The 88374-nt window shown below is 71.2% G+C and carries 79 protein-coding genes and 3 pseudogenes; 51 read left to right on the forward strand and 31 right to left on the reverse strand.

Annotated features, from left to right (window positions below; all coding sequences use genetic code 11):
- Nucleotides 1-156: 156 nt before the first annotated feature.
- Both ACGFU6_RS33560 and ACGFU6_RS33565 read right to left on the reverse strand, forming a co-directional pair.
- A complete protein-coding gene (locus ACGFU6_RS33560; RefSeq protein WP_393616352.1) occupies nt 157-1944 on the reverse strand; it encodes an ABC transporter substrate-binding protein in 1788 nt (595 codons plus the stop codon).
- A 71-nt stretch (nt 1945-2015) separates the two neighbouring features.
- The gene (locus ACGFU6_RS33565) at nt 2016-3044 is read right to left on the reverse strand and encodes an ABC transporter permease (protein WP_393616353.1); all 1029 of its coding nucleotides are present in this window, start codon (nt 3042-3044) and stop codon (nt 2016-2018) included.
- Between the two features lie 505 nt (nt 3045-3549).
- Here ACGFU6_RS33565 and ACGFU6_RS33570 point away from each other — a divergent pair.
- The 6 genes from ACGFU6_RS33570 (at nt 3550) to ACGFU6_RS33595 (ending at nt 11040) form a co-directional block, all read left to right on the forward strand.
- On the forward strand, nt 3550-5181 hold the full coding sequence (locus tag ACGFU6_RS33570; RefSeq protein WP_393616354.1) for an ABC transporter substrate-binding protein: 1632 nt from the start codon (nt 3550-3552) through the stop codon (nt 5179-5181).
- 330 nt (nt 5182-5511) lie between these two features.
- The gene (locus ACGFU6_RS33575; RefSeq protein ID WP_123523767.1) at nt 5512-6435 is read left to right on the forward strand and encodes an ABC transporter permease; all 924 of its coding nucleotides are present in this window, start codon (nt 5512-5514) and stop codon (nt 6433-6435) included.
- Nucleotides 6428-7408, forward strand: a complete 981-nt coding sequence (locus ACGFU6_RS33580; RefSeq protein ID WP_393616355.1) for an ABC transporter permease — start codon at nt 6428-6430, stop codon at nt 7406-7408. The genes ACGFU6_RS33575 and ACGFU6_RS33580 overlap by 8 nt, the downstream gene beginning before the upstream one ends.
- Before the next feature lie 13 nt (nt 7409-7421).
- Nucleotides 7422-8399, forward strand: a complete 978-nt coding sequence (locus ACGFU6_RS33585; protein ID WP_393616356.1) for an ABC transporter ATP-binding protein — start codon at nt 7422-7424, stop codon at nt 8397-8399.
- Entirely contained in the window at nt 8389-9684 is a 1296-nt protein-coding gene (locus ACGFU6_RS33590) for an ABC transporter ATP-binding protein (RefSeq protein WP_393616357.1), read from the forward strand. Before ACGFU6_RS33585 ends, ACGFU6_RS33590 begins: the two co-directional genes overlap by 11 nt.
- Nucleotides 9685-9879: 195 nt before the next feature.
- The gene (locus tag ACGFU6_RS33595) at nt 9880-11040 is read left to right on the forward strand and encodes a hypothetical protein (protein ID WP_393616358.1); all 1161 of its coding nucleotides are present in this window, start codon (nt 9880-9882) and stop codon (nt 11038-11040) included.
- Between the two features lie 9 nt (nt 11041-11049).
- On the opposite strand, the gene ACGFU6_RS33600 is transcribed toward ACGFU6_RS33595, so the two are convergent.
- Nucleotides 11050-13140, reverse strand: a complete 2091-nt coding sequence (locus tag ACGFU6_RS33600; protein ID WP_393616417.1) for a prolyl oligopeptidase family serine peptidase — start codon at nt 13138-13140, stop codon at nt 11050-11052.
- 208 nt (nt 13141-13348) lie between these two features.
- Here ACGFU6_RS33600 and ACGFU6_RS33605 point away from each other — a divergent pair, with 208 nt between their 5' ends.
- From ACGFU6_RS33605 to ACGFU6_RS33640, 8 genes are all read left to right on the forward strand, one after another.
- Nucleotides 13349-13543, forward strand: a complete 195-nt coding sequence (locus tag ACGFU6_RS33605; protein ID WP_073736631.1) for a hypothetical protein — start codon at nt 13349-13351, stop codon at nt 13541-13543.
- 107 nt (nt 13544-13650) lie between these two features.
- Entirely contained in the window at nt 13651-14550 is a 900-nt protein-coding gene (gene mshB / locus ACGFU6_RS33610) for an N-acetyl-1-D-myo-inositol-2-amino-2-deoxy-alpha-D-glucopyranoside deacetylase (protein ID WP_393616359.1), read from the forward strand.
- Nucleotides 14547-14993, forward strand: a complete 447-nt coding sequence (locus ACGFU6_RS33615) for a DUF6113 family protein (RefSeq protein WP_393616360.1) — start codon at nt 14547-14549, stop codon at nt 14991-14993. Before mshB ends, ACGFU6_RS33615 begins: the two co-directional genes overlap by 4 nt.
- A gap of 430 nt (nt 14994-15423) precedes the next feature.
- Nucleotides 15424-17313, forward strand: coding sequence for a hypothetical protein (locus ACGFU6_RS33620; protein ID WP_393616418.1), 1890 nt, complete (start codon nt 15424-15426; stop codon nt 17311-17313).
- 185 nt (nt 17314-17498) lie between these two features.
- Nucleotides 17499-18434, forward strand: coding sequence for an ABC transporter ATP-binding protein (locus ACGFU6_RS33625; RefSeq protein ID WP_393616361.1), 936 nt, complete (start codon nt 17499-17501; stop codon nt 18432-18434).
- Nucleotides 18431-19171, forward strand: a complete 741-nt coding sequence (locus ACGFU6_RS33630; protein ID WP_393616362.1) for an ABC transporter permease — start codon at nt 18431-18433, stop codon at nt 19169-19171. Before ACGFU6_RS33625 ends, ACGFU6_RS33630 begins: the two co-directional genes overlap by 4 nt.
- The gene (locus ACGFU6_RS33635) at nt 19168-20346 is read left to right on the forward strand and encodes a sensor histidine kinase (RefSeq protein WP_393616363.1); all 1179 of its coding nucleotides are present in this window, start codon (nt 19168-19170) and stop codon (nt 20344-20346) included. Before ACGFU6_RS33630 ends, ACGFU6_RS33635 begins: the two co-directional genes overlap by 4 nt.
- Nucleotides 20343-20954 carry a response regulator transcription factor gene (locus tag ACGFU6_RS33640; RefSeq protein WP_393616364.1) on the forward strand — a complete coding sequence of 204 codons (612 nt, stop codon included), beginning with the start codon at nt 20343-20345 and terminating at the stop codon, nt 20952-20954. The genes ACGFU6_RS33635 and ACGFU6_RS33640 overlap by 4 nt, the downstream gene beginning before the upstream one ends.
- 58 nt (nt 20955-21012) lie before the next feature.
- Here ACGFU6_RS33640 and ACGFU6_RS33645 read toward each other — a convergent pair.
- A pseudogene (locus ACGFU6_RS33645) lies at nt 21013-21348 on the reverse strand (response regulator transcription factor); the annotation flags it as partial.
- On the opposite strand from ACGFU6_RS33645, the pseudogene ACGFU6_RS33650 reads away from it, so the two are divergent.
- The 3 genes and pseudogenes from ACGFU6_RS33650 to ACGFU6_RS33660 all read left to right on the forward strand — a co-directional run.
- Nucleotides 21339-21683, forward strand: a pseudogene (locus ACGFU6_RS33650) (ABC transporter ATP-binding protein); the annotation flags it as partial. The pseudogenes ACGFU6_RS33645 and ACGFU6_RS33650 sit on opposite strands and share 10 nt — an antisense overlap.
- A complete protein-coding gene (locus ACGFU6_RS33655; protein WP_393616365.1) occupies nt 21680-22534 on the forward strand; it encodes an ABC transporter permease in 855 nt (284 codons plus the stop codon). The pseudogene ACGFU6_RS33650 and the gene ACGFU6_RS33655, both read left to right, overlap by 4 nt.
- A gap of 212 nt (nt 22535-22746) precedes the next feature.
- Nucleotides 22747-24123, forward strand: coding sequence for an alpha-amylase family protein (locus tag ACGFU6_RS33660; protein WP_393616366.1), 1377 nt, complete (start codon nt 22747-22749; stop codon nt 24121-24123).
- Nucleotides 24124-24214: 91 nt separating this feature from the next.
- On the opposite strand, the gene ACGFU6_RS33665 is transcribed toward ACGFU6_RS33660, so the two are convergent.
- A complete protein-coding gene (locus tag ACGFU6_RS33665) occupies nt 24215-25219 on the reverse strand; it encodes an Ig-like domain-containing protein (protein ID WP_393616419.1) in 1005 nt (334 codons plus the stop codon).
- Nucleotides 25220-25661: 442 nt separating this feature from the next.
- Between ACGFU6_RS33665 and rph the strand changes: the two genes are divergently transcribed.
- Entirely contained in the window at nt 25662-28265 is a 2604-nt protein-coding gene (gene rph / locus ACGFU6_RS33670; protein WP_393616367.1) for a rifamycin-inactivating phosphotransferase, read from the forward strand.
- 126 nt (nt 28266-28391) lie between these two features.
- Here the strand turns inward: rph and ACGFU6_RS33675 are convergent, their stop codons facing one another.
- The 3 genes from ACGFU6_RS33675 to ACGFU6_RS33685 form a co-directional block, all read right to left on the reverse strand.
- Nucleotides 28392-30191: a coagulation factor 5/8 type domain-containing protein gene (locus tag ACGFU6_RS33675; protein ID WP_393616368.1), complete on the reverse strand. Its 1800-nt coding sequence runs from the start codon at nt 30189-30191 to the stop codon at nt 28392-28394.
- A gap of 330 nt (nt 30192-30521) precedes the next feature.
- The gene (locus ACGFU6_RS33680; RefSeq protein WP_393616369.1) at nt 30522-31079 is read right to left on the reverse strand and encodes a TetR/AcrR family transcriptional regulator; all 558 of its coding nucleotides are present in this window, start codon (nt 31077-31079) and stop codon (nt 30522-30524) included.
- 21 nt (nt 31080-31100) lie between these two features.
- The gene (locus ACGFU6_RS33685) at nt 31101-31679 is read right to left on the reverse strand and encodes a sugar O-acetyltransferase (RefSeq protein ID WP_393616370.1); all 579 of its coding nucleotides are present in this window, start codon (nt 31677-31679) and stop codon (nt 31101-31103) included.
- Between the two features lie 84 nt (nt 31680-31763).
- Here ACGFU6_RS33685 and ACGFU6_RS33690 point away from each other — a divergent pair, with 84 nt between their 5' ends.
- Nucleotides 31764-32969: an MFS transporter gene (locus ACGFU6_RS33690; RefSeq protein ID WP_393616371.1), complete on the forward strand. Its 1206-nt coding sequence runs from the start codon at nt 31764-31766 to the stop codon at nt 32967-32969.
- Here ACGFU6_RS33690 and thrS read toward each other — a convergent pair.
- From thrS to ACGFU6_RS33705, 3 genes and pseudogenes are all read right to left on the reverse strand, one after another.
- Nucleotides 32966-34198 (reverse strand): annotated as a pseudogene (gene thrS, locus ACGFU6_RS33695) (threonine--tRNA ligase); the annotation flags it as partial. The gene ACGFU6_RS33690 and the pseudogene thrS sit on opposite strands and share 4 nt — an antisense overlap.
- 201 nt (nt 34199-34399) lie before the next feature.
- Nucleotides 34400-35113, reverse strand: a complete 714-nt coding sequence (locus ACGFU6_RS33700; protein WP_393616372.1) for a class F sortase — start codon at nt 35111-35113, stop codon at nt 34400-34402.
- A 150-nt stretch (nt 35114-35263) separates the two neighbouring features.
- A complete protein-coding gene (locus ACGFU6_RS33705; protein ID WP_393616373.1) occupies nt 35264-36100 on the reverse strand; it encodes a hypothetical protein in 837 nt (278 codons plus the stop codon).
- 407 nt (nt 36101-36507) lie between these two features.
- On the opposite strand from ACGFU6_RS33705, the gene ACGFU6_RS33710 reads away from it, so the two are divergent.
- Nucleotides 36508-38526 carry a GTP-binding protein gene (locus ACGFU6_RS33710; protein WP_393616374.1) on the forward strand — a complete coding sequence of 673 codons (2019 nt, stop codon included), beginning with the start codon at nt 36508-36510 and terminating at the stop codon, nt 38524-38526.
- A gap of 24 nt (nt 38527-38550) precedes the next feature.
- Here the strand turns inward: ACGFU6_RS33710 and ACGFU6_RS33715 are convergent, their stop codons facing one another.
- Both ACGFU6_RS33715 and ACGFU6_RS33720 read right to left on the reverse strand, forming a co-directional pair.
- A complete protein-coding gene (locus ACGFU6_RS33715; protein WP_393616375.1) occupies nt 38551-39390 on the reverse strand; it encodes a transglutaminase-like domain-containing protein in 840 nt (279 codons plus the stop codon).
- A 4-nt stretch (nt 39391-39394) separates the two neighbouring features.
- Nucleotides 39395-40396, reverse strand: coding sequence for a GNAT family N-acetyltransferase (locus ACGFU6_RS33720; protein WP_393616376.1), 1002 nt, complete (start codon nt 40394-40396; stop codon nt 39395-39397).
- Between the two features lie 117 nt (nt 40397-40513).
- Here ACGFU6_RS33720 and fdxA point away from each other — a divergent pair, with 117 nt between their 5' ends.
- Both fdxA and dapC read left to right on the forward strand, forming a co-directional pair.
- Entirely contained in the window at nt 40514-40834 is a 321-nt protein-coding gene (fdxA, locus tag ACGFU6_RS33725; protein ID WP_018956287.1) for a ferredoxin, read from the forward strand.
- Between the two features lie 158 nt (nt 40835-40992).
- Nucleotides 40993-42090: a succinyldiaminopimelate transaminase gene (dapC, locus tag ACGFU6_RS33730; protein ID WP_393616377.1), complete on the forward strand. Its 1098-nt coding sequence runs from the start codon at nt 40993-40995 to the stop codon at nt 42088-42090.
- 84 nt (nt 42091-42174) lie between these two features.
- On the opposite strand, the gene ACGFU6_RS33735 is transcribed toward dapC, so the two are convergent.
- Both ACGFU6_RS33735 and ACGFU6_RS33740 read right to left on the reverse strand, forming a co-directional pair.
- Complete coding sequence (locus ACGFU6_RS33735; RefSeq protein WP_393616378.1) at nt 42175-42564, reverse strand: ATP-binding protein; 390 nt, start codon at nt 42562-42564, stop codon at nt 42175-42177.
- A 288-nt stretch (nt 42565-42852) separates the two neighbouring features.
- Nucleotides 42853-43803 (reverse strand): hypothetical protein, encoded by a 951-nt coding sequence (locus tag ACGFU6_RS33740; RefSeq protein WP_393616379.1) that lies wholly within the window; start codon nt 43801-43803, stop codon nt 42853-42855.
- Nucleotides 43804-43838: 35 nt separating this feature from the next.
- Here ACGFU6_RS33740 and dapE point away from each other — a divergent pair, with 35 nt between their 5' ends.
- A complete protein-coding gene (dapE, locus tag ACGFU6_RS33745; protein ID WP_393616380.1) occupies nt 43839-44918 on the forward strand; it encodes a succinyl-diaminopimelate desuccinylase in 1080 nt (359 codons plus the stop codon).
- Nucleotides 44919-45014: 96 nt separating this feature from the next.
- The gene (locus ACGFU6_RS33750) at nt 45015-45764 is read left to right on the forward strand and encodes a TIGR00730 family Rossman fold protein (RefSeq protein WP_393616381.1); all 750 of its coding nucleotides are present in this window, start codon (nt 45015-45017) and stop codon (nt 45762-45764) included.
- Nucleotides 45765-45872: 108 nt separating this feature from the next.
- On the opposite strand, the gene folP is transcribed toward ACGFU6_RS33750, so the two are convergent.
- Nucleotides 45873-46745 carry a dihydropteroate synthase gene (gene folP, locus ACGFU6_RS33755; protein ID WP_393616382.1) on the reverse strand — a complete coding sequence of 291 codons (873 nt, stop codon included), beginning with the start codon at nt 46743-46745 and terminating at the stop codon, nt 45873-45875.
- 218 nt (nt 46746-46963) lie between these two features.
- Here folP and ACGFU6_RS33760 point away from each other — a divergent pair, with 218 nt between their 5' ends.
- Nucleotides 46964-47455 (forward strand): hypothetical protein, encoded by a 492-nt coding sequence (locus tag ACGFU6_RS33760; protein ID WP_393616383.1) that lies wholly within the window; start codon nt 46964-46966, stop codon nt 47453-47455.
- Complete coding sequence (locus ACGFU6_RS33765) at nt 47452-48039, forward strand: DNA-3-methyladenine glycosylase I (protein ID WP_393616384.1); 588 nt, start codon at nt 47452-47454, stop codon at nt 48037-48039. The genes ACGFU6_RS33760 and ACGFU6_RS33765 overlap by 4 nt, the downstream gene beginning before the upstream one ends.
- Before the next feature lie 30 nt (nt 48040-48069).
- Here ACGFU6_RS33765 and ACGFU6_RS33770 read toward each other — a convergent pair whose 3' ends face one another.
- Nucleotides 48070-48873 carry an enoyl-CoA hydratase/isomerase family protein gene (locus ACGFU6_RS33770; protein WP_393616385.1) on the reverse strand — a complete coding sequence of 268 codons (804 nt, stop codon included), beginning with the start codon at nt 48871-48873 and terminating at the stop codon, nt 48070-48072.
- A gap of 313 nt (nt 48874-49186) precedes the next feature.
- Between ACGFU6_RS33770 and ACGFU6_RS33775 the strand changes: the two genes are divergently transcribed.
- On the forward strand, nt 49187-49354 hold the full coding sequence (locus tag ACGFU6_RS33775; protein WP_069086806.1) for a DUF3117 domain-containing protein: 168 nt from the start codon (nt 49187-49189) through the stop codon (nt 49352-49354).
- 139 nt (nt 49355-49493) lie between these two features.
- On the opposite strand, the gene ACGFU6_RS33780 is transcribed toward ACGFU6_RS33775, so the two are convergent.
- Entirely contained in the window at nt 49494-50159 is a 666-nt protein-coding gene (locus ACGFU6_RS33780; RefSeq protein WP_393616386.1) for an O-methyltransferase, read from the reverse strand.
- Nucleotides 50160-50341: 182 nt separating this feature from the next.
- Between ACGFU6_RS33780 and sigE the strand changes: the two genes are divergently transcribed.
- From sigE to ACGFU6_RS33805, 5 genes are all read left to right on the forward strand, one after another.
- The gene (gene sigE, locus ACGFU6_RS33785; RefSeq protein ID WP_393616387.1) at nt 50342-51103 is read left to right on the forward strand and encodes an RNA polymerase sigma factor SigE; all 762 of its coding nucleotides are present in this window, start codon (nt 50342-50344) and stop codon (nt 51101-51103) included.
- The gene (locus ACGFU6_RS33790) at nt 51100-52089 is read left to right on the forward strand and encodes a zf-HC2 domain-containing protein (RefSeq protein WP_393616388.1); all 990 of its coding nucleotides are present in this window, start codon (nt 51100-51102) and stop codon (nt 52087-52089) included. Before sigE ends, ACGFU6_RS33790 begins: the two co-directional genes overlap by 4 nt.
- Nucleotides 52090-52198: 109 nt before the next feature.
- Nucleotides 52199-53935 (forward strand): S1C family serine protease, encoded by a 1737-nt coding sequence (locus tag ACGFU6_RS33795; RefSeq protein WP_393616389.1) that lies wholly within the window; start codon nt 52199-52201, stop codon nt 53933-53935.
- 99 nt (nt 53936-54034) lie between these two features.
- Nucleotides 54035-54511 (forward strand): sec-independent translocase, encoded by a 477-nt coding sequence (locus ACGFU6_RS33800; protein ID WP_393616390.1) that lies wholly within the window; start codon nt 54035-54037, stop codon nt 54509-54511.
- Nucleotides 54512-54629: 118 nt separating this feature from the next.
- Nucleotides 54630-55289, forward strand: a complete 660-nt coding sequence (locus ACGFU6_RS33805; RefSeq protein ID WP_393616391.1) for a hypothetical protein — start codon at nt 54630-54632, stop codon at nt 55287-55289.
- A 63-nt stretch (nt 55290-55352) separates the two neighbouring features.
- Here ACGFU6_RS33805 and ACGFU6_RS33810 read toward each other — a convergent pair whose 3' ends face one another.
- The 3 genes from ACGFU6_RS33810 to ACGFU6_RS33820 form a co-directional block, all read right to left on the reverse strand.
- Nucleotides 55353-56486 carry an Mrp/NBP35 family ATP-binding protein gene (locus ACGFU6_RS33810; RefSeq protein ID WP_393616392.1) on the reverse strand — a complete coding sequence of 378 codons (1134 nt, stop codon included), beginning with the start codon at nt 56484-56486 and terminating at the stop codon, nt 55353-55355.
- A 97-nt stretch (nt 56487-56583) separates the two neighbouring features.
- Nucleotides 56584-57138 (reverse strand): DUF1003 domain-containing protein, encoded by a 555-nt coding sequence (locus ACGFU6_RS33815; protein WP_393616393.1) that lies wholly within the window; start codon nt 57136-57138, stop codon nt 56584-56586.
- Nucleotides 57128-58402: a magnesium transporter MgtE N-terminal domain-containing protein gene (locus tag ACGFU6_RS33820; RefSeq protein WP_393616394.1), complete on the reverse strand. Its 1275-nt coding sequence runs from the start codon at nt 58400-58402 to the stop codon at nt 57128-57130. Before ACGFU6_RS33820 ends, ACGFU6_RS33815 begins: the two co-directional genes overlap by 11 nt.
- A gap of 204 nt (nt 58403-58606) precedes the next feature.
- On the opposite strand from ACGFU6_RS33820, the gene ACGFU6_RS33825 reads away from it, so the two are divergent.
- On the forward strand, nt 58607-59377 hold the full coding sequence (locus ACGFU6_RS33825; protein ID WP_393616395.1) for a hypothetical protein: 771 nt from the start codon (nt 58607-58609) through the stop codon (nt 59375-59377).
- Between the two features lie 35 nt (nt 59378-59412).
- Here the strand turns inward: ACGFU6_RS33825 and ACGFU6_RS33830 are convergent, their stop codons facing one another.
- Together ACGFU6_RS33830 and ACGFU6_RS33835 are read right to left on the reverse strand one after the other, a co-directional pair.
- Complete coding sequence (locus ACGFU6_RS33830) at nt 59413-59931, reverse strand: hypothetical protein (protein ID WP_393616396.1); 519 nt, start codon at nt 59929-59931, stop codon at nt 59413-59415.
- A 50-nt stretch (nt 59932-59981) separates the two neighbouring features.
- Nucleotides 59982-61103 (reverse strand): magnesium and cobalt transport protein CorA, encoded by a 1122-nt coding sequence (locus ACGFU6_RS33835; RefSeq protein WP_123523721.1) that lies wholly within the window; start codon nt 61101-61103, stop codon nt 59982-59984.
- 412 nt (nt 61104-61515) lie between these two features.
- On the opposite strand from ACGFU6_RS33835, the gene ACGFU6_RS33840 reads away from it, so the two are divergent.
- A complete protein-coding gene (locus ACGFU6_RS33840) occupies nt 61516-62100 on the forward strand; it encodes a suppressor of fused domain protein (protein ID WP_393616397.1) in 585 nt (194 codons plus the stop codon).
- A gap of 121 nt (nt 62101-62221) precedes the next feature.
- Here ACGFU6_RS33840 and ACGFU6_RS33845 read toward each other — a convergent pair whose 3' ends face one another.
- Complete coding sequence (locus ACGFU6_RS33845; RefSeq protein WP_393616398.1) at nt 62222-63454, reverse strand: MFS transporter; 1233 nt, start codon at nt 63452-63454, stop codon at nt 62222-62224.
- 157 nt (nt 63455-63611) lie between these two features.
- On the opposite strand from ACGFU6_RS33845, the gene ACGFU6_RS33850 reads away from it, so the two are divergent.
- The 3 genes from ACGFU6_RS33850 (at nt 63612) to ACGFU6_RS33860 (ending at nt 65982) form a co-directional block, all read left to right on the forward strand.
- Nucleotides 63612-64256 carry a DUF6758 family protein gene (locus ACGFU6_RS33850; protein WP_393616399.1) on the forward strand — a complete coding sequence of 215 codons (645 nt, stop codon included), beginning with the start codon at nt 63612-63614 and terminating at the stop codon, nt 64254-64256.
- 77 nt (nt 64257-64333) lie between these two features.
- A complete protein-coding gene (locus ACGFU6_RS33855; RefSeq protein ID WP_393616400.1) occupies nt 64334-65203 on the forward strand; it encodes a PHP domain-containing protein in 870 nt (289 codons plus the stop codon).
- A 173-nt stretch (nt 65204-65376) separates the two neighbouring features.
- The gene (locus tag ACGFU6_RS33860; RefSeq protein WP_371776280.1) at nt 65377-65982 is read left to right on the forward strand and encodes a MarC family protein; all 606 of its coding nucleotides are present in this window, start codon (nt 65377-65379) and stop codon (nt 65980-65982) included.
- Between the two features lie 75 nt (nt 65983-66057).
- Here the strand turns inward: ACGFU6_RS33860 and ACGFU6_RS33865 are convergent, their stop codons facing one another.
- Nucleotides 66058-66210, reverse strand: coding sequence for a hypothetical protein (locus ACGFU6_RS33865; protein WP_393616401.1), 153 nt, complete (start codon nt 66208-66210; stop codon nt 66058-66060).
- A 222-nt stretch (nt 66211-66432) separates the two neighbouring features.
- Between ACGFU6_RS33865 and ACGFU6_RS33870 the strand changes: the two genes are divergently transcribed.
- Nucleotides 66433-67320 carry an NYN domain-containing protein gene (locus ACGFU6_RS33870; RefSeq protein WP_393616402.1) on the forward strand — a complete coding sequence of 296 codons (888 nt, stop codon included), beginning with the start codon at nt 66433-66435 and terminating at the stop codon, nt 67318-67320.
- Nucleotides 67321-67348: 28 nt separating this feature from the next.
- On the opposite strand, the gene ACGFU6_RS33875 is transcribed toward ACGFU6_RS33870, so the two are convergent.
- Together ACGFU6_RS33875 and ACGFU6_RS33880 are read right to left on the reverse strand one after the other, a co-directional pair.
- Entirely contained in the window at nt 67349-68200 is an 852-nt protein-coding gene (locus tag ACGFU6_RS33875) for an alpha/beta fold hydrolase (RefSeq protein WP_393616403.1), read from the reverse strand.
- 104 nt (nt 68201-68304) lie between these two features.
- Nucleotides 68305-70236 carry a DEAD/DEAH box helicase gene (locus ACGFU6_RS33880; protein WP_393616404.1) on the reverse strand — a complete coding sequence of 644 codons (1932 nt, stop codon included), beginning with the start codon at nt 70234-70236 and terminating at the stop codon, nt 68305-68307.
- 451 nt (nt 70237-70687) lie between these two features.
- Between ACGFU6_RS33880 and ACGFU6_RS33885 the strand changes: the two genes are divergently transcribed.
- Entirely contained in the window at nt 70688-71422 is a 735-nt protein-coding gene (locus ACGFU6_RS33885; RefSeq protein WP_393616405.1) for a ferritin-like fold-containing protein, read from the forward strand.
- A gap of 16 nt (nt 71423-71438) precedes the next feature.
- On the opposite strand, the gene ACGFU6_RS33890 is transcribed toward ACGFU6_RS33885, so the two are convergent.
- From ACGFU6_RS33890 to ACGFU6_RS33905, 4 genes are all read right to left on the reverse strand, one after another.
- A complete protein-coding gene (locus ACGFU6_RS33890) occupies nt 71439-71708 on the reverse strand; it encodes a hypothetical protein (protein ID WP_393616406.1) in 270 nt (89 codons plus the stop codon).
- Between the two features lie 261 nt (nt 71709-71969).
- The gene (locus ACGFU6_RS33895; RefSeq protein WP_024490505.1) at nt 71970-72197 is read right to left on the reverse strand and encodes a DUF3107 domain-containing protein; all 228 of its coding nucleotides are present in this window, start codon (nt 72195-72197) and stop codon (nt 71970-71972) included.
- Between the two features lie 132 nt (nt 72198-72329).
- Complete coding sequence (locus tag ACGFU6_RS33900) at nt 72330-72971, reverse strand: TetR/AcrR family transcriptional regulator (protein ID WP_018105511.1); 642 nt, start codon at nt 72969-72971, stop codon at nt 72330-72332.
- Nucleotides 72972-73140: 169 nt separating this feature from the next.
- Nucleotides 73141-73356: a hypothetical protein gene (locus ACGFU6_RS33905; protein WP_393616407.1), complete on the reverse strand. Its 216-nt coding sequence runs from the start codon at nt 73354-73356 to the stop codon at nt 73141-73143.
- Between the two features lie 109 nt (nt 73357-73465).
- Between ACGFU6_RS33905 and ACGFU6_RS33910 the strand changes: the two genes are divergently transcribed.
- From ACGFU6_RS33910 to moeZ, 12 genes are all read left to right on the forward strand, one after another.
- Nucleotides 73466-74431 carry an alpha/beta hydrolase gene (locus ACGFU6_RS33910; RefSeq protein WP_393616408.1) on the forward strand — a complete coding sequence of 322 codons (966 nt, stop codon included), beginning with the start codon at nt 73466-73468 and terminating at the stop codon, nt 74429-74431.
- Between the two features lie 8 nt (nt 74432-74439).
- Nucleotides 74440-75771, forward strand: a complete 1332-nt coding sequence (locus tag ACGFU6_RS33915; RefSeq protein ID WP_393616409.1) for a DUF3152 domain-containing protein — start codon at nt 74440-74442, stop codon at nt 75769-75771.
- Nucleotides 75772-75928: 157 nt separating this feature from the next.
- Nucleotides 75929-76024 carry an Ms4533A family Cys-rich leader peptide gene (locus ACGFU6_RS33920; protein WP_327338899.1) on the forward strand — a complete coding sequence of 32 codons (96 nt, stop codon included), beginning with the start codon at nt 75929-75931 and terminating at the stop codon, nt 76022-76024.
- Nucleotides 76025-76242: 218 nt separating this feature from the next.
- A complete protein-coding gene (locus tag ACGFU6_RS33925; protein WP_393616410.1) occupies nt 76243-77961 on the forward strand; it encodes an ABC transporter substrate-binding protein in 1719 nt (572 codons plus the stop codon).
- Nucleotides 77962-77963: 2 nt separating this feature from the next.
- Nucleotides 77964-78947: an ABC transporter permease gene (locus ACGFU6_RS33930; protein WP_393616411.1), complete on the forward strand. Its 984-nt coding sequence runs from the start codon at nt 77964-77966 to the stop codon at nt 78945-78947.
- Nucleotides 78944-79933 (forward strand): ABC transporter permease, encoded by a 990-nt coding sequence (locus tag ACGFU6_RS33935; RefSeq protein ID WP_393616412.1) that lies wholly within the window; start codon nt 78944-78946, stop codon nt 79931-79933. Before ACGFU6_RS33930 ends, ACGFU6_RS33935 begins: the two co-directional genes overlap by 4 nt.
- Nucleotides 79930-81513, forward strand: a complete 1584-nt coding sequence (locus tag ACGFU6_RS33940) for a dipeptide ABC transporter ATP-binding protein (protein ID WP_393616413.1) — start codon at nt 79930-79932, stop codon at nt 81511-81513. Before ACGFU6_RS33935 ends, ACGFU6_RS33940 begins: the two co-directional genes overlap by 4 nt.
- A 190-nt stretch (nt 81514-81703) precedes the next feature.
- Complete coding sequence (locus ACGFU6_RS33945) at nt 81704-83515, forward strand: glycosyltransferase (protein WP_393616420.1); 1812 nt, start codon at nt 81704-81706, stop codon at nt 83513-83515.
- Nucleotides 83508-85043, forward strand: a complete 1536-nt coding sequence (locus tag ACGFU6_RS33950; RefSeq protein ID WP_393616414.1) for a hypothetical protein — start codon at nt 83508-83510, stop codon at nt 85041-85043. Before ACGFU6_RS33945 ends, ACGFU6_RS33950 begins: the two co-directional genes overlap by 8 nt.
- Nucleotides 85044-85190: 147 nt before the next feature.
- Complete coding sequence (locus tag ACGFU6_RS33955; RefSeq protein WP_024493628.1) at nt 85191-86156, forward strand: NAD(P)-dependent oxidoreductase; 966 nt, start codon at nt 85191-85193, stop codon at nt 86154-86156.
- Nucleotides 86144-86986, forward strand: coding sequence for a phage tail protein (locus ACGFU6_RS33960; RefSeq protein WP_393616415.1), 843 nt, complete (start codon nt 86144-86146; stop codon nt 86984-86986). Before ACGFU6_RS33955 ends, ACGFU6_RS33960 begins: the two co-directional genes overlap by 13 nt.
- Nucleotides 86987-87071: 85 nt before the next feature.
- Entirely contained in the window at nt 87072-88250 is a 1179-nt protein-coding gene (gene moeZ, locus ACGFU6_RS33965) for an adenylyltransferase/sulfurtransferase MoeZ (RefSeq protein ID WP_393616416.1), read from the forward strand.
- Nucleotides 88251-88374 lie beyond the last annotated feature (124 nt).

Raw genomic sequence — 88374 nt, forward strand, 5'->3', positions numbered from 1 at the left:
TGGTTTGCCATTTTTTATAAAGCCTTTGCACATGCGCCCTTTTCGCCGGGGTTTTGTTTAATGGAAATTTGCCGTTGTTTTACCCGGCCCCCCCCCCGGGGGGGGGGGGGGGGGGGGGGGGCGCCGCAGGGGCGCCCCGCCTCGGGAGTGTTGGCGTCAGGCCTTCACGAACAGCTTGTAGAAGACCGCCGAGGACCAGTTCGGGTGGAACATGGCGCCGCCGACCTTCGAGCCGTACAGGTAGAAGCGGCGCTGGAACGTCTCGGGGATGATCGGCGCCTCCTCCGTCATGATCCGCTTGTCCAGGGCGGCCCACGCCTTGCCGGCCTCGGCCGGGTCGGCGATGACGACGTTCTTCTTGATCGCGGCGTCGACCCAGTCGACCTTCAGCTGCGAGATGTTGTTGGCGCCGTTGGCGATCGTGGCGCCGTCGAACAGCGGCTGGATCAGCGTGTAGCCGGTCGGCCAGTCAGGGGACCAGCCGAACCACATCACGTCGAACTTGTTGTCGATCTGCTGGATCTGGTCGTAGTAGCTGGTGGAGTCCAGCGGCTTGATGACCGGGTCGAAGCCGGCCGCCTTGAGGGCGCTCTCGATGACGACCTTGGTCTTGTCGTAGTTGGCGCTCTGCGGGAACGCGTAGACGACCTTCTGACCGGTCTTGCCGGCCTCCTTCAGCAGCTTCTTCGCCGCCTCCGGGTCGCCCTGCGGCTTCTTCAGCTTGCCGTAGACGTCGTCCTTGGCGTAGCCGAGGATGTCCGGGCTGAGGATGGACGTCGCGTAGTCACCGGCCGAGGGGCCGCCGTAGATCTTGCGGATCTGCTCCAGCGGCCAGGCGTGGATGAGCGCCTGGCGCACCCGCAGGTCGGTGATCCGCTTGGTGTTGATGGCGTAGTAGTACACGCCGGTGAGCAGACCGTTGAAGGTGCGCTTCTTCAGCTCTGGGTCGGTGAGGACCTTCTGGATGCGCTCGGCCGGGACGCCGCTGTAGGCCATGACGGCGTACTGGTCGTCGCCGTCGTCGGCGATCAGCCGGTCGGCGGCCTGGAGCGACTCGGGGCCGAACTCGTAGACGAAGCTGTCCGGGTAGGCGTTGCGGATCGAGTCCGTCTTGGGGTCCCAGTGCGGGTTGCGCACCAGGGTCATCGACTTGTCCACCTTGTGCGCCTTGATGCGGTACGGGCCGGCCGAGACCGGGTCCTTGTCGTACTTCTCCTTGCTGTCGCCCTTGACTGGGACGGCGCCGTAGGAGCTCATCGCCAGGGTGAAGTTGAAGTCCGGGCGGGACTCGGCGAGCTTGAAGGTGATGGTCTTCGCGGCCTTGTCGGTCACGACCGAGTCGAGGTGCTTGCCGCTGAACGGGCCCTTGTACTTCCCCCGGAAGTCGGCCGATCCGGTCAGTGCCTGCTGGGCGTAGCCCGCGCCCTCGGTGGTGAAGCTGGCGAAGCCGCGCTCGATGCCGTGGCGCACGTCCTCGACCGTGAGCTCCGAGCCGTCCTCCCACTTGAGACCGTCCTTCAGCGTGAAGGCCCAGGTCTTGCCGGCGTCGCTCATGGTGCCCGCGTCGGTGGCGAGGTCACCGACCAGCTTCATCGAGCCGTCAGCGGCGATCTTGTAGCCGGTCAGGCCACGGATGAAGAGGTCGCCGACGGCGGAGTTCCACGAGAAGTAGATGCGCTGCGGGTCGAGGTGCGAGAAGTCGTCCGGGGCGATGCCGCGGATCGTGCCGCCCTTCTTCGCACCCGGAATCTCGGCCGCGGGGCCGGTGGAGTCGGCCTTGGTGCCGACGACGACCGCACCGGTGTACTTGTCGGTGCCACCGTGGCCCTTGTCCTTGCTGCCCTTGTCGGTGTTGGAGCTGCCGCTGCTGCAGGCGGAGAGGACCATTGAGCCGCCGACTGCGACCGACGTGGCGATGACGAAGTTTCTGCGGGAGAGGGACATGGCTTCCTGCTCTGGTCGAGGGAGAACGATCGATCCGGTGGGCCCCGTCGCCCGGCCGGAGGAGGTGCGGTTCAGCGCTTGGTCTTCGGGTCCAGTGCGTCACGCACCGAGTCGCCCAGCAGGTTGAAGGCGATCACGAAGATCACCATCGTGGCGCCGGGGAAGAGCATGAAAGTGATGTCGCTCTGGTAGACGTTCGATCCGCGCTGGATCATCACGCCCCAGTCGGGGGTCGGGTCGGTGAGACCGACACCGAGGAAGGAGAGGCCTGCCTCCGCCGTGACGAATGCTGGCAGCGCGAGCGTGGCCTGGATCAGGATCGGCGTCCAGAGATTGGGCAGCAGTTCCTTGAAGATGATCCGGCTCGGAGAGGCGCCGGTCACCTTGGCCGCTTCGATGAACTCGCGCTCACGCAGGGCGAGTACCTCACCGCGCAGCAGACGCGCGATCGAAGCCCAGCCGAAGGCGGTCATGATGGCGACGAGGCTGACGACCGTCAGCCAGACCGGGGTGGACTCCTCGGGGGGGACGAGGATCGAGATCAGCACCGGCCAGAAGGCGATGAAGAAGAGTGTGGACGGGAAGGCCAGCAGGATGTCGATGACCCTGCCGACCAGGTAGTCCGTCTTGCCGCCGAGGTAGCCCGCGGTGATGCCGACGGCGATGCCGATCAGGGCGACCAGCAGCGTGATGGCCGTTGCGATGAACAGGGAGTTGCGGATGGCGTAGAGCAGGAAGGTGAAGACGTCCCGGCCGAGACCCGGCTCGATGCCGAACCAGAAGTCCCCGCTCATGCCGCCGTTGGGCAGGACCGGCGAACCGAAGTCGTCCAGAAGGCTGGTGTCGTTCGCTCCGTACGTCGTGTAGGGGTTCTTCCCGTACAGCTTGGCGATCAGCGGCGCACAGATACCGATGACAAAGAAGAAAATGACTACATAGGCTGAAATAACGCCGGTGCGGTCACGTTTGAATCGCCGCCAGGCCATTTTTCCCGGGGACCGGCCCTCGCCGCCCTTGGGCGCCGTAGGTTCCGACGCCGCAGGCGTCTTCGCGTTGGCCACCTCAAGGGGGGCTGCTGCGTTCGAGGTTGGAATCGTCATGGTGCTCCTGGCCCGGAGGGTCGAAGGACTCCGCAGGGCACACCTACGGGCTACCCGGACTTTTTCAACGCAATTCATGCAGGGTCAATGAATGTCGGACCGGCTTGAGCCGCTCTTTGGAAGCTTGACTTATACATGACCAGTGATCGGGCATGCCATTGCCTTGCCTTTGCCTGTTCCAGGGCAAATTTCAGGGTGAAACGGCTGAAGTCAGTCAATGAGTCCGATATACGGGCGGTCATGTCTCGGAATCCGTGCATCCGCTCCGGTGGGCCCCGGGTCGATGCGCGTTCGTTGTGTTGCCGTTACCGCTTCGCCGCTCGTCAGGCCGGTTCGCCGCCCCGACAGGGATGGCATGCACGTGCCAAAAGTGTCCGCCCGGCGCCCGCTCCCACCATTCGAGTGGCTTCCGTTGTGCCCGGATGGCGGGGGTAAATATGCGTAACGCTCGGTATGCGGTGATATTTGACCTGACGTAAGACGGAGCAATACGAGGAGGCACTCCATGCGCGGAGCCACACAGGTCAAGTGGGCCGCATGCGCGGTCGCCGTCGCCCTGGCGGCGACCGCCTGCGGCGGCGGGGGCGACAGTGGTGGCGGCGGTGGCGCCGATGGGGTGGTGAGTTCCTCGTGGGGTGACCCGCAGAACCCGCTGGAGCCGGCCAACACCAACGAGGTGCAGGGCGGCAAGGTCCTCGACATGGTCTTCCGGGGTCTCAAGCGGTACAACCCCAAGACCGGCGCGGCCGAGGACATGCTGGCGGAGAAGATCGCCACGACCGACTCGAAGAACTTCGACATCACCGTCAAGGACGGCTGGACGTTCTCCAACGGCGAGAAGGTCACCGCCAAGTCCTTCGTGGACGCGTGGAACTACGGCGCGAGCCTCAAGAACAACCAGAAGAACGCCTACTTCTTCGGTCAGGTCGAGGGCTACGACAAGGTGCACCCGGACTCCGGTGCCCAGGCCGCCGGAGCCATGTCCGGGCTGAAGGTCACCGGCGCCAGGACGTTCACCGTCAAGCTCAGCCAGAAGTTCTCGCTGTGGCCCGACACGCTGGGCTACGCGGCCTTCGCCCCGCTGCCCCAGGCCTTCTTCGACGACCACGCGGCCTGGCTGAAGAAGCCGGTCGGCAACGGCCCCTACACCATTGACTCGTACACCAAGGGCTCGCAGATGTCCCTGCGCAAGTGGGACAAGTACCCCGGTACGGACAAGGCGCAGAACGGTGGCATCGACCTCAAGGTCTACACCGACAACAACACCGCCTACACCGACCTGGTGGCCGGCAACCTCGACCTGGTCGACGACGTCCCCGCCGCGCAGCTGAAGAACGTCAAGGCCGACCTCGGCGACCGCTACATCAACACCCCGGCCGGCATCATCCAGACCCTGGCCTTCCCGTTCTACGACAAGGCGTGGGACAAGGCCGACAGCGACAAGGTCCGCAAGGGCCTCTCCATGGCCATCAACCGCAAGCAGATCACCGAGACGATCTTCAACAACACGCGGACGCCGGCCACCGACTGGACCTCGCCGGTGCTGGGTGAGGAGGGCGGCTACCAGTCCGGCTTCTGCGGCAGCCTGTGCGACTACAACCCCGCCGAGGCCAAGAAGATGGTCTCCGAGGGCGGCGGCATCCCCGGCGGCCAGGTCAAGATCGGCTACAACGCCGACACGGGCAGCCACAAGGACTGGGTGGACGCGGTCTGCAACAGCATCAACAACGCGCTCGGCAACGACAAGGCCTGCGTGGGCGCTCCGACGGGCACCTTCGCCGACTTCCGGAACAAGATCACCCAGAAGAAGATGACGGGCCCGTTCCGCGCCGGCTGGCAGATGGACTACCCCCTCATCCAGAACTTCCTGCAGCCGCTCTACTACACCAACGCCTCGTCCAACGACGGGAAGTGGACGGACCCGAAGTTCGACAAGCTGGTCAACCAGGCCAACGCCGAGTCGGACAAGGCCAAGGCGGTCAAGACCTTCAAGGACGCCGAAGCGGTGGTCCGGGACAACATGGCGGCCATTCCCCTCTGGTACCAGAACGGCAGTGCCGGCTACTCCACGAACGTCTCGAACGTCGCGCTCAACCCGTTCAGCGTGCCGGTCTACAGCGAGATCAAGGTCAAGTGACCCCGCAGTGACGGTGACGGCCCGGCGCCCCGTGAGGGTGCCGGGCCGCCGTGTGTGCGGCCGGTCCCCGTCGCCCGTCACACGTTTGGCCCCTTCCGGCGCACCGGTCTTCCCGTGAGGGTGCACAGAAGATGCTATTCCGTGTGAAATGGGATGTTATTTGGTTCACGTCGGGACAGTGAGCGACCCGGCAGTCGAGTCAACGGCCGCTCGGGGAAGCCGGTGCCAACAGGGAGGTGACTGCGCGATGCAGCCGTTCATCAGGTCCCGATCCGCCCCGGAACGACCGACGGCCGAAGTCCGCTGCCCGATCGATGTGCGGAGGGTGACATGGGGCGTTATGTGATCCGTCGTCTGCTCCAGATGATTCCGGTCTTCATCGGAGCCACGCTGCTGCTCTTCCTCATGGTCAACGTGATGGGCGACCCGATCGCGGGCCTCTGCGGCGACCGGCAGTGCGACCCGACGACGGCCGCCCAGCTCCAGAAGGAGTTCGGCCTGGACAAGCCGGTGTGGCAGCAATACCTGACCTACATGGGCAATGTGTTCACCGGTGACTTCGGTACCGCCTTCAACGGACAGAAGGTCACCGAGCTGATGGCCTCCGCCTATCCCGTCACCCTGCGGCTGACCATCGTCGCGATCCTGTTCGAGATCATCGTGGGCGTCACGCTCGGCGTCATCAGCGGACTGCGGCGCGGCCGTGTCGTCGACAACTCGGTCCTGGTCGCGACGCTCGTCGTGATCGCGATCCCCACCTTCGTCACCGGCTACGTGCTCCAGTACCTGCTCGGGGTCAAATGGTCCGTCATCTCCCCGACGGTCTCCTCGGACGCGCCGTTCGACGAGCTCATCCTGCCCGGCCTGGTGCTCGCCTCGGTCTCACTGGCCTACGTCACCCGCCTCACCAGGACCTCGATCGCGGAGAACTCCCGCGCCGACTACGTGCGCACCGCCGTGGCGAAGGGCCTGCCCAGGCGCCGCGTCATCGTGCGCCACCTGCTGCGCAACTCGCTGATCCCCGTCGTCACCTTCATCGGTACGGACATCGGCGCGCTGATGGGCGGCGCGATCGTCACCGAGCGGATCTTCAACATCCATGGCGTCGGATACCAGATCTACCAGGGCATCCTGCGGCAGAACACCCAGACCGTGGTCGGCTTCGCGACCATCCTGGTGCTGGTCTTCCTCATCGCGAATCTGGTCGTCGACCTCCTGTACTCCGTACTCGACCCGAGGATCCGTTATGCCTGAACCTCAGCCCGAGCCCCAGAACGCGATCGCCGGGACCGGTGCCGGCGGAGCGGCGGACCTGGCCATGAGCGAGGGCACCACGCTGGAGGGAACACCGGATGGGCCCGACGGCGGCGGGCCCAGGGAACGGGCGGGCAGCCTCTGGGCCGACGCCTGGCGCGACCTGCGGCGCAACCCCGTCTTCATCGCCTCGTCCCTGATCATCGTCTTCCTGGTCATCATCTCGATCTGGCCCTCGCTCATCGCCTCCGGCAACCCGCTCAAGTGCGACCTCGCCAAGGCGCAGCAGGGCTCCCAGCCGGGCCACCCCATGGGCTTCAACGCGCAGGGCTGCGACGTCTACACCCGGGTCGTCTACGGGGCCAGGGCGTCCGTCACCGTCGGCGTCTGCGCCACGCTCGGTGTCGCGCTGCTGGGCGGACTGCTCGGCGGGCTCGCGGGCTTCTTCGGCGGGGCCTCGGACGCCATCCTCTCCCGCGTCACCGACATCTTCTTCGCCATCCCCGTGGTCCTCGGCGGTCTGGTCCTCCTCTCGGTGGTCACCAGCAACACCGTCTGGCCGGTCATCGGTTTCATGGTGCTGCTCGGCTGGCCGCAGATCTCCAGGATCGCCCGGGGCGCGGTGATCACCGCCAAGCAGCACGACTACGTCCAGGCGGCACGGGCCCTGGGAGCGTCCAACTCCCGCATGCTGCTCAGGCATGTCGCGCCCAACGCCGTGGCGCCCGTCATCGTGGTCGCCACCATCGCGCTGGGCACGTACATCGCGCTGGAGGCGACGCTCTCCTACCTCGGCGTCGGGCTGAAGCCCCCCACGGTCAGCTGGGGCATCGACATCTCGTCCGCCTCGCAGAACATCCGCAACGCCCCGCACATGCTCCTCTGGCCGGCCGGCGCGCTGGCGATCACCGTGCTCGCGTTCATCATGCTCGGCGACGCGGTGCGCGACGCCCTCGACCCCAAGCTGCGCTGAGGAGTCCGCTGCCATGTTGCTCGAAGTGCGCGATCTGCACGTGGAGTTCCACACCCGGGACGGGGTCGCCAAGGCCGTCAACGGGGTCAACTACTCGGTGTCCGAGGGCGAGACCCTCGCCGTGCTCGGCGAGTCCGGCTCCGGCAAGTCGGTCACCGCACAGGCGATCATGGGCATCCTCGACATGCCGCCGGGGAAGATCAGCGGCGGCGAGATCCTCTTCAAGGACCGCGACCTGCTGAAGCTCAAGAAGGAGGAGCGCCGCAAGATCCGCGGCCAGGAGATGGCCATGATCTTCCAGGACGCGCTCTCCTCGCTCAACCCCGTGCTGACGGTGGGGGAGCAACTCGGCGAGATGTTCGTCGTCCACCGCGGACTGTCCCGCAAGGACGCGAAGGCCAAGGCCGTCGAGCTGATGGACCGGGTCCGCATCCCGGCCGCCAAGGAACGGGTCGGCAACTACCCCCACCAGTTCTCCGGCGGGATGCGCCAGCGCATCATGATCGCCATGGCGCTGGCCCTGGAACCCTCGCTGATCATCGCGGACGAGCCCACCACCGCCCTCGACGTCACCGTCCAGGCCCAGGTGATGGACCTGCTCGCGGAGCTCCAGCGCGAACTGAACATGGGCCTGATCCTGATCACCCACGACCTCGGTGTCGTCGCCGACGTCGCGGACAAGATCGCCGTGATGTACGCGGGCCGGATCGTCGAGACCTCACCGGTCCACGACATCTACCAGGCACCCGCGCACCCCTACACCCAGGGCCTGCTCCGCTCGATCCCGCGACTGGACCAGAAGGGCCGGGAGCTCTACGCGATCAAGGGGCTGCCGCCCAACCTGCTGCACATCCCGCCCGGCTGCGCCTTCAACCCGCGCTGCCCGATGGCCCAGGACGTCTGCCGCACCGACGTACCGCCGTTGTTCGACGTGGCCGCGAACCGTCAGAGCGCCTGCTACTTCTGGAAGGAGACGCTCGATGCACGCTGATCACTCGGGGCGCAGGGAAGCGCGCCAGGAGGGCGAGGTGGCACGCGCCCTGCTGGCCAAGTCACGCGAGACGAGCGCCCAGGCGGGCAAGGAACCGATCCTGGAGGTGCGCGACCTCGTCAAGCACTACCCGCTCACCCGCGGCATCGTGATCAAGAAGCAGATCGGGGCCGTGAAGGCGGTCGACGGGGTCTCCTTCGACCTGTCGGCAGGCGAGACCCTCGGCATCGTGGGCGAGTCCGGCTGCGGGAAGTCGACCGTCGCCCGGCTGCTCGTGCACCTGGAGGAGCCGACGGCCGGAATGATCCGGTACAAGGGCGAGGACATCACCAAGCTGTCCGGCCGTGCGCTGAAGGCCGTGCGCCGCAACATCCAGATGGTGTTCCAGGACCCGTACACCTCGCTGAACCCCCGTATGACGGTGGGCGACATCATCGGGGAGCCGTACGAGATCCACCCCGAGGTGGCTCCCAAGGGCGACCGCCGGCGCAAGGTCCAGGAACTGCTGGACGTCGTCGGTCTCAACCCGGAGTACATCAACCGCTATCCGCACCAGTTCTCCGGCGGCCAGCGCCAGCGCATCGGCATCGCCCGCGGCCTCGCGCTCAACCCCGAGATCATCGTCGCGGACGAACCGGTCTCGGCCCTCGACGTGTCCGTCCAGGCGCAGGTCGTCAACCTGCTGGACCGGCTCCAGTCGGAGTTCAACCTGAGCTACGTGTTCATCGCGCACGACCTGTCGATCGTGCGGCACATCTCCGACCGGGTCGGGGTGATGTACCTGGGCCGGTTCGCGGAGATCGGCACCGACGAGGAGATCTACGAGCACCCCACGCACCCGTACACGCAGGCACTGCTCTCCGCCGTGCCGGTGCCGGACCCGATGGCGCGCGAGTACCGCGAGCGGATCATCCTGCACGGGGACGTGCCCTCGCCGGCCAACCCGCCCTCCGGATGCCGCTTCCGCACCCGCTGCTGGAAGGCGCAGGAGCGGTGCGAGCTGGAGGTGCCGCTGCTGGCGGTCCCGGCGGTCTTCCGGCTGACGGACACCCCGGCCCGGCACGCCTCGGCCTGTCACTTCGCGGAGGAGAAGCGCGTGGTGCCGCCGGAGGGCACGCTGGCGCCGGGGGAGGGCGGGCCGGGTCCGGACGTGGAAGAGGTGGACCGGGAGGCCCGCAGGCCGCCGGCGTCCCCGGAGCCGCCGGGCGCGTCCGACGGGGGCGGAGCGCCGCCGCCGGACACCGACGAGGGGCCGCCGCCCTCCGGGAGCAGCCGGGCCGGCTGACCGCCGAGGCGTTAACGCACGGGCAACTCGTCCGTCGCACGTCCGATATACGGACCCGCCACCATGGACGACGTACGGCCGTGCGGGTGCCGTGGACCGGCCGGAGGACGTCAAGTCCCCCGGCCGGTCGCCCGCCAGGCCCCCGCGGCCAAGGCCCTCTTGTCGGGAGACCCGGCTCGGTGGAGTATCGCTGGGGTGATACTCACGCGGGGAGCAAGAGTCACGGGTGCCGCCCTCTGCGGCGTGCTCGCGGTGATCGTGGCGAGCTGGCTCGTACGGGACATCAGGGCGGCCGATTTCGGCCAGCTGATGCGGTACTGGGCCGGATTCCAGGAAGCCCGCCCGAACGCGCTGCCCACGACCACGGCCATGGACGCCGCCCTGCTCGTGGTGTACGTGGTCGCCGTCGTCGCCGCGCTCCGCTCGGCCGTCGCCGCCACCGTGCTCGTCGCCACCGGCGTGGTCACCCTCGCCGTACGGCTCCCCGGGCTCTGGAACATCGGCAGCCCCGCGATGGAGTCGTCGTTCTCCGACGACCTGCGCGCCCGTGCCCTGATCTGTGCCTTCGCCGCCCTCGCGGCGGGCATCGCGCTGCTCATCACCGCCGGGGCCGGGCGCCGTCCGCCGGCCGGCTCCTACGAGCAGTTGCCCACCCGGCCCGGACCGGGTGCGTCGGCCACCGGCTTCGTGCTGCTGAGCGCGGTCGGCGCGGTGCTGATCGCCTGGGAGATCCGCCAGGTCGTCAAGTACCCGGAGATCTTTCCCGACTGGTACGTGGGCGGCGACCGGATCATGCACGGGCTGACCGACCCGCCGCCGGGCTGGAGCACCGCGGCGCTGGCCCTGCTCTGCCTGTTCGCGGGGGTGAGCGCGCTTCCCCGCGCCGTGCACGCGCGGCCGTTCGGTCTGGTGGCCGCGACGCTGCTGCTGCCGGGCGGGGTGCTGGGAGTGGTCCGGATCGTGCACTACGACCTGCTCGACCACTTCGGTTCGATGCCGACCGAGACCCAGCTGACCCTGGCCAGCTGGCTCTTCGAGGCGCTCGTCGCCGTCCTGGCGCTGATCGTGCTGGCCCCAAGGGGCTTCGCGGACGTCCCCGGCCCGTTCGCACCGGGATACGGCTCCGGATACGGCGACCCGGGGTACGGGCAGCCGGCGTACGGCGCCCCCGGATACGGCGCCCCCGGATACGGGACGCCGGGACACGGAACACCTGGGTACGACTCCGAGGCGCACCCCGCGCAGGACGCGGCCCCGCCCCCGGGGCAGCAGCCGCCCGCCCCGGGGTACGGATACCCGCAGGGCGGCGCCTTCGGGCCGCCCCCGCCGCCCTCCCAGCCGCCGCCGGGCTGGTAGGACCGCGCTTCAGGCCGCCGGGCCCGCCAGCGACCGCTTCAGGAAGTCCACCTGGAGCAGCAGCAGGTTCTCGGCCACCTTCTCCTGCGGGGTCATGTGGGTCACCCCGCTCAGCGGCAGTACCTCGTGCGGCCGCCCCGCGGCGAGCAGCGCCGACGACAGCCGCAGCGTGTTCGCGACCACCACGTTGTCGTCCGCGAGCCCGTGGATGATCATCATCGGCCGCACCTGCTCGGCTGCGTGCGACAGCCCCTCGTCGGTGAGCAGCGAGTTGTACGCGTACACCTCGGGCTGGACCGCCGGGTCGCCCAGGTAGCGCTCGGTGTAGTGGGTGTCGTAGAGCCGCTGGTCGGTCACGGGGGCGCCCACCACGGCCGCGTGGAACACATCGGGCCGCCGGAGCACGGCCATGCCGGCCAGGAAGCCGCCGAACGACCAGCCCCGGATGGCGACCCGGTCCAGGTCCAGCGGGAACCGCCCGGCGAGCGCGTGCAGGGCCTCGACCTGGTCGTCGACGCTGAGGGCGAGGTTGTTCTTCACCGCCTTCTCCCAGCCGGGCGAACGGCCCGGGGTGCCCCGGCCGTCCGCGACGACCACGGCGAAACCCTGGTCCGCGAACCACTGCGAGGTGAGGTGGGTGTTGTGGGTGGCGACCACCCGGCGGCCGTGCGGCCCGCCGTACGGATCCATCAGAACCGGAAGCGGACCATCCGATTCCTTGTATCCGGAGGGGAGCAGCACGGCGCACGGAATCCGCCGTGCGCCCCCTTCGGTGAACCGCGCCCGCACGGACAGCACCGGCTGCTCCGCGTGGTTCGCGACGGTGGTGATCAGCTTGCCGTCCCGGAGCACCTGGGCGGTCGTCCCGGGCCGGTCCGGGGCGGTGGACACCAGCACCGTCACCCCGCCGTTCCGGACCGCGGAATGCACGCCCACCCCCTCGGAGACCCGTTCCACGCCCAGCTCGTTGACCCGGTAGACATGGCTCTCGCCGATCTCCGGCGCGGCCGCGGTCTCGCCCGCCGAGGCCGCCACCAGGATGTCCGAACCACCGATGTCCAGCACCGCCTGGATCTGCAACTGCGCCCCGGTCAGCAGCCGGTCGCCGGCCGCGAGGACCCGCGCCCCGCCCTCGTCCGCGATCCGCACCAGCCGCCCGTCCGGCGCCCACGCGGGCACCCCGGGGAACAGGTCCAGCCAGACCGGGTCCTCGTCGACGTGCACCGTCCGGGTCGTGCCGGTCTCCGGGTCCACCGCGAGATGGAGCTGGCTGCGCTGGTCACGGGCCTGCACCAGTAGCAGGGGCGCCCCGGCCGACGACCAGTGCACCTGTGCCAGATACGGGAACCGGGCCCGGTCCCAGAGCACTTCGGTGCGCTCCCCGGCCAGGTTCACGACGAACAGCCGCACCTCGGCGTTGGGCGTCCCGGCCGCCGGGTACGCGATCTCGGCTGGCTTGCGCTCCGGGTGCGCCGGGTCGGAGATCCACCACCGCCGCACCGGGCTGTCGTCGACCCGGGCGACGAGCAGCCGGTCCGAACCGGGCGACCACCAGAAGCCCCGCGAGCGCTGCATCTCCTCGGCCGCGATGAACTCCGCCAGGCCGTAGGAGACCTGCGCGCCCTCCGGTTCCGCGAGGGCCCTGTCCTCCTCACCGCCGGACCCCACGACGCGCAGTGCCCCCTTGGACACGTATGCGATGTGTCGTCCGTCCGGGGAGGGGCGCGGATCGATCACCGGACCGGGCACGGGCAGCGCACGCGCCGTGCCCGCCCGCAGTTGTGCGACGTACACCTTCCCGGAGAGCGCGAACGCCGCCAACTCGACTGCCGCGTCCACCGCGTAGCCGACGATCCCCGACGACCCCTCGCGGCTCCGCTCGCGCCTGGCCCGCTCCTGCGCCGACAGCCGCTCCGCCGAACCGCCCAGCAGCACGGCGGGATCGGCCACCACCCGCTCGCCGGGTGCTCCGTCGCCGGTCAGGTCGAGGACCCAGAGCCGGCCCGAGAGGTCGGTGCCCGAGCCCGAGCGCAGGAAGACCACCCGCTCTCCATCGGGTGACACCGTGAACGCGCGGGGTGCGCCGAGGGTGAATCGCATCGTCCGGGCCAGCTGCAGCGGGAAGGTGATCTCTGACGAAGTCATGTGCCGAACCTATCGGCCGCCCCGGCCCGTGCGCCCCTCGTGCTGCTGTGCCCCGATCAATGCCTTGCCACGGATAGTTATGATCCGTAGCGCTCGGTGGGTATGAACCTGCTGGCTCCATGCGTGCTGCCCGTCCCGACCGTACTGATGGAGGTGAACCGCCGTGGCGCTCTCGATTTCGGCGGTGGTGCTGCTGGCGATCGTCGTCTTCCTGCTGGTCCGGAAGTCCGGACTGAAGGGCGGACACGCGGTGGTCTGCATGCTGCTCGGTTTCTATCTCGCCAGCTCGTCCATCGCGCCCACGATCTCCGAGGTGACGACGAACGTGGCGGGCATGATCGGAGGGCTCAAGTTCTGACAGCGGCAGGCCTGCGCCTGTGACAGTGGCCTGCGTCCGCGGTTCGTCGGCGCCCGGTGCGTGGGCGCCGTCGGCCATCGGACCGGGCGGCTCGTAGGGTGGTACCCATGACGGACCTTCCCGCCCGGCGTCTGCTCCTGGTGCACGCGCACCCCGACGACGAGTCGATCAACAACGGCGCCACCATGGCCAGGTATGCGGCCGACGGCGCCCTGGTCACGCTGGTGACCTGCACGCTCGGCGAGGAGGGCGAGGTCATCCCGCCCGCGCTCGCGCACCTTGCGGCCGACCGGGACGACGCCCTGGGGCCCTGGCGGCAGCGCGAACTGGCGGCGGCCATGAAGGAGCTGGGGGTCACCGATCACCGCTTCCTCGGCGGCCCCGGCCGGTTCCGCGACTCCGGGATGATGGGCGCCGAGCAGAACGACCGCCCGGGGGCCTTCTGGTCCGCCGACGTGGACGAGGCCGCCGGGTACCTCGTGGACGTGATCCGCTCCGTCCGCCCCCAGGTCCTGGTCACCTACGACCCCGACGGGGGCTACGGGCACCCCGACCACATCCAGGCGCACCGGGTCGCGACGCGCGCCGCCGAACTGGCCGCCGACCCCGCCTACCGCGCGGAGTCCGGCGCCCCGCACACCATCGCCAAGATCTACTGGAACCGGGTGCCGCGCACCACCGCCGAGGATGCCTTCGCGAACCTCCGGCTCACCGCCCCCGACACCTTCCCCGGCATCGCCGCGATCGACGACGTGCCGGGTGTGGTGAACGACACCCTGATCACCACCGAGATCGACGGCGCCGCCCACGGGGCCGCCAAGGCCGAGGCGATGCGGGCACACGCCACCCAGATCGCGCTGAACGGCTCCTTCTTCGCCCTTTCGAACGATCTCGGCCAGCCCGTTCTCACCACCGAGTACTACGAGTTGGTGAGCGGCACCCCCGGAGCCGCTCCGGGGGCCCGGGAAGACGATCTCTTCGCCGGTGTGACGGGAGCGGACCAGTGAGCGGCAGCAGGCCGAGGGCCGCGCGGACCAACGCGCCTCCCCGTGACATTCCGGCCACCGGTCTGGCCGCACCCCTCAACCCCGGCCGGATCGCGGCCCTGCTGGGCCTCGCGGTCCTCGGAGCGGTGGTCGGGATCGCCGGAGCGCTGGTCCAACCCGCTTGGTTCCCGGGCGGGTTGCTGCTGGCGCTGCTGGCGTCCGCCGGACTCTTCTACGGTGGCCGCCGCCTCATGGGCACCCAGCCGGGCGCGGTGGCACCCGCAGCGGGATGGCTGATTTCGGTCGTATTTCTGCTGGGCGGGCGCCCGGAAGGGGACTATGTCTTCGGCGACGAACTGGGTCTGGCCCTCTTCGTGCTGGGCGGGATGGCTCTCGCTGTGATCTGTGCCACCATGTCGCGGTCACCCCAACCGGGTGCCGACAGCGGCCGACCTGGCAAGTAATGTGCCACGTCCGATCCCGTAATGCCCCCTGTCCGTCCGGGGGGTGCGCAGTCGTTTCCCCCGGTCGCGGGGTGTCTGTCGGCCGCGGCCAGTAAGGTGGTTCGCGCGCCGAGCCGTCCCCTGGCCTGCGGCATGGGGGAAGTACGGGCGGCGGAGCCAATCGGGAGAACCTGCCTTGAGTCGTGAAACTGACAGTTCGTCCTCCGGGCCCCAGGGCCGCGGGGGAGCCGCGTACCCCTCGGGTACGCCGCCGTACGGATCCCGCCAGTATCCGTCGCCGCACCCCTCTCAGGATTCCCCGGAGGAGACCCCGGAGCCTGTGGACCCGCCCCAGCCGGAAGAGCCGAGGACGGAGACGACGCTGACGACGCGTATCCGGATCAACATCCCCGGCTCGCGTCCGATCCCGCCGGTGGTCATGCGTACGCCCATGAGCGACGCGGACGGCGGGCCCGGCAACGAGCGCACCGGCAGCGTCCCGCGTCCGGGCCCCTCCGCGTCCGACGGCGCGAAGGGGACCCCGGCCGCACCGGGGCCCGAGTCGGGAGCCGGATCCGCCGCGGCGGAGGCCGCAGCCGAGAAGCCGGCCAGGGAGAAGAGCGGCAGCGACTGGTTCGCGCCGCGCAAGCCCCCGGCGGGCGCCCCGGCGGACACCTCCGCGAACGGTGCGACGGGCAAGCCGCCGGCCGGCGGCGGTACGAACGGCGCCGGCTTCTCCGCGAGCGGTCCGGGTGGCGGTACGAACGGTGCGGGTTTCCCCGCGAGCGGTCCGGGCGACCGGGGCACCCCGCCCGCCGGTACCCCGCGCGCCGATCTGCCGTACTTCTCGGACGGCCCGCAGCGCGCGGGCGAGCCGGGCGCACCCGGCTCCGGGGCGGACGGTCCCGGCGGACCGCGCTCCACGCCGAACCTGGGTATCCGTACGCCCGGCCCGTCCGGGCCCACCACGGGACCGGCCGGCGGCTCCTCCCCGCTCACCCCGGACCTCGACGGGCCCGGCCCCTTCGCCGGGGCCTTCACACCGGGCTCCGGACCGGCCGGACCGCAGGCACCCGGTGGCCCCGGTGGTGTGCCGCCGCGGATGTCCGACGACACCGCGGTGCTCACGCCGCAGTTCCCGGCCGCAGGACCCGGCTCCGGTTCGGGTGACAACGTCTCGGGCGACACCCTGACCAGCGGTATCCCCGTCGTTCCCGCGGAGCACCGCACGGCGGGGCCCCAGTCGCCGTTCCAGGGCCCCGATCTCACCCCGCGCATCCCGGACAACCCGATGGGCACCGGTCCGGCCGGCCCGGGAGGGTTCGCCGCGCAGGCGCCCGAGCCCGCCGCCCGCACCGCTCCGGAGCCCGCGGCGGCGAAGGCCCCGGCGAAGAAGGGCCGTTCGAAGCTGGTGCTGCTCTGTGTGGCCGCCGTCTGCCTGCTCGGGGTCGCGTACGGCGCCGGGCTGCTGATGAACCACTCGGACGTCCCCAAGGGCACCACCGTCCTCGGCGTCGACATCGGCGGCGGCACCAAGGAGGACGGCGTCGAGAAGCTGGACGCCGCCCTCGGCAAGCGGGCGAGCGCTCCGCTCCAGCTGAGCGTGGACGGCAAGAAGACGCAGCTCGCACCCGACAAGGCCGGACTCTCCCTGGACAGTCAGGCGACCGTGCGCGCCGCGGCGGGCAGCGACTACAACCCGGTCTCGGTCATCGGCTCGCTCTTCGGCGGCAAGCGCGACATCGACCCGGTGTTCCCCGTCGACCAGGAGAAGCTCGGCGTCGCGCTGACCGACCTGGCCGGTGCCTCGGGCTCCGCCAGCAACGGCACGATCAAGTTCGAACCGGGCAAGGCCGTCCCCGTACCCGGCAAGGCGGGCAAGGCGCTCGACGCCAACCAGTCGGTGGGCTCGGTGCGCGACGCCTACCGCGCCCAGGTCGAGACGGGCCGGTCGGCCACCGTCGAGCTGCCCGTCACCACCCGCGAGCCCACCGTCGGCCAGGCGGAGCTGGACCGGGCGATGAAGGCCTTCGCGGAGCCCGCGATGTCCGGCCTGATCACCATCAAGGCAGGCCCCAAGGTGATCCAGTTCGGACCGGACAAGTCCTTGCCGAAGATCCTTTCGATGAAGGCGGTCGACGGCAAGCTCGTCGACTACTACGACAAGAAGGCCATCGACACCCTCTGCGAAGGCGTCTTCGACGGCATCATGATCACCAAGGGCGACGGTACGAAGCACCAGCTCAGCGCGGACGACGTGGCCTTCGCCATGAAGGGCGCACTGATGGGCAAGACCCCCGCCGAGCGGACCGTCACCATCGACCTCGAAGGCAACGGCTGACCCGGCCGGGCCCGCATGGCACCGCCCCCGACCGGACCTCCGGCCGGGGGCGGCGCCGTCTGTCCGTACGGTCCCGCCACCCGGCGGAGCACGGCCCCGTCACCCGTACGGCATGACATCTGTCATCCCGGATTCACGATCCCTGACCCTGCCGGACGCGCACCCCGCTCCGCCAGGCTGGACCCATGACAACGACAGCTCCCGAAGCCACCGAGGCGAAGACCGCCGTGGTCAGCTTCGACCAGGTCAGCAAGGCGTACGGCGACGTACGAGCCGTGGACGGGCTCACGCTCGACCTGCACCCCGGCGAGACCGTGGCGCTCCTCGGCCCCAACGGCGCGGGCAAGTCCTCCGCGCTCGACCTCCTCCTCGGCCTGCGCACCGCCGACTCCGGGACGGTCCGCCTCTTCGGCACCACCCCGCAGGCCGCCATCGCGGCCGGCCGGGTCGGCGCGATGCTGCAGACCGGCGGCCTCATGGAGGAGGTCACGGTGGGGGAGCTGGTCGGACTCGTCTGCGATCTGCACCCCAGGCCCTACCCGGTGGACGAGGTGCTGGCGCGGGCCGGCATCGCCTCGATCGCCGGCCGCATGGTCAACAAGCTCTCCGGCGGCCAGGAGCAGCGCGTGCGCTTCGCGCTCGCCACCGCCGGTGCCAACGACCTGATCGTGCTCGACGAGCCGACCACCGGAATGGACGTCACCGCCCGCAGCGCCTTCTGGGCCACCATGCGCGAGCAGGCCGACCAGGGCCGGACCGTCCTGTTCGCCACCCACTACCTCGAAGAGGCCGACGCCATCGCGGACCGGGTCCTGGTCCTGCACAAGGGCCGGATCCTCGCCGACGGCACCGCCGCCGAGATCAAGGCCAGGGCCGGCGCCCGCCGGATCTCCTTCGAGCTGGAGGGCCCGGTCGACGAAGAGGCGCTGCGCGCCCTGCCCTTCCTCTCCGCGCTCGACGTCACCGGCCGCCGGGTCCGTATCCAGTCGCACAACGCCGACGCGACCGTGCACGCCGTCTACGGCCTCGGCCTCTACCCGCGCGAGCTCGAAGTCGCGGGTCTCGGACTGGAGCAGGCCTTCGTCGCCATCACCGAGGCCGAGGAGGCCAGGACCCGATGAACACCCTCATCAAGCTCGAAGTGACCCGCACCCTGCGGAACAAGAAGTTCATGTTCTTCTCGATCATCTACCCGTCGGTGCTCTACGTGCTGATCTCCAGCACCCAGAACACCACCGACAAGGTGCCGGGCACCGACCTCACCCTTCAGGCCTTCTTCATGGTCTCCATGGCCTCCTTCGGCGCGCTGACCGCCGTCCTGATGGGCAACAGCGAGCGCATCGCCAAGGAGCGCGAGAAGGGCTGGGTCCGTCAGCTGCGGCTGACCGCGCTGCCGAGCAGGGGCTACATCCTGGCGAAGATCGCGAGCGCCGCCGTGATCACCCTGCCCTGCATCGTGGTCGTCTTCCTCGTCGCCGCCTCCGTCAAGCACGTGCGCGTCGACCTGTGGCAGTGGTTCGCCCTCACCGGCGTCATCTGGGCCGGCTCACTGGTCTTCGCCGCCCTCGGGGTCGCCATCGGCTACATCGCCAGCGGTGACGCGGTCCGCCCGATCACCATGATCATCTACTTTGTGCTCTCGATCCTCGGCGGCCTGTGGATGCCGAGCTCGACCTTCCCGCAGTGGGTCCAGAACATCTCCGAGTGGCTGCCCACGCACGCGTACGCTGCACTCGGCCAGTCCGTCGAGATGGGCGGCGCGCCGCATGCCAAGGACGTCGCCATCCTCTGCGTGTACTTCCTGCTCTTCGCGGGCGGGGCGGCCTGGCTCTACCGGAAGGACACCTTGAAGGCGTGAACGAGGACGAGATGTCCATGGGTATCGGGCGCCCGCCGGGGGACCGCAAGCAGACCATGGTCAAGAGCCTGTGGATCGGTGTCTGGCTCGCCTTCATGAGCGCGCCGATCAAGGATCTCGCCGACGGCGCCCACACCGCGTGGGTGACCGCGCTCGGCACCCTCGGACTGGTGGTCTTCGTCGGCTGCTACCTGCTCCTCGTCTTCCGTCCCTCGCCGAGGATGCTGGGCCCGGTACAGGTCGGGATCGTGCTCGCCTTCCTCGGCGCACTCGCCGTCACGCTGTCCCTGACACTCGGCAGTCCGTGGCTGGTCCTGTTCGTGTACGTCTCCGTCTCCGCGGGGGCGGCACTGCCCCTGCGGGCCGCCCGCTGGCTGATCCCCGCGTCCGTGGCTGTGCTGACAGGCATCGGCCTCACCGCCGAGCACCCCCGCGAGATCATCACGGCGCTGGTCTTCCCGGCACTGCTCGGCGGGTTCTCGATGACGGGCATCCGGCAGATGATCCTCACCACCATCCAGCTCCGCGAGGCCCGCGCCACCGTCGCCCAGCTCGCCGCCAACGAGGAACGGCTGCGCCTGGCCCGGGACCTGCACGACCTGCTCGGCCACTCCCTCTCGCTGATCACCCTCAAGAGCGAGCTGGCCGGGCGCATGCTCCCCGGCCACCCCGAGCAGGCCGCCGCCCAGGTCGCGGACATCGAACAGGTCAGCAGGCAGGCCCTGGTGGACGTCCGCAGCGCGGTCACCGGCTACCGCCGCCCGACCCTGCCCGGCGAACTGGCCGGTGCCAGGACCGCCCTCGCCGCCGCCGGGATCGCCGCCGCCATCCCGGCCGAGCCGCCCGAGGACCTCCCCGAGAAGGCGGAGGAGGTACTCGCCTGGGCGTTGCGGGAAGCGGTCACCAACGTCGTACGCCACAGCGGCGCGCGCAGCTGCGAGGTGACCCTCGCCCCGCGCCAGACCCTGGACGGCCGGGTCCTGGAACTCACCGTCTCCGACGACGGCCGGGGCGCCTCGGGCACGGCACCGGGCAACGGCCTCACCGGCATCGCGGAGCGCCTCGCCACCGTCGACGGGACGCTGACCACCCGGGCGGCCAACACCCGTTCCGGGAAGGGCTTTACCATCACCCTCAGCGTGCCGGCCGAATCCGGCCTAGGATCCCCGGAATGAGCATGATCAGACTCCTCCTCGCCGAGGACCAGTCAATGGTGCGCGAGGCCCTGGCGGCGCTCCTCGGCCTGGAACCCGACATCGAGGTCGTCGCACAGGTCGCGCGCGGCGACGAGGTGTTGGCCGCGGCCCGGGAACACCGGGCCGACGTCGCCCTCCTGGACATCGAGATGCCCGGCATGACGGGCATCGACGCGGCGGCCGAGCTGCACCGCGAACTCCCCGGCGTGAAGGTCGTCGTCGTCACCACCTTCGGCCGCCCCGGCTACCTGCGCCGCGCGATGGAGTCGGGCGCCGACGCGTTCCTGGTGAAGGACGCGCCGGCCTCCCAGCTCGCGGCGGCGGTACGCAAGGTGCTCGCCGGCGAACGCGTCATCGACCCGACCCTGGCGGCCGCCGCCCTCGCGGACGGGGCCAGTCCGCTGACCGACCGGGAGCGCGAGGTGCTGCGCACGGCGGCGGACGGTTCGACCAACGCGGAGATCGCGGCGGTGCTGCACCTGTCGCAGGGGACGGTCCGCAACTACCTCTCGACAGCGATCCAGAAGATGGCGGCGCGCAACCGCGCGGAGGCGGTCCGGATGGCGCGGGAGAAGGGCTGGCTCTAGCCGGAGCCACGCCCCGGACCACGCCGGACCGTGCCGGACCATGCCCCGGTCACGCGCCTCAGCCGCCGGCCGGGCCCGGGGAGCCCGGTGACACCAGCCCCGCCTCGTACGCGATGATCACCAGCTGCACCCGGTCCCGCGCGTCGAGCTTGGCGAGCAGCCGGGTCAGATACGTCTTCGCGGTGGCGACACTGATGAACAGCCGCTCCGCGATCTCCGCGTTCGACAGCCCGCTGCCGACCAGCACCAGCACCTCGCGCTCCCGTCCGGTGATCGCGGTGAGCGGCCGCGGCGGTGGGGCGGCGGCGGGACGGGCCGCGAAGTCCTTGATCAGCCGCCGGGTCACGCCCGGCGCTATCAGGGCGTCGCCGGCCGCCACCACCCGAGATGGAGCACACCGCCGACCGGCTCGTCGTCATCGGCCGAGGTGAACTCATCGCCGCCGAGAGCCTGTCCGCGTTCGCCGCCCGGGGCACCCGGCTGAGCGTGACCGTGGGCAGTCCCGACACCGCAGCCCTCACCCCGCTGCTCACCGCCGAGGGCGCCTCGGTGGCCCCCGACGGCGACCGGCTCACGGTGACCGGTCTGACCGCCGCCAGGATCGGGGAACTCGCCTTCCGCAACCACCTCATGCTCCATGAACTCACCACGTCGAGCGCCTCGTTGGAAGAGGCGTTCATGGAACTCACCGCAGACAGCGTCGAATACCTCGCAGGAGACCCCCGATGACCGCGGCGACGACCGTACCCGCAGGCTCCCTCACCCAGGAGGAGCCCCGCGCCCGCTTCGTCGACCTGCTGGCCGCCGAGTGGCTCAAGATGTGGTCGCTGCGCTCGACCCCCTGGCTGTACGCGATCACCGCGCTCGCCGTCATCGCCTTCAACGCGGGTACGGCCTACGACCACTACAAGTACTGGTACCAGTACAACGAGGAGAGCCGCACGGATTTCGTCGCCAACGGCATCCCGCTCGTCGACGCCTTCACGATGAACTCCGCCATGGTGCTCGTCCTGGCCGTCGCCGCCATCGGCGCGGTGTCCGTCACCGGCGAGTACGGCACCGGCCTGATCCGGACCACGTTCACGGCGGTCCCGGCCCGCCGCTCGGTGATGGCGGCCAAGGTGGTCGTGCTCGCCTCGGCCGCCACCGTCTTCGGCGCACTGGTCGCCGCCGCCTCGTTCGCCTCGGCCCAGGCGATCCTCTCCGGCCGGAACGCCTCGGTGTCCCTCGGCCACCCGGGCGCGCTGCGGGTCGTCGTGGCGTCCGCGCTGCTCGCCCCGGTGGCCGCGCTCGCCGGACTGGCGATCGGCACGCTGATCCGTCACACCGGGGGCTCCGTCGTGGGGTGCGTGGTGGTGCTGCTCCTGCTCCCCATGGTCCTGAGCGAGCGCCGCCACCTGACAGCGGTGCTCCAGCACGCCTTGCCGTTCAGCGGGTGGGAACGGCTCGTGAGCTCGCAGACGCAGCGCTCCCACGACCTCTTCCCGTGGACGGCCGGCGGGGCCTGGACGGTCTACGCTCTCTGGGCGCTGGTGGCAGCGGTGGTGACGGTGCTCGCGGTGCACCGCCGGGACCAGTGACGACCGGGGACGGCGGCTGGTCCACGCATTGCGAGTTCCCCAACCCGCCTTCCCTGCAAGTCATTTCAGAAACATGCTGGAAACTCTTGCGAAACTCTTGACGTGTCCATCGCCGGAGCGGCAGGCTCCGAACTCCCCCCACGGTGGCCAGGCGCGTGGCTGCCCACGCCGGGTGCGGGCTCCGCCCGTACCCGCGACCGAAGGAGCCGCAGATGAGTTCCCGCGCCGCTCGCGCGACACTGGCCGGACTGCTCGCAACCGCCGCAGTCACCGCCTTCGCCCCCTGGACCTCCCAGGCGACCCCACCGGGCGACAGGACCGTCACCGCCACCCTGTTCGAGTGGAAGTACGACGCGGTGGCCCGGGCCTGCACGGACTCGCTCGGTCCGGCCGGCTACGGCTACGTCGAGGTCTCGCCCGCCTCCGAGCACATCCAGGGCGACCAGTGGTGGACCTCGTACCAGCCGGTCAGCTACCGGATCGCCGGACGCCTCGGCGACCGCGACGCCTTCGCGTCGATGGTGGCGAGCTGCCACTCGGCCGGAGTGAAGGTCGTCGCCGACGCCGTCATCAACCACATGTCGTCCGGCTCCGGCACCGGAACCGGCGGCACCGCGTACACGAAGTACGACTACCCCGGCTTCTTCCAGGACCAGGACTTCCACTCCTGCCGCAAGGACATCAGCGACTACGGTGACCGCGACGACGTCCAGAACTGTGAACTGGTCGGCCTGGCCGACCTCGACACCGGCAGCGACGCCGTCCGTACGACGATCGCCGCCTACCTCTCCGACCTGCGCACGACGGGTGTGGACGGCCTCCGCATCGACGCCGCCAAGCACATGGCGGCCGACGACATCGCCGCGATCAAGGGCAAGATGGCCGACCCCGGCTTCTGGGTCACCGAGGTGATCCACGGGGGCGGCGAGGCCGTCCAGCCCGACGAGTACACCGGGGTGGGCGACGTCGACGAGTTCCGCTACGGCGGCCACCTCAAGAGCGCCTTCCAGGGCGGCTCCCTCACCGGCCTGAAGAACGTCGCCGACGGCAAGCTGGCGAGCGGGAGCGCCCGCACCTTCGTCGACAACTGGGACACCGAGCGCAACGGCTCCACCCTCACGTACAAGGACGGCGCGGCCTACACCCTGGCCAACGTCTTCATGCTGGCCTCGCCCTACGGCTCCCCGAACGTCTTCTCCGGCTACGAGTGGTCGGACAAGGACGCCGGCCCGCCCGACGGCGGCGCGGCAGCCTGCGGCAGCGGCGGCTGGACCTGCACGCACGCGCAGACGGCGATCACCGGCATGGTCGGCTTCCACAACGCCACGGCGGGCGCGGAGTTGACGCACTGGTGGGACAACGGCTCCTCGGCCATCGCCTTCGGCCGGGGCGACAAGGGCTTCGTGGCCATCAACAACGGTGACGCCGAGCTCCGGCAGACCTTCACCACCCCGCTCCCCGCAGGGTCGTACTGCGACGTGGCCCAGGCCTCCCCGGACGCCTGCGACGGCCACACCGTGGAGGTCGGCGACGACGGCACCGTGACGGCGGCCGTCCCGGCGAAGGGCGCGCTGGCCCTGCACACCTGAGCCGCCCCGTCCCCCGTACACACAGACACCGCCGCCCGGCGGGCAGGGTCCTGGAACCCCGCCTGCCGGGCGGCGGTGTGCGTACGGGTGCCTACAGGGCGGCCGTGGTGCCCGCGCCGCTCGCGCTCTGGTCCAGCCACTGCGACCACGACAGGTTGAAGGAGGCGTAGCCGTTGTCGGCGGGGGCCTTGGCGCGCGGGGAGCCGGTGATCGTGACGGGGTCGCCCTGCTTCACCTGGCCGTAGAACCACTTCGCGTCGGCCAGCGAGAGGTGCACACAGCCGTGCGAGCCCAGCGCGCTGCCGCTGCCCGGGTTGGTGTCGCCGGTGGAGAAGTGGACGTAGGTGCCCGACTGGGTGAGGTGGATGTCCCAGGGCAGGGTCAGGTCGTAGTAGTTCGCGTCGCCCTTGTTGCAGCTGATGTGGACGCTGCAGGACGTCATGTGGACCTTCTCCTGCTTGTCGATCACCGCCATCGTGCCGCTCCAGGTCGGGTACTGGGCGCTGCCCGCGTTGATGGAGAGCGTCCGCACCGGGGCGCCGTTGCGGGTGACCTTCATGGTGTGGCCGGTGACCGAGGCATCGGCCCGGACGTCGTCCCCGATGGTGAAGGAGTGGGTGTAGCCGTGCGTGCCGTAGCGGCCGCTGCCGTTGGAGACGTCCTTCAGATCGGCGTCGATGCGCACCTTGGTGCCGGACTTCCAGTAGTTCTGCGGACGCCAGTCGACCCGCTTGTCGCCCATCCAGTGCCAGGCACCGGTGGTGGGGACGGAGGCGGAGATCTTGAGGTGCTTCTCGATGTTCGAACGGGCCGAGGTGGCCACCGGGTTGGTGAAGACCACGGAGACCGGCATGGCGACGCCCACCGTCGCCTTGTCCAGCGGCGCGATGGTCTCCAGCAGCATCGGCGGACCCGAGGGACGCGTGTGCGACGGCGACGGGTGCGCGCTCGCCGACGCCCCGCCGGAGGAACCGCCCTTGGCGTCCCCGTTCCCGGAGCCGGCCGATGCCGATCCGTTGCCACCGCAAGCGCTCGTCCCCGCGAGTACCGCGCTCACCAGCAACGCGATCCCTATAACGCCCTTGCCCCGCCGCATGTCCTGCTCCGCTCGCGTCACTACTTCAAGGATTCAACATTTATAGAGACATGGAGAGGCCCGGCGCGGTTGCGGGCGGCGTGTAAAGCACGTGTCAAGTCCGTGGCCGGGCGGGCGCGGAAGAGGCGCGGGACGGGCGCGCGTGAGAGGGACACACGAGGGGACGAGATCGGCGCTGGGCGCGGAAAAACACAAAGGCAAGGAGAGAGCTCTCCTTGCCACTCTCAACTTATAGCGCACAGGGGGGCTTGCCGCAAGGCCCCCGTCAGAGCGCAGAATCGTCGCTCGTTGCCGAGACCTGCGGAAACCGGCGGCCGCGCGTGTGTTGCTGCCGGCCTGCGCGGGGCGCGGTGGCGTCGAATCAGTGGTGGGACCGGCAGCGCGGTCGCAGAGGTGCGCACCGCCCGGCTCGGCGGAGGGAGAACAAGCAGGGATGACGGCGATGAACGAGCAGTACGTGCTGGACCTCAGGGACGTCGACGAGACCCGGACCGGGGCCGTCGGCGGCAAGGGCGCGCATCTGGGCGCGCTCTCGCGGATCGAGGGCGTCCGGGTGCCGGACGGCTTCTGCGTGACGACGGACGCCTTCCGGCAGATCATGGACCTGGTGCCGTCGGCCGACGACCGGATCGAGCGGCTGTCGCGCCTGGACCCGGACGACCGCGAGGCGGTCCGCACGCTCAGCGCGGAGATCCGCCGCACCATCGAGGAGACCGCCGTCCCAGACTCTCTCGCGGCGGAGGTCACCCGTGCGCTCGGCCGGCTCGGTGCGGGGACCGCCTGCGCCGTCCGCTCCAGCGCCACGGCGGAGGACCTGCCGACGGCCTCGTTCGCCGGCCAGCAGGACACGTACCTGAACGTCGTGGGGCCGTCGGCGGTCCTGCGGCACATCAGCCGTTGCTGGGCCTCGCTGTTCACCGAGCGGGCCGTGATCTACCGCCGGCGCAACGGCATCGACCACCGCACGGTCCACATGGCCGTGGTCGTGCAGCGGATGGTCCTGCCGGACGCGTCCGGCATCCTGTTCACGGCCGACCCCGTCACCGGCAACCGCAGGACGGCCACCGTGGACGCCGGTTTCGGCCTCGGCGAGGCGCTGGTCTCCGGGCTGGTGAACCCGGACGTCTTCACGGTGCGGGACGGCGAGGTCGTCGCCAAGGCGGTCGCCGCCGAACAGCGGGCCGTCCACGCCCTGCCCGGCGGCGGCACCCGGGAGGTGGAGCTCGATCCGCGACAGCAGGAGACGCCCGCGCTGACGGACGGGCAGGCCGTGCGGCTCGTCGGGCTCGGGCGGCGGATCGAGGCGCACTTCGGGAGCCCGCAGGACATCGAGTGGTGCCTGGCCGACGACGGGTTCCAGATCGTCCAGAGCAGGCCGATCACCACTCTGTTCCCCATTCCCGAGGCCGGTGACCAGGAGAATCACATCTACGTCTCCGTCGGTCACCAGCAGATGATGACCGACCCCATGAAGCCCCTCGGGTACTCCATGTGGCAGCTGACGGCCATGGTGGCGATGCACGAGGCGGGCGGGCGGCTGTTCGTCGACGTCACCCAGCGCCTCACCGCACCCGAGAGCCGCGCCGCCCTCCTGGACATCATGGGGAAGGGCGATCCGCTGGTCAGGGACGCCCTGGAGACCGTGATCGACCGCCAGGGCCTGTCCCTCCCGCCCTCGGACGCGGCCCCCGCCCCGCAGGCGCCCGGGGACGCCGTCCCGGACGGGCCCGACCCGGCCATCGTCCCCGAGCTGATCGAGCGCAGCCGGACCTCCGTCGCCGCCCTGGAGCGCGACATCCGGACGAAGAGCGGACCGGCACTGTTCGACTACCTGCCGGAGGCCTTCGAGGAGCACAGACGAGTCCTCGGGGACCCGCTCAACTTCCGGGCGATCATGGCGGGGATGGAGGCCACCTGGTGGCTCAACGAGAAGCTGCTGGAGTGGCTGGGCGAGAAGAACGCGGCCGACACCCTGACCCTGTCCGCCCCCGGCAACATCACGTCGGAGATGGGGCTTGAGCTGCTCGACGTCGCGGACGTGATCCGCCCCCGGCCGGAGGTCGTGGCGTTCCTGCGCGACGCCGGGTCCGTCGGCGACGCGGCCTTCCTGGACGAGCTGGCGAAGGTCGAGGGCGGAACCGCGGCGCGCGACGCCATCGAGGGCTACCTCGACCGGTACGGCATGCGCTGCGTCGGCGAGATCGACATCACGCGGCCGCGCTGGAGCGAGCGCCCCACCACGCTCGCGCCCGTGATCCTCGACAACGTCCGCAACTTCGGTCCGGGCGCCGCCGGACGGCGCTTCGAGGAGGGCCGGCAGAAGGCGCTCCGCAAGGAACAGGACGTGCTGACCCGGCTGCGGGCACTGCCCGACGGGGACCGGAAGGCCGATGGGGCCAAGCGGATGATCGACCGGGTCAGGGCCTTCATCGGCTACCGGGAGTACCCGAAGTACGGCATCGTCAGCCGCTACTTCGTCTACAAGCGGGCCCTGATGGCGGAGGCCGGGCGCCTGGTGCGGGCCGGGGTGATCCCCGAGCGGGAGGACGCCTTCTACCTGACGTTCCAGGAACTCGGCGACGTCGTGCGCTCCGGCGAGGCGGACGGCCGGCTCATCGAGCGGCGCAAGGAGGCGTTCCGCTCGTACCGGACGCTCACCCCGCCCCGGGTGCTCACCTCGGACGGCGAGGCGCTGACCGGGGCGTACCGGCGCGACGACGTGCCGGACGGCGCCCTGGCGGGGCTGCCGGTCTCCGCCGGGACGGTCGAGGGCCGGGCCCGCGTCGTCCTGGACATGGCGGACGCCGATCTGGAAGCGGGCGACATCCTGGTCACGACCTTCACCGACCCCAGCTGGTCGCCGCTGTTCGTCGGCATCGCGGGCCTGGTGACCGAGGTCGGCGGCCTGATGACGCACGGCGCGGTGATCGCCCGGGAGTACGGACTACCGGCCGTCGTGGGCGTGGAGGGGGCCACCCGGCTGATCGAGGACGGGCGGCGGATCCGCGTGCACGGAACCGACGGGTACATCGAACTCCTGCCCTGAGCGGGCGGGGGAGCCCGACGGCCCTGCGGCCCGGACAGCGGTGTGCCCCGTCGTGTGTATCGACGGGGCACACCGCGCTCGGCCGCAGGGCCACCGGCCGGTGACCCGGACCGCGTCATGCGCTTCCTACGGGAAGGACACCACCTGCGACGGGACGGTGGACGTCCCCGACGTGGGCGAACCCGTGTCGTTGATGACGTGGTCGTACTGTCCCTGGCCGCCGAGCGAGACGACGAGCAGGTCGTGGAACTTCACTCCGGGCTTCACCGGAGCCTCGAAGCCGTGGCCCTGGACGATCGTCGGGTCCACGTTGTAGTAGCAGTAACTGCCCAGACCCCAGCCCTCATGGGTGGTGACGGAGTCGTCGACCTTGTAGGCCGCGAACCCCTTGGTGTCACCGTTCTGGACGGCCGCCTGATTGGGGGCGTCGTACGACTTCTCGTTCTGGAAGAAGATCGTCTTGCCGTTCTCGCCGGACCAGCGCACGTCGTACTTGTTGAAGTGTTCGACGAACAGCCCGGTCGCCAGCACGTTGTCACCGTTGACCTGGAGGCCGTAGTCGGAGCGGTTGGTCTCCCAGCCGACCCCCTCGCCGTGGTCGGCGCGCCACAGCCAGGTGTGGTCGATGATCGTGTCGTTGCTGTTGATCACCATGGCGGTGGTGGCCTTGCCGGCGCCCGCGCCGCCGACCCGGACGAACACGTCCTGGAGGGACGTCGGGTTGTCCGCGTGGCTCGTGGCCGATCCCTCAGTGCCGACCTCGATGAGGGACTTGGAGTTGGTGGTCCCGGCGTCGACGAGCAGGCCGGCGAGCTTCACGCCGTCCACGTCACCGACCTTGATGGCCGTGACCCCGTTGTCGGGGACGATCGTGGCGAGACCCAGACCCAGCGCCACGGTGTTGGCGCGGTCGATGTTGATCGTCTGGTCCACGTGGTAGACACCGGGCGTGAACAGCAGGTGCAGGCCCTGCTGGACCGCCGCGTTGATCGTCTCGGCGGTCGCGCCGGGCTTCACCACGTAGAACTGGTCCAGCGGTATCGACTCGCCCTTGGGAGCGCCGTTGGCCCACGAGACGCCGCGCGCGTTGGTGCGCTTCTCGGGGACGAACACCTTGTAGTCGTCGCCGTCCAGGTACAGGAACGGCTTCTCGCGGGAGACCGGGGTGTTCTCCAGGGTGGTGTACGGCGGCTCCGGGAAGCTCTGTGCGGGGGCGCCCTCGACGCCGGAGAACGTCATGTTCCAGACGCCGTTGCCCCAGCTGCCGACCGAGCTGTCGCGGGTGTACCACTGCTGCTGCGAGTAGGGGCCGACCTGGCCGTCGATCTTGCTGTCGGCGATGTACCCGCCGCTCGCCCAGCCGTAGCCGTCGGGGGCCAGGTTGAGTCCGCCCTTGACGTGCATCCGGCGGAACGGGGCGGCCTGCGAGACGGCCCAGCGGTCGGTGCCGCTGACCGGGTTGAGCGCCAGGTTCTCCGCCGAACGCCAGAAGTTCTGGGTGGCGTTGCCGTCGAACCAGCCCGCGTCGACGGTCACATCACCGTTGAACGTGGTGTCGTCGGGGTTCAGCCCGAGACCGGCGATCGAGGTGTAGAACCCGATCTGCGCGTTGAGGTTGTCGTACGTGCCCGGCTTGAACATCAGCGCGTAGCGGCCGTCGCCGAACTGCGCCGACTCCTGCTTCTTGAACACCTCGTCGACCTTGGCCTGGATGTCAGGCATCGACGGATCGAACACCATCACGTTCGGACCGAGGTCGCCGCCGCCCTCGATGGCCTTCGCGTCCGCCCCGAAGGCGTTCTGCGCGGTGGGGACGGCCATGAGCAGCGAAACGGCGAACGCGGCGAATCCGAACGTCCGGGTACGGCGCCTGCGACGGGGAGCGGTGGGGGGCGCCATGGGCGTCTCCGTGGGGGGAGCATGCATAGACGTACGTCTCCTGAGTCGTGGTACGGGTGACACGACGAGCTTCTCGGAGAGTCTGTGAGAGCGCTCTCCGACGGGAGTTGATGCTTCCGCCGTCACCCGGGAAACGTCAAGAGGTGTGCATCAAGAGCCTCACCCGAACCGCCTGCACGCAACAAATAACTTCGGCAGAAAGGCAATTGACCCGTTCTGGGATCAGTTCTGGGTGCGGTTGACTTTAGGAGTTGATGTTCCTCGGCGTGCCGTACGAGCGGTCCGAGCCGGCTCCGGACGCGGACCTGGCCGGCACCTTGGTCAGGTGGGGTGCCGGCCAGGGGTTCTGGGTGCGGGTCAGTGACTCCCGCTCGCGCGCCGGGTGATGCGGGCGATCGCCTCGACGGTCAGCGCGCGGTCGTGCGGTTCGGTCTCCAGGGCACGGTGGATGGACAGGCCTTCGATCAGTGCGTCCAGCTGACGGGCCGTCGCCGGGTCGAAGTGCCACTCCAGCGCGCGCCGGCTCCTGCGCATCCACTCCCGGGTCAGTTCACGGTAGGCGGGTTTCCTGGCCGCGAGCGTGTAGAGCTCGTGGGTGAGGACCAGTTCGCGCTGGTTCCCGCTCGACAAGTGGTGAACGAGACCGGCCACCGCCTCGCGGGCCTCGTCGGGAGTGTTCGCGGCGCCGAGCCGTTCCTCGAAGACGGCGACGATGCTGCTGGAGAAGCGGATGAACGCCTCCCGCAGCAGCTCGTCCATGCCGCCGAAGTGATACGTCATCGATCCGAGCGGCACCCCGGCGCGGGCGGCGACCTTGCGGTGCGACGTCCCGGCGACCCCCTCCTCCGCGATCAGGTCGAGCGCGGCGGTGATGATGCGCTCCCGCCGCTCGGGGTCGTTCCTGCCGGTCGCCACGGTGCTTCCCTCTTCCGAACCCTAGATCGAACGGATCACCCGGGCCGGATTGCCCACGGCGACCACGTCGGCCGGGACGTCCTTCGTCACGACGGCTCCGGCGCCGATGACGCTGTTGTTCCCGATGGTCACCCCGGCCAGCACGATCGCTCCGCCGCCGAGCCAGACATTGTCCCCGATCGTGATCGGCTCGGCCGCCTCCAGCTTGTCGCGGCGCGGTTCGGGTTCCACCGGGTGGGTCGGGGTGAGCAACTGTACGTTCGGCCCGATCTGGCAGTCCCGGCCGATGGTGATCGGGGCCACGTCCAGGGCGGTGAGGTTGTAGTTGATGAACGTGTCCTCGCCGACCGTGATGTACGTGCCGTAGTCGACGTACAGCGGCGGCCGGATGTGGACGCCCCTACCCACGGCGCCGAGGAGTTCGGCGACGAGGGGCTGCGCCGCACCGGCGTCCTCGGTGTACGCCGCGAGGTACCGGGCGGCGAGGCGCACGGCGCGCTGCTGGGCCTTCGCGATGTCCGGATCGTCGGAGACGTAGAGGTCGCCGGCCAGCATCCGCTCATGGTTGGTACGGGGGTCTCCCGCGAAGTGATCCTTCATGCGTACGATCGTACACTCAGGGCGTACGATCGTACGCTCCAACTGTCTTCCTTCTTCGATCCGTCTGCTGAGGCCCCCGCTGCCATGGATGCCGTCACTCGCCGCTGGCGCACCGCCCTGTTCCTCTTCATGCTCGCCGCCGGCACCGGAATGGCGTCCTGGGTGGCCCGCACCCCGGCCGTCCGGGACGGGCTCGACGTCTCCACCGGCTCGATGGGCCTCGTGCTGTTCGGGCTGTCCGTCGGTTCGATGGCCGGCGTCATGTCCTCCGGCCCGCTCGTGCGCCGCTACGGGGGGCGGGGGGCGATCAGCGTAGGGGCGTCGCTGATCGTCACCGGGCTCCTGGTCGTCGCGGCGGGCACGGGCCTGTCGCTGGCGGCCGGGGTCTTCTGCGGACTTGCCCTGTTCGGCGGCGGGATGGGGCTGGCCGAGGTCGCGTTCAACATCGAGGGTGCGGCCGTCGAGAGCGTCATCGGCCGGCCCGTACTGCCGGTGCTGCACGGCTGCTTCAGCCTCGGCACCGTGGTCGGGGCGCTGCTGGGCATGGGGCTGACCGCGGCCGCGTTCCCCGTGGGCCGGCACCTGGCCCTCGTCGCCGCACTCATAGCCGCCGCCGCGGTCCGGGCGGTCCTGTCGATCCCGCACGGCACCGGAAAGGACGACGGCAACGGGGCCCCGGGATCGGGCGGTCTGCGCGGCCAGCTGGCGGTGTGGCGGGACCGGCGCCTCGTCCTGATCGGGGTGATCGTGCTGGCCATGGCCTTCGCGGAGGGCGCCGCGAACGACTGGCTGCCGCTGCTGATGGTGGACGGCTACGAGGTGAGCGCCACCGCCGGCTCGCTGACCTTCCTGGTCTTCGCCTCCTCGATGACGCTCGGCCGCTTCGCGGGCGGCCCCCTCCTGGAGCGCTTCGGCCGGGCTGTGGTCGTCCGGATCAGCGCGGTCGTCGCCGCGCTGGGCCTGGCGGTGGTGATCGTCGCGCCGAGCCCGGCGATGGCGGGCGCCGCCACGGTGCTGTGGGGGCTGGGCGCCTCGCTCGGGTTCCCGGTCACCGTGTCCGTGGCGGGCGACCACCCGCACGACGCGGCGGCACGGGTCGGCGCGGTCTCCACCGCGGGCTACCTCGCCTTCCTCGTCGGCCCGCCCGGACTCGGCTTCCTCGCCGACCACATCGGCCTCCGCCTCGCGATGACCGTGGTCCTCGCCCTGGTGATCGTCGCCGCCACCCTGGCCGGGGCGCTCGGGTCCGGCCGCCGCACCGCCGCGGAGCCGGACCCGGTCACGCCCTAGTGGGCCCCCTCGTCCCACAGCGCGGTGCTGTGCGCCGCGACGAGTGCGCCGATCCGGGCGAGCGCCTCCCCGGCCGGCCTCGGCTCCAGCCGGCGCCCGTCGCGCAGGCGCAGCGCGACGAGGTCCCCGGCGGCCTCCGCCGCACCGATCACCGCCTGGTACGGGACGAGCCTGGCCTCCCGGATGCGGGCGCCCAGGCTGCCCCGCTCCCGGCCGCTGACCTCCGCGCGCAGCCCGAGCCCGGTGCACCGGCGGGCGAGCTCCTCGGCGTTCGGTAGTTCGGCGTCCGAGACCGGCAGGATCACGATCTGGGTGGGGGAGAGCCAGCCGGGGAAGGCGCCGCCGTGCTGCTCGACGAGGTGGGCGACGGCCCGCTCCACGCTGCCGATGATGCTGCGGTGCACCATGACCGGGCGGTGCTTCGCGCCGTCGGCCCCGATGTAGTGCAGATCGAAGCGCTCCGGCTGGTGGAAGTCCACCTGGACGGTGGACAGGGTCGACTCGCGGCCCGCCGGATCCGCGACCTGGACGTCGATCTTGGGCCCGTAGAACGCGGCCTCGCCCTCGGCCGGCTCGTACGGCAGCCCGGACGATTCGAGCACCTCGGTCAGCAGGGCGGTGGAGCGGCGCCACAGCTCCGGCGCTGCGACGTACTTCCCGCCCGGCCCCGGGAGCGAGAGCCGGAGGCGGGCCGGCCGGATGCCGAGTGCCTCGTACGCCCGGCGGATCATGCCGAGCGCGGCCCGCGCCTCCCCGGCGACCTGATCCGGGGTGCAGAAGATGTGCGCGTCGTTCAGCTGGATGGCCCGCACCCTGGTCAGCCCGCCGAGCACCCCGGACAGCTCCGAGCGGTACATGCCGCCCAGCTCGGCCATCCGCAGCGGCAGCTCGCGGTAACTGTGCGCGCGGGAGCGGTAGATGACCGCGTGGTGCGGGCACAGGCTCGGCCGCAGCACCACCTGTTCGCCGCCCAGGTCCATCGGCGGGAACATGTCGTCGCTGTAGTTCGACCAGTGCCCCGAGATCTCGTAAAGCTCCCGTTTGCCGAGCACCGGCGAGTACACGTGCCGGTAACCGGCCTGCCGCTCGGCGGTGCGGACGTACTCCTCCAGGGTGTGCCGCAGCGCCGCGCCGTCGGGCAGCCAGTAGGGAAGCCCCGCGCCGATCAGCGGGTCGGTGTCGAACAGCTCCAGCTCGCGGCCGAGCCTGCGGTGGTCGTGCATGGCGGTCTCCTCGCGTACGAGGGGCGAGTCACCGCAAGCAGAAGCCCCGGGGCACCCGCCCCGGGGCTTGCAACTGGTCAGCAGTCAGCGCGCCGGGACACTCTCCGGCGTCGTCGTCACAGCGGCGCGCTTCATGCGGGGGACGCTAGCAGGGGCCCCCGGCGCCCCGCGCGGGAATATCGCGCGGGGCGCGTGGGCACGAGGAGGTCAGCCCTTCTTCGACGCGTCGAGGTGGGCGAACACGACCACGTTGTCCTCGTAGTCCTTGACCGTCCTGTCGTAGTTGCCGCCGCAGGTGATCAGGCGCAGCTGGGCGTCCGGGGTGTCGGCGTACACCCGCTTGTCGGGGAACTTCGCCTTGCTGAACGTCTCGACGGTGTCGACCTTGAACGTGGCCACCGTGCCGTCCGTGCGCGTGATGTCGACCGTCGAGCCGGGCCGCAGGAAACGCAGTTGCAGGAAGATCGCGGGGCCGGTCGTCGTGTCCACATGGCCCGCGACGATCGCCGCCCCGCGCTCGCCGGGCGTCACCCCGTCCTTGAACCAGCCGGCCAGGTTCTTGTCGTTCGGGGGAGGCGCGTCGAGCCGGCCCGAGGCCCCGATCGCCAGCGGGGTGAACGGCGCGTCCACCGCGATGGCCGGGATCCGCAGCCGCTTCGGCACGGACCGGGGCAGGGACGGTCCCGGGTCGGCCGTCTTCGGGGCCGCGGAGGCCGACGCGGGCGCGGGGGCCGGGGCGGCGGGCGCGGCGACCGAGGGCGGGGCGGGCGGTTTGTCGTCGGCCGGGGAGCCGACCGAGTTGTAGATCAGGAGCATGCCGAGACCGGCCGCCGCGGCGGGCCAGAGCAGGGCGCGGCCGAGCGTGACGGTGTCGGAGGCAGTCCGGGAGGAGGGTGAACCGGGCGACTGCGGGGCGGCCATGGGAACGAGCCTTTCGTCTGCGCGGGACAGCGGTGGCGGGGATGCGGTGGCGCCGGAGCGCCGGATGCGGGGGAAACGAAGGCGCCGCGGCCGCCGTCCGGAGGGACAGCGGCCGCGACAGTGGAGCTACCGGCCGGCAGTGCGGTCGGGTCAGGCCATCGCGCCGCCCGTCGCCTGGCGGCGACGCAGCTTGTAGGCGCCGACGCCGACGCCACCGAGCAACAGCAGCGAACCGGCGGCCAGACCACTGCCGGTCATGGCCATCGCGCCACCACCGGTGTGCATGCCGCCGCTGGGCTTGTCCTTCTTCCAGCCCTCGTCGTCCGACTTGCCGTGCTCGTCCGACTTGCCGCCCTCGTCGTTGCCCGGCTGCCACTCCTTGGCGACCGTCGACGACAGGGCGCCGCCGCCGGCGTGCATACCGCCGCGGGGCTTCTCCTTGTCCTCGTCCTTGTACTTGCCGCCCTCGTCGTCGTTGCCGGGCTGCCACTCCTTGGCGACCGTCATCGACAGGGCGCCGCCGCCGGTGTGCATGCCGCCGCGGGGCTTCTCCTTGTCCTCGTCCTTGTACTTGCCGCCCTCGTCGTCGTTGCCGGGCTGCCACTCCTTGGCGACCGTCATCGACAGCGCGCCGCCGCCGGTGTGCATGCCGCCGCTGGGCTTGTCCTTCTTCCAGCCCTCGTCGTCCGACTTGCCGTGCTCGTCCGACTTGCCGTGCTCATCGGACTTGCCGTGCTCGTCGCGGTCGCCGGCGACCGTCATCGACAGGGCGCCGCCGCCGGTGTGCATGCCGCCGCGGGGCTTGTCGCCGTCCTTGTCCTTGTACTTGCCGCCCTCGTCCGACTTGCCGTGCTCCTCGCTGCGGGAGGACGAGCCACTGTCGTGGCCCCCGTCCTCGGAGACGGCGATGGCGTAGGCGGAGGGAGCGGTGATCGTGAGGACCGCCGTGACGGCGGCCGAAGCGAACAGTGTGCGGGCAGAGCGCATCTGAACACATTTCCTTTCGTCGCGACTGCGGAGAGTGACGAGAATGTCTACTCGTAGTGGCGCAGTGGCTACGTGATCCACCGTCAGCCGGAACGCCGGGGCGCGCCATCGGGGAGCGCCGCATTGGAGCTACGCCATGGGCTCATCGAGTGGCGGAGCGCGGATAATCACCCGTTGGACGGCACGCCGCGCCGGGGAGAGGTTTGGACTTCTGCCGAACCGTCGTCAGCTGACAGTTCCTCACCGCACCGGATCAGGGATCACGCTTCCGATAAACGGGTTGCACCGCCGCCGGGCCGACTGCTGTACTCACCGCACAAGCCGACAGAGCCAGGAGACCTCCATGCGCCGATCTCACATGTTCGTTCAGACGGGAATTCACACCGAAGCTGAGAACATGGAGTTCTGTGCACACGCTGAATCTTGGAATTCTGGCGCATGTCGACGCCGGTAAGACAAGCCTGACGGAGCGACTGCTCCACACCGCCGGAATCGTCGGCGAACTCGGCCGGGTCGATGACGGGAACACCCGGACCGACTCCCTCGCGCTCGAACGGCGACGCGGCATCACGATCAAATCGGCGGTCGTCTCGTTCGATATCGACGACGTCACCGTCAACCTGATCGACACCCCCGGCCACCCGGACTTCATCGCCGAGGTGGAACGGGTGCTGAGCGTGCTCGACGGCGCCGTGCTGGTCATCTCCGCCGTGGAGGGCGTCCAGGCGCAGACCCGCGTCCTGATGCGGACGCTCCAGCGGCTGCGCATCCCGACGCTCGTCTTCGTGAACAAGGCCGACCGCGCCGGAGCCCGGTACGAGCAGGTACTGCGCGACATCACGGAGAAGCTCACGCCGAACGCCGTCGCGATGGGACCGGCCGTCACCGGCCTCGGCACCCGCGACGCGCACTGCCCGTCCTACGCGGCCGACGACCCCCGGCTCACCGGCCGGCTGACGGACCTGCTCACCGAGCACGACGACGCCCTGCTGACCGAGTACGTCGAGGGCGGCGACGTACTCGCGCCCGGCCGGCTCCACGAGGAGCTGGCGGCCCAGAGCGGACGGGCGCTCGTCCACCCCGTGTACTTCGGCTCGGCCGTGACCGGCGCCGGAATCGCCGCGCTGACCAGCGGGATCAAGGAGTTGCTGCCCGGCGCGCGGGGCGATGCCGACGGGCCGGTCTCCGGTACCGTCTTCAAGGTCGAACGCGCCCCCGCGGGCGAGAAACTCGCCTACGTCCGGATGTTCTCGGGCACCGTACGCACCCGCGACCGGCTCCCGTTCGGGCGCGGGCCGGCCGCTGCCGGCGAGGGCAGGGTGACCGGGATCAGCGTCTTCGCCGACGGCTCGGACACGCCCCGTCCGTCGGTCGGACCGGGACGCATCGCGAAGCTCCGAGGACTGAGCGACATCCGGATCGGGGACGCGGTCGGTGTCGCTCCGGAAGGGGCCGGTGAACACCATTTCGCCCCGCCCACCCTCGAATCCGTCGTGGTACCCGAACCGCCCGCCTCCAGGGGAGAACTGCATCTCGCCCTCGCACAGCTCGCCGAACAGGATCCGCTGATCGACCTGCGCCAGGACGACATCCGCAAAGAAGTCTCCGTATCGCTCTACGGCGAAGTGCAGAAGGAAGTCATCGAGGCGACCCTCGCGGAGGAATTCGGAATCGATGTCACCTTCCGCGAGACCACGACCATCTGTCTGGAAAGGCCGTCCGGCACCGGTGCCGCATTCGAGATCATCGACAAGGACGACAATCCCTTTCTCGCGACGGTCGGCCTGCGCGTCGATCCCGCCCCGGCCGGCAGCGGGGTGGACTACCGGCTGGGGGTGGAGCTCGGCTCCATGCCGTACTCCCTGATGAGGGCGGTCGAGGAGACCGTGTTCGAGACGCTCGCACAGGGCCTGTACGGCTGGCGCGTCACCGACTGCACGGTCACCATGACGCACTCCGGCTACTGGCCCCGCCAGAGCCATGCGCACGGCACCTTCGACAAGTCCATGTCGAGCACCGCGGGGGACTTCCGCAGCCTGACCCCGCTGGTCCTGATGTCGGCGCTCCAGCGGGCCGGCACCACGGTGTACGAGCCGATGCACCGCTTCCGGCTGGAACTGCCCGCGGACGCGCTCGGCCCGCTCCTGCCGGTCCTCGCCCACCTGACGGCCGTCCCGGGCGCCCCGGCCGTGGACGGCGCGAACTGCGTGCTGGAGGGCGAGATCCCGGCGGCCAGGGTGCACGAACTGCAGCAGCGGCTCCCGTCGCTGACCCGGGGCGAAGGCCTGCTGGAATCCGCGTTCGCCACGCACCGGCCGGTCGTCGGCGCCCTCCCGAGGCGCTCCCGCACCGACCACAACCCGCTCGACCGGAAGGAGTACCTGCTGCACGCGGCGCTGCGGGGGCCGGGCCCGTCCGGCGGCTGAGGCGGCCGCGGGCCCGCCACCGGCTCAGTTGAGCCGGGCCCGCGCCGCCCGCGCGCTGCGCCGGACCGCCTCCGCGGCCTCCGGCTCGACATCCGCGACCACGTCCGCGTACTCCTCCAGTTCCGCCGCCCCGCGCAGGAACTCCCCGCTGCGGACGAGCAACTGAGCCCGTTCGTACCGCAGCCGGGCCGGGTGCGAGGGCAGCAGCAGGGACAGCTCCACCGCCCACAGCGCCACGTCGGAGCGTTCCGGGCGGGCCGCCGCCCAGGCCCGGATGTTGTTCAGGATCCGCAGCACCGTCTCCAGCGGCCGCGCGGGTACCAGCATCGACGGCTCAAGCGGCTCCCCGGTCGCGCCCGCCACCAGCAGTTCCGCGTCCTGGCCCGACAGCGGACGGCCGCCGGCGAACGGATCGGCCAGCACCGGCTCCTCCGGATCGCCGAAACCGACCACGAAGTGGCCCGGCAGCGCCACCCCGTACACCGGGGCGCCCGCCCGCCGGGCCACCTCGATCCACACCACCGACAGCAGGATCGGCAGCCCGCGCCGGCGCCGCAGCACCTCGTGCAGCAGGGACGATTCAAGGCGCTGGTACTCCGCCGACGAGCCCTCGAACCCGTACCGTTCACCGAGCAGTTCGGCCAGTGCGGAGGCCCAGGCCCGGCCGCCGCGCAGCCCGTACGGCAGCAGGCCCGCGAGCCGGTCCAGCTCGATCTGCGCCGCGTCGATCCCGTTCGCGTCCAGCGCGGGATCCGCCTCCGCCGCCAGCAGCAGGCAGAGCAGCGCCAGGTCCGGCCGCTCGGCCCGCGCTTCCTCCGCGAACCGGCGGCGGATCTCTTCCCTGTCGTGCCTCTCGGGAGCCATCGCGCTACGTCGGCCGGAAGTGGTGGTAGCGGTGGTGGGTGGCGAACCCCATCCCGTCGTACAGCGCACGGGCGCCTTCGTTCTCCGCCTCCACCTGGAGCCACCCGGCCGAGGCGCCCTCGTCCATCGCCTGCCGGGCCAGTGCGGTCATCACCGTGGTGGCCAGTCCCCGGCGCCGGTGCCCGGGGGCCACCTCGACGGCCATGAACCCGGCCCACCGCCCGTCCACCACGCAGCGGCCGATCGCGGCGGGCGCGGCCCCGCCGTCATCGCCCGCCACGGTCGCGAACCACACCGACGGACCGCTGCCGAGCACCGCCCCAACCTCCGGGCCAGGGGTCTCGAAGCGCTGGTAGCGCGAGAGCCACGCCGCGTCCACCGCACGGCTGAGGCGCACCCGCGACACCTCGGCCGCCAGATCACCGATCGGGGCCAGCGACGCGATCCGCACCTCCGCCGTCACCTCGCGCCGCCATCCGTGCTCCTCCAGCGCCGCGCACAGCTCCTCCTGGGTGCCCTGCGCCCCGGTCGCCGTCTGGACGTAGGGCACCAGATCCCGGTCGGCGTACCACTGCCGCACCCGCGCGAGCGCGGCGTCGAGCGGAACGCCCGGATCCCCCAGCGGCAGCACGGAGTTGGCGCGCCGGGTGAACCCGCCGGCGGCGCGCAGCAGCCAGTCACCGAGCGGCTCGCTCTCCACCGGCTGCCAGGCACGGGCACAGACCCGGGCGAGTTCGCCGAAGGAGGCCGCCGGGCCGCGTCGCCTGGGCGGCGCGGCCGGTACGGTCTTCCCCGCCACCAGGGACGATTCCGCGATGCGGACGGTTTCACCGCTCTTCGGTGTGACGGACAGCACACCGCTGTCCCACGATGTGAGAACGCCAACCGTGTCAGTGAATTTCGGCCCCTGCGGACCGTCCTGGAGCAGGCGGCGGACCGAGACCCGTTTGCCCACGTCAGCCGGTGTGATCCGGATCTCCAGCCGTCCGCCGATGGTGAATTCCACAGCTCTGTCCGCCCCTCCTGTTCGGATCGTGCCCGGGAACGGAGATACTAGGTGCGGGCATCGACGACGCCGCGCTCCCGCGCGAGAGCCAACGCCCTACCGAGGAGGAACGACAGCGTGACCTACGTCATCGCGCAGCCTTGTGTCGACGTAAAGGACAAGGCCTGCATCGAAGAGTGCCCCGTCGACTGTATCTATGAGGGCCAGCGGTCCTTGTACATCCACCCGGACGAGTGCGTCGACTGCGGGGCCTGTGAGCCGGTCTGCCCGGTCGAGGCGATCTTCTACGAGGACGACACCCCGGAGGAGTGGAAGGACTACTACAAGGCGAACGTCGAGTTCTTCGACGACCTCGGGTCGCCGGGTGGTGCTTCCAAGCTGGGTCTGATCGAGCGCGACCACGCGTTCATCGCGGCCTTGCCGCCGCAGAACCAGTAGCAGCGTCCGGCACGTGCGTCACCCCGGTCCCGTACGGCTCGTCACCGTGCGGGACCGAGGCGTTTCCGCACCCCTCCCCGCCGCGACGCCGGCCGTCACATCGGCCGTGACCTCCGCCGTGTCATGAGCCCGAACCCCGCACCAGAAAGCAGAGATCCGTGTCCGCAGCAGTCTCCTCCCGCCTCCCCGTCTTTCCCTGGGACCGGCTCGCGCCCTACAAGTCGACGGCCGAGGGCCACCCGGACGGCATCGTGGACCTGTCCGTCGGCACCCCCGTCGACCCGGTGCCCGAGCTGATCCAGCGGGCGCTCGTCGCCGCTTCGGACAGCCCCGGCTACCCGACGGTGTGGGGGACCGCCGCGCTGCGCGACGCGCTCACCGGGTGGGTGGAGCGGCGGCTCGGCGCGGTCTCGGTGACCCACGAGAACGTGCTGCCCGTCGTCGGCTCCAAGGAACTGGTGGCCTGGCTGCCGACCCAGCTCGGCCTCGGCGCCGGCGACAAGGTCGCCTACCCCCGGCTCGCCTACCCGACCTACGAGGTCGGCGCCCGGCTCTGCGGCGCCGAGCCGGTCGCGTACGACGACCCGACCGAGCTGGACCCGGCCGGGCTCAAGCTGCTCTGGCTCAACTCCCCGTCCAACCCGACCGGCAAGGTGCTGGCCAAGGACGAGCTGACCCGGATCGTCGCCTGGGCGCGCGAGCACGACGTGCTGGTCCTCAGCGACGAGTGCTACCTGGAGCTGGGCTGGGAGGCCGAACCGGTCTCGGTGCTCCACCCGGACGTCTGCGGCGGTACGTACGAGGGCGTCGTCGCCGTCCACTCGCTCTCCAAGCGCTCCAACCTCGCCGGGTACCGCGCCGCTTTCATCGCGGGCGACGCGGCCGTCCTGGGCGAGCTGCTGCTGATCCGCAAGCACGGCGGGATGATGACGCCCGCACCGGTCCAGGCGGCCGCCGTCGCCGCGCTCGGTGACGACGCGCACGTGACCGGGCAGCGCGCCCGCTACGCCGCCCGCCGCGCCGCCCTGCGCACGGCGCTGGAGGCCCACGGCTTCCGGATCGAGCACAGCGAGGCGAGCCTCTACCTGTGGGCGACCCGCGACGAGCCCTGCTGGGACACCGTGGCGTACCTGGCGGAGCTGGGCATCCTGGTGGCGCCCGGGGACTTCTACGGCCCGGCCGGAGACCGCTTCGTGCGCGTGGCGTTCACGGCCACGGACGAGCGCGTGGCGGCCGCGGTCAAGCGACTGGGCTGAGCGCCCGTCCGGTGACACGCGCGAGGGCCTGAGGGGTGCGCACTCCTCAGGCCCTCGCGCGTTGCCGTACCGGTGCGGCGTGGATCAGCCGAGCGGCAGGCCCTGCGTCGGCAGGCCGCCGAGGCTGCCGGTGGGCAGTCCGCCCTTGGCCGCGCCACCGAGGGTGTCGGTCGCACCGCCGGTCGCGGCCTTGCCGACGGCGGGGGCGGCCTTGCCGGCCGTCTCGCCGAGGGTCTTGCTCGCCACCGGCAGCGTGGTCCCGACGACCTTGCCGCCGGTCTCGGCGCCCTGCTTGGACACGCCGTCGACCGTCTTGCCGAGACCGGCGCCGTCGACGGTGGTGAGACCGCCGAGCTCCGGAGCCTGCGGGAGCTCCGCGGCACCGGCGGCACCGGCCGCACCGACCACGGGGGCCGCACCCGCCGCGATCAGCAGCGCGGTACGGGCGATCCGACGGGTCAGGGGGAGGGACATGATGCTCCTTCGACGGGGTGTGGAATCTGCACTGTCCGTGGACCGGACGTCATGACAACCGTCCTGGGGGCGGGGGAGGTTGCGGTGAACCGACGTAAAGAGTCGGCAATGCGTCACATAATCCGCAACGGAGGAACCCGGGCAGACAATGCATTCCCCGGCCGTTGGACGAACCGTCACTTCCCTTTGCCCGCAAGGAAATTGGACCCTCCCGAAGGGGTCACGCGAACCCGTGTGCGGAGCCTGTTCCAGGAATGCCCGGACCCCCTGTACGAGGGACCGGCCGCACTAATGCACGAAGCGCATACGGACCTCTGTGGTGCCCGTTTTCCTGCTTTCGGTCCGCCAGCCCGATCCGGCCCTCCACACCTGGCCCGCGTACGCCACCTCGTCGATGCCCAGCCCCTCGGACTGTGCGACCGCCCAGTGCGCCAGTTCCCAGCCGTGCTGCGGAACACCGCTCTCCGCGGCCGCGCCGCCCGATCGCACCGGCACCGAGAGTGAGCCCCGGGCCGTCGCACCGGCGGTCGGGGTCCGGCCGTCCGCCGCGTCCGCGGACGGCAGCGCGTCCTTCCCGAAACTACGGGTCAGCGCGGCCCGGACCTTCGAGACATCGCCCGTCCCGGCCGTGCTGCGCGGCGGCGAACAGGTAAGCGCGGCCGGCGTCCGGCCGGTCAGCACGGCCGCGAGCAGCGCGGCGTCCGGCTCGTGCTTCGCGTACGCCTGCGGGAAACCGCTGCGCTGCACGCGCTGCGCGGCCACCGTCAGCGGCAGCCGCGAGTAGCCCGGGACCTCGGCCAGGTGCTCGTAGAACTTCCCGGCCGAGTACACCGGGTCCAGGATCTGCTGCCCGGTACCCCAGCCCTGCGAGGGCCGCTGCTGGAACAGCCCCAGGGAGTCCCGGTCGCCGTGGTCGATGTTGCGCAGCCCGGACTCCTGGAGGGCCGTCGCCAGCGCGATCGTCACCGCCCGCTCCGGCATCCCGCGCGTGGTCCCGACGGCCGAGATCGTCGCGGCGTTCGCGGCCTGCTCCGGACTCAGCCGGTAGGTGCGCCCCTCACCGGACGAACCGTCCGCCGAACGCACGGTGCACTGGTCGGAGCTCGTACCGCCCGAAAGGTAGGAGACGGTCAGATAACCGCCCACGGCCACGAGCACGGCGAAGGCGGCCGCGACGCGGAGCCGGCGGCTGCGGCGGCGGCCGGTGTGTCGGCGGGCGGAGGAGTCGGTCCGGGGCACGGGGCCACCGTACGCGAGGCACTAGGGTCGTAGCCATGGCCGAAAGCACCCTTGACCTCACATTGGACGGACCCGCGCTCACCGCCCGGCTCGTCGACTTCCCCTCGGTCAGCGGGGAGGAGAAGGACCTCGCTGACGCCATCGAAACGGCGCTGCGGACCCTCCCGCACCTGACCGTCGACCGGTACGGCAACAACGTCGTCGCCAGGACGGACCTCGGCCGCGCCGAGCGCGTCCTGCTCGCCGGGCACATCGACACCGTGCCGATCGCGGACAACGTGCCCTCCCGGCTCGACGCGGACGGGCTGCTGTGGGGCTGCGGGACCTCCGACATGAAGTCCGGCGTGGCCGTCCAGCTGAGGATCGCCGCGACGGTGCCCGAGCCCAACCGCGACCTCACCTTCGTCTTCTACGACAACGAGGAGGTCGCCGCACACCTCAACGGCCTCGGACACATCGCCGACGCCCACCCCGACTGGCTGGCGGCCGACTTCGCCGTCCTCCTGGAGGGTTCCAACGGCGAGGTCGAGGGCGGCTGCCAGGGCACGCTGCGCGTCCTCCTCCGTACAGAAGGGGAGCGGGCACACTCCGCGCGCAGCTGGATGGGGTCCAACGCCATCCACGGCGCCACCCCGATCCTGGCCAGGCTCGCCGCGTACGAGCCGCGCAAGCCGGTGATCGACGGGCTGGAGTTCCACGAGGGGCTCAACGCCGTACGCATCGAGGGCGGCGTCGCCAACAACGTCATCCCCGACGCCTGCACCGTCGTCGTCAACTACCGCTACGCCCCCGACCTGAGCGAGGCGGAGGCGCTGGCCCACGTCCACGAGGTCTTCGCCGGCTGCGGCGTCGCCGAATTCGTCGTCGACGACCACTCCGGCGCGGCGATGCCCGGCCTCTCCCACCCCGCGGCCAAGGCGTTCATGGACGCGGTCGGCGGCACCGCCCGGCCCAAGTTCGGCTGGACGGACGTGGCGCGCTTCGGCTCGCTCGGCGTCCCCGCCGTGAACTACGGCCCCGGCGATCCGATCCTCGCCCACAAGCGCAACGAGCACGTGTCGGTCGAGCGGATCACCCACTGCGAGGCGCGGCTCCGCTCCTGGCTCACGACCTGACCTCCGGCATTCCCCTGCCCGTAACCTCCGGCGATCTACGCTGGGCGGAGACAGAGCGCCGCAGGGCGGTTCTGACGTCGTCGGAGGGAGCAGGTCATGGGCAACCCCGAGGGAGCACGGATTCCCGAGGAACAGCGACTCGGCCCGGTGCTGCGCCGCAGGGACCAGGTACAGCCCGGCACCACCGATCAGCGGCTGCTGGACTCCGAGGGTGACTCCGAGTGGGTGCACACCGACCCCTGGCGGGTGATGCGCATCCAGTCGGAGTTCGTCGAGGGATTCGGCGCCCTGGCCGAACTGCCGAGCGCCATCAGCGTCTTCGGCTCGGCCCGCACACCGGTCGACGCGCCGGAGTACGAGGCGGGCGTACGGCTCGGCAAGGCGCTGGTCGAAGCGGGCTTCGCGGTGATCACCGGGGGCGGCCCCGGAGCGATGGAGGCGGCGAACAAGGGGGCGCGGGAGGCGAAGGGGGTCTCGGTCGGTCTGGGCATCGAGCTGCCCTTCGAGTCCGGCCTCAACCCGCACGTCGACATCGGCGTCAACTTCCGCTACTTCTTCGTCCGCAAGACGATGTTCGTGAAGTACGCGCAGGGCTTCGTCGTCCTGCCCGGCGGGCTCGGCACGCTGGACGAGCTCTTCGAGGCGCTCACGCTCGTCCAGACGGGCAAGGTCACCAGCTTCCCGATCGTGCTCTTCGGCACGGCGTACTGGGGCGGCCTGGTCGACTGGCTCCGCGACACGGTGATCGCCCAGGGCAAGGCCTCCGCGAAGGACCTGCTGCTGTTCCACGTCACGGACGACGTGGACGAGGCGGTGGCACTGGTGACGAAGGAGGTCGGCCACTAGGGCCTCTCGTTTGGACCGTGCCGTGTCCGCGAGTCCCAGCCCCTCCGGCGTTCGAGGAGCGGGGTCCGGGGCGGAGCCCCGGTTACGGGGGCGCCGCCCCCGCCCCCGCTACGCGAGCCCCCGCCGCGCCACGGCCGGCGCCCGGTGCCCGGCGATGGCCGCCACCATGTCCAGGACGTCCCGCGTCTCCGCCACCTCGTGCACCCGGTACACCCGCGCCCCCAGCCACGCGGACACCGCGGTCGTCGCCAGCGTGCCGATCAGGCGTTCCTTCACCGGGCGGTCGAGCGTCTCGCCCACGAAGTCCTTGTTGGACAGCGAGACCAGCACCGGCCAGCCCGTCTCCGTCATCTCCTCGAGGCGGCGCGTCGCCTCCAGGGAGTGGCGGGTGTTCTTCCCGAAGTCGTGACCCGGGTCGATCATGATGCCGTCCGGCCGGACGCCCAGCCCGACGGCCCGCTCGGCCAGCCCCACGGTCACCCGCAGGATGTCCGCCATCACGTCCTCGTACCCGATCCGGTGCGGCCGGGTCCGCGGCTCGGCGCCGCCCGCGTGCGTGCACACGAGGCCCGCCCCGTACCGTGCGGCCACCTCCGCGAGCCTGGGATCGACGCCGCCCCACGCGTCGTTCAGCAGATCGGCGCCGGCCTCGCAGACCGCCTCACCGACGTCGTGGCGCCAGGTGTCGACACTGATCACCACGTCCGGGTGACGCCGGCGCACCTCCGCGACGAACCCGACGGTCCGGCGGGCCTCCTCGTGGGCGGTGACCTCTTCGCCGGGGCCGGCCTTCACCCCGCCGATGTCGATGATCGCGGCACCGTCCGCCACCGCCTGCTCGACGCGGGAGAGCGCCGGCTCGTCACGGAAGGTCGCGCCCTGGTCGTAGAAGGAGTCCGGGGTGCGGTTCACGATCGCCATGATCACCGGCTCGTGCGCACCGAACTCGCGCCGCCCCAGCCTGAGCGCACCGCTTCGCATCCCGTGAATCTCCCTGTGAATCCCCCGGCGCATCTCCCGCCGGGACCGACTGCGACCCTAATGCCTCGCCCGGCACGGCCTGCCCCGTCACGCCGCCCGGCACGTCCGCTCCTTACGGGCATGCCGAACCGTGCGAGCCGCACCGGGCGGGGCACCGACTGTCGGTGCCTCATGGCACGATCGGAGCCGGACGAAATTCCGCTCCCGGGGAGATGCGCGTGTTCTGGTTCTTGCTGCTCGCGATGGTGGTTGTGGTCGCCGCGGTCACCCTCGCGGTGATCGGCGGAGGGAGGAGCGCCATCCTCCAGGACGTGGCGCCCGAGCAGCTGGTCGATCCGCTGCCCGCGACGCGCCCGGTCGGCCACGCGGATGTCCAGGCGCTCAGGCTGCCGGTCGCCGCCCGCGGCTACCGGATGACGGATGTCGACGAGGCGCTGGGCCGGCTCGGCGCCGAACTCGCCGAGCGGGACGCGCGGATCGCGGAGCTGGAGTCGGCGCTCGCCGGTGCGCAGGCCACCAGGGCGGGCGGCCCGGATCTCCTCAAGGAGCCCGATCTCCTCCAGGAGCACCAGGAGCACCAGGGGCGGTCCCAGACGCCCTGGCAGGCCCCTTGGCAGCCGCAGCAGGAGCCGCATCAGCAGGGGCAGCCCCCGGCGAGCCCCGGGAACGGCGGCGCCGCACCTCGGCCGGACGAGGAGGGCGGGCGATGAGCGGCGGAGCCGAAGCCGCGGCGGACGGCCGGCTGCGCTGCCCGTGGGGCCTGTCCACCGACGACTACCTGGCCTATCACGACTCGGAATGGGGCCGCCCGGTCCACGGCGATGACGCGCTCTTCGAGCGGCTGTGCCTGGAGGCGTTCCAGTCGGGCCTGTCCTGGCTGACGATCCTGCGCCGCAGGGAAGGCTTCCGCAGCGCGTTCGCCGGGTTCAGTATCCCCGCCGTGGCGCGGTTCACGGACGTCGACCGGGAGCGGCTGCTGGCCGACGAGGGCATCATCCGCAACCGCGCGAAGGTGGACGCCACCATGGCCAACGCCAAGGTGCTGGCCGGCTGGCGGAGCGGTGAGCTGGACGAGCTGATCTGGTCGTACGCCCCGGACCCGGCCACCCGGCCCGCCCCTCGGACGCTCGGGGACGTCCCGGCGGTCACGGCGGAGTCCACGGCGCTGTCCAAGGACCTCAAGAAGCGGGGGCTCCGCTTCATCGGCCCCACCACCGCCTACGCCCTGATGCAGGCGTGCGGGCTGGTCGACGACCATCTCGTCGACTGCGTGGCACGCGGCACCGAGGCGTAGGAGCGGGCCCGCTCCCGGGGCGTGGGGCGGCTACTGCCCGAGGTACTTGGGCCGTTCCTTGTCGAGGAAGGCCCGCACCGCGATCGCGTGGTCCTGCGACGCGCCCGCCCGGGTCTGGAGTTCGTCCTCCTTCTCCAGCGCCTCCCCGAGGGTGTGACCCGCCCCGTACGCGAGGGACTCCTTGAGCGCGGCGTAGGCCACCGTCGGGCCGTCCGCCAGCTTGCGGGCCACCGCGGCGGCCTCGGCGGCGAGCTCCGCGGTGGGTACCAGTCTGTTCACGATGCCCAGGTCCTGGGCATCCTTCGCGGAGATCGAACGCGGGAAGAGCAGCAGGTCGGCGGCGCGGCTCGGGCCGATCAGCCGGGGCAGCGTCCAGGAGACGCCCGAGTCGGCGGTGAGCGCGACACCCGCGAACGAGGTGTTGAACGACGCGGTGTCCGCGACCACCCGGTAGTCGCAGGCGAGGGCGAAACCGAAACCGGCACCGGCCGCCACCCCGTTGACCCCGGCGACGACGGGCTTCGGCATCTCGGTGATGGCCCGCACTATGGGGTTGTAGTGCTCCCGCACGGTGCTGAGGGCGTTGCCGCCGTCCGACTCCCGGGCCTCCGCCAGCTTGGCCACGTGTTCCTTGAGGTCCTGCCCGACGCAGAAGGCACGCTCACCGGCGGCGGTGAGCAGGACCGCCCGCACGGCCGGATCGGCGGCGACGGACATCAGTGCGTCACGCAGCGCCACCTTGGCCGCGGTGTTCATCGCGTTCATCGCGTCGGGACGGTTGATCGTGATCGTCGCGAGCCCGTCGCTCACGTCGCAGAGCACGGCGTCGGCCATGTGGAGTCCCCTTTTGCGCCTCGTCCAAAGTCTGTCGAGGCAAGCATGGCCGACTTCGGCGGACGCGAACATGTGACCTGCGTCTAACAATTACGCCCCGATGGAGGGGTAAGGGGGACGGAGTATCGCAGTCCGTTCGCCGAATTGGGTGGTTTTGAGCGAGCGCGTTGCGCAAGCGATGCAGAGCGATGTTGGTCATCGGGGTCTGTGATGCGGGATAATGGCCTGGAAGCAATGTGTTCGATGCCGGTGAGGCAGCGCCTGTCATGGGGCCGCCGGTTGCGATGAGCTGGTTTCAGGAAGGGGAACGAGCATGGCGGCCATGAAGCCGCGGACGGGCGACGGCCCGCTCGAGGTGACAAAGGAGGGGCGGGGCATCGTCATGCGCGTTCCGCTCGAAGGCGGCGGTCGGCTTGTCGTGGAGCTGACTCCGGACGAGGCCGGTGCGCTGGGCGATGCCCTCAAGAAGGTCGTCGGCTGACGCAGAGGAGCCCACACTTCACTACTGCCCCGGCACGGATTCCGTGCCGGGGCAGTAGTGCGTCCGGTGCCGTGGAATCGGGACCGCCGTGGAAATCGGGGCCAGGGCCTTCGGTCGGGACCAGGGCCTTCGAGAGGTCCTAGCCGCGCCGTACCGCGCAGAGCAGGCCGTCGCCCACCGGCAGCAGGGTCGCCATCAGCTCCTGGCTCTCGCGGACCGCGCGCAGCAGCTCGCGCAGGCGCAGTACCTCTGCGGGCTGGGGCGCCGAGTCGACCGTACGGCCGTCCGCGAAAACGCCCTCGAAGCACACCAGACCGCCAGGTCGCAGCAGGCGCAACGATTCAGCGAGGCAGTCCAGGCTCTCCATCCGGTCGCCGTCGCAGAAGACGAGGTCGTATCCGCCGTCCGCCAGCCGGGGGAGCACGTCCAGCGCGCGGCCGGGGATGAAGCGGGCCCGGTTGGCGGCGAAGCCCGCCGCCCGGAAGGCATCGCGGGCGAACTGCTGGCGCTCGGGTTCCGGGTCGACCGTGGTCAGCACCCCGTCGGGCCGCATCCCGTGCAGCAGATAGATGCCGGACACGCCCGTACCGGTGCCGATTTCGGCGACCGCTTTGGCGTCCGTCGTGGCAGCGAGCAGGCGCAGCGCTGCGCCGGTGCCCGGTGACACCGAGCGGAGCCCCGCGTCCCGTGCCCGGTCCCGGGCCCAGCGCAGTGCTTCGTCCTCGGCGACAAAGGCGTCGGCGAACGCCCAGCTCGTCTGCCGGTTGGCTGTGATGGCCCTCTCCTGTCCCCGTAGTTGGCGCAACGGTGACTGTATCCGCTGCACCCGGGAACCCGCAGATGGGACCGGGCGTTATGGAAGGAGAGGGGAAAGCCCGTTGATCGGTCCCGCAGATCGGGTCCGGGAATCACGGGCAGTCGGTTCCCGGGGCTGTCCCCGGCCCCAGCAGGAAAAAGGCTTATCCGGAGCTAACGGGCGAGGTGGCTATGGTAGGGGCTCCACTGGACACCACCAGAGCCGATAGGGGAGGTGCGGCTGCGCCTGTGGATCGGGGAGGAGTGCTGCGGCGCTTCTTCAGGTCGGTGGGTGAGCCGAAATCCGTGACCAACATTGCTGACCGTTCTTCCAACGACTCCGCAACGACCGCGACCTTCGCCTCGGATGCGCACTCCCAGGCGTGGACGCCGCCCTCATGGGAAGAGATCGTCAGCACGCACAGCGGTCGTGTCTACCGCCTTGCCTATCGACTGACGGGAAACCAGCACGACGCCGAGGACCTCACTCAGGAGGTCTTCGTCCGGGTGTTCCGTTCGCTGTCGACCTATACGCCCGGCACCTTCGAGGGCTGGCTGCACCGCATCACGACCAACCTGTTCCTGGACATGGTGCGCCGCAAGCAGCGGATCAGATTCGACTCCCTCGGTGACGACGCCGCCGAGCGGCTGCCGAGCCGTGAGCCGTCGCCGCAGCAGGTCTTCAACGACACCCACTTCGACGCCGACGTCCAGCAGGCGCTGGACACCCTCGCGCCCGAGTTCCGGGCCGCGGTCGTGCTCTGTGACATCGAGGGACTTTCGTACGAGGAGATCGCCGCGACACTCGGCGTGAAGCTCGGCACCGTGCGCAGCCGTATCCACCGCGGGCGCTCCCACCTGCGCAAGGCGCTGCAGCACCGTTCGCCCGAGGCCCGTGCCGAGCAGCGCTCGCTCACCGGGGTCCTCGCGGCAGGGGAGGGCGGAGCGGCGTGAGTGGCACAGGTCCGACCTCCGCGGAACAACACCTGGGGGACCGGCTCGCCGCGCTTGTCGACGGCGAGCTCAAACACGACGCCCGTGACCGGGTGCTCGCCCACCTCGCGACCTGCGCCAAGTGCAAGGCCGAGGCTGCCGCCCAGCGGCGCCTGAAGAGTGTCTTCGCCGACTCGGCCCCGCCCTCTCCCTCCGAGGGCTTCCTTGCCCGCTTGCAGGGCCTTCCCGGTGGACCGGGTGGTGACGACGACAGTCGGGGAAGACCAATGGGCGGCTCAGGCCGTTTCGGTGACGGAGTCTTTCCCGTGACGCGGCCGCTCGGCAGCCGCGTCGACTCGTCCTCGGGCGGCTCGCCGCTCGACGGCTTCGGATACCTCCCGGCCGCGCACGGTTCCGCCGCGGTCCTTCCGGCCGGACCGGCCCTGCCCGCCTTCCGTATCCACGAGGTCAGCCGCGAGGCCGACCGTTCGCCGTGGCGGGGCCGCAGGTTCGCGTTCGCCGCCGCCAGTGCCGTCTCGCTCGCCGCCATCGCCCTGGGCGGCGCCCTCCCGACGGACGCGGGACCCGATTCCCCGACCCGGGCCGAGGGGCCGGGCTCCAGCGTCACACCGCTGGACGCCGACGCGCGCGCCGAGAGCGGCACCACCGTCAGCCGCCGCGGCGGGAGCGGCCACGGCGCGCTCGCAGCCGCCGGCATCGGCGACCGCCGGGTCTCCCTCGTCATGAACGCCGCGCCGCTGGCGTTCTCCTCGGCCCCGCCCCTGCTCGGCACCGGTGGTCTCACCGGGAGCCGTTACGCGCTGCCCGTCCAGGCCAACGTGTCCGCGCCTTCGCTGATACGTCCCAACGGCACCAGCCCGCTGTTCGCCGAGGCGCTCGGCAGCGGACTCTCCACGGCCTCCCCCGAGCCGTCCCGGACCCCCACATCGGCGGCCGGACTGCCGGTTCCCGCCAACCACGGGCAGCCGCTCCTTCCGCGTCGCTGACATACGTCCGCGCAGGGCATGCACAAACCTGGTTGAATTCCGGCAGGATTTCCGGGAGGGACGCCCTGGGGGGCGTGCAGAGGCCAGTTGAGGCAGTTGCGGGGAGAGCATGGACGACGGGAAGCCCACCGAGCCGAAGGCGAAGTGGTGGAGCAGGCCCACGCCGGGGCGCAGCACGGACACAGCGCCTCAGGAGCCGTCGCCCGTCGAGGACGCGGTGCCCCCGTCGGAATCGATCGCGCAGAGCGGCGGGGCCGAGGCGGAGCCGGAGGCGTCCGTGACGGCCGAGGCCGCGCCACGGGCGGCGCGGCCGCTGCACGAGCCCGACCAGTACAGCACCCCGCCCTACGGCGGCCCCGGCCCCTGGGCACCCGCGCCCCCCGTGCAGCGGCCGGTCCAGACCCCGGCACACGGCACCCCCGTACCGCCGCCCTACTCGGGGACAAACGGCGCGGGCATCACGACCGCGCCGGCCCCGGCCCCAGCGCCCGCCCCCGTACCGGCGCCCGCCCCGGCCTCCGTCCCACCGGCCGCCTTCCCGCCCCCGGCCGCACTGCCGCAGGGCCCCCAGCAGCCCCAGCAGACCCAGCCCCATCAGCAGCCCCAGCCCGCGCAGCAACCCCAGCCCCACCACCCCCCGTCGCCGCAATGGCTTCAGTACGACCCCTGGGGCGCGCCCCGGCAGCCCCTGATCACCAACCCCGGCCCCCCGCTCCACGCCGACGGCGGCCGGCGGAAGAACCGGCGCGGCTCCGTGCTCGTCGGCGCGCTGCTCCTGGCCCTGGTGGCGGGCGGCATCGGCGGCGGGATAGGCGCCTACATAGAGCGCAACGGCGGCCTCACCCAGATCGAACTGGACCAGGACGCCCGCAACAGCGGCGGCCGCGCCCCCGACAGCGTCGCCGGTATCGCGGCCAGCGCGCTGCCCAGCGTGGTGACCCTGCACGTCAGCGGCAGCACCGAGTCCGGCACCGGCACCGGCTTCGTCCTCGACAACAAGGGACACATCCTCACCAACAACCACGTCGTGGCCCCAGCCGGTTCGTCCGGTGAGATCACCGTGACGTTCAGCGGCGGCGAGACGGCGAACGCCGAGGTGGTGGGCAAGGACAGTGGTTACGACCTGGCCGTGGTCAAGGTCAGCGGCGTCTCGGGGCTGAAGCCGCTGCCGCTCGGCAACTCCGACAACGTGCGGGTGGGCGACCCGGTGGTGGCCATCGGGGCACCGTTCGACCTGTCCAACACGGTCACCTCCGGCATCATCAGCGCCAAGGACCGGCCGATCACGGCAGGCGGCGAGAAGGGCGACGGCAGCGACATCAGCTACGTCGACGCGCTGCAGACCGACGCCCCGATCAACCCGGGCAACTCCGGCGGGCCGCTGGTCGACACCGACGCGCACGTCATCGGGATCAACAGCGCCATCCGTGCCGCGGACAGCGGCTCGACGACCGAGGGCGGCCAGGCAGGCTCCATAGGTCTCGGCTTCGCCATCCCGATCAACCAGGGCAAGCGGGTCGCCGAGGAGTTGATCAACACCGGGAAGGCCACCCACCCGGTGATCGGCGTCACGCTCGACATGAAGTACACCGGTGACGGCGCCAAGGCCGGGCAGCAGGGCGCGGACGGCAAGTCGTCCGTCACGCAGGGCGGTCCGGGCGACAAGGCCGGGATCCGGCCCGGCGACGTCATCACCGAGGTGAACGGCGCCCGGGTGCACAGTGGCGAGGAGCTGATCGTGAAGATCCGCTCGCACCGGCCGGGGGACCGGCTGGACCTCAGGCTGACCCGCGGTGGTAAAGACCTGACCATGACTTTGACGCTCGGTTCGGCAACCGGCACGTGACGGACACGGGAAGCTACCGCGCGGACAGTTCGGCCGGGTACCGTGGGCCGGGTCCGGACCTCATCCGACCTGGTCGCGGAGAACACGAGGAGCCGCAAGGTGTTCAATGACATAGGACCACTCGAACTGGTGGCGCTCGCGATCATCGGCGTGCTCATCTTCGGTCCGGACAAGTTGCCCAAGGTGATCCAGGACGTCACGGGCTTCATCCGCAAGATCCGTGAGTTCTCCGAGAGCGCCAAGGAAGACATCCGCACGGAGCTCGGCCCGGAGTTCAAGGACTTCGAGTTCGAGGACCTCAACCCCAAGACGTTCGTCCGCAAGCAGCTCATGGACGGCAACGACGATCTCGGGCTGAAGGAGATCCGCGAGAGCTTCGACCTGCGCAAGGAGGTCTCCGAGGTATCGGACGCGGTCAACGGCCGCGCGACCTCGTCGGTGGAGGCGAAGAGCGGCGTGTCGGGCGGTTCCGCGATCACCGCGGCGAACGGCTCCGCAGGCGCTCCGGACCTGCTCAAGAAGCGTGAGCAGCCCGCGAAGGACGATCACCCGCCGTTCGACGCAGACGCCACCTGACACCCGTCAATCCCGACTCGTCCGGACGGTATGGCTATTCTCCATCTGTCCGGTTGTGAGGACGCCCGAGGGGGGCGGGCCGCTCCGGACCCTACGGATCGAGGAGGCGGCCGGACAGATGGAGACAACGAGTCGGGTGGGCGCGGATGGTGCGCCGGACACAGGCACGGCAGAGGGGGTGCCGGCGGCCCGGCTCACGGTCGACGGCTATCTGAAGGCGCCTTTCCCCTGGTACGGACTTGACGAGGCGTTCACCGGGCCGCGCTGGCTGATGCAGGTGGGCACCGCCGCGGACGGCACGGTGCAGCACGGCTCCACGGGCCACGGCGACGAACCCTCGGTACGCAGCGACGCGGGCGAGGACAGACAGCGGTTCGCCGTCGTCGTGACCGTGGCCAGCAGCCCGGTGCGGCGCAGCGGCGACGGTACGGGTGTCCTGGACGCCACGACGGTCTCCTCGGCGGCCTGGCTGGCCGGCTCGGGCCTGCTGGCCTACACCTGGCCCGCGCAGATGGACCACACCCTGCGGGACGACTGGCTGGACCAGCAGACGGAGACGGCCTTCGAGCTGGCCGACGATCTGGACGGCCCCGAGTGGTCGGCGCTCTCGCTGCCGGTCGACGGGGTGCCGGTGGCCTTCCACTACCGCGAGTCCGAGTTCGGCTGGGTGCTGGCCGGGTCGGCGCACGGCGGGGTGCACATCGGGGCGTACGGGCGGGGCATGAGCGCTTACGGGCTGGGCTTCTCGGCCGTCGGCGACATCACGTCGTACGCGTAGCCGCAGGCGGGACCGGGGCGGGCCGGGGAGCACCGCCCCGGCCCGCCATGCGCCTGTCCGGGGTCAGAACTTGTTGCGCGGGGTGAGCCCCAGGGACATGCCGGACAGGCCGCGCTGACGGCCGCTCAGCTTGTCCGCGATGGAACGCAGCGCCTTGCCCGCCGGCGAGTCGGGGTCGGACAGGACGACGGGCTTGCCCTCGTCGCCGCCCTCGCGCAGCCGTACGTCGATCGGGATGGAGCCGAGCACCGGCACCTCCGCGCCGACCGTGCGCGTCAGCCCCTCGGCCACCCGGGCGCCGCCGCCCGAGCCGAACACGTCGACCATCTCGTCGCAGTGCGGGCACGGCATGCCCGACATGTTCTCGACGACGCCGACGATCTTCTGGTGGGTCTGTACGGCGATCGAGCCGGCCCGCTCCGCCACCTCGGCCGCCGCCTGCTGCGGGGTCGTGACGACCAGGATCTCCGCGTTCGGCACCAGCTGGGCCACGGAGATCGCGATGTCACCGGTGCCCGGCGGCAGGTCGAGCAGCAGGACGTCCAGGTCACCCCAGTACACGTCGGCGAGGAACTGCTGGAGCGCGCGGTGCAGCATCGGTCCGCGCCACACCACCGGGGCGTTGCCCGGGGTGAACATGCCGATGGAGATGACCTTCACGCCGTGCGCGGACGGCGGCATGATCATGTTCTCGACCTGGGTCGGCTTGCCGTCCGCGCCGAGCATCCGGGGCACGCTGTGCCCGTAGATGTCCGCGTCCACGACGCCGACCTTGAGGCCGTCGGCGGCCATCGCGGCCGCGAGGTTCACGGTCACCGAGGACTTGCCGACGCCACCCTTTCCGGAGGCGACCGCGTACACCCGGGTCAGCGAGCCGGGCTGGGCGAAGGGCACCTCGCGCTCCGCCGTGCCGCCGCGCAGCGAGCTCGCCAGGTCCTTGCGCTGCTCGTCGCTCATCACGTCGAGGGTGACCTCGACCCGGGACACGCCCTCGACGCGGGCCACCGCGTCGGTCACGTTCTTGGTGATCGTCTCGCGCATCGGGCAGCCGGAAACGGTGAGATACACCGTGACAGCGACTACACCATCAGGATCGATCTCGACCGATTTCACCATGCCCAGCTCGGTGATCGGGCGGTGGATCTCCGGGTCGTTCACTGTCGCCAGTGCCTCAAGCACCGCGTCTTCCGTAGCCATACTGTCGATAGTACGGGTGCGCGCCCCGCTCCTGGAAAGGGTGTGGTGGGAGACGGGCGGGCATCACGGCGGCTCTTCCTACGCGCGAGTAGCCTTGTCAGCGGTCTTCGTCGCTCTCGGCCCCCGCCGGCGTCCTGCGGTCGTCGAGGTCCCGCACCAGGTCCTCCAGCTCGGAGCGGATCCAGTCGCGGGTGGCGACCTCCCCGAGGCCCATCCGCAGCGCCGCGATCTCCCTGGTCAGGTACTCGGTGTCGGCGATGGAGCGCTCGTTCTGGGCCCGGTCCTGCTCGTGGGTCACCCGGTCGCGGTCGTCCTGCCGGTTCTGTGCGAGCAGGATCAGCGGGGCCGCGTACGAGGCCTGGAGGGACAGCATCAGGGTCAGGAAGATGAACGGGTACTCGTCGAAGCGCAGGTTCCCCGGCGCGAAGATGTTCCACACCACCCAGACGATGATGATCAGCGTCATCCAGACGATGAACCGCCCGGTCCCCAGGAACCGCGCGATCCGTTCCGAGAACCGGCCGAACGCCTCGGGGTCGTACTGGGGCAGCAGCCGCCGCCTCGGGTCCTTCGGCTGGTCGAGCCGGTTCCTGGGGGTACGGGTCAGGGCAGTCGAGCCGTTCGACGCCCTGGAGCGGTCCTCACCGGCCACGGAGCACCCCCTCGCGGCCGTGGAAGTCGGTCTCCCGCCAGTCGTCGGGCAGCAGGTGGTCGAGCACGTCGTCGACGGTCACCGCACCCAGCAGCGAGCCGCTCTCGTCCACCACGGGCACCGAGACCAGGTTGTACGCGGCGAGATAGCTGGTCACCACCGACAGCGGGGTCTCCGGCGTCAGCGCCACCAGATCGCTGTCGACGATCGAGCTGACCAGGGTGAACGGCGGATCGCGCAGCAGCCGCTGGAAGTGCACCGTGCCCAGGTACTTGCCCGTGGGCGTCTCGTCGGGCGACCGGCACACGTACACCTGGGCGGCGAGCGCGGGGGACAGGTCCTGCTGGCGGACCCTGGCGAGCGCGTCGGCCACCGTGGCGTCCGGGCGCAGGATGATCGGCTCGGTGGTCATCAGGCCGCCCGCCGTCCGCTCCTCGTACGACATCAGGCGCCGGACATCGGCCGCGTCGTCCGGGCGCATCAGCGTCAGCAGCCGCTCCTTGTCCTCCTCGGGCAGCTCGGACAGCAGGTCGGCCGCGTCGTCGGGGTCCATCGCCTCCAGGACGTCCGCCGCGCGCTCCTCCTGGAGCTTGCCGATGATCTCCACCTGGTCGTCCTCGGGGAGCTCCTCCAGGACGTCGGCCAGCCGGTCGTCGTCGAGCGCGGCGGCGACCTCCGCACGCCGCTTCGGGGTGAGGTGGTGCAGGGCGTTGGCCACATCGGTCGGGCGCAGCTTCTCGAAGGTGGCGACCAGTGACTCCGCGCCCTGCCCGTGCTCCTCCAGCGAGAAGCCGCTGACCGCCGACCACTCGACCGTCAGGGTCTCGCCCTTGCGGCGCAGCGCGCCGCCCCTGCCCTTGCGCACGAAGTACTTGTCGATCTCCCAGTCGCGGCGGGCCGGCAGCTGCTGGATCGCGACGTCCAGGATGGTGACCTCCTCGCCGGTCTCCACCAGGCTGACCCGCCGGTCGAGGAACTCGCCCAGCACCAGGCGTTCGGTGGGCCGCTGTTCGAAGCGCCGCATGTTGACCACGCCCGTGGTGATGACCTGTCCGGACTCGATGCCCGTCACCCGGGTCATCGGGAGGAAGATCCGGCGCCGGCTCACCACTTCGACGACGATGCCGAGCAGCCGGGGCGGCCGCCCGCCGACGCGCAGCATGGCGACCAGGTCGCGGACGCGCCCCACCTGGTCCCCGTTCGGGTCGAAGACCGGCACGCCGGAGAGGTGCGAGACGAAGACCCGGGGCGTCCCTGCTGCCATGCCTGCGCCTCCTCCTTCGTCGCCGGCTTACGCATCCGGTCTGTTGTGACGTTTATTGCACCGTTATGACGGGTTCAGGCTAGCCCGTACCGTCGCAGGTCGCCCTGGAGAGCGGTCGTCGCGACTCTCTGCCGGAAGGTGTATGCCGCACAGGTACGCTGCCGTCTGCCACCCCCCGCCACGCAGATGAGAGGCAGTGCGCCTGTGACCTCTTTTGTCCCGACCGTCCGGGCCCGTCGCCGGACCGCCACCCTCGCCGTCGTGCTCTGCGCGGGGCTCGGCGCGGCGCTGACCGCGTGCGCGGACGAGGATCCGGACAAGGGGACCAACGGCGTCGGCAGACTGGACGCGCCGGAGATCGAGAAGAAGGCGCGGGCCGCGGCGGACTCCTCCGACATGGTCCGGCTGGCCGGCACCCTGGTCAGCAAGGGCGGCACGTACAAGATCGACATGCGGCTCAAGGACAAAGGCGGAGCGGGCTCCGTCACGTCGAAGAACAGCACGTTCGAGCTGCTCCGGATCGGGGACGTCCTCTACCTCAAGGCGGACGCCGGCTTCTGGAACCACGGCACGGCGGACGCCGGCAAGGCGAACGAGGCCGACGGGGCGGCGGCGGACAAGCTGGACGACAAGTACGTGAAGGTCCCCCAGGACGACCCCACCTACAAGCAGCTGCGCGGCTTCACCGACAAGAAGTTGCTGCTCGACGGCCTGCTCACGCTGCACGGCGACGTCGGCAAGGGGGACCGCGACAAGATCGGCGCCGACCGCACCATCCGGATCACCGGCGGCAAGGGCGAGGGCGGCGCGCTCGACGTGTCCCTGGACGGCAAGCCGTACCCGCTGCGCTTCGCGCGCGGCGGCGGCGGGGGCGTCATCACGCTCGCGGACTGGGGCAAGGACTTCGCGCTGAAGGCCCCGGCCCAGGACGACACCGTCGACTACGGGCGCCAGCTGCCCAAGTCCACCTCGTAGGGCGCGGGACGGGTCCGCCGGGCCGGGCGCTGCCGCTACGGCTTCCTGAGCGAGCGCTTCAGCAGCCGGGGCAGCCCGGCCGGTACCGGCAGCCGGGTGGTCGCGGTGGTGGGCAGCGGCGCCGCAGCCCCCGAGCCCGTCGGCAGGTCGGTACGGGAGTCGAGCGGCGTGAGCCGCACGATCCGGCACTCGCGCGCCCAGCGTTCGGTCATCTGTTCCGCGTCCGGCGCGTTCAGCCGCTTGCCCTTGAGCTCGGCCACCGCCGCCTCCCACTCCTCGGAGTGCGGGGCGAGCTGGGCCACCGAGGCCGTCCAGACGACGAGCCGGCCGCCCTTGTCCTTGCTGCGGACGGTCACCTCGGCGTTGGCCCCGTCGGTGAGACCGGCCGGCAGCGGCTGCTCGCCGGGGCCGTCCCCGACGAAGTACGCCGCGCCCTCGTGCCACACGTGCCACAGCGCCCGCGCGGGCCCGGTGCCGCGCACCCAGACCAGGCCCGACTTCTTGGTGGCCTCCTCGACGAGGGCCGGTCCGAGCAGCGTGTCAGCAGCAGTCATGCGGCAGAGCTTAGACCGGCCGGCACCAGGGCCGGCCGGTGGCGGAAGCGTCAGAGCCAGCCGTTGCGCTTGAGCATGCGGTGGATGGAGAAGCAGACCACTCCGATGAAGCCCAGCACCATCGGATAGCCGTAAGTCCAGCGCAGCTCGGGCATGTGCTTGAAGTTCATGCCGTAGACCCCGCAGATCATCGTCGGTACGGCGATGATGGCCGCCCAGGAGGTGATCTTGCGCATGTCCTCGTTCTGCGCGACGGTCGCCTGCGCCAGGTTGGCCTGGAGGATCGAGTTCAGCAGCTCGTCGAAGCCGATGACCTCTTCCTGGACCCGCACGAGGTGGTCCGCGACGTCCCGGAAGTACTTCTGGATGTCCGGGTCGATCAGCCGCATCGGCCGCTCGCTGAGCAGCTGCATCGGGCGCAGCAGCGGCGACACGGCCCGCTTGAACTCCAGCACCTCGCGCTTGAGCTGGTAGATCCGGCCGGCGTCCGAACCGCGCGGGCCGCCCTTGTCGGGAGTGGAGAAGACCTCGATCTCCACCTCGTCGATGTCCTCCTGCACCGCGCCCGCCACCGCGATGTAGCCGTCGACGACATGGTCCGCGATGGAGTGCAGGACCGCCGACGGACCCTTGGCGAGCAGCTCGGGGTCGTCCTGGAGCCGGTGGCGCAGCGCGCGCAGCGAGCCGTGGCCGCCGTGCCGCACGGTGATGACGAAGTCCCGGCCGGTGAAGCACATCACCTCGCCGGTCTCCACGACCTCGCTGGTCGCGGTCAGCTCGGCGTGCTCGACGTAGTGGATGGTCTTGAAGACGGTGAAGAGGGTGTCGTCGTACCGCTCCAGCTTCGGCCGCTGGTGTGCGTGGACGGCGTCCTCGACGGCCAGCGGGTGCAGGCCGAACTCCCGGGCGATGCCCGCGAACTCCTCCTCGGTCGGCTCGTGGAGGCCGATCCAGGCGAAGCCGCCTTTCTCCCGCACCCGGAGCATCGCCTCGTGCGGCGTACGGCAGGTGCCGTCCTCCTCCGCGACCCGGCGTCCGTCGCGGTAGACCGCGCAGTCGACGACCGCGCTGGAGGCGGACGGGTCACGGGTGGTGTCGTAGCTGCTGTGCAGCGTGTTGGTCTTGCGCAGGGACGGGCGCACCACAGCGCGCAGGTCACGGATCATCGACATGGCTGGCTCCTTCACGGAGGGGCCGTCGGCGAGGGCGTGGAACAGCCCGGAATGGGGACGTGGGCTCACGTCCGCAAAGCGGGCGGCACCGCGGCGGCGCGATGACGGCGTTCGCTACAGACAGGCAAAAAGGGGGTGCTCTTCCGTCGTGCGAAACGCCATGGGCCGTGGCCGGGAAGGCGTCAGATCACAGAAGAAAGGTGTCGGGCGGAAGAGCGGTTGGTACTGCACGGTCGACTTGGATCCACCGCAGCCCCACCTCCTCCGGTCGGTCCCCCGTGAGGGACGACGTTGCGTCGGGACTTGAGAGCGACGCTTCTGCGTGCTGTCCCGACCGGCGGGCCCAGGCTATCAGCAGGCACAGGGCCAATCTCTTACTTTGCCCGTTCCATACGCGTCCTATGCTCGCCACATGGCAGAAATTCTTGCTCTGGTCGAGGCCCGTCTGCGGACGGGCCTGGGTGAACCGGACGCACGCGCGGCAGTGACATTCCTCGGTACGGACCGGATCGAGGTGCTCCGGTTCATCGACGGCGACGTGGTGAGGTACGCCACGCTCGGCATGTCCGCGCAGCCGATGGCCGACCCCTCCGACCCCTTCGCCGACCCGGTGAAAGGACCTCGGGCGGAACTGGTCCTCTCGGTGCGGGCCGGCCTCGCGGACACCGACCAGGTGCTGCGCAAGCTCGCGGTGCTCGCCGCCTCGCCGCAGGTGGAGGGGGTGATCGTGGCTCCCGGCGCCTCGCTGGACCTCGGTGAGCCGCTGTGGCCGGGAGCGCCGTTCAGCTCCGTGCTCGTCGCCGAGCCCGGGGGCCTGGTCGAGGATCTGGAACTGGACGCGCCGATGGAGGCGGTGCGGTTCCTGCCGCTGCTGCCGATGACGCACAACGAGGCCGCCTGGAAGCGGGTCCGGGGCGCGCAGGAGCTCCAGGAGCGGTGGCTGTCCCGGGGGACGGACCTGCGCGATCCGCTGCGTGCTCCGGTGACCCTGGACTGACACCGGGCGGGCGGCGAGGCGTACGGAAGCGCCGAAAGCCCCGCCGCGCGGCGAGGAGGAGGCCGCGGGCGGGGCGGAGCGGTTCGGGTGCGGGGCCGGGATCGGGACCCGGCCCGGCGGTTCAGTTGGCGAAGACCGTGACGCCGTCCTCGGTGGCGTGCTTCGGCTCCAGCTCCTCCGCCTCGTGGGTGAGGGCCGAGCGCCGCACCCAGACGACTACCGCGCCGATGACGGCGGCGACGGCGGCGACCACGAACGGGATGTGGATGTTGCTCCACTCCTCGATCTTCGGGGCCAGGAAGGGCGCGGCGGCCGCTGCGAACCAGCGGACGAAGTTGTAACCGGCGCTGGCCACCGGACGCGGCGCGTCGGACACCCCGAGTGCCAGCTCCGTGTAGACGGTGTTGTTCATGCCGATGAAGGCGCCGGAGACGATCGTGCAGACGATGGCCGTGGTGTGGTTCCCGTAGCCGAGGATCACCAGGTCGGCGGCGAGCAGCACCAGTGAGACGCCGACCACCTTGAGCGAGCCGAAGCGCTTCTGCAGCCTCGGTGCGACCAGTACGGAGAAGACCGCGAGCAGCAGGCCCCAGGCGAAGAAGACGGCGCCCGACTTGTACGGCGACATGTTCAGCACGAACGGCGTGAACGCCAGGATCGTGAAGAACGCGTAGTTGTAGAAGAAGGCCGAGGCGGCGACGGAGGCGAGCCCGCGGTGGCCGAGCGCCTTGATCGGGTCGAGCAGTGAGGTCTTCTTCGCCGGCTTGGGCTGTTCCTTGAGGAACGCCGTGATGCAGACGAAGCCGATCGCCATCAGCGCGGCGGTCCCGAAGAACGGGTAGCGCCAGCTGGCGTCACCGAGCAGCGCGCCGAGCAGCGGCCCGCAGGCCATGCCGAGGCCGAGCGCCGACTCGTACAGCAGGATCGCCGCCGAGCTGCCGCCCGCGGCCGCGCCGACGATCACCGCGAGCGCCGTCGAGACGAAGAGGGCGTTGCCCAGGCCCCAGCCGGCCCGGAAGCCGACGAGTTCCGCCACGGATGACGAGGTGCCGGACAGTGCGGCGAAGACCACGACGAGCGCCAGCCCGGTCAGCAGCGTCTTGCGCCCGCCAATCCGGCTGGAGACGAAACCGGTCACCAGCATCGCCACGGCGGTGATCAGGAAGTAGGAGGTGAAGAGCAGGGACACCTGACTCGGCGTCGCTTCCAGACCCTTGGCGATGGACGGCAGAATCGGGTCAACCAGGCCGATTCCCATGAACGCGACAACAGAAGCGCCCGCTGTGGCCCAGACGGCCTTCGGCTGGCGCAGGATGCTGACCGTTCCTGAGTCGAACGGATCCTCTCCCTGCATGGGACTACTCGCTCTCCACTAGATCGATGCGTTATGCACAGAATAAGTTAGAGGGGCTAATGAATGCAAGCTACATCTAAATGCCCTGATGAGAGCCGCGCTGCGGAAGGGTGATCGTCCTTGACGCGGCGACGGCCGGGGAGGACGGTTGGTTGTTATGAGGGGCGAACCCAGTTGCCCGAAGTGCGGAGGCCGGGTCAAGGCGCCCGGTTTCTTCGACGACACCTGGCAGTGCGATGTGCACGGCAGCGTGCACCCGCTGCAGCCGGTCATCCCGCCCGGTGTGGAGGCGCTCGGTGTGGTGGTGCACCGCGCCCGGGTGCCCGTGTGGATGCCCTGGCCGCTGCCGGTCGGCTGGCTCTTCACCGGTGTGGCGTGCGCGGGCGACGACCGGGGCGGCGGCCGGGCCACCGCGGTGGCCTGCTCCGGACCGGGGCCGCTCGGCGGCATCGGTGAGCTGCTGCTCGTCGCCGAGGAGCTCGGCGTGGGACTCGGTGCGCGGTACGCCGGAATCGACGGCCCCGACCCGGGCCCGTACCTGCGGGTGGACGGCCCGCCGGACGTCAAGGTGCTCGCCGCCGGACGCCCGAGTCCGCTCTGGCACGTGAAGGACGCCCCCGCCGACCGGGCCGTCTTCGCCGGTGAGGCGTGCGGCCTGTGGCTCTGGGCGATCGTCTGGCCCGAGCAGTCCGGCCTCCTGATGTACGACGAACTGGTGCTCACCGATCTGCGTGACGCCGGGGGAGAGGTCGACCTGGTGCCCTGCGGCGCGCTCACCCCCCGGCTGCTGAGCGGTCCCTGAGCGGGTCCGGAACCCACGCGTGAGCCGGTTATCCTTGGGCGTCCCCCCATCCGGCCGCGAGCACTGGAGTCCGAGTCGTGCGCATCGACCTGCACACCCACTCCACCGCGTCGGACGGCACGGACACCCCCGCCGAGCTGGTGCGGAATGCCGCCGCCGCGGGTCTGGACGTCGTCGCCCTCACCGATCACGACACGGTCCGCGGGCACGCCGAGGCGATAGCGGCCCTGCCCGCCGGGCTCACCCTGGTCACCGGTGCCGAGCTGTCCTGCCGGCTCGAAGGCGCGGGCGGCCTGCACATGCTGGCCTACCTCTTCGACCCCGACGAGCCCGAGCTGGCGCGCGAGCGCGAGCTGGTGCGCGACGACCGGGTGCCGCGCGCCAGGACCATGGTGCGCAAGCTCCAGGAGCTGGGCGTGCCGGTCGAGTGGGAGCAGGTCGCGCGGATCGCCGGCGACGGATCGGTCGGGCGGCCGCACATCGCCACCGCACTGGTCGAGCTCGGCGTCGTGCCGGGCGTCTCCGACGCCTTCACCCCGCAGTGGCTCGCCGACGGCGGGCGCGCCCACGCCGAGAAGCACGAGCTCGACCCCTTCGAGGCGGTCCGGCTGGTCAAGGCCGCCGGCGGCGTCACGGTCCTGGCCCACCCCGCAGCCGTCAAGCGCGGCCACGTGATCCCCGAATCCGCCGTCGCGGAGCTGGCCGCGGCCGGGCTCGACGGCATCGAGGCCGACCACATGGACCACGACGAGCCGACCAGGGCCAGGCTGCGCGGGCTCGCCCGCGAGCTGGGGCTGCTGGCCACCGGGTCGAGCGACTACCACGGCAGCCGCAAGACCGTACGGCTCGGCGAGAACGTCACCGACCCCGAGATCTACGGCGAGATCACCCGCCGCGCCACCGGGGCCTTCCCCGTGCCGGGAGCCGGCGGACCGCTCGTCCCGTAACGGCCCGCGCGCCACTGCCCCACCCGGCCGCGCCGCACCGTGACGCCGCCCGCACCACCCCCGCGCACCGTCCCGCCGCGGCTGCCCGCCGGACTCTCCGGCGGAGGCCGGTCCGGCACTCGTCCGGTGCGCTGCCCCTGCCGAATTCCCGCTCTCTCCCCGCAAGGCTCACTGTGTTCGACGTCGCTGTCTTCGGATCCCTTTTTCTCACGCTTTTTGTGATTATGGATCCGCCCGGAATCACCCCGATCTTCCTGGCCCTCACCGCCGGCCGACCCGCCAAGACCCAGCGCAAGATGGCGCTGCAGGCGGTCTCCGTAGCCTTCGGCGTGATCGCCGTCTTCGGAGTGCTCGGCCAGCAGATCCTGGACTACCTCCACGTCTCCGTACCCGCGCTGATGATCGCGGGCGGTCTGCTCCTGCTGCTGATCGCGCTGGACCTGCTGACCGGCAAGACCGACGAGCCGACGCAGACGAAGGATGTCAACGTGGCGCTCGTACCGCTCGGCATGCCGCTGCTCGCCGGTCCCGGCGCGATCGTCTCGGTGATCCTCGCCGTGCAGCACGCCGACAGCCTCGGGAGCCAGCTCTCCGTCTGGACGGCGATCGTCGCCATGCACGTCGTGCTCTGGCTGACCATGCGCTACTCGCTGCTGATCATCCGGGTCATCAAGGACGGCGGCGTCGTGCTGGTCACCAGGCTGGCCGGGATGATGCTGTCCGCCATCGCCGTGCAGCAGATCATCAACGGCGTCACCCAGGTCATCCAGAACGCCTGACCCCGCCCCGCGCGGCACAGCGCCCCCGCACGATCGATCCGTGCGGGGGCGCTTCGTCTTTAAATCGGCAAGGTGTTACAAGGCCGAGGTGTCGGCCGGGCGGATGTAGATGCGCTGGCCCAATGCCGCGGCCTGCTGCACGATCCGGTTGACGGAGGCGGCGTCCACGACGGTGCTGTCCACGGCGGTACCGTCGACATCGTCGAGTCGCATGATCTCGAAGCGCATACGGCTTCCCTTCGTCTGATCCTCCTGCTGGAGAACTACTGGGAGGACGGGTGACCCGTCCGCAAGGATGAGGAGCGCCAGGCTGGTACGCCTCGCGCCCCACGAGGTGTACAACGGCTTGCCTCCTGCAATCATTCCCTACGCTAAGGAAATTTTTTGGATGTCTAAGTACCAGCAGGTAACCGAGCATGCGCGGACGACGACATCCGCGACGAGGTCCGTATGAACGACGCAGAGATCGGCGAGCGTCTGGACCGCACCAACGAACTGCTCCAGCGCGTGCTCGCCGAGGTGTCGAAGACCCCCTCGACCCACGCGATCTTCGTCGACGCGGGCTATGTGTACGCCGCGGCCGGGCTGCTCGTCACCGGCACCGAGGACCGGCGCTCCTTCGACCTCGACTCGGAGGGGCTGATCGAGGCCTTCATCGACAAGGCCCGCACGATCTTCGCGGACAGCCGGCTTCTCCGCGTGTACTGGTACGACGGGGCCAGGCGCCGGATCCACACCGTCGAGCAGCAGTCCATCGCGGAACTCCCCGACGTCAAGGTCAGGCTCGGCAACCTCAACGCCAACAACCAGCAGAAGGGCGTCGACTCACTCATCCGCACCGACCTCGAATCCCTCGCCCGCCACCGCGCCATCAGCGATGCCGCACTCGTCGGCGGCGACGAGGACCTGGTGTCGGCCGTCGAGGCCGCACAGGGGTACGGGGCCCGCGTCCACCTCTGGGGCATCGAGGCCGCGGAAGGCCGCAACCAGGCCGAACCACTGCTCTGGGAGGTCGACAGCCAGCGCACCTTCGACCTCGACTTCTGCCGCCCCTACGTGACCAGACGCCCCGTCACCACCTACGAGGACGACTCCCCGGCGCCCTCGCGCGACGACGTCCGCTTCGTCGGCACGCAGATCGCCGCGGCCTGGCTCGCCGCGCGCGGCCGTGACTCCCTGGCCGACCTGCTCCCCGGACACCCGTACCTGCCGGGCTCCGTCGACCAGGACCTGCTGGTCGAGGCCGAGCGCCTGCTCCAGCACTCGCTGCGCGGTCACGCCCACCTGCGGCGGGCGCTGCGCGACGGCTTCTGGCAGCACCTCCAGTCGCAGTACTGATCGGGGGCCGGGCCCGCGGCGCCCTCGGCTACAGGCTGTCCCAGAAGGAGACCAGGGCGGCCGCCGTCGGCTCCGGCCGGTCCGTGTTGGGGGAGTGCTCGGCGCCCTCGATCCGGGTCCGGCGGGCGCCCAGCCGCTCGGCCATCTCGTCGAGCAGGGGCACCGGCCAGACGTCGTCGCGCTCGCCGGAGACGACGTGCACCGGCAGTCCGGTGGCGGCGACCTCGGCCACCCGGTCGGGCTCGGTGGCGAGCTGGCGGCCGGTGGCGATCAGCTGGGCGGGGCGGTGGCGCATCCAGCGCCGCCGCAGGTCCTCGCCGCCCGTCTCGGCCTCCGCGGGCGGGTCGAAGGCGCGCATGGCCTCCCAGACCTGGTCCATGCTCATGGTCGCGAGCGCGTCACCCAGGATCTTCGCCTTGATCTGCTGGGCCTCGACGACCTGCGCGGGCCCGGACGACATCAGGGTCAGCGACCGGAACGGTGCCGGATCCAGGATGGCCGCGGCGCGTGCGACCAGCCCGCCCAGCGAGTGCCCGAGCAGGTGGACGCCGCCGTCACCGGGGCCGAGGCCGAGCGCGGCCGTCTGCGTGAGTGCGTCGCGCGCCAACTCCGCCTGCGCGTAGGACTCCTGGCGGTCCGTCCCCTCGCTCTCGTACTGCCCGCGCCCGTCGACGGCGACCGCGCGGTACCCGGCGTCGGTCAGCGGTTCCAGCATCGCGATGAAGTCCTCCTTGCTGCCGGTGAAGCCGGGCAGCAGGAGCGCGGTGCCGCGCGGAGCGGTACGCGGGGACGCGTCCAGGACGGCGAAGTCGCCGCGCGCGGTGTGCAGCGTACGGGCCCGGGTGCAGGGCGGCGGGACGAAGGTGGGTGGCCGGCTCATGGGACGAGGTTATGCCGTGCAACGCCCGACGGGCCCGAGGGGGATCCCTCGGGCCCGTCGGGCACACATCCGGCGCGCTCGGGCGCCGGCCTCAGCTCTCGTTCTCAGCTCTCGGTCTTCGCGGCGGCGGCTCGGGGTGCCCGGCGCCGGCGCGGCTTGGCCTCGCCCTCGGTGACCGGGGCGTCCGCCACGGCCTCCGTCTTCGGCTTGGCGGCGGCGCGGGTGCGACGCCGCGGCCTGCTGTCGTTCTCCGGCTCGGCGATCGGCGCGATCTGGAAGTCGACCTCGTCCTCGGCCGGCTTGATCACCCGGGCGCGGCGGCGCGGCTTGGTCACCGTGCCGGCCTCGGCGGCGGGCTCGGCCACGGGGGCGGTCTGGAAGTCGACCTCCGCCGTCACCGGCTTCACGACCCGGGCGCGGCTGCGACGCGGCTTCGCCGCGGGCACGGCCTCTGCCGCCACCTCGACGGTGACATCGGCCTTGGCCCTGGAGGCCCTGGTCCGGGTCTTCACCACGGGCTCGGGCTCGGTGTCGATGACGACGACCGGGGCGGCCTGCGCCGTCTCCACCTCGTCCTCGGCCGCGACGTCCGGGGCGCCGACGCGGCCGCGACGACGCCGGCGCGGCGTGCGCGGCTCGGCGGGGGCTTCGGTGACGGCGGGAGCCTCGACGGCCTCCGCTGCCGGTGCGGGCACCGTGGCGGCGCTCTCCTCGGCGGCGGAACCGCCCCGGGTGCGACGGCGCTGACGCGGTGTGCGCGGGGGGCGCTCCTCGCGGACGGCGGGTGCCGACGCGGCGGGGGACTTGCGGCCCCGGCCGCCCGTCTCGCCGAGGTCCTCGATCTCCTCGGCCCGCAGACCGGCGCGGGTGCGCTCGGTGCGCGGCAGGACACCCTTGGTGCCGGCCGGGATGTCCAGTTCCTCGTACAGGTGCGGGGAGGTGGAGTACGTCTCCGGCGGGTCCGGGAACTTCAGGTCCAGCGCCTTGTTGATCAGCTGCCAGCGCGGGATGTCGTCCCAGTCGACCAGCGTGATCGCGATGCCCTTGGCACCCGCGCGGCCGGTGCGGCCGATGCGGTGCAGGTAGGTCTTCTCGTCCTCGGGGGACTGGTAGTTGATGACGTGGGTGACACCCTCGACATCGATACCGCGGGCCGCGACGTCGGTGCAGACGAGGACGTCCACCTTGCCGTTGCGGAAGGCGCGCAGCGCCTGCTCGCGGGCGCCCTGGCCCAGGTCGCCGTGGACGGCGCCGGAGGCGAAGCCGCGCTTCTCCAGCTGCTCGGCGATGTCGGCCGCGGTGCGCTTGGTGCGGCAGAAGATCATCGCGAGTCCGCGGCCGTTGGCCTGGAGGATGCGGGAGACCATCTCCGGCTTGTCCATGTTGTGTGCGCGGTAGACGTACTGCGCGGTGTTCTTGACCGTCGTGCCCTCGTCGTCGGGCGAGGTGGCGTTGATGTGCGTCGGCTGCGACATGTAGCGACGGGCGAGGCTGATGACCGCGCCCGGCATGGTCGCGGAGAACAGCATGGTCTGCCGCTTGGCCGGCAGCATCGTGATGATGCGCTCGACGTCGGGCAGGAAGCCCAGGTCCAGCATCTCGTCGGCCTCGTCGAGGACGAGGACGCGGATGTGCGAGAGGTCGAGCTTGCGCTGGCCCGCCAGGTCGAGCAGCCGGCCCGGGGTGCCGACGACGACGTCGACGCCCTTCTTGAGGGCCTCCACCTGGGGCTCGTACGCCCGGCCGCCGTAGATCGCGAGAACGCGGACGTTACGGACCTTGCCGGCGGTCTGGAGGTCGTTGGTGACCTGCTGGCACAGCTCACGGGTGGGGACGACGATCAGTGCCTGCGGCGCGTCGGTGAGCTTCTCGGGCGCGGCCCGGCCCGCCTCGACGTCCGCGGGGACGGTGACGCGCTCCAGCAGCGGCAGCCCGAAACCGAGCGTCTTGCCGGTGCCGGTCTTGGCCTGCCCGATGACATCGGAGCCGGAGAGCGCTACGGGGAGCGTCATCTCCTGGATGGGGAAGGGGGACATGATGCCGACGGACTCAAGGGCCTCGGCCGTCTCGGGAAGAATCCCGAGGTCTCGGAACGTAGTCAGGGTATTGCCTCTTCTGTGAAACGCGGTCCGAGGCGAACGAAGGGGGTCGTACCGTGCCGGGGTTGGTCATCCGGCCGTGGATGGGCCGGGTGGCGCGGGACCACTGCCGTCGCTCGAGCGCTCGTGCCGCTGAGGGGGCCCCTCATCTGCGGTCGTACGTGGCGTACGCACCGCGTGGAGGGCTGTCGGGTCGGAGCCGATCGGGCCACCGACCGGGCATCCTCATTCAATTTCGCGCCACGAGCAGTTGCAAAATGCTCAGTAAGCGCAATACCACTGTACCCCGGATTCGCGCATCTGTGTCGGGCGAATTCATCGGAACGGTGTGACGTCAGTCTGCGGGCGGACCCGTCCACCCCCCGGCGGGCGGGCTATTCTGCGCTCCATGGAGACGCCTGACAACGCCACGGAAACCCCCGCATCCACCCGAATCGCCGACCAGGACTGGGCCACCGCGTCCACGGAGCCGCAGTACCGCGCCGCCGTCGTGGACCTGCTGGGAGCACTCGCCTACGGGGAACTGGCGGCCTTCGAGCGGCTCGCCGAGGACGCGAAACTCGCGCCGACGCTGGGTGACAAGGCGGCGCTGGCGAAGATGGCGTCCGCGGAATTCCACCACTTCGAGCGGCTGACCGACCGGCTGACGGCGATCGAGGTGGAGCCGACCGCCGCGATGGAGCCGTTCGCCAAGGCGCTCGACGACTTCCACCGCCAGACCGCACCGTCGGACTGGCTGGAGGGCCTGGTCAAGGCCTATGTCGGTGACTCGATCGCCAGTGACTTCTACCGTGAGGTCGCGGCCCGGCTCGACTCGGACACCCGTTCCCTGGTGCTCGCCGTCCTCGACGACACGGGACACGGCAACTTCGCCGTCGAGAAGGTGCGCGCCGCGATCGAGGCGGACCCGAGGCTCGGCGGCCGGCTCGCGCTGTGGGCGCGCAGGCTGATGGGCGAGGCGCTCTCGCAGGCGCAGCGCGTGGTGGCCGACCGCGACGCGCTGTCCACCATGCTGGTGGGCGGGGTGGCCGACGGCTTCGATCTGGCCGAGGTCGGCCGGATGTTCTCGCGGATCACCGAGGCGCACACCAAGCGGATGGCCACCCTGGGGCTTGCGGCGTAGCACCGCTCCCGCGGTGTCAGGCAGCCGCCGACCGGCTGATCCGGCGGCTGCGCGGCCGGATCAGCAGGGACACCGTCACCGCGGAGATGAGCGCCGCGCCGATCAGCGTTGCCGCCGCGTGGCCGGGGCCCAGCACCGAGTGCATCAGATACAGGCCGAACAGGGCCCCCAGCGCGCCGGTGCCGAAGACGGCCCGGCGGGACGGGAGGCGGGGCGACAAGGAGCGCAGGGCCGCCCAGGAGAGGGCGAGTCCGAGCACGACGGAGCCCAGGGTTTCCAAGATCACAGACGATCACCTCGCAGGTACGGGGCGGGCAATTCGGTCTACGCGGTACTACCCCCGGGCCGCGGAACACAATCCCCCGGCGGACAGGCTTCGCCCAGGCGTCGCACAGGAACGCACAGGAGTTCGGCTGTCGTACATGAACGGCCGCCGCCGCGCGGGACGGCCCTGCTCGGGCTCGCACCCCCGGGCACAACGGAAAACGGCCCGGCGGGGGATTCCCCACCGGGCCGCTTTGCGCGGTCACTGTGTCCGTGCGCGCCTCTAGAGGGCGCCGAACCCCACCCGTCGCGTGCTGGGCTCGCCGATCTCCACGTAGGCGATCCGGTCGGCCGGCACCAGGACCTTGCGGCCCTTCTCGTCCGTGAGGCTGAGCAGCTGCGCCTTGCCGGCGAGAGCCTCGGAAACCGCGCTCTCGACCTCTTCGGCGGAAAGCCCGCTCTCCAGAACGATCTCCCGGGGCGTGTGCTGCACCCCGATCTTGACCTCCACGGCTATGTCCCTCCGACGGTCAGTCCCTGCGCGGTGAACCGCGCCGTACGCAGCACACATTAGCCCGCTGCGGACGGTGGCCAGGGGTCGGCGGGCAACGCCCGCAGCGAACACGGGCGCCGGCCGCCCCGCTCAGTGCTGGTCGATGCCGTGCAGCGGGAAGCCCGCGATGCCCCGCCAGGCCAGCGAGGTGAGCAGCTGCACCGCGGTGTCGCGCGGGATGGCGGACCGGCTGGAGAGCCAGTAGCGGGCGACCACCTGGGACACCCCGCCCAGGCCCACGGCGAGCAGCATGGACTCGTCCTTGGACAGCCCCGTGTCGCCGGCGATCACGTCGGAGATCGCCTCGGCGCACTGGAGCGAGACCCGGTCCACCCGCTCGCGCACGGCGGGCTCGTTGGTGAGGTCCGACTCGAAGACCAGCCGGAAGGCACCGCCCTCGTCCTCGACGTACGCGAAGTAGGCGTCCATCGTCGCGGCCACACGCAGCTTGTTGTCGGTCGTCGACGCGAGCGCCGTGCGGACCGCCTGGAGCAGCGACTCGCAGTGCTGGTCGAGCAGGGCCAGGTAGAGCTCAAGCTTGCCCGGGAAGTGCTGGTAGAGCACCGGCTTGCTGACCCCGGCCCGCTCCGCGATGTCGTCCATCGCGGCGGAGTGGTAGCCCTGCGCGACGAAGACCTCCTGGGCGGCGCCCAGAAGCTGATTGCGTCGGGCGCGACGCGGCAGGCGAGTGCCCCGCGGGCGCGCCGCCTCGGTCTGCTCGATGGCTGTCACGCCGCCTCCCAAAATTGTGTTCCGGCACAACCGTTCCGTACTCGCTGCGCCGTACCGCCATCGTACTTTCGGGTAACCCGGGTATGCGCGGCGCGGACGCAGAATTTCATGGACCGGACGCCCGCGGTAGCCACAGATTCCCTTGACCTGTGCCGTATAGCGGGACGTTTCAGCGGTAATCGTCCTCGTCGTGCGTGACGACGCGGGCCTGTTCGGCCGCGTCCGCCTCGTTCGCACGGTTCCGGTCGACTTCCGTCAGTGGTTCGTCGCCCTCGGGGCGCAGCTCCGTCCGCTGCTCGGCGGCGTCCGCCTCGGGTGTCTCCTGGCCGGGTCCGTCGGGCTGGACGCCCTCGAAGGACTCCGGGTCGCTGGGGTCGACCGTCATGGTGACTCCCTTCCTTGCTCCGAGCCTAGGAGCACGGCCCCGATGCCGCTATGCGGTGTGTGACGGCGAACACACGAATCGCGGTGTGATCGTCTCGTAACATTGCCACATGTCTTCGACCGAGCTGCCGGGAGTCCGCGCCGCCGCCGCAGCGGTGGCCCCCACGGTGAGCGCCGTCAGGGTCGCGGAGGGCGAGAGACTCCGCTCCGTCACGCTGGCCGGACTCACGCTGAACGTCCGATCGCGGCCCCCGGAGCGGACGGGCCTGGCGCCCGCCCTCTACGTCCACGGGCTCGGCGGCTCCTCGCAGAACTGGTCGGCCCTGATGCCGCTGCTGCAGGACGTGGTGGACGGCGAGGCGCTCGACCTGCCCGGCTTCGGGGACTCCCCGCCCCCCGACGACGGCAACTACTCGGTCACCGGACACGCCCGCGCGGTGATCCGCTTCCTGGACGCGGGCGAGCGCGGGCCCGTCCACCTGTTCGGCAACTCCCTCGGCGGTGCGGTGGCGACCAGGGTCGCGGCGGTCCGCCCCGACCTGGTGCGCACGCTGACCCTGATCTCGCCCGCGCTCCCCGAGATCCGGGTCCAGTTGTCGGCCGCGCCCACCGCCCTGCTCGCGGTTCCGGGGCTCGTATCCCTGTTCGCGCGGATGAGCCGGGACTGGACCGCGGAAGAACGCACCCGCGGAGTCATGGCACTCTGTTACGGCGATCCGGCACGCGTCTCCGATGCGGGCTTCCGCGCGGCGGTGGCCGAAATGGAGCGACGGCTGGAACTGCCGTACTTCTGGGACGCCATGGCGCGCTCGGCACGTGGCATCGTCGATGCGTACACGCTGGGCGGTCAGCACGGGCTGTGGCGTCAGGCCGAGCGGGTGCTCGCGCCGACCCAGCTCGTGTACGGCGGACGGGACCGGCTCGTCTCGTACCGGATGGCACGCAGGGCGTCCGCGGCCTTCCGCGATTCGCGCCTGCTGACACTGCCCGACGCGGGGCACGTGGCGATGATGGAGTACCCGGAGGCGGTCGCCCAGGCGTTCCGGGAACTGCTCGACGAAGACGGCGGGAGCTGATCCGGGGCGTGGGACGACACAGTCGAAAGGGCCCTGAGGCCAAGGCGCCGGAGGCCGGGCCCGCCCCGGCGGAACCGGGCGCCGGGCGAGAGGGCACCCGGCCCGCACCCGGCAACGGCCGGCGCAGGCGGCCGGGCGAGGCGCCGCAGGCCGGCGGTGGACCCGCCCCGTTCCAGGGCGCGCCGCAGGTGCGCGGCGGTCACCCCGAGCAACGCGAACCGGGCGGCGGCTGGGGCGCCGGAGCCGCCGGGCGCCCCGGCCCGCCGTCCCGCACCGAACCCGGCCGCAGCGGCGGCGAGGCCTCCGTGCCGCAGCATCCGCAGGCGCCGCGGAACGCGCAGGGGACCGGCACCAAGTCGCTGATACCGGGCCCGCGCAGGGAGTTCGTCGAGGCGTTCGACGCCCCGTCCGCCCGGCCGCCCCGCGCCACCCCGGCGCCGGAGCGGTCCGCCCCCGCCGACCCGTACGGCTCCGTCAGTGACTGGGACGAGCAGCCGCCGGACAGCGAGGACGGCGCGCCCAAGGACTCCAGGGGCGGCAGGGGCCGCACCTTCACCGGTATCGCGGCCGCCGCCGTGACCACGGTGCTCGCGGTGGTCGTCGCGGGCCAGGTCGCCCACGACAGCGGCGGCCGGTCCGGCGAGGCGCAGGCGGCGGGAGTCGACCGGGACGGCGCCGACGGCGCCTCGCGTTCGGACGACAGGAACACCCCCACGCCCAAGGTGGCGGTCAAGCCCCTCTCGTACGAGCAGAAGATGGCCAAGGCCTTTCCGCTGGCGCCGAAGCTCAAGGGCTCGGGGAAATTCGCGGCCGTACCCGGGGTGGCGAAGGCTCCGGGCAAGGGGCACAGGTACGTCTACCGGATCGATGTCGAGAAGGGGCTCGGGCTCGATTCCGCGCTCTTCGCCCAGGCGGTCCAGAAGACCCTGAATGATGAACGCAGTTGGGCACACGACGGTGCGATGACCTTCGAACGGACTTCCACCGGTGATCCGGATTTCGTGATCACGCTGGCCAGTCCGGGAACCACCGGGGTCTGGTGCGAGAAGTCGGGTCTGGACACGACGGAGGACAACGTCTCCTGCGACTCCGCCGCCACCGAGCGCGTGATGATCAACGCCTATCGCTGGGCCCAGGGCTCGTCCACCTTCGGTCCGGACAAGCTCTACTCCTACCGGCAGATGCTGATCAACCATGAGGTGGGCCACCGGCTGGGGCGCAACCATGTGAGCTGCCGCACGCCGGGCACCCTCGCTCCTGTGATGCAGCAGCAGACCAAATCGCTCGACATCGACAACATCAAGTGCAAGCCCAACGCCTGGGTGTACCCGAAGGGTTGAGCCCGGATCGCGGCCGCGCGAGCGGCCGCGGTCCGGTGGCCGGGAGACCGGACGCCGGACGCGCGGGGGTGATCTCCCGGCACCCTTGTCCGAATAGTGAGACGGCTGTCTCGCATGGCGTTGACACCGCACAGGCTGTCGCCGCATATTTCTCGGCATGTCACACAGCCCCCTCACCTCCGAACGCGCGGCCATCGAGCTGGCGCTCATCGGTGTGACCGGGCACAGTGTCGCCGACGTCGACTGTTGCTGACGCCTGCCCGAGTGCGCGTCGGCCCCTTGCCGTCCGAGCCCCGACGGGCCGGCCGGCCCTTCCCGACCGCCGCACCGGGCGTACTCCGTCCGCAGGCGCGGCAGTTCCAGCGTTCCGGTCCCGGTACCGACCGGTCGTACGCACATGTCCCTCTCGCCGCCTGCACGGATGCACTTCCGTATCCCCACCCAGGCAGTTCTCCGAGAGGTCACCTTCCGATGCGTCAACCGTCCGTCATACCGCGCCGCGCAGCAGCGGCCGCCGCAGTACTCGTCGTGGCCGCGGGCGCCGCGGCCTGCGGGCCCGAGGGCAGCGGCAAGGGGAGCGACAGCGGCTCGGGCGCGCCCAAGAAGGGCGGCACGCTCACCGTCCTCAACAGCGCCCCGCAGGAGGACTTCGACCCCGGCCGGCTCTACACCTCCGGCGGCGGCAACGTCCCCTCGCTCGTCTTCCGCACCCTCACCACCCGCAACCGGGAGGACGGCGCGGCCGGTTCCAAGGTCGTCCCCGACCTGGCGACCGACCTGGGCACGCCCAGCAAGAACGCCACCGTCTGGACGTACACGCTCAAGGACAACCTCACGTACGAGGACGGCACCGCGATCACGAGCGCCGACATCAAGTACGGCGTCGAGCGCTCCTTCGCCGCCGAACTCTCCGGCGGCGCGCCGTACCTGCGTGACTGGCTGGTCGGCGGGGCCGGCTACCAGGGTCCGTACAAGGACAAGAAGGGCCTCGACTCGATCGAGACGCCCGACGCGAAGACGATCGTCTTCCACCTCAACAAGCCCGAGGGCGAGTTCCCCTTCCTGGCCACCCAGACCCAGACCACCCCCGTACCCAAGGCCAAGGACACCGGCACGAAGTACGAGGAGCACCCGCTCGCCTCCGGCCCGTACAAGGTCGTGAAGAACGAGGGCGACGGCGAGCGCCTCATCCTGGAGCGCAACACCCACTGGTCGGCCGCCACCGACGAGGAGCGCAAGGCCTACCCGGACCGCATCGACGTCCGCTCCGGGCTCGACTCCGCCGTCATCAACCAGCGGCTGTCCGCCTCGCAGGGCGCGGACGCAGCCGCCGTCACCACCGACACCAACCTCGGCCCGGCCGAGCTCGCCAAGGTCAGCGGCGACAAGAAGCTCGCCGCCCGGGTCGGCACCGGCCACTTCGGCTTCACCAACTACATCGCCTTCAACCCGAAGGTGAAGCCGTTCGACAACCCGAAGGTGCGCCAGGCGATCTCCTACGCCGTCGACCGCACCTCCGTCGTCAACGCCGCGGGCGGATCCTCCCTCGCCGAGCCCGCCACCACCTTCCTGCCCGACCAGGCCTCCTTCGGCTACACGCCGTACGACGCCTTCCCGGCCGGGAAGAACGGCGACGCGGCCAAGGCGAAGGAGCTGCTGAAGGAGGCCGGGTACCCCAAGGGGCTGACCGTCACCCTCACGCACGACAACGAGAAGAACTTCGCCACAAGCCCTGAGATCGCCACCGCGCTCCAGGAGGCGCTGAAGAAGGCCGGCATCACCGTCAAGCTCCGGGGCCTGGAGGACAACGCCTACTCCGACACCGTCTACAACGTGAAGACCGAGCCCGGCTTCTTCCTCGCCGGCTGGGGCGCCGACTGGCCCTCGGGCGGCCCGTTCTTCGCCCCGGTCTTCGACGGACGCCAGATCGTCAAGGCCGGGTACAACTTCAACTCCTCCCAGCTGAACGACCCCTCGGTCAACAAGGAGATCGACGAGATCAACAAGCTGACCGACCTGAGCGCCGCCGCCAAGCGCTGGGGCGCGCTCGACAAGAAGGTCGGTGAGCAGGCGCTGACCGTGGCGCTGTTCCACCCGGTCTACAAGCGCCTGTACGGCGAGTCCGTCAAGAACGTGGTGATCAGCGACTGGACCGGCGTGCTCGACATCTCGCAGGTCGCGGTCAAGTAGCCATGACCGAAACACTGCTGGTCAAGGAGGCGGGGGCCGTCGCGGCCCCCGCCTCCGGGGCCCATCCGTTCTGGCGGCGGCTGCGCACCCGGCGCTCCGCCCCGGTCGCCGCCGTCCTCGTCGCCCTGCTGGTCCTCACCGCGCTCGCCGCACCGCTGCTCGCGGGCATCGAGGGCCAGAACCCCACCACGTACCACCCGGATCTCGTCGACTCCGCGACCGGCGGGGTGCCCCTCGGCTCCTTCGGCGGGATCAGCGCCGAGCACTGGCTCGGCGTCGAACCGCTCACCGGACGCGACCTCTTCGCCCGCATCGTGTACGGCGCCCGCGTCTCGCTCGGCGTGGCGCTCGGCGCGACGCTGCTCCAGGTCGCCATCGGCGTCGCCGTCGGCCTCGCGGCCGGACTCGGCAACCGCTTCGTCGACCAGGTGTTCAGCCGGATCACCGACGTCATGGTCGCCCTGCCGGTCATGGTGGCCGCCCTCGGCGCGCTCGCCGTCGTCCCGGCCGGATTCCCGCGCCCGGTACTGATCGCGCTGCTCGTCGGGCTGGTCGGCTGGACCCACATCTCCAAGGTCGTGCGCGCGAAGACCCTCGCCCTGAAATCGCTCGACCACGTCGCCGCCGCCCGGCTCAGCGGCTGGGGTCCCTGGCAGATCGCCCGGCGCGAGCTGCTGCCCGCGCTGGCGGCGCCCGTCATCACGTACGCCGTCCTGCTCTTCCCGTCCAACATCGTCGTCGAGGCCGCGCTCTCCTTCCTCGGCGTCGGCATCAAGCCGCCCACACCGTCCTGGGGACAGATGCTCAGCGACGCCGACACCTGGTACCAGGCCGCGCCCACCTATCTGCTGATCCCGGCCGGACTGCTCTTCGTCACCGTGCTGGCGCTGACCGTCCTCGGTGAGGGCGTGCGCACCGCGCTCGACCCGCGCGCCGCCTCCCGGCTGCGGATCGGCACCGGCGCGAAGAAGGAGGCCGGGGCATGACGTCCTTCCTGCTGCGGCGCCTGGGCGGAGCACTCTTCGTGCTGCTCGCCCTCAGCGTCGTCGTCTACGCCGCGTTCTACGTGGCACCCGGCAACGTCGCGCAGATCGCCTGCGGTCCGCGCTGCTCGCCCGCCCAGGTCGCCCAGGTCAGCGAGCAGCTACGGCTCGACGACCCGGTGTACGTGCAGTACGCGCACTTCCTCCAGGCGCTGGTCACCGGCCGCGACTACTCCACCGGAACCGGTGTGGTGCACTGCCGGGCCCCCTGCCTCGGGCTCTCGTACCAGAGCGGCCAGCAGGTCACCCAGCTGATCGTCACCAAGCTGCCGGCCACCGCCTCCCTCGCCGTCGGCGCCTTCGTGCTGTGGATGGTGCTCGGGGTCGGCACCGGAGTGCTCTCGGTGTGGCGGCGCGGCCGCGTCACCGAGCGCGTCCTGACCGGGATCACCCTGGCCGGCATGGCCACGCCGGTCTTCGTGATCGGTCTGCTGCTGATCATCATCTGCGTCACCGCGCTCCAGATCCTGCCGTTCCCGGACTACGTGCCGTTCCGGGACGATCCGGAGCAGTGGGCCTGGAACCTGCTGCTGCCCTGGATCTCGCTGGCGCTCGTCTCCGCCGCCCCGTACGCGCGAATGACCCGTGCCTCCATGTTGGAGACGCTCGCCGAGGACCATGTGCGCACCTTCAGGGCGTACGGGGTCAGTGAGCGGGTGATTGTCGGACGGCACGCCCTGCGTGGTGCGCTCGCCCCGGTGATCGCGCTCGGCGCCGTGGACATCGGCGCGATGTTCGGCGGCGCCGTGCTCACCGAGTCCCTCTTCGGGATTCCGGGGGTCGGCCGCGAACTCGTCGCGGCCGTACGGAACGTGGACCTCCCGGTCGTCGTCGGCCTGGTGCTCGTCACCGGGTTCTTCGTCGTCCTCGCCAATGCCGTCGCCGACATCCTGCAGGCGATGGCCGACCGACGGGTGGTGCTGTCATGAGTCTCGTCGAGGTCACCGATCTCTCGATCTCCTTCGGCGACGTCCAGGCGGTGCGCGGACTGTCGTTCTCGCTGGAGGCCGGTGGCGCGCTCGGCGTCGTCGGTGAGTCCGGCTCCGGCAAGAGCGCCTCCGCGTACGCCCTGCTCGGACTGCACCGGGGGACCGGCGCGAAGGTCGGCGGCTCGGTGCGGGTCGCGGGCGTGGACGTCCGGGCCGCCGGTGACGCGGAACTGCGCGGGCTCCGCGGGGCGAAGGCCGCGATGGTCTTCCAGGACCCGCTCTCCTCGCTGGACCCGTACTACGCGGTGGGCGACCAGATCGCCCAGGTGTACCGGGTCCACAACCGGGTCTCCCGGAGGGCGGCCCGGGCCAGGGCCGTCGAGGTGCTGGACCGGGTCGGCATTCCGGACGCGGTACGCCGCTCCCGCTCCCGGCCGCACGAGTTCTCCGGCGGGATGCGGCAGCGCGCGCTGATCGCCATGGCGCTGGCCTGCGAGCCGGAGCTGCTGATCGCGGACGAGCCGACGACCGCGCTCGACGTCACCGTCCAGGCCCAGATCCTCGACCTGCTGCACGGGCTGCGCCACGAGACGGGCATGGGCCTGCTGCTGGTCACCCATGACGTGGGCGTGGCGGCGGAGTCGGTGGACGAGGTCTTGGTCATGCGGTCGGGACGCGCCGTGGAACGGGGGCCGGTGGCCGAGGTCCTGCGCGCGCCGCGCGAGCCCTACACGAAGGCGCTGCTGTCGGCGGTGCCGCGCATCGCCCCGGAGCCGGGCGGCGGGGGCGGGCGTGCGGTGCCGGACGGTGCCGAGGTGCTCGTCGAGGCCGACGGCCTGCGGCAGGTGTTCGGCCGGGGCAAGTCCGCCCTGGCCGCCGTCGACGGGGTTTCCCTCACCGTCCGCCACGGCGAGACGCTCGGCATCGTCGGCGAGAGCGGCAGCGGCAAGACCACGCTCGGGCGGATGCTCGTCGGCCTGCTGGAGCCCACCTCCGGCACGCTCCGCCGGGTGGACCGGGTCCAGATGGTCTTCCAGGATCCGGTCTCCTCGCTCAACCCGCGCCGCTCCGTGGGCGAGTCAGTCGCCGACCCGCTGCGGGCGCGCGGGCAGCGCGACGAGGGCGCGATCAGGGCGCGCGTACGGGACCTGCTGGAGCGCGTCGGGCTCGACCCGGACCAGTACGACCGCTATCCGCACGAATTCAGCGGCGGGCAGCGCCAACGCGTCGGCATCGCCCGGGCGCTGGCCGCCGAACCGAGACTGATCGTCTGCGACGAGGCGGTCTCCGCCCTCGACGTGACGACCCAGGCCCAGGTGACCGCGCTGCTGGCCGAACTCCAGCGGGAACTGGGGCTCGCACTGGTCTTCATCGCGCACGATCTCGCGGTCGTACGCCAGTTCAGCGACCGGGTGGCCGTCATGCGCCACGGCCGGATCGTCGAGGAGGGCCCGGTGGAACAGGTCTACGGACAGCCCCGTGACCCGTACACCGAACAGCTCCTGGCGGCCGTGCCGGTGCTCGATCCGGCACTCGCGGCGGTCCGCCGCGCGGCCCGCGCGGAGCCCGCAGCCGCCTGACCGTACGTAGTCGACTGCCTCTATAGCGCGACGGAACGCTACGGGGGTGGGAAAGTTACGACGGTTCACCCCTTTCGGTGGTGCGACGGACAACCGTCCGTCGCACCACCGGCGTATCCGCTTACGGTCGTCCCGCTGCGAGTCACCGATCCAACGGTGGCCGCCCACAAGGGAGATCGGGGGTGTGCTCGTGCGGATCGGACTCCTCACCGACGGTGGTTATCCGTATGCGACCGGTGAGTCCAGACTCTGGTGCGACCGTCTGGTGCGCGGACTCGCGCAACACGAGTTCGATCTCTTCGCGCTCAGCCGGGACGCCGAACAGGAGGCGCGCGGCTGGGTCCAGCTCCCGCTCCAGGTGAGCCGGGTACGCACGGCCCCGCTGTGGACCGCCGACGAGGACGTCCTGGGTCTGCACGCACCCAGGGGGCTGCTCTCGCGACTGCTGACCGGCGGGGGCGCGCACTCCTACGGACGGCGCGAACGACGGCGCTTCACCACCCACTTCACGGCGCTCGCGACGGCGGTCTGCGCCGCGGGCGCGCGTGGTGGCGAGCGGGGTGAGGGCGCCGGCCGCGTCGAGGACACCGGACTCACCGGGCCCGCGGACGACGCGCGGTTCACCGACGGCCTCTACGGTCTGGCCGAACTTGCCGCCGAACGCGGCGGACTCCCCGCGGCGCTCCGCTCCGAGACCGCGGTACGGATCCTGGAGGCGGCCTGCCGCGCGCCCGGCACCGGCCGCACCGTCCAGGCCGCCACCGTCCCCGACCTCCTCACCTTCGCCGCCGAGCTGGACCGGGTGCTCCGCCCGCTCTCCCTCGACTGGTACGACGGGGAGAGCCTCGGCGCCGTGGACCTCTGCCACGCCACGTCGGGCGGCGCCGCCGCCCTGCCCGGTCTGCTGGCCAAACGCTTCTTCGGCGTGCCGCTGCTGGTCACCGAGCACTCCGTGCGGCTGCGGTCGCACTACCTCGCGTCGGCCGGGACCCCGCTCAGCGCGCCGGTGCGCGCCCTCCTCGCGAACTTCCACGGCCGGCTCGCCGCCGAGGTGTACCGCCAGGCCGCCCTGATCACCCCCGGCAACACGCACGCCCGCCGCTGGCAGGAACGCTGCGGCGCGGACCCCGCCAAGGTGCGCACGGTCTACCCCGGCATGGAGTCCGGCCGGTTCGAGGCGCTGGGTGAGACCGAGGGCGACGGCGGCCCCGACACCCTGGTCTGGGTCGGCCGGATCGAACCCGCCAAGGACCTGGTCGCCCTGCTGCACGCCTTCGCCGAGGTGCGCAGGGCCGAGCCCGACGCCCGGCTGCGGATCATCGGCGCGGCGGCCCAGGGCCCGGAGGGCGCCGGTTACCTCGCGCAGTGCCGGGCGCTCGCCGCCCAGCTCTTCCCGGACGAGGCCGCCGACGCGCACGCCGAGGGCGACAACCCGGTCTCCTTCGAGGAGATCGGCGGGGCCGAGGTCCCCGACCTCGCCCAGGCGTACGCGGCCGGCGGGATCGTGGTGCTCTCCAGCGTGGTCGAGGGCTTCCCGATCAGCCTGGTCGAGGCGATGTTCTGCGGCCGGGCCACGGTCTCCACTGATGTCGGCGCGGTCGTCGAGGTCATCGGCGGGACGGGGCTCGTGGTCCCGCCGCGCAATCCCCGGGCGCTCGCGGACGCCTGTCTGGCACTCCTGCGCGACCCCGAGCGCCGTGCGCGCCTGGGTGCGGCGGCCCGCGCCCGCGCGCTCGAACTCTTCACGGTCGAACAGAACCTCGCGGCATTTCGCGGCATTTACCTGGAGCTGATCGCCTGCGCGCCGGTGCGCAGGGATGCGGCGACGGTGAACGAGGACGGCGGACCGCGTCCCTTCGCCACCCCGCCTGAGGCCCACGTCCTCGGCCTGTGGCCGGGGCCGGACGAGCGCTTCGCCCCGGGACCGGCCGAGCGGACACCCAGCTGGGCCGGGAGCGGGGTGTGCGCGGGGGCGCGCGGAGCGGGGGACGGCGATGCGTGACCAGGAAGCGGCCGGACCGGGCCGCCGTACCGACCGGGCGGCCCGTGCCGACCTGACCGACAGGGCCGGGGCGCCCGGCGCCCACGGCGAGGCAGATGGAGGAACGACGATGGGCCGCCCGACCGAGGTGCCCGGCACACCGACGACCGCCGGCGGCTGGGACCCCCGCTCGCGGGCGCTCGTCCCCGACGCACCGGCCGGGACCGGCCCGGAGCGGACCACGGGGAACGCCCCGACGACAGCGCCGGTCGCGCCCAAGTCCCCAGCCGACGCCCCCGCCGAGGCCCTCGCCAAGACTTCCGCCGAGGGCGCGGCCTCAGGGGTCCCTCAGGCCCCGGCGGCAGTGGCCGCAGGCGCCCCGGAGTGCGCGGCGCAACCCTCCGCCCGCGCACCCGAGATCGCGCACGCCGCCCCGCCGCGCAAGCTCAGCACCGGGCGACGCGGCCCCGCCGACCCGGTCAAGTCGCTCATGCACCGGCACCGCGAGCTCTGCGAGCGTGCCGTCGACTCGCTGGAGATCGCCGCCGGGCTCGAGGCCCACGGCGTCACCGACCGCACCGCCGCCCGCTACCGGCACAGCGACGTGTTCTCGCTCGCCGAGGAACTGTTCGCCCGGGTACCGGGCATGACGGGGGAGCCTGCGGCACCCGGCACGGCACAGGAGCCCGTCGTCGTGCTCTCCACGGCGGCGGGTGACATCCGGACGCGCGCCGCGTGGTCGCTGCGGGCCCTGCTGCCGGGCGCCGCCTGCCTGGCGACCCTCGTATCGCTGCGGCTCACCGACGGGGTGCTCGGCGGCGAGGCACGGCTCGCCATCGGCAGCGGCGGCGCCCTCCTGGCGTTCATCGGGCTCGCTCTCGCGCTGCGCACCGGGCCGCTCTCCACCGGCGGCCGCGCCACGGGCGCCGCCAACCTGTACGGCTGCTGGCTGCTCGGCTACGCCCTGTACGGCGAGGCCCTGCTCCACCAGGTGCTCAGCGGCGGCCCCGAAGGCCCCTGGGCGATCACCCCGGCCCCGCTGCTCGGGCTCGCCGTCGCGGTCGCCCCGGCCGCCTGGTGCGCGCACCTCTTCTCCGTGCACGCACACCACAAACTCAACGGCAGCCGCGCGCTGGAAGAGTTCGCGGCAGGCGTGCGCCCCCTGCTGTTCGGCGCCGTCGCGTTCTTCCTCTGCGTCGTCACCGGCCTCCTCTACCTGGCGGGCCTCGGGACCGGCGGCGGCGCCCCCGTCGGGGCGGCCGGTCTCGGGGTGCTGCTCCTGCTGGCCCGGCTCCTCACCGTCCACGGCTTCCCCGGACCCGCCGCCACCGGACTCGCCGCCGCCTGCGCCGTCGAGGCCGCCGCACCCGCCCTGGTCCTGGCCGGACGGCTGCCCGGCCTCCACCCCGTCGCCCGGCCCGTCGACGCCCTCGTCGCGGCGGCGGGCGCCGGAGCCGTACCCGCCGTGGCCTGCGGCGCGGCCGCGCTCGGGCTGCTGACCACCGCCACCGTCGCGCTCTCCCGAGCATCCGCCCACACCGCCGACTGACGCGCGCCATGACGCACCACAGACCCCCGCGGAGCCGACGCCGCGGGTCCCGTCCCGCACCGTACGCAACTGCCTCAAGGAGACACCGGACATGACCCCCCAATACCTCGCACCGGCAGCCCGCCGTCGGCACCCAGGGGGCGCACGATGAGGGTGCTGCTGCTCGGAGCCAACGGATTCCTCGGCCGGTTCGTCGCCGACCGGCTGCTCGCCGACCCGGCCGTACACCTCACGGCGCTCGGCCGAGGAGACGACGCCGACGTACGGTTCGACCTCGCCAGCGGCAGCCCGGGAGCCCTCACCCGCTTCCTGGACGCCGTCCACCCCGGAGTCGTCGTCAACTGCGCGGGCGCCACCCGGGGCGGGGCGCGCGACCTGACCCGCCACAACACCGTCGCCGTCGCCACCGTCTGCGAGGCGATGCGGCGCAGCGGCTGCACCGCCCGGCTCGTCCAGGTCGGCTGCTCCTCCGAGTACGGGCCCTCGCAGCCCGGCTCGTCCACCGCCGAGGACGCCATCCCGCGCCCCGGCGGCCCGTACGGGGTCAGCAAGCTCGCCGCCACCGAACTCGTCCTCGGCTCCGGCCTCGACGCGGTGGTGCTGCGGGTCTTCTCGCCGGTCGGCCCCGGCACCCCGGCCGGCTCCCCGCTCGGCCGGCTCGCGGAGGCGATGCGCCGCGCCATGCAGTCCGGTGACGGCGAGCTCAAGCTCAGCGGCCTCGGCGTGCAGCGCGACTTCGTCGATGTGCGCGACGTCGCGCGCGCCGTGCACGCCGCCTCGCTCTCCGCCGCCCAGGGCGTCGTCAACATCGGCACCGGCCGGGCCGTGCGCCTCCGTGACGCCGCCGCCGTGCTCGCCAAGGTCGCCGGATACGCCGGCGCGCTCCACGAGCTGGACACCCCGCCCGCCCGGCTGCCCATCGGCGCCCCCCGCACCTCGGCCGAATCGGTCATGGAACACCTCTCGGCCACCCCCTCGCCCTATCCGGACGGCTGCGGCGCCTGGCAGCAGGCCGATGTGCGCACTGCCAGGGACCGGCTCGGCTGGCGCCCCCGGATCAATCTGGAGGAGTCCCTCGCGGACATCTGGATGGAGGCGGCGTGCCGTATCTGACCAGCACCGGCACGGCCCGCCGGACCAGCGGGGCTCAGCAGCTCGGCTTCGGCGTCCCCGGCTACGCGCACCCGCTGCTCGCACCCGTCGAATGGGCCGAGCTGGCGCGCCCCGGCACCCCGCTGCACTGGGCCGTCCTCGACATCGACAACGGCCCCGGCACCCGTCCCGACCCGCACTGTCTGGAGGCCGCGGGCCGGCTGCGCAACGCCCGCGAACGGGCCGTGCACGGCGAGGAGGCGCTGGACTCCGTGCGTGCGTCGGCCGGGCGGCTGCTCGGCCGGCTCGACCTGGCCTTCGGCAACCGGCCCTTCGACGAGCTGGTCACCGACGCCCGGTCCTTCCTGGACTGGTACCGCGTCGACGGCTTCTACCTCGACCGGTGCCCGGCCGACCGCCCCGGCCTCCCGGCGGTCCGCCGGCTCACCAGCACCCTCGCCGCGTTCCTGGCGGACAGCGACGGCGTGCGGGGCGGCGGTCACCTCGTGCTCGGGCACGACACCCACCCGTACCCCGGCTACGCGGAGGCCGCCGACCAGCTCGTCACCTTCCGGGGCCCGTGGACCGACTACCGCTGGTCGCAGGTGGCGGAGTGGACCGCCGCCTATCCGCCCGGCCGGTTCGCGCACTTCGTCCACGGCGTCCCGCGCAGCCACCTGGAGGAGGCGATGCGGATCGCGCGCTGGCAGGGCGCCGGAACGATCTTCTTCACGGATCGCAGCGGTGAGACGGATCCCGGAAACAGGCACGGACAAACCGATCCATTCGCGACGCTGCCCAGGTACTGGGACGAAATCGTCTCGCGGATCGGACCCGGTATCTCGGAATGAGAGGGGGCGTGGCAGTGTTACGGCAAGAACAACCGTACGTAGTCGAAGTACGTAGAAACCGACCACCTGCATTGTTGAGGTTCCTGTGTCGCTGCCACCCCTGGTCGAGCCAGCTGCTGAGCTCACCGTCGACGAGGTCCGCAGGTACTCCCGCCACCTGATCATCCCGGATGTCGGGATGGACGGGCAGAAGCGGCTGAAGAACGCGAAGGTGCTCTGTGTGGGCGCCGGCGGTCTCGGCTCGCCGGCCCTGATGTACCTGGCCGCCGCCGGTGTCGGAACGCTCGGCATCGTGGAGTTCGACGAGGTCGACGAGTCGAACCTGCAGCGGCAGATCATCCACAGCCAGGCCGACATCGGCAAGTCCAAGGCCGTGTCGGCCAAGGAGAGCGTGCAGGGGATCAACCCCCTGGTGAACGTGATCCTTCACGAGGAACGGCTCGAAGCCGAGAACGTGATGGAGATCTTCGCCCAGTACGACCTGATCGTGGACGGCACGGACAACTTCGCCACCCGCTATCTCGTCAACGACGCCGCGGTGCTGCTGAACAAGCCGTACGTCTGGGGCTCCATCTACCGGTTCGACGGCCAGGCGTCCGTCTTCTGGTCGGAGCACGGTCCCTGCTACCGCTGCCTCTACCCGGAGCCGCCGCCCCCCGGCATGGTTCCCTCCTGCGCCGAGGGCGGCGTGCTGGGCGTGCTCTGCGCGTCCATCGGCTCCATCCAGGTCAACGAGGCCATCAAGCTGCTCGCCGGCATCGGCGACCCGCTCGTCGGCCGGCTGATGATCTACGACGCGCTGGAGATGCAGTACCGGCAGGTCAAGGTCCGCAAGGACCCCGACTGCGCGGTCTGCGGCGAGAACCCGACCGTCACCGAGCTCATCGACTACGAGGCCTTCTGCGGCGTCGTGTCCGAGGAGGCCCAGGAGGCGGCGCTCGGCTCCACGATCACTCCCAAGCAGCTCAAGGAGTGGATGGACGCGGACGAGAAGATCGAGCTGATCGACGTCCGCGAGCCGAACGAGTTCGAGATCGTCGCGATCCCCGGTGCCAAGCTGATCCCGAAGAACGAGTTCCTGATGGGCACCGCCCTCCAGGACCTCCCGCAGGACAAGCGCATCGTCCTGAACTGCAAGACCGGTGTGCGCAGCGCCGAGGTCCTCGCGGTCCTCAAGTCGGCGGGCTTCGCCGACGCGGTGCACGTCGGCGGCGGCGTGATCGGCTGGGTCAACCAGATCGAGCCCGAGAAGCCGGTGTACTAGAACACCTCGAAGGGGCCGGTCCGCACCACGCGGATGCTGTTGGCGAATGCCCCTTCGTCGTGACGTCGGCCTGATCCATCTCGTTGGTGGGTCAGGCCGACGTTGTGTTTGGGGTGGGCAGATG

The organism is Streptomyces sp. NPDC048462 (genome assembly GCF_043200175.1).
In the GTDB taxonomy this organism is placed as follows: Bacteria; Actinomycetota; Actinomycetes; order Streptomycetales; family Streptomycetaceae; genus Streptomyces.

Excerpts from the sequence above, each read along its gene's own strand:
- ACGFU6_RS33560 (WP_393616352.1), bottom strand. The coding sequence starts at position 1,944 with ATGTCCCTCTCCCGCAGAAACTTCGTCATCGCCACGTCGGTCGCAGTC.
- ACGFU6_RS33565 (WP_393616353.1), bottom strand. The coding sequence starts at position 3,044 with ATGACGATTCCAACCTCGAACGCAGCAGCCCCCCTTGAGGTGGCCAAC.
- ACGFU6_RS33570 (WP_393616354.1), top strand. The coding sequence starts at position 3,550 with ATGCGCGGAGCCACACAGGTCAAGTGGGCCGCATGCGCGGTCGCCGTC.
- ACGFU6_RS33575 (WP_123523767.1), top strand. The coding sequence starts at position 5,512 with ATGGGGCGTTATGTGATCCGTCGTCTGCTCCAGATGATTCCGGTCTTC.
- ACGFU6_RS33580 (WP_393616355.1), top strand. The coding sequence starts at position 6,428 with ATGCCTGAACCTCAGCCCGAGCCCCAGAACGCGATCGCCGGGACCGGT.
- ACGFU6_RS33585 (WP_393616356.1), top strand. The coding sequence starts at position 7,422 with ATGTTGCTCGAAGTGCGCGATCTGCACGTGGAGTTCCACACCCGGGAC.
- ACGFU6_RS33590 (WP_393616357.1), top strand. The coding sequence starts at position 8,389 with ATGCACGCTGATCACTCGGGGCGCAGGGAAGCGCGCCAGGAGGGCGAG.
- ACGFU6_RS33600 (WP_393616417.1), bottom strand. The coding sequence starts at position 13,140 with ATGCGATTCACCCTCGGCGCACCCCGCGCGTTCACGGTGTCACCCGAT.
- mshB (WP_393616359.1), top strand. The coding sequence starts at position 13,651 with ATGACGGACCTTCCCGCCCGGCGTCTGCTCCTGGTGCACGCGCACCCC.
- ACGFU6_RS33620 (WP_393616418.1), top strand. The coding sequence starts at position 15,424 with ATGAGCGACGCGGACGGCGGGCCCGGCAACGAGCGCACCGGCAGCGTC.
- ACGFU6_RS33625 (WP_393616361.1), top strand. The coding sequence starts at position 17,499 with ATGACAACGACAGCTCCCGAAGCCACCGAGGCGAAGACCGCCGTGGTC.
- ACGFU6_RS33630 (WP_393616362.1), top strand. The coding sequence starts at position 18,431 with ATGAACACCCTCATCAAGCTCGAAGTGACCCGCACCCTGCGGAACAAG.
- ACGFU6_RS33640 (WP_393616364.1), top strand. The coding sequence starts at position 20,343 with ATGAGCATGATCAGACTCCTCCTCGCCGAGGACCAGTCAATGGTGCGC.
- ACGFU6_RS33655 (WP_393616365.1), top strand. The coding sequence starts at position 21,680 with ATGACCGCGGCGACGACCGTACCCGCAGGCTCCCTCACCCAGGAGGAG.
- ACGFU6_RS33660 (WP_393616366.1), top strand. The coding sequence starts at position 22,747 with ATGAGTTCCCGCGCCGCTCGCGCGACACTGGCCGGACTGCTCGCAACC.
- ACGFU6_RS33665 (WP_393616419.1), bottom strand. The coding sequence starts at position 25,219 with ATGCGGCGGGGCAAGGGCGTTATAGGGATCGCGTTGCTGGTGAGCGCG.
- rph (WP_393616367.1), top strand. The coding sequence starts at position 25,662 with ATGAACGAGCAGTACGTGCTGGACCTCAGGGACGTCGACGAGACCCGG.
- ACGFU6_RS33675 (WP_393616368.1), bottom strand. The coding sequence starts at position 30,191 with ATGCATGCTCCCCCCACGGAGACGCCCATGGCGCCCCCCACCGCTCCC.
- ACGFU6_RS33685 (WP_393616370.1), bottom strand. The coding sequence starts at position 31,679 with ATGAAGGATCACTTCGCGGGAGACCCCCGTACCAACCATGAGCGGATG.
- ACGFU6_RS33690 (WP_393616371.1), top strand. The coding sequence starts at position 31,764 with ATGGATGCCGTCACTCGCCGCTGGCGCACCGCCCTGTTCCTCTTCATG.
- ACGFU6_RS33700 (WP_393616372.1), bottom strand. The coding sequence starts at position 35,113 with ATGGCCGCCCCGCAGTCGCCCGGTTCACCCTCCTCCCGGACTGCCTCC.
- ACGFU6_RS33705 (WP_393616373.1), bottom strand. The coding sequence starts at position 36,100 with ATGCGCTCTGCCCGCACACTGTTCGCTTCGGCCGCCGTCACGGCGGTC.
- ACGFU6_RS33715 (WP_393616375.1), bottom strand. The coding sequence starts at position 39,390 with ATGGCTCCCGAGAGGCACGACAGGGAAGAGATCCGCCGCCGGTTCGCG.
- ACGFU6_RS33735 (WP_393616378.1), bottom strand. The coding sequence starts at position 42,564 with ATGTCCCTCCCCCTGACCCGTCGGATCGCCCGTACCGCGCTGCTGATC.
- dapE (WP_393616380.1), top strand. The coding sequence starts at position 43,839 with ATGGCCGAAAGCACCCTTGACCTCACATTGGACGGACCCGCGCTCACC.
- ACGFU6_RS33750 (WP_393616381.1), top strand. The coding sequence starts at position 45,015 with ATGGGCAACCCCGAGGGAGCACGGATTCCCGAGGAACAGCGACTCGGC.
- folP (WP_393616382.1), bottom strand. The coding sequence starts at position 46,745 with ATGCGAAGCGGTGCGCTCAGGCTGGGGCGGCGCGAGTTCGGTGCGCAC.
- ACGFU6_RS33765 (WP_393616384.1), top strand. The coding sequence starts at position 47,452 with ATGAGCGGCGGAGCCGAAGCCGCGGCGGACGGCCGGCTGCGCTGCCCG.
- ACGFU6_RS33770 (WP_393616385.1), bottom strand. The coding sequence starts at position 48,873 with ATGGCCGACGCCGTGCTCTGCGACGTGAGCGACGGGCTCGCGACGATC.
- ACGFU6_RS33775 (WP_069086806.1), top strand. The coding sequence starts at position 49,187 with ATGGCGGCCATGAAGCCGCGGACGGGCGACGGCCCGCTCGAGGTGACA.
- sigE (WP_393616387.1), top strand. The coding sequence starts at position 50,342 with ATGGTAGGGGCTCCACTGGACACCACCAGAGCCGATAGGGGAGGTGCG.
- ACGFU6_RS33795 (WP_393616389.1), top strand. The coding sequence starts at position 52,199 with ATGGACGACGGGAAGCCCACCGAGCCGAAGGCGAAGTGGTGGAGCAGG.
- ACGFU6_RS33805 (WP_393616391.1), top strand. The coding sequence starts at position 54,630 with ATGGAGACAACGAGTCGGGTGGGCGCGGATGGTGCGCCGGACACAGGC.
- ACGFU6_RS33810 (WP_393616392.1), bottom strand. The coding sequence starts at position 56,486 with ATGGCTACGGAAGACGCGGTGCTTGAGGCACTGGCGACAGTGAACGAC.
- ACGFU6_RS33820 (WP_393616394.1), bottom strand. The coding sequence starts at position 58,402 with ATGGCAGCAGGGACGCCCCGGGTCTTCGTCTCGCACCTCTCCGGCGTG.
- ACGFU6_RS33830 (WP_393616396.1), bottom strand. The coding sequence starts at position 59,931 with ATGACTGCTGCTGACACGCTGCTCGGACCGGCCCTCGTCGAGGAGGCC.
- ACGFU6_RS33835 (WP_123523721.1), bottom strand. The coding sequence starts at position 61,103 with ATGTCGATGATCCGTGACCTGCGCGCTGTGGTGCGCCCGTCCCTGCGC.
- ACGFU6_RS33840 (WP_393616397.1), top strand. The coding sequence starts at position 61,516 with ATGGCAGAAATTCTTGCTCTGGTCGAGGCCCGTCTGCGGACGGGCCTG.
- ACGFU6_RS33845 (WP_393616398.1), bottom strand. The coding sequence starts at position 63,454 with ATGCAGGGAGAGGATCCGTTCGACTCAGGAACGGTCAGCATCCTGCGC.
- ACGFU6_RS33850 (WP_393616399.1), top strand. The coding sequence starts at position 63,612 with ATGAGGGGCGAACCCAGTTGCCCGAAGTGCGGAGGCCGGGTCAAGGCG.
- ACGFU6_RS33865 (WP_393616401.1), bottom strand. The coding sequence starts at position 66,210 with ATGCGCTTCGAGATCATGCGACTCGACGATGTCGACGGTACCGCCGTG.
- ACGFU6_RS33870 (WP_393616402.1), top strand. The coding sequence starts at position 66,433 with ATGAACGACGCAGAGATCGGCGAGCGTCTGGACCGCACCAACGAACTG.
- ACGFU6_RS33875 (WP_393616403.1), bottom strand. The coding sequence starts at position 68,200 with ATGAGCCGGCCACCCACCTTCGTCCCGCCGCCCTGCACCCGGGCCCGT.
- ACGFU6_RS33880 (WP_393616404.1), bottom strand. The coding sequence starts at position 70,236 with ATGTCCCCCTTCCCCATCCAGGAGATGACGCTCCCCGTAGCGCTCTCC.
- ACGFU6_RS33885 (WP_393616405.1), top strand. The coding sequence starts at position 70,688 with ATGGAGACGCCTGACAACGCCACGGAAACCCCCGCATCCACCCGAATC.
- ACGFU6_RS33905 (WP_393616407.1), bottom strand. The coding sequence starts at position 73,356 with ATGACGGTCGACCCCAGCGACCCGGAGTCCTTCGAGGGCGTCCAGCCC.
- ACGFU6_RS33910 (WP_393616408.1), top strand. The coding sequence starts at position 73,466 with ATGTCTTCGACCGAGCTGCCGGGAGTCCGCGCCGCCGCCGCAGCGGTG.
- ACGFU6_RS33920 (WP_327338899.1), top strand. The coding sequence starts at position 75,929 with ATGTCACACAGCCCCCTCACCTCCGAACGCGCGGCCATCGAGCTGGCG.
- ACGFU6_RS33925 (WP_393616410.1), top strand. The coding sequence starts at position 76,243 with ATGCGTCAACCGTCCGTCATACCGCGCCGCGCAGCAGCGGCCGCCGCA.
- ACGFU6_RS33930 (WP_393616411.1), top strand. The coding sequence starts at position 77,964 with ATGACCGAAACACTGCTGGTCAAGGAGGCGGGGGCCGTCGCGGCCCCC.
- ACGFU6_RS33935 (WP_393616412.1), top strand. The coding sequence starts at position 78,944 with ATGACGTCCTTCCTGCTGCGGCGCCTGGGCGGAGCACTCTTCGTGCTG.
- ACGFU6_RS33940 (WP_393616413.1), top strand. The coding sequence starts at position 79,930 with ATGAGTCTCGTCGAGGTCACCGATCTCTCGATCTCCTTCGGCGACGTC.
- ACGFU6_RS33950 (WP_393616414.1), top strand. The coding sequence starts at position 83,508 with ATGCGTGACCAGGAAGCGGCCGGACCGGGCCGCCGTACCGACCGGGCG.
- ACGFU6_RS33955 (WP_024493628.1), top strand. The coding sequence starts at position 85,191 with ATGAGGGTGCTGCTGCTCGGAGCCAACGGATTCCTCGGCCGGTTCGTC.